Source organism: Planococcus sp. TJ-301, from assembly GCF_058268475.1.
Map to the genome: position 1 here is coordinate 1 of NZ_JBZDOH010000001.1, position 115343 is coordinate 115343.

Below are 115343 nucleotides of genomic sequence, written 5' to 3' on the forward strand. Positions count from 1 at the left end.
TTTTTTTGCACAGATGCCGACCCTAGCCGGGGTGGCGGAACTGGCAGACGCACAGGACTTAAAATCCTGCGGTAGGTGACTACCGTACCGGTTCGATTCCGGTCCTCGGCACCATTATTTAGCAAAAATTCATACGCGCCCGTAGCTCAATTGGATAGAGTACTTGACTACGAATCAAGCGGTTAGAGGTTCGAGTCCTCTCGGGCGCGCCATATTTTTTACACTCAGCATTTAACTCGGGAAGTAGCTCAGCTTGGTAGAGCACTTGGTTTGGGACCAAGGGGTCGCAGGTTCGAATCCTGTCTTCCCGACCATTTCATGGGGCCTTAGCTCAGCTGGGAGAGCGCCTGCCTTGCACGCAGGAGGTCAGCGGTTCGATCCCGCTAGGCTCCACCAACTTTATAAATAAAGATCCTGGCGGCGTAGCTCAGCTGGCTAGAGCGTACGGTTCATACCCGTAAGGTCGGGGGTTCGATCCCCTCTGCCGCCACTTTTTTAAGGACCTTTAGCTCAGTTGGTTAGAGCAGACGGCTCATAACCGTCCGGTCGCAGGTTCGAGTCCTGCAAGGTCCACCATATACATTATTATCACGGAGGAATACCCAAGTTTGGCTGAAGGGATCGGTCTTGAAAACCGACAGGGGAGTCAAATCCCGCGGGGGTTCGAATCCCTCTTCCTCCTCCATTTTTTAAAAATGTGTGGACTATCTTTTATCAAACTTCTATATAATAGAAGAAACTCAATTATTATTGTCGCGGGGTGGAGCAACAAGCCGTACAAAGACGGCGCAGTAACACCGAAGCAGCCGAAGGCGATGCAGGTGTCCATGAAGCAACAAGCGTAAGAGAAACAAAGTACTACTATATTATTGTCGCGGGGTGGAGCAGTTCGGTAGCTCGTTGGGCTCATAACCCAAAGGTCGCAGGTTCAAATCCTGCCCCCGCAACCAAATGGTCCCGTGGTGTAGCGGTTAACATGCCTGCCTGTCACGCAGGAGATCGCCGGTTCGATCCCGGTCGGGACCGCCATTTTTATCTTAATACATGTGGGTCAGTAGCTCAGTCGGTAGAGCATTAGATTGAAGCTCTAAGTGTCGGCGGTTCGATTCCGTCCTGACCCACCATGTTTGCGGGTGTAGTTTAGTGGTAAAACCTCAGCCTTCCAAGCTGATGATGAGAGTTCGATTCTCTTCACCCGCTCCATTTTTTATTAGTACATATGGGCCTATAGCTCAGCTGGTTAGAGCGCACGCCTGATAAGCGTGAGGTCGATGGTTCGAGTCCATTTAGGCCCACCATTCCGAAGTAGCTCAGTGGTAGAGCACCGCACTGTTAATGCGATGGTCGTAGGTTCGAGTCCTACCTTCGGAGCCATACTGGGGAAGTACTCAAGTGGCTGAAGAGGCGCCCCTGCTAAGGGTGTAGGTCGGGAAACCGGCGCGAGGGTTCAAATCCCTCCTTCTCCGCCAGTAATTGGCCCCTTGGTCAAGCGGTTAAGACACCGCCCTTTCACGGCGGTAACACGGGTTCGAATCCCGTAGGGGTCATCGCAAAAAGAGTTCTGCATTTGATGCAGAGCTCTTTTTTTGTGCTTAAATTTAAAATGGCAATTGGTACTAGTAGCTTCTTGCTTGGCAGTTGCGGCATTAGAAAGAAAAGAAGCAACAAGCGCGGCTGCCCAAAATTCTTGGGCAGCCGCGCTTGTTTTTTATTGTTATGGGACGGATACAGTTTGTTTGCCATGGGCAGCCAGGCTATGAATCACCATTCCTGCCATTACGATGGCAATCCCTGCCCAGGCAATGGAAGATGGCAAGGCGATCGACAAAACCCAGATTTCGCCAGCTAAAGCAAAAAGGACTTCCAATGATTGCGTGGCTTCTACTGCCGCTAACTTCTTCACATCTTGGCGCACCAAATCAGTTGCTTGGAAAAATAGGACAGTCGCGATAACGCCAGAGCTGATAGCGACTATCAAGGTTTGGAATGTCTGAGAGGCATTGGGCAAGCCCTCCGCAATAAACCCATAACCCGAAAGCAGCAGCCAGAATGGGAGGCTCGCTATGGTCATGCCCAGCACCCGTTGGTAAGCGTCCAAGCGTCCTTCGCATAACGCCATCATTTTCCGATTGCCGAGAGGGTAAGCAAATGACGCCACCAAGACAGGGAGAAAGCCCATTAAGAATGTCTGAAATGAAATTCCCTGCGCATGTTCCACTTGCATCAAGAGAACGCCGAGCAGGATGATTGAAGAAAGTGCAAGCCCCTTATAGGGAATCTGTTCTTTTATACGCAATGGTCCGCGTTCTGTTTGGACTGTCGTATAAAACAAAGGCACAAGCAGTGAACCGGAAATTATGGTGATTTGCCAAGAACCTGCTATGAGCCAGCCAGGAGAATAAGCTGCTGCATAGCAGAGTGGGGCATAAAACAAGCCGAAACCGACAAAGCTCCATAACAGCCAGTCCATCGGATTTTTTCTCATTTCTGTGATAAGGCCATTTAAGTTTTTACGGAAAGCGACAATTGCCAGCAAGAAAGGGACCATGAAGAGATACCTTAAAGACGCACTCCAGATCCAATGGCCGCCGCTTGCTTCCATGCTTGCGTTTAAAACGAATGTAAATGCGAAAAAGAATGCGGCACAAATTCCGATGGCGATCGGATTCATATAAAATCCTCTCCGAAAAGTATTTAAGGCAACACTAAATTTGAAATAACATTAAATATACCGCGTCCCAAAAAGACGGTCAATGAAAAAAGGCTTCTGCTGGAAACAGAAACCTTTTTTTCTATGCCAATAAATAATGAAGAAGCAAACTGCAGCCAAGCAGAAATGCGAATAGCGTGTTGATGATGCCTGTCGCTTTCATAGCGGGCATGACTTCAAGCGGCTCTTGGAATCGCTTGAAGATTTTTACGACCCCAATTGCTTTTGGAGCACTTAAGAAAACGAGCAAGGACCAATAGGTCAAATCTGCAAAAAGGACCAATGCCAGAATCCACAAGTAGGACAAGCTGAAAAACGCTGCAAGGATTGTTACGGCTTTTTCTCTGCCTACCAGGATAGCAAGGGTTTTACGTCCGCTGGCAGCATCTCCCACGATGTCCCGGATGTTATTGGCCAACATGATAGCCGCAACAAGCAATGTGCTTGGAATTGCCAGCATGGCAGCTTCTGCTGTGACGGTACCCGTTTGGATATAGAAAGCGATGATTACAATCAGGAAGCCCATCACGACGCCCGAAAACAATTCGCCGAAAGGTGTGTAAGCAATCGGGTAAGGGCCGCCCGTGTAAAGGTAGCCGATAGCCATTGCTGCACCGCCGACTGCTAGGAGCCACCAGCTGGTCTGCGCACAAATCCAGATGCCAATAACAGCGGCAATCGCGTAAAGGATCAGCGCCAATGTCAAAACGGTTTTAGGCGTGACGCCGTTGCGTACAATCGCACCACCAATGCCGACTGAATTTTCGTTGTCGAGTCCGCGGGCAAAATCGTAGTATTCATTGAACATATTGGTTGCTGCCTGGATTAAGAGGCTTGCAATCAGCATGGCCCAGAATAACGGCCAGTCGATTGTAGTATGGTTCAGGGCGATCATGGTTCCTAAGAAAACGGGGGCGAAAGCGGCGGTCAATGTATGGGGGCGGGTCAGCTGCCACCATACACGCCAGCCGCTGTCCGCTTGAATGGAATGTGTCATTTCGTACATCTCCTTTACTTCTTTCCAATATATATTGTACCTTCAATTTCAAGGGAAATACAGCAAATGGTGTGCTGATTTCAACAGAAAGGGGTATGATAGAGGGTAGAGATTAAAAAGTGAAACTGGCTGGGCAGGATATGCGCGGCTTTAGAAAAACGGAGGGAATATGATGAATCCACAACAGTATTCATCGGCCGGCAATTTGAAAGACACACGCTATATGGCATATCAATTTTTTACAGAAACGATTGAAGTTTCCCGAATGTCCGCATTGGCCTTTTTTGAAGCGGGCGAAGGGCTGTTCAAAGGCAATCGGTTGTTTTGGCAGAACCGTGAAAAGACTTTCACATTGGTCGGCCTTGGGCATGCGCATGTCTTATCGACGCCGAACAGCCATGGGCGGTTCGAAGAAGTGAAACGCGAATGGCAGAGCTTGTGCCGGCAAATCGTCAATGAGGAGCATGAGGTACAGCCGATCTTGTTTGGCGGATTTTCCTTTGATCCTTTAAATAATACACAAAGCGTCTGGACAAATTTTCCCCAGGCTTATTTTGCGGTCCCGACTTTTCAGCTGACAATCCAGGACGACCGTGCTTATGTCAGCATCCACCTGATTACCAAAGAAGAGCATTCGTTCAATGAATTCGATGCGCTTCGCAAAGAGCGAGATCGGCTGATCCACTCAGCACAAGTTTCCGAGCTGAAAAGATATGGCAAACCGATGACCGTCAAACTGACTGAAATCAAAAAAGATCGTTATTTGGAGTCAATCGGCAAAGTGACGGAAGTCATCAAGGCAAAGCAAGCGGAAAAAGTGGTGATTGCCCGTGCTTTGAAGCTGCAATACGATAAACCACTGTCCCCGGCTGCGGCCTTGTACCAGATATCGGAAGAACAGCCGGAAAGCTTTTTATTCGGCATGGAAGCGCAAAATCAGTTTTTCTTTGGAGCAAGCCCTGAACGGTTAGTGAAAGTCAAAGACCGCCAAGCGCTATCGACATGTTTGGCAGGGTCAATTCCCCGCGGCAAAACGGCTGAGCAAGACGCCAAATTGGGTGAGGAATTGCTTCAAGATAAAAAAAATCGCTCTGAACATCAATATGTTGTTAAAATGATCAGTAAAGTATTCAGTAAGCACAGTACGAACATCATTGTGCCAAAAATGCCGAAATTGATGAAAATCCGTGATATTCAACATCTGTATACACCGGTAGAAGGTAAATTGGCGCAAGGCTCTACGCTGCTTGATTTGGTGAAGGATCTGCATCCGACGCCAGCGCTTGGCGGGGAACCGAAGCAGGAAGCGATGAGCTTGATCCGCCAGTATGAAACGATGAATCGCGGCTTTTATGCAGCGCCCATCGGCTGGATTGACGCAAAAGGGAACGGCGAATTCGCAGTCGCCATCCGCTCAGCATTATTAAGTGGAAAAGAAGCTTATTTGTACGCGGGCGGCGGAATTGTCGAAGATTCCAGCCCGGAATCGGAATACGCAGAAACATGGGTTAAATTCAGACCGATGCTCCGTGCGCTTGGAGGCCAATTAAGTGACGAATCGTAAATTGTTGACTGAATATGTATCTGCATTTACCCATTCCCTCGTTTCTTCGGGAGTATCGGACGCAGTCATCAGCCCGGGTTCCAGATCAACCCCGCTCGCTTATGCCTGCATGAAACAAGAAGGGCTCGCCGTTCATCGCCAGATAGATGAGCGGTCTGCTGCCTATTATGCATTGGGATTGGCAAAAGCATCCGGCAAGCCGGTAATGCTGCTTTGCACGTCCGGGACAGCGGCTGCCAATTTCTTTCCTGCAATCGTGGAAGCTTATTACGCGCGTGTGCCGTTGTTGGTCGTAACGGCAGACCGTCCGCATGAACTGCGGGAAGTCGGCGCGCCGCAGGCTATCAACCAGATCAACCTTTTCGGTGCACATGTGAAATGGTCAGCGGATTTGCCAATGCCGGAAGAAGACAACCGGCTCGATTTCCTGTCACGCCACCTTCACCGCTCTGTCACATCGGCGAAAACGGAACCGAAAGGGCCGGTGCATCTGAATGTGCCATTCCGTGAACCGCTGCGCATTGATTTTGAACAACGCTATGAAAGCAAAGGCGAGGTTGTGCATTTCGCCGGCGTATCGGCATTGAGCGCGCAAGCTGAAAGCTTCCTATTGGATACGCTTGAATTAGAGCGAGGCTTGCTTGTTGTTGGGGAAATGCCTGAGCCATTGCCGCGTGCATTCTGGGACTTTGCGGAGAAGTTGCAATGGCCGATTCTGGCTGACCCGCTTTCTAACTTGCGGGCAAATACAGCAGCACGGCACCAAAGCCTGCTCATCGACAGCTACGACGCGCTGCTGAAGAATGAAGCTTTCAAGATGGCCGTTAAGCCGGAGGCGGTCATTAGAATAGGGCCACAGCCGGTATCGAAGCCGCTGACAGCATTTCTAGCTTCTGTAAAACCGGAAATCTACGCTGTGATGGACGAAAGCCCAATGATGCGGGATGCCCAATCGGTTGTCACGCACCATCTCCAAGTTTCTGCAAAAACCTTATGGCAGCTGCCGGTCGGCCAACAAACGGAAATTGCTTATCTTGCAGAATGGCAGAAAGCCTCGACTCTTTTTTGGAAGCTCGCGGATGAGCATTGTGCAGCTGAACTGGATGAAGGCGTTTTGGCAAAGGCTTTCTTTGAAGAGCTGGACAATTGTAACCTCGTTATCGGCAGCAGTATGCCGATCCGGGACGTAGACACTTATTTCCGCACGACGGACAAGGATATTTTGATGTACGCGAACCGCGGAGCGAATGGCATTGATGGTGTCGTATCGACAGCATTCGGTGTACAAGCTGCCAATAAACGCCATACCTATCTATACATCGGAGATTTGTCGTTCCTGCATGATATGAACGGCTTGATCGCTTCCCGCTTGCAGGAAACGGATCTGACAATCATTGTCATGAACAATGACGGTGGCGGAATCTTTTCCTATTTGCCGCAGTCGGAAGAAGAACGCTATTTTGAAGCGTTATTCGGTACCCCGACAGGATTGAAGTTTGAAGACGCGGCGCGCATGTATGATACGGAATATGCAGCGGCGGAAACAAAGCAGCAGCTAATTGATGCGCTGCGGACAGAAAAACACAAAGCGGTAAAAATAATTGAGGTATTTACGGACCGTGCAAACAACACAAAGACCCACAGGAAATTATGGAATCGGCTGGATGAGGAGCTGGGGAAATAATGAAAGAGCACATCGAAGGCGCCGAATATCATTTGGAAATACTGAATAGCGGCCAAAGCCGCACGGTAGTTTTTCTGCACGGATTTACAGGCAGCACCGCAAGCTGGGAAGAAATCGCGGCAGCATTGCCTGAGTACCGGATTGTGCTGATTGATTTGCTGGGTCATGGCAAGACGGCGAGCCCTGCTCAATCGTCCCGCTATGCCATGGAACTGCAAATCCGGGATTTGAAAAAGCTGCTCGACAAATTGGATATCACAGATTACGCGCTGGCGGGCTATTCAATGGGCGGCCGCACAGCGCTCGCTTTTGCGGCTGCTTATCCGGAACACGTGCGTGTTTTGATTCTTGAAAGCGCATCGCCGGGCTTGAAAACCACAGCTGAACAGCTGGAACGCCAGCGGCGCGATGAAAAACTGGCGGAGCGGATTCTGTCAGATGGCATATTCGAGTTTGTTGAGTTTTGGGAAAAAATCCCGTTATTCAACAGCCAGAAAAACTTGTCGGACAAGGTGCGGGAACGCATACGCCATGAGCGGATTGCGCAGAAGCCGATCGGTCTGGCGAATAGCTTGATCGGCATGGGAACGGGTTCGCAGGCTTCTTATTGGGAAGGGCTTAAAGGGCTGAACATGCCGGTTTTATTAGTGGCGGGGACATTGGATACGAAGTTCATGGAAATCGCTAATCGAATGGCGGATCGGCTGCCAAGGGCTGTATTTTGCTCAATTGAAGCCGGCCATGCAATTCATGTGGAAAAACCGGCCGAGTTTGCTACAATAGTAAGGGAGTATTTGAGATCTAACTACTAAGGAGGAAAATCATGACACGCGAATGGGTTACAGCACGTACATATGAAGACATTAAGTTTGAAACGCTTAATGGCATTGCCAAAATTACCATCAACCGTCCGGAGGTGCGCAATGCGTTCCGCCCGAAAACGGTACACGAGTTGATCGATGCGTTTTCACGCGCACGCGACGATTCTAAAGTAGGCGTCATCGTCCTGACAGGCGAAGGCGAAAAAGCATTCTGCTCAGGCGGAGACCAAAGTGTCCGCGGACACGGTGGCTACGTCGGGGAAGACGAGATCCCGCGTTTGAATGTCTTGGATCTTCAGCGCTTGATCCGCGTTATCCCGAAACCGGTAGTGGCGATGGTCGCTGGCTACGCAATCGGCGGCGGACATGTCCTGCATGTTGTCTGCGATTTGACGATTGCTGCTGACAATGCACGTTTTGGCCAAACTGGCCCGCGCGTCGGTTCGTTCGATGCCGGATACGGTTCAGGCTATCTGGCACGCATCATCGGCCACAAGAAAGCTCGTGAAATCTGGTACCTGTGCCGCCAATACGATGCACAGGAAGCGCTTGATATGGGCTTAGTCAACACAGTCGTGCCTTTGGACCAGTTGGAAGACGAGACTGTCAAATGGTGTGAAGAAATGCTCGAGATGAGCCCGACGGCATTGCGTTTCGTGAAAGCGGCAATGAATGCTGACACAGACGGTCTTGCAGGGCTTCAGCAAATGGCTGGAGACGCAACATTATTGTATTACACAACGGATGAAGCAAAAGAAGGCCGCGATGCGTTCAAAGAAAAACGCAAACCGGACTTTGGGCAATTCCCGCGTTTCCCGTGATTTTCGAATAATTGAAAGCTGTCCTCCCGGGGACAGCTTTTTTTAAAGAAAGGATTTTTCACATGATGTATCCGAATTGGCTGTCCCAGCGTGCCTCCTTAAACGGTAGCCGTATGGCGTTATCATTTGAAGACCGGCAATGGACATTTGCGGAATTGAATGGCATTGCGCTGGATTATGCCGGAAAGCTGACCGCGGCCGGTGTCACGAAAGACAGCCGGGTGGCATTTCTATCGAAATCGCATCCACAATTCGTCATGTTGATGTTTGCCTGCATGCACGTCGGCTGCGAAATGGTTATGCTCAACGAACGCTTGTCGAAAGTTGAATTGGCTTTTCAGATGGACGATTCTGAAGCGGATTTTGCGCTTGTCGATGATGCGCTGCACGGTAAAATAGACAGTCCGCTCCAAATTCTTTTCAGTGAATTGGAGAAAAAGGAAGGTCTTGTCTTCACACCGGAAACCGAATGGAATTCGGAACGCACGATTTCGATCATGTACACTTCCGGGACAACAGGCAGCCCGAAAGGCGTCAGGCAAACGGCGGAAAACCATTTTTCAAGTTCTGTATCTTCTGCGCTGAACATCGGCGTCGCGCCTGATGATGTCTGGCTGTGCACTGTGCCGCTGTTCCATATCAGCGGATTTTCAATCTTGATGCGCTCGCTCATTTATGGAATGGGTGTCAGGCTCCATCCGAAATTCGATGCTGAGCAATGCGCCTATGAACTACAAGGCGGCCTTGTCACGCATATGTCAGTGGTCGGTGTGACGCTGGAGCGCATCTTGGCGACATTGAAAAAGTTGGACCTGGAAGTGTCTCCGCATTTTAAAGTGATGCTTGCCGGCGGCGGGCCGATTCCTCCGAATTACATCCACCGTGCCGGAAGCTACGGCATGTCGGTGCTTCAAACCTACGGCATGACGGAAACTTCATCCCAGACGACGACTTTGCAGCCGGATGATGCAGACCGCAAAGTCGGTTCTTCCGGCAAGCCGCTGTTTCTTTACCAGGTTCGTATTGGCGAAGCGCTGAAGCCTGGAGACATTGGCGAAATCCACATCCGCGGTCCGCAAGTGTCGCCAGGCTATATCGGCAAATTCGCAGAGCGCGAAGTCCAGCGGGATGGATGGCTACATACCGGCGACATGGGTTATCTGGATGATGAAGGATTTTTGTACGTCGTCGACCGGCGCTCAGATCTCATTGTGTCAGGCGGCGAAAACATCTATCCGGCTGAAATCGAGAAAGTGCTGCTTGAGCACCCAGCTGTACGTGAAGCGGGCGTTTGCGGCACAAAGAACGATGTATGGGGAGAAGTGCCGGTGGCGTTTGTTGTATTGAAAGATGACGTGGAAAAGCAGGAACTGGTGGAGTTCTGCCAGACGCGGCTTGCATCGTATAAAGTGCCAAAGTGGATCCGAAAAGTCGATTCGCTGCCGCGCAATGCCTCGAACAAGCTATTGAGAAGAGAGCTGAAAACATGGGATTGACGATCGAATCGATTGAGCTGAAGCGGGTCAACGAACCCTTGAAGCATGCTTTTAAAACCTCGCTGCAAACGGTTACGGAGCGGGAAAGCCTGATCGTAAAAGTGGTTTCTGATGGAGGGCTGGAAGGGTTCGGTGAATGTGTCGCGTTTTCAACTCCTTGGTATACGGAAGAGACAGTCACCAGTTGTAGTTTTGTCATCGAACACGTACTGATTCCGTTTTTATTGAATAAAACCTTGGAAAGTCCCTCACAAGTGGCTGAGTTGTTTACCGCTGTCAAAGGCAACCGCATGGCGAAAGCGGCAGTAGAGACAGCTGTGTGGGATGTGTTCGCGAAAAAACGGGGGATGCCGCTATGGCAAATGCTCGGCGGTTCGGATGCACCGGTGCCGGCAGGAGTCGTTGTTGCGGCGGATGAAGACAAAATCGGCGATGAGGTGGCTGCGGCTTTTTCTGCGGGCTATAGCCGGGTCAAAATCAAAATCACGCCAGACAGCAACGTCGAACTTTTAAAAGAAATCATTGGCCGGTACCCGGAGATGCTGTTTTTTGCTGATGCAAACGGTGCATTCGCAGAAGCTTCTTGGGAGCGGCTGCTGGAATTCGATGGCGCGGGCTTCAAGTTGATCGAGCAGCCTTTCGGCGAACAAGAATGGCAACTCCACGCCCGCGCGAAACGCGTTATGGAAACGGCGATCTGCCTCGACGAAAGCATCGGCTGTTTAGCTGATGCCGAACGGGCAATCGCCGAAGGGGCTGCGGATATTCTGGTCTTGAAAATGGGCAGGCTCGGCGGCTGGAGCGAAACGCTGAAAGTAGTTGAGCTGTGCCGTGAACATTCAATCGGCATGTGGGTCGGCGGAATGATCGAATTCGGAGTTTCGAAAGCCCATAATCTGGCGCTCGCTTCCTTGCCAGGGATCACGCTTCCTGGCGACTTTTCCGCGTCCCGCCATTTCTGGGATCGGGATATTATCGAACCTGAAATCAGGATAAAAAATGGAAAAGTTCAGTTGAGCAAAGATGCCGGTATCGGTTACCGCGTTGATTGGCAGAGAGAAGGGTGAATGGCATGTTAAGGGGAGTAATCATGTTATTGGCGATGACCTATTTGCTGGTAAAGGATCATTTTCCGCAATTGATGGGATTTGACATGGGCAAATGGATTGCCATTGCTGTCATTTCCATTCTTTTTCTGGCAGGTGGCTTTGCTTCAAAAAAACACAGCAATGTAAAGGGGCAAGCATTATGGATGCTGGGCTCCACGTTTTACCTTTTAGTTCTGCTAATAGTGCTGCCGCTGCTTGGCGGAACATCCTCTATGGGGATATCCCTTGGCAATCCAATAATTTGGCTGCTGCTGGCAATTACAGCGGTGCAGATCTACTTAAAAATGGCTAAGCGGGAAAAGGAGACCAATACATGAAATTTTACATAGCATCAAGTTTTTCGAACCAGGAAATGGTGAAATACCTTAGCCGCATGCTGATCGAACAGGGGCATGAACAGACCTATGATTGGACCTTGAACAGCAGAGCCGAAAATGCAGAAGCTCTTGCTGCAATCGGGCAGCTTGAAAAAGCCGCAGTCCTTGAAGCTGATATGTTCTTTATCTTGCTGCCTGCAGGCAAAGGGAGCCATATCGAGCTTGGGCTGGCACTGGCTACAGAGAAAAAGGTGTATTTGTTTTCCGAAGAAGATACCGTTTATGATTTTTCGGCAACGACCACGTTCTACCATTTGCCGGAAGTGGAGCGGGTGATCGGCACACTGAATGACCTGGTAGGAATTGTCGCTCAAACGATTAACAACGCGCAGTTGGCCAAACATTCCATAATGTTAAAATAAAACAAAGAGAATCCGCAAAAGGGGGCTTGGCGATGAACAATATCCAAGGGGCTGAAATCAAGTATTTTGCTATCGGCATGCCGGAAAAGCTTTTTTATGGAGAAGGCAAAGAAATGTTGACAGCAATTTGCAAAAAACCGGTACAGCATGCTTTTTTGGCTAAAGAGGGCTTTCATGGCGATGGAGTAGCAGACATGAAGCATCACGGCGGGGTGGACCGCGCTGTCTGCATTTATCCATTCGAACATTATGTACGCTGGGAACAGGAGTTTGGTATTGGGCTGCCGCCAGCCGCGTTCGGGGAAAACCTGACGCTAACCGATATGCTGGAAGAAAACATCTATATCGGCGATGTTTTGCGCATCGGCGAAGCTGTCGTCCAAGTGACGCAAGGCCGCGTGCCCTGTAACACGATCGATCGGCGCCTCGAAATGGCACCTTTCCTGAAAGAGATGGTGATAACCGGCTTTACCGGCTATCTTTGCCGTGTGCTGGAGGAAGGGATGGTCGCGTCGGATGACCGGGTAGAGTTAATCGAAAGGGATCCAAAAGGGGTTTCTGTGTTGTATGCCAATAACGTGAATTTCCATCAGCCGAAAAATGCTGAGGCAATCCAGCAAGTTCTGGAAGCTCGAGCGCTTGCCGCAGAATGGCAAGACTGGCTGACAAAACGGTTAGTGAAACTAACGACATAGAAAAGCACTGCGAATCGGATTCGCAGTGCTTTTTGTTTATTTCAATATGGTTTCAAGCGTTTGGAGATTCTTTTCCATCAACGTGAAATACGTTTCTTCGTTGTCGATGTTTTCTTGGGTAAGCACGCCGAGATTGTGCATTTCAACTGCTTCGGCTCCGACTTCCTTCTGAATGACTTCCGTCAAGTTGGAGGAAACGTTTTGTTCAAAAACGATATGTTGGATTTTTTCCTCCTTGGCGAGATCGACAATTTGGGTCAGTTCCTTCTGGGAAGGTTCGTCCTGGCTGTTCAAGCCGGCGACTGCAATTTGTTCAAAGCCATATGGCTCGGAAATATAGCCGAATGCCGAATGCGAAACGAAGAATGTCTTGTTGTTGACGCGTTCAGACAATGCAACGAACGATTCATCCAGCTCTTCAAGTTCAGCAACTAATGCATCGTAATTGCTTTGGTAGTCTTCAGCATGGTCGGGATCTTGTTCAACCAATGACTCTTTGATCGATGCTGCCAGTTTTTGGCTCAGTACAGGGGACATCCAGACATGCGGGTCTGTTGAGCCGTGGTCGTGGCCGTCGTGGCCAGCTTCTTCAGCAGGCTCTTCTTCATGTGCATCCTTATCGTGGGATTCTTCCTCATGCTCATCCTCATGCGGTCCAGCTGCTGCATCCATCTCCTCGTCCGAGATCGAGTCGGATGTTGCTGTGAATTGGACCTTTTCATTTTTCAATGTATCTTTCGCTTTGCCGATAAAGCCTTCCAAGCCTAAGCCGACGTAGAACATCAAGTCAGCCTCTGCCAACTTGATCATGTCCTGTTGCGTTGGCTCAAAGCTGTGTTCATTCGCTCCGGCAGGGTAGACCGATTGAACCTCGACATGCTCAGCGCCGATCCGTTCCGTAAAATATGTGAGCGGATAAACAGTCGTGTAAACCTGGACTTTCGACTCGTCCGCCTGTCCGTCTTGTGCTTGTTCTTCGCCGGCCGGAGTGCCGCAAGCCGCTAATAATAAAGCCGATGATAAGATTGCAAATAACTTTTTCATAATTTATCCTCCAAAATGTAATGATTACGTTTTAACTACTTAACGAATAATACAGCAAATCTTTTTAAAACACAAGAAAAACCACCAATCATTTTTTTGGTGGCCATTCTTCGGGGACAAAATCGATGCCGCCTTTATTGAAAGGGTGGCAGCTTAAAATTCGGCGTACTGCGAGATAACCGCCTTTCAATGCACCATGCTTCTCAACGGCTTCAATTCCGTAATGGGAGCAGGTCGGGTAGAAGCGGCAGCTTGGCGGTGACAAGGGAGAAATGAACCGCTGGTAAAAGCGGAAAAACTTTAAGAGGAATGTCTTCAATTAGATTCATCTTCTTTCACGGTAATTGTCTGTATGTTTATTGTAAGCAGGGGAGAGGTATAAATAAAGTATAAGAGCTTATCAAAACTTGAGGAGAGTGGGCAATATGTCAAAAGAGTTAAACCAAGAAATGAACGTACAGGTGGCAACATGGTCGGTGCTGTATACGAAATTACATAATTTTCATTGGTACGTGAAAGGCCCTTCATTTTTCACGCTGCATGTGAAGTTCGAAGAATTATACAACGAGGCTACTTTGCATATGGATGAAATCGCAGAACGCCTATTGGCGCTTGGGGGCAAACCGGTTGCGACGATGAAAGAGCAATTGGAGCTGTCGGTCGTAAAAGAAGCGACATCAAAGGAAACGGCTGAACAAATGGTCGATACAGTCGTGAAAGATTATAATAAAGTCATGAAATCCCTGAAAAAAGGCATGGAATTGGCTGCTGAAGACGGCGACGACATGACCGAAGATATGTTCAACGCTATCCATCAGAATCTTGAAAAGCATTCTTGGATGTTATCTGCTTTTCTTGGCGAAAAGAAGTAAAATAGAAGGACTGGAGCGTGCACTGAACGACAGTGCACGCTTTTTCTTATGAGCCAAGGAGTGAGTGGATGAAATATATAGATCTGAACGGCATCGAATGCGAGCTTTCATTTGAAAAAGAATCGTTTCCTGCGCCATGCAGGCACGTATTGGTTATTTGCAAATTCAGCGGCGAGTGGGTGCTGACGAAGCATAAAGAACGGGGGCTTGAGTTTCCGGGAGGCAAGGCGGAGCCTGGCGAAAGTTTACAGCAGGCGGCAATAAGGGAAGTATACGAGGAAACGGGTGCTGTTCTCGCAGAATTGGAATGGTTCGCGGAATATCGCGTCAATACGGATCGTCCGTTCTGTAAAACCGTCTTTATCGGGAAAGCGCAGCGGTTAGAGGAGATTCGCTTGATGGAAACCGACGGCATCGTGCTCATAGGGGAGTTAGAACCGGATAACAAATATAGTTTTCTAATGAAAGACGACGGAATGAAGGCAATCATGGAGAAGGTGGAGCATCTTGGAAAATGGAACGATTAAATCGAAGAAAATGTATCCTTCGCCGAATCCGCATGTGCGGCTGACAGAAATCAGTTATTGGTCAGAAGGATTGCTCGTGAAAGGCTTGCTGGCCGAACCGGAAAAAAGAGGCGCTTATAGCGGCATCCTTTACCTGCGCGGCGGCATCCAGTCAATCGGCATGGTCAGGCCGGCGCGGATCGCACAATTCGCCGCACAAGGATTTGTGGTGTTTGCACCTTATTACCGTGGAAACCGGGGCGGGCAAGGGCGCGATGAATTTGCCGGAGCGGATCGATGGGACGCGGTTTATGCAGTCGACGTGCTGAAACAATTCTGCTCAGAGGCAGTCCATATCCTGGCTTTCTCCCGTGGAGGAATCATGGCTATATGGACCGCAGTCCTGCGGCACGACATTACGTCTGTCGTCACTTGGGCAGGCGTCACAGATACCGTACTGACGTATAAAGAACGGCCAGATATGCGGCGTATGATGAAGCGGCTTTACGGCGGCACGCCAAATACAGCATTGGAGGCGTATGAGGAGAGAAATCCTTTGATGCGCTTGAATGAAGCGCAAGCTCCGTTTCTAATTATCCACGGGCTGAAAGATGAAAACGTGTTTCCAGCACAAGCGTTTTTGCTGGAAGAAGCGTTGATCCTAAACGGTCAAAAGCACGAAACCTGGTATTTTCCGGACTATACGCACTTCTTCCCGCCAGCCGTGAACCGTAAAACGGCACGGTCTTTGACTGAGTGGATGAAGAGCCAAGAAGTGGATGAATAAGACCTCAAGGAAAAAAGCCGCAAAAAAAGAAGCTATCCGCTATGGATAGCTTCTTTTTCCTAGTTAGTTTTTAATCGGTCCGCCTTGTTCACTGATATCAGTGGAGACAGTACCGAATTTCTTGAAGTTCGCTTCGAATTCTTGTGCAAGCTCTCTTGCTTTCTGATCGTAAGCGGCTTTGTCAGCCCAAGCATTGCGCGGGTTTAATACTTCAGTAGGAACACCTGGCACTTCTTTCGGAATTTGCAAGCCGAATACAGCTTCTTGTTCCGTTTCGATGTTGTGGAGTTCGCCTTTGATTGCTGCACGCACCATTGTGCGTGTGTACGACAATTTCATGCGGCTCCCGACGCCGTAGACGCCGCCAGTCCAGCCCGTATTCACTAAGAACACTTCAGACCCATGCTCATCGATTTTGTCGCCAAGCATTTCAGCGTAGACAGTCGCGTGCAATGGAAGGAAAGGTGACCCGAAGCACGTAGAGAATGTCGCTTCCGGAGAAGTGACGCCGCGCTCAGTGCCCGCAAGTTTCGATGTGTATCCGCTTAGGAAATGGTACATCGCCTGCTCTTTTGTCAATTTGCTGATTGGAGGCAGTACGCCGAAAGCGTCTGCAGTCAAAAAGACGATTGTTTTTGGATGGCCTGCCACTGAAGGGAAGACAATATTTTTGATTGCATGGATCGGATATGCTGCACGTGTGTTTTCTGTTAAAGAACCGTCAGCGTAATCCGGAATGCGTGTTTCTTCATCCACTACTACGTTTTCAAGTACAGAACCGAACGTGATTGCGTCATAGATTTGCGGTTCATGTTCGCGCGTTAAATTAATCGTTTTCGCATAGCATCCGCCTTCAATGTTGAAGACGCCGTTATCAGACCAGCCATGCTCGTCGTCGCCGATCAATTTGCGGTTTTCGTCTGCAGACAATGTTGTTTTGCCTGTTCCAGACAAACCGAAGAACAACGTTACATCGCCTTCTTCGCCGACGTTCGCTGAACAATGCATAGGAAGGATGCCTTGTTCAGGAAGCAGGTAGTTCATGATCGAGAAGATCGCTTTTTTCATTTCGCCGGCATATTCTGTTCCGCCGATCAAGATGATTTTTTGCTCCATCGATACAATGATGAAAGTTTCAGAATCCGTACCATCCACAGCAGGATCTGCGTGGAACGTTGGTGCATAGACAATTGTGAATTGCGCTTCGTGGCTTGTCAATTCCTCTTTTGTCGGACGGATGAACAGTTGATGAGCGAATAGGTTATGCCAAGCGTATTCGTTGATGGTCTGAATGCCCAGACGCGATTCAGGATCAGCACCGGCGTATCCTTTGAATACGAACAGCTCATCTTTTTGCTTCATGTGGTCCAGCACTTTAGCGTACAGGTTTTCGAAAACTTCGGATGAAATCGGGCGATTTACAGAACCCCAGTCAATTTTATCTTTAGAAATAGCTTCATCTACGATATATTTATCTTTAGGGGAGCGGCCAGTGTATTTGCCAGTTTCAGCTTTTACTGCGCCATCTTTCGTCAAAACAGCTTCTCCACGGGATGTGGCTGCTTCGATTAATTGTGGAACTGATAATTGCACGTGTATATTTTGGCCATTTAAAAGATCCTTTAAATTGCTTGAGAAGTTTACTGGATTCATTTATATGTACCTTCCTTTTCGGTTATTCCCATAGCCATGGGGAGCTTGTATATTTCGTAGATTAGTATAACACATTATAGCCATTAGTCTATACTAATAACCCGGTGACATGAAAAAGTAACAATAATTTGGCATTAATCCATTCATCGTGTGGATCAATAAAGTTTTGCACTTCTATTTGGCTAAAAACGTTGACATCACTATATACATTCCGTATGATGAAAAATTGTACGGATACTCTTATTCCGAGCTGGTGGAGGGGACAGGCCCTATGAAACCCGGCAACCTGCTGCATTTGCAGAGAAGGTGCCAAACCTGAAGCAAGGAACTCAACCTTGGACGATAAGAGTGAAAGGTGCTTATGATGATTTTTCCTTTCCTCATTTATTTATGAGCGAAGGGATTTTTTTATGAATCGCCCTTAATCCTCGTGTGCAAAGGCCACAACGGCTTGAAGTTCAATCCAGTTCGGCTGGAACGGACTTGACATGGGAAAACGAGTACCGTATCAATTTCGAGAGCAATCTCGCAGGATATAAGGAGGAGCTTTTTTTGACAAACCGTAAATTATTCACATCAGAATCAGTAACAGAAGGACATCCGGATAAAATCTGTGACCAAATCTCAGATGCCATCCTTGATGCAATCTTAGCAGCAGACCCGAACGCACGGGTAGCATGCGAAACGACAGTAACAACAGGTTTGGTGCTTGTTGCGGGAGAAATTACGACATCGACGTATGTCGACATCCCAAAAGTAGTGCGCCAAACAGTTAAAGATATCGGCTATACACGCGCGAAATACGGTTTCGACTCTGAAACAAGCGCTGTTTTGACAGCGATTGATGAGCAGTCAGCGGATATTGCTGCGGGAGTCAACGTGGCTCTTGAAGCACGCGAAGGGCAAATGACTGATAAAGAATTGGATGAAATCGGAGCAGGAGACCAAGGTCTGATGTTCGGATACGCATCTAACGAAACAGAAGAATTGATGCCATTGCCAATCAGCTTGGCACATAAACTGGCTCGCCGCCTTGCAGAAGTGCGCAAAGAAGAGATCCTTCCATATTTGCGTCCGGATGGCAAAACGCAAGTGACGATCGAATACGATGAAAACAATAAACCGTTCCGCGTTGACACAATCGTCATCTCGACTCAGCATCACCCAGAAGTGACGCTTGAGCAGATTCAGCGCAACATCAAAGAATATGTCATCAACGCAGTCGTTCCGGCTAATTTGATCGATGAGGATACAAAATACTTCATCAACCCGACAGGCCGTTTTGTTATCGGTGGACCACAAGGAGATGCGGGCTTGACTGGCCGCAAAATCATCGTAGATACTTACGGCGGTTATGCGCGCCACGGCGGCGGTGCTTTCTCAGGCAAAGATGCGACTAAAGTGGACCGTTCAGGTGCATACGCTGCACGCTATGTTGCGAAAAACATCGTTGCTGCAGGCCTTGCAGACAAATGTGAAGTCCAAGTGGCTTACGCAATCGGGGTAGCACACCCGGTTTCAATCGCTATCGATACATTCGGAACAGGCAAAGTAAGCGAAGACACTTTGATTGACTTAGTACGCGAAAACTTCGATTTGCGTCCAGCTGGCATCATCAAAATGCTTGACCTGCGCCGCCCAATCTACAAGCAGACTGCAGCATACGGACATTTTGGCCGTACGGACGTGGATCTGCCATGGGAACGTACGGATAAAGCAGCAATCCTAAAAGAACAATCAGGCGTTGCTGCAGAATAAATTAATATAATAGTAGAAAAGACGATCGGCAAATCTGCCGGTCGTCTTTTTTTGAATAAGAACAGCATCAATAAGCCATTGAATAGTTGGAGAAAAATGATAGAATAAATGTAAATAATTAAATATTCTAAAAATAATGGATATTAATTCGTTTGCATTGCAGGAAAATGCGCAGCTTAAAAAAAGCCGGCTTTTGGCCGGCTAGAAAATCTTTTTATTTTTCTTGCAGCGATTTGTAATAAGCACCTTTTTCAGCATATTCGCGGACGATTCGCTCCATGTCTGCTTTGTCTTCGTCTTTTAGTTCACGGACAACTTTTGCGGGGCGGCCGAGGGCGAGCATGCCTGGCGGAATGACTTTTCCAGGCGGAACGAGGCTGCCCGCTCCGATAAATGCCCCTTCGCCGATTTCGGCGCCGTCAAGAATGACGGAACCCATGCCGACAAGTGCTCCTTTGCGGATTTTGCAGCTGTGCAAGGTGACTTGGTGGCCAATGGTTACGTTGTCTTCAAGAATCAGCGGATTGTTCGGGCTTTGGTGCAAGACACAGAGATCCTGGATATTGGTTTTATTGCCAATGATGGTCGGTGCGACATCGCCGCGGATAACGGTATTGAACCAGACTGAAGATTCAGCGCCGATGGTAACGTCACCGGTAACCGTCGCGAAGTCCGCGATAAAAACCGAAGGATGAATGTCTGGCTGTTTGCCGTGGAAAGGATAAATCATGGGAAAACCTCCAAATTAGTTAATAACTATCTTTAATCCTATCAAATTCGATGCAAAGGTCAAAATATTGGCGTTCATATGAAGATAAGGGGATGATGGATTTGTGGAAATGGGAAGCGGAAGGACAGGCGAAAGCGGTAATGGTCCTTGTACATAGTGCATACGAACATCACATGAAATATGCGTGGCTGATCGAACAATGGCGGTCTGCAGGCTTCCATGTCATCATGGGGGACTTGCCAGGGCATGGCCGCGGAATTCCGGGCAGCAAGCCGCATAACGAAGCTTTTAACGATTACGAAAAATCAGTGGAGCAGGCGATTACGGTTGCTTTGGAAAATGAGCTGCCGGTTTTTGTATTAGGCCATGGCCTCGGAGCGACGATCGCGATGAATGTTTTGGGCGAAAAAGCTTTTCCGGTAGCTGGAGTGATATTGAGTTCGCCGTGGCTCCATTTACTGAAAACCCCTTCTGTCTTGGCGCCCGCTTTATCAAAGTTGGGAAGCCTTCGCATTGACCACGGTTTGAAAATTGAAGACTTAACGAGCAATCCGGAATCGATCGAATCAGAAAGCGGAGACCCTTCCTACCGCACGGCTGTGACGATGGGCTGGTACCGCGAATTGCATTCTTATATGAAAAAATCCATTTCTGCGAAAAGGCGATTTCCGGATATTCCGGTTATGGTCCAAACGGCAGGAAATGACAGGATTGCAGATAAAAGTTATGCCAAGCGCTGGCTGCAGGACCGCGAGCTCGGTCAGTTCAGCTACAAGGAATGGACCGGTTGCAGCCACGATTTGTTTTTGGAGCAGCAGCGGGAAGAAATATTTTCCGCAAACCATTCCTTTGTCAAAGATGCATTGCGCTTGGTCGGCTATGTTGTGAATTAACCCTAAGCAAGGAGGAATAATGTGTCATTGAAATTCAGTATTTTAGATCAGTCGCCTATAGCAGAAGGCAGTACGCCGCAGGAAGCGTTGAAAAATACGGCTGAACTCGCATGTCGTGCCGAAGAATGGGGCTATACACGCTTTTGGGTTTCAGAGCATCACGATGCGGCGACGCTGGCAGGTTCGAGTCCGGAAGTGCTGATTGCCCATCTTGGAGCTGTGACGAAAACGATCCGGCTGGGTTCTGGCGGCGTCATGCTGCCGCATTATTCGGCATTTAAAGTCGCAGAGAATTTTAAGCTTTTGGAGGCTTTGTATCCGGGACGGATCGATGCCGGAATGGGCAGGGCGCCGGGCGGAATGCCGCGTGCAAGCTACGCATTGAACGACGGAAAAGCGCGGGACGCGAGCCGTTTCCCGGAACAAATCGATGAATTGCGGATGTACCTGGACGATGCGATTCCGGAAGACCATCCATATTATGGCATGAAAGCGACGCCTGTAACGGCCACTGCACCGCCGGTTTGGATATTGGGTTCAGGCCAAGAATCCGCGTTATTGGCAGCGAAAAAAGGGTTGCCTTATATGTTCGCCCAATTTATCAACGGTGAAGGCGGACAAAGTTTCGCATTGTCTTATCGCGAGCGATTTGTGCCATTTAATGGAAACAACCCTTATCAAGCTGTTGCTATTTTCGTAGTCTGCCAGGAAACTGAAGAACAAGCCGAGCGAATAGCCGCTTCGATGGATATGGCATTGGCATTCGGTGCACAAAGCAAGCCGCTTTCGGGAACGCCTGCACCGGAAAAAGCGTTGGCGTATACCTTTTCGAAATTCGAGAAATTGCTCGTCGAAGAAAACCGCAAACGGATGATCGTCGGCGATCCGGTCCAGGTAGTGGATGCTTTGGAAAACTTGGCTGCGGGCTATGGAGCGGCCGAAGTAATGATTGCAACGATCACATTTGATTTCCAGGATAAATTGTCGTCGTACCGCTTAATTGCGGAAGAAATGAAAAAGCGCTCTAACTTGTAACTGCAGGTTGTTAGTTTGAAAGGAGGAGGCAGAAGGTGAAAATCGCAATTGTTACTGGTGCCAGCCGGTTGGACGGCATCGGGGCAGCCATTTGCCGGGAATTGGCAGAAAGCGGTTGCCAGATCTTTTTTACATATTGGACTGAATACGATAAAAACATGCCATGGGGAGTAGAAGCAGAGGAACCCCAAAAGCTGCAAGCGGAACTCGCAGCATTAGGCATTAAGGTGGCGAGCCTGGAAGTGGACTTGGCTCACCCTCATTTTGTGAAGCTTTTATTGGACCGAGTTTCAGTCCAACTCGGCGAACCGGACATATTGGTCAATAATGCTGCGTATTCGACGGCTACTGATTATTCCAGTTTGACAGCGGACGAATTGGACCGCCATTACCAGGTGAATGTCCGGGCAACGGCTTTGCTGAGTGCGGGATTTGCGAAACGTTTTAAGAAAAAAGCTGGCGGCAGAATCATCAATATGACTTCAGGTCAGTTTCAGGGCCCCATGGCTGGAGAGTTGGCTTACGCGGTGACAAAAGGTGCGGTCGATGCATTAACTTTCACGCTTTCCGCGGAAGTTGCGCCGCTTGGCATTACGGTCAATGCCGTGAACCCAGGTCCGACCGATACCGGGTGGGCAACAGCGGAAACCAAAAGCTTTTTGGAAACGAAATTCCCAACGGGCAGGCTCGGACAGCCACGGGATGCTGCAAAGCTCGTGAAATTTCTCGCCAGCGATGAGGCGGAATGGATTACGGGGCAAATCATTCATTCAGAAGGCGGCTTTATGAGGGGGTAAATTGAAAACGGATAGCTACAATGGTTAAAGCCAAATGAAAAGACAGCCTATGCGGCTGCCTTTTTTCATTTCATATTAATTTTCTTCGCTGTAAATGTTAACTATTTTTTTTGAAGATTTGCGGTTTTTCGCAAACTCGATTAAGTCGATCGCTGTGCTGCTCAAATGATTGGCTTGAGCAACATTATTCTTGTCGCGGTATACTTTCGATGAAATATTCGTGGTAATCGCATGGACTGTCGCGTTCAGGTCAACGACCGAATTCTTGGTGCCTTTTGCTGCATCAACAACAAAGCCAATTTTTTCGGATTTCATTTTCATGTCTTCTTTCAGTTCGTTGGTTCGGTGCTGCAGACTCGTTGTTTCCAGAGTGAGCTTATCCATCCGCTCTTTTAAGTTGTTAGCGGAACCTTTAATTTCTTTCATCGGCTTCTTCATTCCTTTAATCAAAAGGAAAACCCCGATTCCTGCTACAATCAATCCAATTATGACAAGTGCTAATGCTATGTACAACCACATTGCTGTGTCCATGTTGTTTCCTCCTTCATTTTATTGGCCTGTTGGATATCTTATACCCGTTTTACATAGCCCTTTAACATGCCAGAAGGGCAATCATGATTTCTTAGGCTGCTTTTTTTCAATGGCGATCAAAAAAGGCGGGGAATGCTGCTGGTTGATAAATTCATACCGCATAACATCGTAAGAAATTTGCGGCAAAGCACGGACGAAATCCATCACGGCGTCGCGTTCTTCGCTTCCGCCTTCGTGGCCGGAATAAATGACGATAAGCACCAAGCCGTTTTCTTTCAACAATTCCAAGCTTTGCTGAATGGCTTGAAGCGTGCTTGTGGATTTCGTGATGATGCTGTGGTCGCCTTTCGGCAAATAGCCCAGATTGAAGACTGCTGCAGAAATCGGCTCGTGGACATGCATTGATATCTCTGCATGGCTTGCGTGGAACAGCTCGACATTTGGGAAATCCTCAACACGCTTCCGCGTCGCGTCGATTGCTTCCTTTTGAATATCGAATGCGAACACTTTTCCAGCAGGACCGGTAAGCTGCGCAAGGAAAAGGGTATCGTGGCCGTTGCCGGCTGTCGCGTCGATTGCCGAATCGCCGGCTAAGACAACTTGTTGCAATAAGTTTTTGGTGAAGGGCAGGACGCGCTGCAATGTCATGATTTCACACGCTCCTTGAAATGTTTTCCTTGCCAGCTTCCGCGTTCAGCAAGTTCGGCATCGATGCCGTTTAATACGTCCCATTTATTGGCGCTCCACATCGGCCCGATCATCAAGTCGATCGGCCCGTCGCCGGTAATGCGCTGAATGACCATCTCAGGCGGCAGTATTTCCAATTGGTCAGCTACCAGCTTGATGTATTCCTCTTTGCCGAGAAATTCAAGCATACCTTTTTCGTATTGCTTGACCATCGGCGTGCCTTTCAGCAAATGAAGCAAATGGATTTTAATGCCTTGGACATCCAGTTTAGCCACTTCGCGGGCAGTTTCCATCATCATGTCCCGATCTTCAAGCGGCAAGCCATTGATGATGTGTGTGCAGACGCGGATGCCGTGTTTCCGCAATTTCTCCACACCTTCCACATAAAGCGTAAAGTCATGCGCGCGGTTGACCAATAACGCAGTCTTTTCATGGACCGTCTGCAAGCCGAGCTCGACCCATAAATAAGTGCGTTCATTCAGCTCCGCCAAATAATCGACGACGTCGTCGGGCAGGCAGTCGGGACGCGTCGCAATGCTCAGGCCGATGACATTTTCCTGCGCCAACGCGGCTTCGAACTTTTGCTTGATCACGTCAAGAGGGGCGTGGGTATTTGTATAGGCTTGAAAATAAGCCATGTATTTCGCATCTTTCCATTTGCGGTGCATCGTTGTTTTTACTTTCTCGAATTGCACATCAATTGGATCGACACGGTCGCCGGCAAAATCGCCGGAGCCGGCCACGCTGCAGAATGTGCAACCGCCAAAAGCGACTGTGCCGTCGCGGTTCGGGCAGTCAAAGCCCGCGTCCAAAGCGATTTTCATGACCTTAAAACCAAAATGGTCCCGCAAGTGGCGGTTCCACGTATAATAGCGTTTGCCATCGGAAGAAAAAGGCAAAAGATGATCCATCGTCTAACAACTCCTCTGCGGTTATTGTATCACGGCCTGAAAAGCCTCGACAATGGCATGCCGCAATGGCGGTAGTCGTAATTCTTAGATATTGCGTTTTAAAGAGGAGTTTGTTTAAATTAAAAAGGAAAGCGCTTTAATTTAAATAATTCAGTACATAGATGAATGGAGGCCACTTGAAATGAAACCGATATATGGATCTGCCAAAGAAGCAGTTGCCCAAATTCAAGACGGCGCGACAATTATGGTCGGCGGTTTTGGATTGGTAGGAATCCCCGAGCAATTGATTTTGGCGTTAGTAGATAAAGGGGTTAAAGACCTTACAGTAATCTCAAACAACTGTGGTATCGACGAATGGGGTTTAGGACTGTTATTGAAAAATAAACAAATTAAGAAAATGATCGGCTCTTATGTCGGCGAAAACAAAGAATTCGAACGCCAGGTGTTATCGGGTGAGATCGAAGTGGAATTGACTCCGCAAGGCACATTAGCTGAAAAAATGCGTGCAGGCGGAGCCGGAATCCCGGCATTCTTCACGCCAGCTGGCGTCGGCACGATGATTGCTGAAGGCAAAGAAATCCGCGAATTCGACGGCAAGGAATATGTCCTTGAGCACGCATTGAAAGCGGATTTCTCTTTGGTGCGCGCACATAAAGCCGACAAGATGGGGAACCTCGTCTACAACAAAACGGCACAGAATTTCAACCCGCTTGCTGCGGCTGCAGGGAAAATCACAATTGCGGAAGTGGAAGAAATTGTGGAGACGGGCGACATCGATCCGAACCACGTTCAGACGCCGAGCATTTACGTCCAAGGTTTGCTGAAAGCGAAACAGGAAAAACGAATCGAACGCCTGACAACTCGATAAGGATAGGAAAGGACGGGAAGACTGTGGATAAGAACTTAGTGAGAGAACGCATTGCCCGCCGCGCGGAGCAGGAAATCAAAGACGGAGACTATGTCAACCTGGGGATCGGCATGCCGACATTGGTCGCCAATTTCATTTCTGACAATAAAAGCGTAGTGCTGCAATCGGAAAACGGATTGCTTGGAATCGGGCCATACCCGACTGAAGACCAAGTAGATCCTGATTTGATCAATGCAGGGAAAGAAACTGTCACGGCAATTCCGGGCGCGGCTTATTTCACCAGCGCGGAATCGTTCGCGATGATCCGCGGCGGCCATATCGATGTCGCTATTTTAGGCGGCATGGAAGTGGCTGAGAACGGCGATTTGGCCAACTGGATGATTCCAGGGAAAATGATCAAAGGCATGGGCGGCGCGATGGACTTGGTGCACGGTGCGAAGAAAGTTATCGTTATCATGGATCATGTGGCGAAAGACGGTTCTTCCAAAATCAAGAAGCAATGCGAACTGCCGTTGACAGGCAAAGGCGTCGTCAACAAAATCATCACAGAACGCGCAGTGATGGAAGTAACGGAAAACGGCTTGGTGCTGATTGAAGTGTTCGAAGGCTTTACAGTCCAAGACATCATCGACTCTACCGATGCGACATTGAATACGGATAACGTGAAAGTATCGTAAGCTATTGCCAAAAAACAGTGGGTCCGCTAAAATTAACTTTAATAGCTTTTGACAGTGAAGAGGATCAGTAAATTGTTTTTTGTCGACAGAGAGCCGGCGGCAGGTGCAAGCCGGTGTCAAAAACGATTGAACTCACCTCAGAGTCTGTGCAGCCGAAACCAAGTAGGCCGCACCGTTTTCCGCGTTAAGGAGTCAAGTTGAGTGGGAAACCGCTAATTTGGGTGGCACCGCGGGGAAACTCCCGTCCCTTATTTCAAGGGACGGGAGTTTTTATTTTTGCTTCGGATGCCAAAGCTTGCAAGTGGAGCAGCGTTTGCTGATCCTGTTTTAAATCGAGGAGGAACTGGACATGACATTCAAGCACAAGGAAATCGAGAAAAAATGGCAGAAACATTGGGAACAAAACAAAACGTTCAAATTGGAAACGGATTTTTCTAAACCGAAATTTTACGCGTTGGATATGTTCCCTTACCCATCTGGTGCCGGTTTGCACGTGGGGCATCCCGAAGGCTATACGGCGACGGATATTTTAAGCCGCCAAAAACGCATGCAAGGCTTCGACGTTTTGCATCCAATGGGCTGGGACGCATTCGGTCTGCCTGCAGAGCAATATGCGTTGGATACGGGCAACGACCCGGCCGAATTTACGGCGAAAAACATCGCGACGTTCAAGCGCCAGATTCAGGAACTTGGCTTCTCGTATGACTGGGACCGCGAAGTGAATACGACAGACCCAAAATACTATAAATGGACGCAGTGGATTTTCATCCAGTTGTACAATAAAGGCTTGGCGTATGTCGACGAAGTGGCAGTGAATTGGTGCCCGGCACTCGGCACTGTGCTTGCGAACGAAGAAGTGATCGACGGCCTATCCGAGCGCGGCGGCCATCCGGTCGAGCGCCGGCCGATGCGCCAATGGGTGCTTCGCATTACAGAATACGCAGACCGTTTGCTAGAAGATTTGAACGACTTGGACTGGCCGGAAAGCTTGAAAGACATGCAGCGCAACTGGATCGGCAAATCCGAAGGCGCAGAGCTTGAATTCAAAGTGGAAGGCACGGAGCATTCATTCCGCGCGTTTACGACACGGCCGGATACGATTTTCGGAGCCACATACGCTGTATTGGCACCGGAACATAAATTGGTGGCGTCCATTACGGAAGCAAGCCAAAAAGAAGCAGTCGAAAAATACATCGACGACGTGAAAACGAAAAGCGACTTGGAGCGCACGGATTTGGCAAAATCGAAATCCGGCGTGTTCACTGGAGCTTACGCAGTCAACCCGGTCAGCGGCGAAAAAATGCCGATCTGGATCGCTGATTATGTCTTGGCCACTTACGGCACAGGTGCCATTATGGCGGTTCCAGCACACGACGAGCGCGATTACGAATTCGCCAAGCAATTTGACTTGCCGATCGTGGAAGTTGTTTCGGGCGGCGATATTTCGACGGAGGCATTTGCAGGCGACGGCGAGCTGGTTAATTCAGACTTTTTGAACGGCATGAACAAAAAAGACGCGATTGAAGCATCGATTGCTTGGCTTGTCGAGCACGGCGCAGGCGAGAAGAAGATCACCTACCGCTTACGCGATTGGCTGTTCAGCCGCCAGCGCTACTGGGGAGAACCGATTCCAATCATCCACTGGGAAGACGGCACGATGACGCCAGTCGATGAAAAAGACTTGCCATTGATGCTGCCGGTGACGACAGACATCAAACCGAGCGGCACGGGCGAATCGCCGCTTGCGAATATTACGGAATGGGTCAATGTCGTGCATCCGGAAACGGGCATGAAAGGCCGCCGCGAAACGAATACGATGCCGCAATGGGCAGGAAGCTGCTGGTATTATTTACGCTACATCGATCCGAACAACGAAGAAGCATTGGCGGATCCGGAATTATTGAAACACTGGCTGCCGGTTGATGTTTATATTGGCGGAGCGGAGCACGCGGTATTGCATTTATTGTACGCACGGTTCTGGCATAAAGTGCTTTACGACATCGGTGTGGTTTCAACAAAAGAGCCGTTCCAGAAATTGTTCAACCAGGGGATGATCCTCGGCGAAGGCAATGAGAAAATGTCGAAATCCAAAGGCAATGTCGTCAACCCTGACCAGATCATTGAAAGCCACGGCGCGGATACGCTGCGCTTGTACGAAATGTTCATGGGGCCGCTTGAAGCATCAATCGCCTGGTCGACGAACGGTTTGGACGGCGCGCGCCGCTTCCTGGACCGCGTATGGCGCTTGTTGATCGAAGAAGGCACATTGAGCCCGAGAGTTACGGACTCGAACGACGGCAAAATGGAGAAAGTCTATCACCAGACCGTCAAAAAAGTGACCGAGGATTTCGATGGCCTGCGCTTTAATACCGCCATTTCGCAAATGATGGTCTTTATCAATGAAGGCTATAAAGCCGATTCGATTCCGAAAGAATATGTCGAAGGCTTTGTGAAATTATTGTCCCCAATCGCTCCGCATGTAGCTGAAGAGCTATGGGAGAAATTGGGCCATGCTGAAACAATTACTTATGCTGCTTGGCCTGAATTCGACGAGTCGAAAATGATCGAAGACGAAGTCGAAGTTGTGGTTCAAGTGAACGGCAAAGTGCGTACGAAAATCGTTGTCGCAAAAGACAGCACTAAAGAAGAGTTGGAAGCCGCAGCATTAGCTGACGAAGCGATCCAGAAAGCTGCGGAAGGCAAACAAGTCCGCAAAGTGATCGCGATTCCAGGGAAATTGGTCAACGTCGTCATTTCATAGAAATAAGGAAAAGCCTGTCCGGCGGCGGACAGGCTTTTTTGTGCAGTTGTAAGTAAACGGCTGTTTGCCGCAAGTAAAGCAGGGGATAGCGCAAGTAAAAAGAGGATGCTGCAAGTGTTTTCGATTTACTGCAAGTAAACCGGCGGATTCTGCAAACAAACTCCGGATTCAGCAAACAAACCGCGGATACTGCAAATAAAACCCCATATTCCGCAAACAAATGCTTTATTCCGCAAACAAATCAAAAATCGGCATCTTTTAACCCACAGTTTCGGTCCTATTAGAAAAGCCGTCCGCAAAAGCGGACAGCCGAGTATAAAATTAAAGTGTTTTGGCAAACGCCGCAGCGCTTTGCCCGGCGACGTTGCCGGTCACCAAAGCGGATGTAATGTTATAGCCTCCGGTGTAGCCGTGGATATCAAGGATTTCCCCGCAGAAATAAAGGCCAGGCTTTTTGCGCGAAGCCATCGTTTTCGGCTCGATTTCCTTGATGGAAACGCCTCCTCCGGTGACAAACGCTTTTTCGATCGGTTGCGTACCATTTACTAACATCGAGAACGCAGTCAATTGCTGGGCCAATACGCGTACTTTGTCGCTCGCGAGTTCGGCACCGACCGCTTGCGGATCGATTCCGGCGCGCTCGAGCAGAAACAGCAGCCAACGTTCCTGGGTGGTGCTTTTCCAAACATTTTTGACGGCTTTTTTCGGCTCGTCTTTCATCATCTTCGACAGCAATTGGAACGCCGATTCGGCATTTTCACCCGGCAGCGTATTGATGCGCATTTCCACTGGCTCGCCGCTGTTCTTCTTCATTTCCTTGACGACGTACTGGCTGCAGCGCAGCACAGCAGGGCCGCTGAGGCCGAAATGGGTGAACAGCATATCCATTTGGTGGGTGACGAGAAGTTTTCCTTTTTTATTGAGCACGGAAACTGCGGCGTCGCGCAGCGCGAGACCCTGGAGTTCGCGGCTTGTGATAAAGGGTTCTTTCGAAAGAAGCGGCACTTCTGTCGGGTACAAGTCGGTGACCGTGTGGCCCGCTTTTTCGGCCCACGGATAGCCGTCGCCGGTTGAACCAGTTTGCGGCACGGCTTTTCCGCCAACTGCGACTACAATGGCTTTCGCGGTGTATTCTTCACCGGAATGCAGCCGCACGCCGGTAATTTTTTCGTCAGTCATCAATAATTTTTTGACGGGGGAATCGAGCATCACTTTAACATGGAGGCGGTCCATTTCTTTGAACATAGCCTCCGCGACGTCCTGCGCCCGGTCTGAAACAGGGAACATGCGGCCGTGGTCTTCTTCTTTTAGCGCTACGCCGAGCCCCTCGAAAAAAGAGATGATGTCTTCGTTATTGAACACGGAAAACGGGCTGTAAAGAAAACGGCCGTTACCGGGAATATGCTTCACAATTTCTTCCAATGGCAGGCGGTTGGTGACATTGCAGCGGCCGCCGCCGGAGATGATCAGTTTCTTGCCGAGCTTTTTGCCTTTTTCAATCAATAAAACCTGTTGGCCGTTAGAAGCCGCGGCGATCGAAGCCATCAATCCTGATGGTCCGCCGCCGATGATGATTACGTCATACATAATTTAAGAACTCGCTTTCGTTTTTATTAGTGTCCAGACTCCAGCGCCTAGCTCCTCGGTCATCAGCCAGTCCAGCTGTGCGGCAAAGAACGCCACTTCGCTGTTCTGTCAAAACCTTATTGCTCCTGTCCCTGTCTCTGCAACGCTGCGCTAGCTTCGAGACAAAAGTGCTTTGCAGCACTTCGTTCTTTGTCGCAAAGATATGGTCCAAATGAAATTCGGACCATATCTTGCCTGCCGGAGCTGAACAGGTGCTTCCGCTTTTCTCAAGTATACACGATGCGTCAAAACTCGTTGAGTAATTTAGTTTATAGGTGTAAACTAGCGTGTAGATTGTTTTTTTATCATCTCAAGTCAGGAAGTGCAAAATGTCAACATTAATCAAAGGAACCGCCATTTTAACCTTAGGTTTATTCTTATCAAAAGTCCTTGGCATCATTTACGTTATCCCGTTTTACAGCATGGTCGGGGAAGAGAATATCGGCCTCTATCAATATGCTTACATACCTTATAATTTGATGCTGTCGCTGGCGATTTCCGGAGCGCCGATCGCGTTTTCCAAATTCGTCGCAAAATACAATTCGCTCGGTGATTATGAAACCGGCCGCAGGCTATTGAAATCCGGCTTGCTGACGATGATGATCACCGGTTTTGTGTCATTCCTTGCGCTTTACCTTTTTGCTGGCCCGCTGGCAGAACTCACGATAGATGAAAATGAAAAAATCCATTCGGTCCAAGACATTAAAGAAGTGATCCAGTGGGTGAGTTTTGCGTTGATCGTCGTACCGTTCATGAGCTTGTTCCGCGGATTCTTCCAAGGCTATAACTTCATGATGCCGACAGCTGTGTCCCAGCTGATTGAACAAATCGTGCGCATCGTCTTCCTATTGGCGGGTGCTTACCTCGTATTGAATGTGTTTGGCGGTACAGAGGAAAACGCTGTGCAGTTTGCAGTATTGTCGGCGTTCATCGGTGCGCTTGGCGGAGTTCTTGTGTTGTTTTATTACTGGAAAAAGCGCAAGCCGGAATACGATGAACTTCGCAAAAGTTCGGTAGAATCGTATGACGTCAGTTTGCGTGACATGTACAAAGAAATTGCAATTTATGCAGTGCCTGTCGTATTTCTCGGAATTGCCAATCCGCTGTTTCAGTTTATCGACATGCTGACATTCAATAATGCAATGGCGTCTACTGACAATGCTGCCAATTCAAGCATTTACTTGAGCATGCTGAACTTTACAGCCCATAAACTGGTGATGATTCCGGTAATGCTGGCGACAGGATTCTCAATGGCCCTGATTCCGTTGATCACAAAATACTTCACGACAAATCAACACCAATCCGTCAACAGGACTTTGGATCAGGCATTCCAGATTTTATTGTTCCTGACATTGCCGGCAGTGGTCGGCATGACACTGTTATCGGCTGAACTTTATCACATCTTCTATGAAATAAGCGATGCGGGTGCTGAAATTCTTGCCCATTACTTACCGGTTGCCCTTTTGTTCGCATTGTTCCCGGTAACGGCATCGATCTTACAAGGAATCAACCAACAAAAATGGATTATCTTGAATTTATTGACCGGCTTGCTGCTGAAATTGGCTTTGAACATTCCGCTGATCAAGCTTTTTGAAACAGACGGTGCGATTGCTGCGACGATTATCGGCTATGTTGTCGCAATCGGCATGAACCTCATTGTCATCAAAGTGACGCTGAAATACAAATCTGATATGGTGCTGCGCCGCCTGTTCCTCATCACACTGATGAGCGCAGCGATGGCAGTGGCTGTATACGGCACGCTTGCTGTACTTGATCTTTTCCTTGGCATGGACACGAAATTGCATTCGGTTGCCCGCATCTTGATTGTCGGTGCAGTCGGCGGAGCGGTTTACGGCTTCCTTGGTTTGAAGACAGGGATTGCGCAGAAACTGCTAGGCGAACGCTTGACGAAATATACGAAGAAATTCGGTTTTTAGGAGGCCCACATGCGAATAGATAAATTTTTATCGAATATGGGCTTTGGCTCACGCAAAGAAGTGAAGATATTATTGAAGTCGAAAGCGGTGGAAGTGAACGGCGAAACCGTCAGAGATCCGAAGGTCCACGTCGATGAAACAAAAGACGAAGTTTCTGTCGGGGGCGAAAAGGTGGAATACGCAGAATTCATCTACCTGGTGATGAATAAACCCCCGGGCGTCATTTCGGCGACCGAGGACAAATACGATGAGACGGTCATCGACTTGCTGGAGCCTGACGAACAGCAATATGAACCGTTTCCGGTCGGCCGGCTCGACAAGGATACCGAGGGATTGCTGCTGCTGACAAATGACGGTAAGTTGGCGCATGAATTGTTGTCGCCGAAAAAACACGTTGACAAACGTTATTTTGCGAAAATTGATGGGCTGGTGACGGATGAGGACGGCGAAGCATTCAAGCGCGGCGTCATGCTGGATGACGGATATGTAACGAAACCTGCACAGCTCGAAATCCTCCTTAGTGCTGCACAATCGGAAATCGAATTGACGATCACTGAAGGGAAGTTTCACCAGGTCAAGCGCATGTTTCAAAGCGTCGGCAAGGAAGTTGTCTACTTGAAGCGGCTGTCAATGGGATCACTAGAACTTGATCCTTCGCTGAAGCTTGGCGAATACCGGCACCTAAGGGAAGAAGAGCTCGACTCTTTGAAAACAAGAAAATGACCGCATAAGCTGCGGTCATTTTCTTTGTTTTCAAGATTTTTCTAGGATGTCATTTTGACTTTTTTTTGCGTCGTAGTCCATTTGCCTCGAATTGGGCTTTCCACCAAGTCGTTAAAGGCTAACACATTCAAATCTCTTTGAATGGTGCGAGGAGTGATGCCGAATTCATCGACAAGATCTTGCGTAGTTACAGTTCCGTTATCACGGATGTACTTATACATATCTTTGATGCGAATTAGCATGCGATCAGTTGTTGGTTTCAAAGAGAGATCACTCCTTCATCTTTTTTCCAATTGGCAAAGACAAGCGGACGAAGCGCCGGGCGAACCCCGGCTAATTTGAAATTAATGCCAACGACATCCCCTTTTCTTAAAAATTGTGCCAGATGTATTTGTCTGACAATTTAATTATAGCCAATAAACAACTAGATATCTACGATTTTCTCTTTTTCTTAACACAACTTATACAATCGTTACAAAGCATTTTCTGACAAATTAGCCCGAAGTTCTTTTATTTATTCGTAAAAGGTGTACAATAGCTTTAATTAAACGGACAAACAGAAAGCGTCAACCGAGTTTGATACAGGAGTGTGGTTTATGGATTGGCAACTAGAGGCGGAAAAGCGCAAAGACAGCATCATCAAGGATTTGCAGGAATTGATCGCGATACCGAGTGTGTTAAGCGAAGAGGCTGCTCCAGATGCGCCGTTCGGCAAAGACGTCAAAAAAGCGCTCCAATGGTTTTTGGATAAAGGCGCCGCGCTGGGATACACAGTGAAGAATGTCGCGGACGTGGCTGGCCATATTGAAACTGGCAGCGGGGAAGAGCTTCTTGGAATTCTCGGCCACGTCGATGTCGTGCCTGCAGGGGCCGGCTGGACAAAAGATCCATTCGGCGGCATTGTGGATAACGGCAAGCTTTACGGGCGCGGAGCGATTGACGACAAAGGGCCGACAATTGCCGCCTGGGCAGCATTGAATTTGGTGAAAGACGCCGGCTTCGAATTTACAAAGCGAGTGCGACTCATCATCGGGACAGACGAAGAAAGCGGCTTCCGCTGCGTCGATCGTTATTTCGAAACGGAGGAAATGCCGGCGATCGGCTTTGCACCGGATGCTGATTTTCCAATTATCAATGCGGAAAAAGGGATCGCCTCACTCGTGCTGGCCATGGCTTCTTGGCAGTCGCGGGATGCGCTGAAAAGTTTCGTGTCCGGCAACCGGACCAATATGGTGCCGGATTTGGCGGAAGCAGTCGTTGCAGGTACACTTACAGAGTGGCAGCCGGATTTTGAAAAGTTTCTGGCACAGCATGGTGTGGCAGGTGTTGCGGAAGCCCTTGGTGCTCAAGTGAAATTAACGGTGAACGGCAAATCCGCCCATGCCATGGAGCCGGAAGATGGCGTCAATGCCGGAATCTTGCTGGCGCTGTTTTTGAAAGAGCGGCTTGCAGGAGACGGCGGCCGGTTTACAGCTTTTCTGACGGACCATTTTTACAACGATTCACGCGGGCGCAAGCTTGGCCTCGATTTCAAAGACGACGTGTCTGGCGACACGACGCTGAACGCGGGCGTCATACGTTATGAATACGGCAAGAAAGCAATAATTGAAGTGAGCATGCGCTATTCGATTTCCTACCCCTTCGCTGAAAAAATCAAAGTCGATATACCGGAAGGCTTTGCGCTCAGCGTGGCTTCGAACTCGCCTCCACACCACGTGGACGCCGCAGACCCCTTTATCAAAACGCTGCAGTCGGCATATGAAAAGCAGACCGGCGACAAGGCAGAATTGCTGGCCATTGGCGGCGGAACTTACGCGCGTGTCCTTGATAAAGGGGTGGCATTCGGGATGCTGTTTCCCGGAGAGAAAGACGTCGCCCACCAGGCGGATGAATTTGTGGATATCGAAAATTTACTGAAAGCCGTTGCAATTTACGCGGAAGCGATTTATCAATTGGCTTGCAAACAACAATGAAAGAGGGATGCTGTATGAACTGGATTTTGCATAATGAAGATTTTATTCGAGAAGAAGAATTGAACATTTCAAAAGAAGACCGTGGCTATCAATTCGGAGACGGCATTTATGAAGTCGTCCGCGTATACGAAGGCAATTTGTATACAGCGGAAGAGCATATTGACCGTTTTTACGAAAGCGCGGAAAAAATCAAAATCATCATCCCTTACACAAAAGACGTTTTCCACAAAATGCTCCATGATTTGGTTGAAATGAACGAAATCAATAACGGCCAGGTTTATGTCCAAATCACCCGCGGGCATGCCATTCGCCAGCATCATTTCCCGGAGTCGACTTCGCCGGTAGTTGTAGCGTATACAAAAACGGTCGAGCGCCCGCTTGAATTGATGCGCAACGGTGCGAAAGGTGCGTTTATCGAGGATGTCCGCTGGCTGCGCTGCGACATCAAGAGCTTGAACTTGCTGGGGAATGTCATGGCGAAACAGGAAGCGCATGAAAAAGGCGGTTTTGAAGCCATTCTTCATCGTGGGGAAGTCGTCACGGAAGGTTCTTCTTCGAATATGTACGGCGTGAAAGACGGAATCATTTATACGCATCCAGCAACAAACTTAATCTTGAATGGCATTACAAGAAGAGTGATCTTACAGCTCAGCCAAGACCTTGGCATCAAAGTGCAAGAAATGGCGTTCACAAAAACGCAGGCATTGGCTATGGATGAGTTCTTCATGTCTTCGACAACAGCTGAAATCATGCCAATCGTCGAAATCGACGGTGAGCCGATCGGACAAGGAATTCCTGGAGAGTTGACGAAAAAGCTTCAGCAATCATTCGAAGCAAACTTGAAACTAGCAGTTAAAATGTAATGTGGTCGGCGAAAGCCGATCACTATTTTTTTGTGGACGCGCAAGTGGTAAACTTGTAAAAGGTGATGATTATGCAAACACATTATTTTATCGGGATCAATGTTCCGGAAGCGGCTGCAAAAAAGTTGGCAGAGGCGCGCGGGCAATGGGTGCTGCAGAGCCATAAAAAGTATACGCGGCCGCAGGATATGCATGTTACGCTGTTGTTTATCGGCAGTGCGGAAGTAACTCAGCTGCAAGCAGCGGCTCAAGCGCTAGAGGAGATCTCGCAAGCGCCTTTTGATTTGGCGATAACCGGCGTCAAGACGTTCGGTAACCCGCAGACGCCGCGCATCATCTACGCCGCTATTGAGGACAGTGCACCGCTGATGGCGCTGCAGGAAAAGGTCAGAGAAATCACGCAAAAATTCGATTTGTCATCGGATCAAAAGCCATTCGTACCGCATATCACGTTGGCTGCCAAATGGGCGGGCGGAAAAGAGATGGAAGAGGCGTCGGTGTTCGAACTGCCGCCCATTTCATTTCGCGTCGAGGAATTTTCATTGTTCCGCATCGAACCGCAAAACATGCGCAAATATGTGCCGCAAGCAACTTACCGATTGCAGGAAGGCGTCTGACGCCAAAAGAGAGGTCCCATGAAAACAATCATTATCGTCAATCCGACAGCCGGCAACGGCAATGCAGCAAAAAAATGGAATAAATTCAAACAAACCGCAGCGTTTCCGCATGAATTGCTCTTTACGCAATATGCGGGACATGCGCAAGAAGCGATTGCGCGGCTCCGTGAAAGGGATGAACCGATGCTGCTCATCGGCTTCGGCGGCGATGGCACGATGCGTGAAATCATAGCCGGCGCAGCGGGTACACCGAACTTGATCGTGGGTTCTGTCGCTGCCGGGTCCGGCAACGATTTCAGCCGGGGGTTTTATTCATTCAGAAACGCCGAGTCGGTTGCAGAGTTTTTGAAGGAGCCTTCAAGCCGCGTGCAAGACCTTGGGGAATTCAGGGATTCGGAATCGTTCCGGTTCGCGAGCAGTTCAGGCATCGGCTTTGACGCTGAAATATCCACAATGGTCAATCGTTCGCTGGCCAAAAAGGTGCTCAATAAAGTAGGAGCGGGAAAACTGGTTTACTTGCTTTATGTCATCCGCACATTGTTCCGCTTTGAGAAATTCGATTTGTCAGTGGAGATAGATGGCAAAGAACAGCGTTTTACAGACGTTTGGCTGGCGACTGTCAGCAACCAGCCTTATTTCGGAGGCGGCATGAAAATTTCACCCAACTCCGAAACCGGAGACGGGGTGCTGGAATTGACCATTGTCAGCGGGATATCACGCTTGAAACTGCTGCTGGTGTTTGGTACGGTTTTTACTGGAACCCATACGAGGTTCAAAGAAGTGATTCAGCTCAGCGCAAGCCGATTCCGTTTGAAAACAGATCGGCAAGTATATCGCCACATCGACGGCGATTATGCCGGCAAAAGCCCTGAAAATGAGCCAATCCACTACGGCGTCAGCAAGTACCGATGGAATGCGATAAATAATGGAAAGAAAGAGGATGTATTATGAGAACACGTTTTAAACCTTGGGCTTCAGATCTGATGGAAGCCCATCCAGAAATCCTGATTCCGAATCCGGATCAGCAAAAAGGCAAATGGCAGGAAGTATTCGGCAATAACAATCCGCTTCATATCGAAGCAGGGACTGGGAAAGGCCGTTTCATCATCGGCATGGCCAAGCAGAATCCCTCGATCAATTACATCGGCATCGAGTTGTTCGACAGCGTCATCGTCAGTGCACTTGAGACGATATTGGAAGAAGAAGGCGGCATTCCGAATTTAAGATTGCTGCGCGTCAACGCGAAAGACATGACCGAGTTTTTTGAAAAAGGCGAAGTGGACCGGCTGTATTTGAACTTCTCGGATCCGTGGCCGAAAAAACGCCACGCCAAACGCCGTTTGACCCATGATACTTTTTTGGCGCTGTATGAAGCGGTGCTGCCGCAAAACGGCGAAATCCATTTCAAAACAGACAACCGCGGCCTATTCGAATATTCGCTGACCAGCGTTTCGGAATACGGCATGCTGCTGAAATATGTGTCATTGGATTTGCACGCCGGAGAACCGGAATGGAACATCATGACAGAATACGAAGAAAAATTCTCGAAAAAAGGGCAGCCGATTTACAGGCTCGAAGCACAATACCAAACGAGTTAAGCATAAGGGGGATTCAAAGTGGATAAATTTCAATTTCACGACATGGCATTGACATGGCTGGATGGGGGAACGACTTGGCTGGACGGAGGCACAATGTTTGGAGTAGTGCCGAAAGTTATCTGGTCAAAGCGGTATCCGGCCAACGAACAAAACCAGATTGAATTGCCGACGCATCCGATCTTGGTGCAATACAGCGGCCAAAACATCATCATCGACAGCGGACTAGGGGACGGTAAATTGAACGATCGCCAAAAACGCAACCTTGGGGTGTCCTCGGAATCACGCATCGAAGAAAATTTGGCGGAACTTGGTTTGTCTCCAGCGGACATCGATTTGGTCTTAATGACACATCTGCACGGCGACCACGCAGCCGGTTTGACGAAACCGCAAAGCGAAGGCTACGTTTCCGTTTTCCCGAATGCAAAAATTTATGTTTCTGCGGTCGAGTGGGAAGAAATGCAGCACCCGAATATTCGCTCGCGCAACACGTACTGGAAAGAAAATTGGGAGCCGATTGCGGGCCAAGTGGAGACGTTCGGTGAACAGGCCACTCCAGTGGATGGCATTACGATGATCCACACAGGCGGCCATTCGAATGGCCATAGCGTCATTAAATTGGAAAGCGGTGGCGAAACAATCTTGCACATGGGCGATATCATGCCTACGCATTCCCACCAAAATCCGCTTTGGGTGCTCGCTTTTGACGATTACCCGATGGATTCCATCTACGCGAAAGAAAAGCTGATGAAAGAAGCCTTAGCAAATGGCTATTATTTCACGTTCTACCACGATGCGTATTACCGTATTCTCAAATGGAGCGAAGACGGCAAGGAAATTATCGAGTCCGTGCAATACAAGGAAAAGCAATTCTAAGAATTGCTCGGATAAATACATGACAAAAAGAAAGAATGCCGCAGGGACTTGCGCGGCATTCTTTCTTTTTTTATTAAACTTTATTCACTTCGACGATGGCACCCGAATAGGCATCTGCCATGAATTCGAATTGCTCTAATTCGTCGTTGCGGTGGCGGGTGATGCCGCCTTTATAAACTTCTGTTTCAATTGCGTGCTGTTTATATGGTTCTGTTTTCATGTAAATCCACGAACCGTCGATCGGACCTTCTTCTTTAAAAGCTTCTTTGACACTTTTCAGGACATCATCTGCGGGATAAAGCTTTTCCTTGCGGTCATACACTTCTTTGACAATATAAGTCGCTGCCACACCTGTTGCAAATCCGATTAATAAATCACGATTTTTCACTAAAATCCCTCCTAAGCTTTCTGGACAAATTGTACCATAAATGAAGTACAGGGAAAAATATAAGCTTTGTATGTGTAATTTAAGATTTTTTGTTAGGAATACGCCGCAAAACAGCCTAGTATCTAAAATATAGCAGACCCAGTAAGCTTTTATTTCTCAAAAAGCCTATCCAGCTTAGGCGCGTCAACGGGCTAGGCGGAGTAATGAGGCGGGTGTTCTCCCCGGCTTATTACGGAAGCCAGGCCCAAAGCGTCCGAAGCGATGTTTATATAAAAACGTGATATCTATCTTTCGTATGTCGAAATATAAAACTGGAAATATTCAGTTAAAAGCTCTACACTATAGGGAAGCAATGCATTTTAGGGGGAGTTATACATATGAACAGTGAGACGAGAGAATTATTCAAGACATTGACCGAGTTGCCAGGAGCACCCGGCAATGAGCATGCAGTTCGCAAGTTCATGCGCCAAGAGCTTGAAAAGTATTCAGATAGATTGATTCAGGATAATTTGGGCAGCGTCTTCGGCGTAAAAGAAGGCGACTCAAATGGTCCACGCATTATGGTAGCCGGACATATGGATGAGGTCGGCTTTATGGTATCCCAAATTACAGAAAACGGCATGCTCCGCTTTCAGCCGCTCGGCGGTTGGTGGAATCAGGTCATGCTTGCCATGCGCATTGAAATTATCGTTGGCGATAAAGTGATTCCTGGTGTTGTTGGATCGATTCCACCGCATCTTTTGAGCGACGAGCTGCGCAGCAAACCGATGGACATCAAGAATATGCTGATTGATATCGGTGCCGATGACAAAGCGGACGCAATAGCAATGGGCATTCGCCCAGGCCAGCAGGTCGTGCCGTTCAGCCCATTCACGGAAATGGCGAACAGTAAGAAAATCATGGCGAAAGCTTGGGATAACCGATACGGCTGCGGTCTCGCGATTGAGTTGTTGAAAGAATTAAAAGACGAGAAATTGCCGAACCTATTGTTCTCCGGCGCGACCGTAATGGAAGAAGTGGGTCTTCGCGGAGCGCAGACGGCCGCAAATTTAATTCAGCCAGATTTGTTTTTTGCGCTTGACGCAAGTCCAGCAAATGATGCAACCGGTGATAAAAATGAGTTCGGACAATTGGGCAAAGGGACGCTCCTGCGTATTTTCGATAAGAGCATGGTGACGCACCGCGGCATGCGCGAGTTCATCCTGGACACAGCGGAGTCGAATAATATCCCTTACCAGTACTTCATCTCCCAAGGGGGAACGGACGCTGGCAAAGTCCATACAGCAAATGAAGGCATCCCGAGTTCCGTAATTGGCATCTGCTCACGCTATATCCATACGTCAGCGTCAATCATCCACACTGATGATTACGCGGCAGCGAAAGAATTGCTGACGAAACTCGTCAGAACTGCTGATAAAACGACTTTGGAGACAATTAAACAAAACAGCTAAAAGAGGGCCTTCGGGCTCTTTTTTTTGAAAGGGATGAGGAAATGAAAAAAATACAAGCAGGCATTGCCTCGAAAAATCCAGCCAAAATCAACGCGGTTGCTAGCACAATGGAAGGCCTTGGCTATGAGTTCGATCTGGCTTCAGCGGAAGCAGATTCCGGCGTATCCGACCAGCCAAGGTCACTCGCGGAAACTCGTCTCGGTGCCATAAACCGCGCCAAAACCTTATCAGCAGAAGCCGTTGACATTGCCATCGGCTTAGAGGGCGGAATCTATGAACTTGAAGGCGAGATGTATTTATGCAATTGGGGTGCGCTCGCAACTAATGATGGCAAAATTTATACAGCCGCTGGCGCCCAACTTCCACTGCCAAAAGAAATTGCGGAAAAACTGCGAACGGGCGGCGAGCTCGGGCCGGTTATGGATGCATATGTTAATGAAAGCGGCGTAAGGCATCATAAAGGTGCGGTTGGCGTGTTGACTGCGGGTGTTGTCAACCGGGATGAAATGTTTAGCCATATCGTCATGCTGTTGCTCGGGCAATACGCCCGCGGCATCGATTAAGTTGCATGTGCCAGGAAACATCTTTAAAATAAGAACAAGCAAAGTTAGGGAGGAATAGGCGTGCCTCGTAAAGGATTATTGGTTTTATTTACAGCAGCAGCTATTGGGTTAGCGGGCTGTTCAGCAACACCGGAAGAAAAGATTGCCGGCGCCTTTGAAAATGCACATAAGGCATTTTCTGCAGAACCGAGAGAGGCAAACGAATCTTCTGACGGTACAGCGTTTTATCTGCCTGGAGGCTATACGTTGGAAGAGCCATCCGATGAGCGCAGTATCAACATCACCAAAGGCAGCGAATCGTTTATGCTGACCGCCAACCCGAACGAGGCGGGCGACAGCACAGTATTCTATGACCTTTTAAAATCCGATCCGCAGCAGGAATGGGCGGCTGATGAAACTTTCGAGGAAAATGGAAGATTCGGTTTTGCCGCTGTACGAAAAATCGCGGACGACCGATTTGAAGTGGTGGCCAGCGCAGGCGGCGCTAAATTGGCGGCCGTATCGGAAGCGGGCAAAATCGAGGAAAATATGGACTGGATGATGCAGACTGTACGTTCCATCGACAACGAAAAGGGGGATTGACTGAATGAGAACGTTAACTTCTATTGAGCAATTCAATGAACTGGCGGAAAGCGAGCCGGTCGTCTTTATGTTTACAGCCGACTGGTGCCCCGATTGCCGTGTTATTGATCCGATACTGCCTGAAATCGAAGAAGCACACACGGAATTCACTTTCGTATCAGTGGACCGGGATGAATTTATTGATTTGTGCATTGAAAAGAACATCTATGGGATCCCAAGTTTCCTTGCTTATACGAATGGCACCGAAGCTGGCCGTTTTGTCAGCAAAGACCGCAAAACCAAACAGGAAATCGAAAATTTCCTGGCCACTCTCGCTAGATGAGAAAAATAAAAAAGGGACGGTTCGCCATACTGTGGCTGAGCCGTTTATTTTTGAGGAGGAAGCGACATGAAGAAATCATCCGAATTGGTAGAGATATTGAAACAGCGCATGACGAATCCCGAATTGATCTGGCATTTTGACCGTGAAAAAGACATGTTGGACATCCGGCACAAAACCTTAGGAAATGGCATGACGCTTTCCTTGCCGCAGGCGTTAAACCGCTATGAAGCAAAAGGGGAGGCGGCATTGGATGAAATCGTCTACACCATTCTGGAAACTTTCGGTGCGATGGAAAAAGAGTCGAAAGGCGAACTGAAATCATCGGAGCATATCTATCCGGTCATCCGCTCTACGTCATTTCCGCTGGAATCGAAAGAAGGCCATCGCTTTATCACATCGGACCATACAGCTGAAACACGGGTTTTTTACGCGTTGGATGCTGGCACTACCTATCGCTTAATTGACGAAAATATGTTAAATTCATTAAGTCTGAGTGAAGAGCAGGTCAAAGAAATTGCGCGGTTCCAAGTGAAGAAACTGAAAACCGCTGTAAAAGAAGACCGCGTCGCAGGCAATGTATTTTACTTTTTGAACGAAAATGATGGGTACGATGCTTCCCGTCTGCTGAATGAAAACTTCCTAAAAGACATGAAAACGAAAATTACAGGCGATATGACAGTATCTGTGCCCCATCAGGATGTGCTGATCATCGGGGATATCCGCAACGAGACCGGATACGATGTATTGGCTCAGATGGCGATGCACTTTTTCACAAACGGCAAAGTGCCGATTACGTCATTGTCGTTCATTTATGAAAATGACGAACTTGAGCCGATTTTCATCATGGCCAAGAATAAACCGACCGAGGAGCAGGATAAGAAATGAATGCATTTTACAATAAACACGGAATAGGCGACGTCCTATTGGTCCAATTGCAAACGGAAACGCCAGAGAAAATCCACGCTGAACAATTCGGAGACGTTACGCTGATCAAGGACGGTGAAGGAAAAATTGCCGGTTTCAACCTTTTTAATGCATCGACATATGTTGAAATGCCTGAAGGCGAAAAAGTGGAACTCTCAGAAGCATTAGTTACAGCGCTTCAGAATGCTTTGGCTAAAAATGGCGTAGATTATATTCTTGAAGTCGATCTGTCTCCAAAATTTGTCGTAGGCTTTGTAGAAGTGAAAGAAAAGCATCCGAACGCAGACAAGCTGAATATTTGCCGTGTCAATGTCGGCAGCGAAGAATTGCAGATTGTGTGCGGCGCTGCGAACGTTGAGCAGGGACAGAAAGTGGTTGTGGCAAAAGTAGGCGCAATCATGCCTTCAGGTATGCTGATCAAAGATGCAGAACTCCGCGGAGTGCCGTCGAGCGGAATGATCTGCTCGGCAAAAGAACTGGCTTTGCCGGATGCTCCTGAAGAAAAAGGGATAATGGTCTTGCCAGAAGATGCAGAAATCGGATCTCCATTCGAAGTAAAGGCGTGACGCGTTATGAGCTGGGTTAAAAATGTATGGAATCGTTTATTCACTGAAGCCGAGGAAGAGGAAGCTGCGGAAAATGCCCCTAAACAAGAAGAGCCCGTAACTGAGCGGCCGAAAAAAGCGCCGTTCCGCTTTCCAGTTATTTCAGATAACGAAAAAGGCCGTTTCAAAGAAACAGAACCTGCAACAGAGCAACCGGCTCCCAAACGCCGCCCGTCAAGCCCTGCTTTGAACAAAGCTCGCGGCTACGGTCCGCCGGCACCACAAGTAGGCGAATCATACCAAAGCCCTCCGGTGCGCGAGCCACGGGAAAGGCGGGAACCACGGGAAACTCGTGCTTACGTCAAGCCGGCTCCTAGAGCCCCGCGCCCTGTAGAAACGAAAAGTTTGCCAAGGCTGAGCCAAAACAGCCAGCCGAAGCCGAAAGGGCAGGAAATTCCGGCAGCGAAGCGGCCAGTAACCCGTGCATACGAGCCGCAAAATAAAAGCACACGGCCGTTTGAACCGAGCCGGGTGCCGTCTCCAATCCATGGATATAACGAGTCGCGTCCCGAGCCGGTCATGAATTTGCTCGAGAAAAAAGAACAGCAGCGCAATGAACAGCCGAATTTGAGCTCTTTAGCTTCAGCTAAAGAAGCGCTGAAACTGCAAGGGTTCCATAACCAATTGCCTTTTACCGAGAAAGAGAAACTGGTTGAAGAAAAACTGCCGGCGCCGGAAGAAGCAGTGGCGTCAGCACCGCAACAGGCGGAATTGGCAGTACAACAACCGCTTGAAGAACAACAGCCAGCGCCGGTTCATCAAAAGGTATCTGTCCTGTTGTTTGATGACGAACCGGAGCATATGGAAGAGCCGGCAGAGATTAAAGAACCTGAACCGATCGAGGAGCCTGCAGAGATAGAAGAACCAGTGCATATCGAAGAGCAGGCAGAAATCAAAGAGCTGGAACAAATCGAAGAACTACTAGAGATTGCTGAGCCTGAAGTTTTAGAGCAAGAGGTACATAATGGCGCAATGGTAGAGGCGGCTAATGCCGAGGAAATCCGCGCACCTGAGAAAAAGCGTGAAAAGATAGTGCCATTTAATGTGCTGATGCTGAAATCCGATAAAGAACGATTGAAAAAACCTTTGCAGCAGGCTAAGCCTGGTGTTAAGGGCCCGCCTGCTGCACTCCTGCAAGCGGAACAGCAGACAAAAAAAACCGGCCAAAAGACGGTCGTACAGACCCAAAAGATGTCTGAAGTCGCGCCGATGCAGCAAGCTCCAAAAGAAATTCCAGAGAAAAAGCCAGAACAGCCACTCGCTTATGAGCATCCAAGAAGCGATTATTTACGCGCGCCAGAAAACGATTTGATAGATGAAGCGTGGATGGAAGAGCAAGGAGAACGCCTTATCGAAGCATTGTCCCACTTCCAGATCCAGGCATCGATTCTCAGCATCGTGCAAGGACCGGCCGTGACCCAGTTTGAAGTGACCGTTGCCCAAGGCGTGAAAGTCAGCAAAATCCGCAATCTGGCAGACGACCTGAAGCTTGCCCTGGCGGCAAAGGACATCCGGATCCAAGCGCCGATACCAGGAAAAAGCTCAATTGGCATCGAGATTCCGAACCGCAAGTCCCGCCCGGTGCGAATTTCAGAAGTGATCGAGAGCAGGGTGTTCCAGGAATCGGACTCGCCGCTTGAAGCCGCTCTCGGCCTCGATTTAACTGGGAAGCCGGTTACGCTGGATTTGCGTAAAATGCCGCACGGCTTGATTGCCGGAGCGACCGGTTCCGGTAAGAGTGTGTGCATCAATTCGATATTGGTCAGCCTTCTTTATAAATCATCGCCGCGCGATCTGAAAATGCTGCTCATCGACCCGAAAATGGTTGAACTTGCGCCGTATAACCATATTCCGCATCTTGTCAGCCCGGTCATTACAGATGTCAAAGCGGCCACAGCTTCCCTGAAATGGGCAGTCGAGGAAATGGAACGCCGTTATCAATTATTCGCCCATTCAGGTGTCAGGGATTTAAGCCGCTATAATAAATTGGTGAAAGAAAAAGGGGACTATGCACAGCATCTACCTTATATCCTTATCGTCATTGACGAGCTGGCTGATTTGATGATGATGTCGCCGTCCGATGTAGAAGACGCCATTTGCCGCATTGCGCAAAAAGCCCGGGCATGCGGAATCCATTTGGTCATTGCGACGCAACGCCCATCGGTAGACGTTATCACAGGCTTGATCAAATCGAATATCCCGACGCGTATTGCATTTTCAGTATCCTCCCAAGTGGATAGCCGCACAATTCTTGATTCGCAAGGGGCGGAGCGTTTGCTCGGAAGAGGGGATATGCTTTACCTTGGAAACGGCATGTCCGCGCCTGTTCGGATACAAGGGACATTTGTTACGGATAATGAAATCGAAGACGTGATTGCGCATGTCCGTTCGCAAGGCGAACCGGAATATTTCTTCAACGAAGAAGAACTCATCAAACGGAGCGGAGCGATGGACGTGCAAGATGATTTGTTTGAGGAAGCTTGCCGGTTCATCATGGCACAAGGAAGCGCCTCGACATCGTTGCTCCAGCGCAAATTCCATATAGGCTATAACCGCGCTGCGAGATTGATGGATCTGATTGAACAGCACGGCTTTATTTCAGAACAGAATGGCAGCAAAGCGAGAGCGGTTTTGATTACGGAAGACGATATAGAGAACGTCTTTCAGTAAGATATGCATAAAATTTTAATGATGACAGGAAATATCGGGTATATCGGTAAGGTTTGAATAATGATATAATCGAGTGATTATGTTTTGTTGACTAGCTATGAATTTCGCTCAGCGATTTCTATAGACTCTTTTCAACTTCCACAGGAGGTTCATTTATGACAGTTTTACATTTTACCGGCATCAAAGGATCCGGCATGAGTCCACTCGCGCAAATAATGCACGATATGGGCAATACAGTACAAGGTTCTGATATCGAACAGTATTTCTTTACAGAAGACCGTCTTCGCGAAAGAGGCATCACAATTCTGCCTTTTGAAGCTGACAATATATCGGCAGACATGACAATTATCGCTGGTAACGCGTTCAACGACAGCCACCCGGAACTTGTCAAAGCGCGCGAACTTGGAGCGACGATAATCCGTTACCACGAGTTTCTTGGAGACTTGATGAAACAATATGTATCGGTTGCCATTACAGGTGCTCATGGCAAGACTTCGACGACCGGCTTGATGGCACATGTGCTTGACGGCTTTAAGCCAGTTTCTTATCTAATCGGCGACGGCACGGGATTCGGCAAGGAGAATTCACATTTCTTCGTTGCGGAAGCGTGTGAATACCGACGCCATTTCCTTGCTTATCATCCGGATTACGCAATCATGACCAATATCGATTTCGATCATCCTGATTATTTCGCGGGGATCGATGATGTCTTTAATGCGTTTGAAGAGATGGCGCAGCAAGTCAAGAAATGCATCATTGCCTGCGGCGATGATGAATTTCTTCAGCGTATTCAGGCACCGGTTCCGGTGGTCTACTACGGTTTCGGCGAAGAAAACGATTTCCAGGCCCGCAATGTCGTTAAAACGACCGAAGGTACATCGTTCGATGTCATGATCCGCAATGAATTCTTCCATACGTTCATGATTCCAATGTTCGGCGACCACGCCATCATGAACGCGTTGGCAGTTATTTCACTTGGCCATTATGAAAACATTCCTGCTGACATTATGCAGCAGCAATTTTCAGATTTTGAAGGCGTCAAACGCCGTTTCACGCAAACAGAACTCCAAGGGCGCATTTTGATTGATGATTATGCACATCACCCGACAGAAATCCGCGCGACGCTGCAATCCGCACGCCAGAAATTTCCTGAGCGTGAAATTGTGGCGATTTTCCAGCCGCATACATTTACGCGTACGCAGACGTTCCTTCAAGAATTCGCGGACAGCTTGAGCGGCGCTGACCAGGTTTATCTTTGCGATATATTTGGCTCGGCACGAGAAGAAGTCGGCGTCCTGACTATCCACGATCTTGAAGAGAAGATTGAAGACAGCCGCATCTTGAAATCTGATGATGTTACTCAATTGCTTCAGCATGAAAATGCGGTTTATTTGTTCATGGGCGCAGGAGATGTTACGAAATTCCAGAGTGCTTTCGAAAACCTCATTAAAACCGAAGAGACGGTTTAAGAGCAACTTAACTTGAAGGCCGCAGGCGCAACCGGAAAACCGGAGGCGCCTGCGGCCTTTTTTGTGAGATGCAATCATAAATCAACTTTTGAATAGACAAACAATAGATTTTAAGCAGGATTAAAGGGTGTATAGGTGGAATAAATCTAAAGTGCCAGTGTTTACACCGATTGATGGTGGGGTACAAAAGAGATATACCAGTATTCAAAAAGGAGGAAACAGCATGGATTGGGAAATATTGCTTTACATAGCGGCTATCGTTGCTGCTGTCGGATTTTTAGTTTTATGTGTAGCATTGGCTATGACATTAAACTCATTGAAAAACACACTCAATGAAGTTTCAGGAACTGTTTCAGGACTTGAAAACCAATTACAGGGTGTGACCTTGGAAACGACGAACCTTTTGCATAAAACTAATGAGTTGGCAGAAGATATCCAAGTGAAATCAGAAAAACTTAACACAGTGGTGGATGCAGTCAGAGGTGTCGGAAATTCCGTTACTGATTTGAACTCATCTGTCCGCCGCATTACTTCGACAGTTTCTACTCACGTTGAACAAAACGAAGACAAAATCGCTCAGGTTGTCCAATGGGGCAACGTTGCAATGGGCATCCGCGACAAATGGAAAGAGCGCAAAATCTATGAAGCACGCGCTTCACAGTCTTACGCTCCAGTTCCAGGGCAAAAACAATTGCCGCACAACGACCAGTCCCAATAAACTTAATACCAAATGGAGGAATTTAATATGACAAACAATAAAAACAACAACAATAATAACTATCAGAAACCGAATTACAATGAATCTGAATACACGAACCAGAACTATTACGCACAAAACGAATATAACGGCCAGCAAAGCGCTTTCGTGCCACAATCTTATGGCATGGGCAACCGATATGACGATCTTTATGATTATGAAGATGAGTCAGGATCATCAGGCTTCCTATTAGGAGCAATCGTCGGCGGACTCATCGGAGCAGCAGCAGCATTGATGCTAGCGCCGAAATCCGGCAAAGAGTTGCGCACAGACTTGAATACGCAGGCTAGCACGTTGAAAGAAAAAACATCAGGCTACACAGATACTGCTAAAGAAAAATCAAGCGGATTGACGCAACAAGTCAAAGATCAGTCGACTAAAGTGGTCGATAAAGTCAAAGGCATGAAATCTGGCCAATCTCCAATGGACGATGGCACAGCGTCATCTGAAGGCGAAGAAACGATTGAAATGCTCGACACTGTACAAAACTCGATCGGTCAGACTGAAACAGCTGGCCACGATGCTTTCACTTCAACGGCAAACGCTTTGAAAGAAGCAGTCGAGGAAGTTAAAGAAGAAAAGAAATCTACAGACACTAGCAACACAAACAACAAAACAACTAATGCTTCGACAAGTTCGAACAACTCGAACAACTCGAACAACTCGAACAAAAACACGTCGAATTCTAGCACTTCTGGCAGCGCCGGCAGCAGCTCGAATAAAAACAGCTCGAACAATAATTCAGGCAGCAGCTCGAATAAAAACAACTCAAGCAATAATTCAGGCAGCAACTCGAATAAAAACAACAATAAAAACTAATCATCTACATGATCTAGGAGCGGATTAAATGGAAAATTTAGTACGTGTACATGATTTAGACGATTTAAAGAATGTCACTGCCCACACCGAGCATTATTGGCTGCTGAAACACAGCAGTACATGCCCTGTATCGGCTTCTGCGTGGAATGAATACAATGAGTATTGCTCGTTGCACCCGAACCAGCTCTTTTTGTACCTAGTGGTTCAGGAAGACCGTGAGCTTTCCAAAAACATTGAATCATTGACAGAAGTTAAACACGCTTCTCCGCAAGCCTTTCACTTTGCTAACCAAAAAGTTGATTGGAATGCGTCCCATGGCAGAATCACCAGCAAGGCGATGCAAGAATTTATCGTTTGAAAAAGAGTACGGAACCCTAGGGTTCCGGCTTTTTTTTATTACAAATACTTTAGCGCGTTGAATCGCTAAAATATAAAACGTGACTTTACCGAATACTTTGCTTATAATAGTCTAAACATGTTAAGATAAGTCACCAACATGATGATACGCGAAGGGAGCAGTAAAGAATGAGCCATTTAGATTTAGAACAACTAAGAGAAAAAGTGGATGCCGTAAACCTCGAGATCCTTACATTGATCAACGAACGCGCTAAAGTGATCCAGGAAATTGGAAAGATCAAAGAAAAGCAAGGTGTAAATCGTTACGACCCGTTGCGTGAACGCCATATGCTGAACTTATTGAAAGAAAACAATAACGGTCCATTAGACCAGAAAACGGTTGACCATATATTCAAGGAAATTTTCAAATCAGCACTTGATATGCAGGAGGAAGACCACCGCAAAGCGCTTCTAGTTTCACGGAAGAAAAAAGCCGAGGATACGATCATCACGATCAACGGTGAAAGCATCGGCGACGGCACCCCATCGTTCATCTTCGGGCCTTGTGCAGTAGAATCCCAGGATCAGGTTTCAAAAGTCGCTGAAGCGATTGGCGCTAAAGGGCTGAAATTGATCCGTGGTGGCGCGTACAAGCCGCGTACATCCCCATATGATTTCCAAGGCCTTGGCCTTGAGGGATTGAAAATGCTGAAAGCTGCTGCAGACCAATACAAGCTTGCTGTAGTTTCAGAAATCGTTACACCACATCACTTGGAAGAAGCATTGCCATTTGTGGATGTTGTCCAAGTAGGCGCACGGAACATGCAGAATTTCGAATTATTGAAAGCGGTCGGGCAGATCAACAAGCCGGTATTGCTGAAACGCGGAATGTCAGCGACTGTTGATGAATTCATCAACGCAGCTGAATACATCATCGCTTCAGGCAATAGCCAAATCATCCTATGTGAACGCGGAATCCGCACTTACGAAAAAGCGACGCGCAACACACTTGATATCTCAGCAGTGCCAATCCTTAAACAGGAAACCCATCTTCCGGTATTCGTAGATGTAACGCATTCCACAGGACGCCGCGACTTATTGCTTCCTGCAGCAAAAGCTGCAATTGCAATCGGTGCTGATGGAGTCATGGCTGAAGTTCATCCAGACCCAGCTGTTGCATTATCCGATGCAGCTCAGCAGATGGATTTGAACCAGTTCGATGATTACTACGATGCTTTGATGAAGTTCATGAAGCAATATGAATTCAAAATGTAAATCCGAAGAGCCGGGTAATTACCTGGCTTTTCTTTTTTATATAAATTGAATAAAAAATTAGCTTGTACATACCGCTTTGATCGCTTAAGCGGAATATCGGCACATGAAAATGATAAGTTCTACTTATATAGTTGAAAAAAGGAAACTTTTTATCGTATGATAAAAGATATAAGGGAAGGAGGGCGCACCGTGACCGTTACAATATATGATGTAGCAAGGGAAGCAAATGTATCCATGGCTACTGTTTCACGTGTAGTCAATGGCAATCAGAATGTGAAACCTGCTACAAGGAAGAAAGTATTAAAAGTGATTGAAGAGCTGGGGTATCGCCCGAACGCAGTTGCAAGAGGGCTGGCCAGCAAAAAAACCACCACGGTCGGTGTCATCATTCCGGATATCTCTAACAGCATGTATGCCGAACTTGCCCGCGGAATTGAAGACATAGCAACAATGTACCGGTACAACATCATCTTGTCGAACTCGGATCAAAACCAGAACAAAGAACTTCAATTGCTTGAAACGATGCTTGGCAAACAAGTTGATGGCATTGTTTTCATGAGCGATGTGATTTCAAGTGAACTTCTTTTTGAAATGGAGCGTTCCCCAACGCCCATCGTATTGGCGGGCTCGATTGATGAGTCGGCGAGCATTGCCTCTGTAAATATCGATTATTATGGAGCAGCATATGAAGGTGTGAAAAAATTGATCGATAATGGCCATAAACGGATCGCGTTCATATCTGGGCCGCTCACCTCTAAAGTGAACAAAGATTATAAATTGAAAGCTTACCAAACCGCATTAAATGATGCGGGCATGGATTATGACGAGAAACTGATCGTCGAATGCGATAATTCTTACGATGAGGCAATCGAAGCCGTGGAAACTTTGAAAGAAAGCGATCCGACTGCCTATTTTGTCAGTAATGATGAAATGTCCATCGGCGTTATCCACGGTGTAGAAGCGAATGGCAAGAAGATTCCAGACGATGTAGAAATCATCAGCTATGAAAATTCTAAATTGGCGCGAATGGCAAGACCGATGCTAACGTCAATCGCACTTCCACTGTATGATATTGGAGCGGTTTCAATGAGGCTTCTGACGAAGTACATGAACAAAGAAGAAATTGAAGAAAAACAGGTTATTTTGCCTTACCGAATTGAAGAGCGCCAATCAACCAAAAACGCATAAAAGCCCCGTCTGGGGCTTTTATGCGTTTCTAATCATATATAGGGCTTTATTGAGCATTTCATGGTTTTTTTCCGTGATTTCCTCTTTGCGCGGAATTGCTTCATACATTTGCTCGGGGTCCTTCCACGTGCCAATCAATGGAACGGGGGATTCCGTCTGCCATTTTGTTAGCCATGAAGAAGGCAGCGGGCCTTTTGGAGCTGGGAAATTGTTCATTTCCATCCATAACAACGACCATGCACGCGGAACGACGCGCCAAATATCGTAACCGCCGCCGCCTACAGCAATCCAGCGCCCCTCACAGTACTCATGAGCGAGCTCGTGAGCCACTTTCGGGATTTCTCGGTAAATGTCCATAGTGCTATACAAATGCGTCAGAGGGTCTAAATAATGGGCGTCAGCGCCATTCTGGCTTAAGATGACGTCCGGCTTGAAAAATTCAACAATCTCTTTCATTGCCGTTCGGTAAACTTCCAGAAACGATTCGTCTTCCGTGAACGCATCGATAGGGAAGTTGAATGACGTTCCGTACCCTTGCCCGCTGCCGCGTTCGTTAATGTTTCCAGTCCCTGGGAATAGATAGCGCCCAGTTTCATGGATTGAAACGGTGCAGACGTCAGGATCGTCATAAAAGCTCCATTGGACACCATCTCCATGGTGCGCGTCCGTATCGATATAAAGCACACGGGCACCGTATTTCTTCTTCATGTAATTGATTGCGACAGAGCTGTCATTGTAGATGCAAAAGCCCGAAGCTTTGCCGCGGAAGCCGTGGTGCAGACCGCCTCCAAGATTCAGTGCGTGCTGTGCTTTGCCTTCCATAACCCAATCGACTGCCGTCAAAGTACCGCCTACTAGCCGTGCGCTTGCTTCGTGCATATTGGCAAATATCGGCGTATCTTCTGTACCGATGCCATAGCTTTCGCCGGCTTCAGAAGAAACTTTTCCGATGCTGGCTTGCTTGACGATGTCGATATAACGCTGGTCGTGGGCAAGCAGCAATTCTTCATCTGTAGCTATGCGAGGAGCGACGATCAACTCTTCTGGAAGCGCCTTCATTTTTTGCAGAAGGTCAACAGTCAACTCCAGCCTTTTCTGATTAAATGGATGGGTATCAGAGAATTTATACCCCAGTTGATCCTCCGAATAAATAAATACTGCGTGCTTCATTTGTCCAACTGTGGTGTGTTTGGCCATAAAACATCGAAACCTTCTTTTTGTAAGTCGTCAATGATTGCGAGCGGATTCATGGTTTGTATACGGAACACCAAAACTTTATTGGCGTTATTCTGTTTGTCGGGGTAGACAAGAACACTCAATACATTGACTTTATGATTGTAGAACACTTTTGACACTTCATAAAGCACACCGGAACGGTTTGGTACACGTATTTCAATGTGTGAGCCGGGCTGATGTGCGCCTGTCAATTCGATGTACTTGTAAAGAAGATCGGTTTCAGTCAAAAATCCCACAAGCTTGTCATGGCTGACAACTGGCAGACAGCCGATCTTCTGGTCATAAAAAGTTAACGCGGTTTCTTCGACAAAATCCAGCGGATGCCCGGTGATTGGGTTTTTCGTCATGATTTCAGAAACTTTCATCTCATAGGCATTGATTTTTGGCGAAACGGAAAATCTAGATGGCAGAGCATCTTTTAAATCGCGCTCGGTGACAACGCCTACTACTTTGCCGTCCTCGACGACAGGAGCGTGGCGGATTCGGTTGTCCTCGAAAAGATCCAATACATCCTGGACGGTTTGGCTGGAAGTCAGGGTATGTACATCAGTCTTCATTATTTCCTCAAGTAACATAGAAACACCCCCCTTAGATTCGGATTAGTACATGTAACGGTTCTTAAAACGGAGCTGATCGAATTTCTGGACGGATTCCTGGTCGACGCGGCTGCCAATTTTAGCCATAAGGCAATTGGCGGGATGGGAACTGATTTCAGGTTCATCGGTCGCATAATATTCCAAACCGCCAGCCTGCATCATTTTTTCCATGATTTTACGATATTCCCAGACGTTCAAGCCGGTGCCTTTCAAATCCCAATGCCAATAGTACTCGGTCGTGATGACGATGAAATCTTCAAAGGCATCATCCATCATAGACACTTTGAGAAGCGATTTTCCAACGCCGGTACCGCGGAATTTCGGTATAACTTCAATAGCGCCGAGTTCAATCAAGTTTTCCATTTTACCTTCCGACCAGCGTTCCAGTGGGTCGGGATACAAGAAAGTGACATAGCCAACAATCATATTTTGGTCTCTGGCAATGAGAATACGGCCTTCAGGAAGATCGGCAATTTCCGTAATCGCTTTATGCTGTTGGGCAGGGAGACGAAAAGCCACCAAGTCTTCATGGAATTCAAGCGCTTTCAAGTCTTTTGATGAAATTGGTCCTTCAACAATGATCGGTCCGTGTTTAGTTTTCAGCTCTAATGCATTATAAGTCTTTTTATGTTCCATCATTTCACCACCTATAGGGTACAATTAGGTCTATTATACATGAAACCGCTTAAATTTTGTAAAGTTTCATCGACCGCCCGTTCAATATTCTAAAAAATTAAAATTATTAGCAATCGATTGAATGGTTGTTGTAGAATGGAAGAGAATCAATTCGAAAGGATGATGGGTATGAAAGTCGAAACAATTGCAGCTGTCCAAGGAGACTACAACTTACATAATTATGAAGAGGTTTCATCGGATTTTAATTGGGCTGATGTTGAGAAAGAATTCAGCTGGTCTAAAACAGGGAAGATCAATATGGCTTACGAAACGATCGACCGCCACGCTGAATCGGACCGGAAAAACAAAGTAGCTCTTTACTACCAAGATCAGAAGCGCAACGAATCCTATACGTTTTACGAAATGAAGCGCATGACGAATCGTGCGGCAAATCTTTTGAAAGCGCATTCGGATTTGGAAAAAGGAGACCGTTTCTTCATCTTCATGCCGCGTTCGCCTGAATTGTATTTTGCGATGTTCGGGGCATTGAAGATGGGATTGATTGCAGGTCCGTTGTTCGAAGCTTTCATGGAAGGCGCAATTTACGACAGGCTGGATGACAGTGAAGCAAAATCGATCATCACGACTCCAGAATTATTGCCGCGCATTCCGTTAGACCGTCTGCCGAATTTGAAAACCGTATTCCTTGTCGGCGAGAATATAGAAGAGGATGACAAAATTGTAGACTTTAAGAAGCATCTTCACACTTGTTCCGACCATTTTGAAATCGAATGGCTGGATAAAGAAGACGGCCTGGTTTTGCATTATACGTCAGGGTCTACAGGTAAACCAAAAGGGGTTCTGCACGCGCAATATGCAATGGTGCAGCAATACCAGACGGCTAAATGGGTTTTGGATCTGAATGAGCAGGATATTTATTGGTGCACAGCCGATCCAGGTTGGGTCACAGGAACGGCATATGGTGTGTTCGCTCCTTGGCTGACAGGCACAACTACTGTGATAATCGGTGGGCGCTTCTCACCTGATGCATGGTACAAAGCGATCGAAGATTTCGGCGTAACCGTTTGGTATAGCGCCCCGACTGCCTTCCGCATGTTGATGGGGGCAGGGGATGCATTGGTGAAAGAATATGATCTTTCAACATTGCGCCATGTTCTGTCAGTCGGAGAGCCTTTAAATCCGGAAGTTGTGCGCTGGGGTGTCCAAGTCTTCAACAAACGCATCCACGATACATGGTGGATGACGGAAACCGGTGCACAGACAATCTGCAATTATCCTTCAATGGACATTAGACCGGGATCTATGGGCAAGCCTGTTCCTGGCATCAAGGTGGCCATCGTTGATGACCGTGGCAACGAACTGCCGCCGAATCAGATGGGGAACTTGGCAATCGAAAAAGGTTGGCCATCGATGATGAGGCAAATCTGGAATAATCCAGCGAAATATGAGTCTTACTTCATGAACGATAAATGGTACGTATCAGGTGACTCCGCTTATATGGATGAAGATGGTTATTTCTGGTTCCAAGGACGCGTCGATGATGTCATCATGACATCAGGAGAGCGTGTGGGGCCATTTGAAGTGGAAAGCAAGCTATTGGAACATCCAGCAGTGGCCGAAGCAGGCGTTATTGGAAAACCGGATCCTGTCAGAGGGGAAATTATTAAGGCGTTCGTAGCATTGAATGAAGGCTACGAGCCATCCGAAGAATTGACCCAGGATATCCAGCAATTTGTGAAAAAAGGGTTGGCAGCACATGCTGCGCCTAAAGAAATTGAATTCAAGGATAAGCTTCCAAAAACGCGCAGCGGCAAGATCATGCGTCGTGTACTGAAAGCTTGGGAACTTGATTTGCCGACAGGCGATTTATCCACAATGGAAGACTAATCGAGCATAGAAAAAAGTCGCAGCTGAATTTCAGCTGCGACTTTTTCTTATTCTTCGCTCCCACTATCCGTTTCTGTTGACTCAGTAGAGGTGGCCTCTTCAGGTTCCGGCTCGGTTGGTTCTTCCGGTTCTTCCGGTTCTTCCGGCTCTTCAGGTTCTGGCTCAGGCTCAGCCGGCTCGGTTGGTTCTTCCGGTTCTTCCGGTTCTTCCGGTTCTGCAGGTTCTTCCGGTTTTTCTTCAGGTGGTTCCTCTGGTTTCTCTTCTTCTTTCACTTCTTCTTTAGGTTCTTCTTTTTTAGGCTTTTCTTCTTTAGGTTCTTCTTTAGGTTTTTCTTTCGGCGGAGGTTCCGGCTTCGCTTCTTCAATCGTTACTGCGTTAGAAGGAGAAGACTGTTTACCGGTAATGTCTACCGCTATGACTGTGTAGCTTCCAGGACCTGGCAGACTATAAGTGTTGCCTTTGGATTCAGAAATAGAAGCTATTGTAGATCCGCCGCTGCGATAGATGCGGTATCCGACTATATCGTTCGATGGTGAATTGCTCCATGAAATCGTGGAGCCGCTAAGTTTGGCTCCGACTCCAGCAGGTGCTACACCATCGTGGTTAAGTGTAGCGCCGGATACGACATTCGAGAATCTGGAGTTGCCAGGGAATAATTTTCCGGCATCTCCTCCGAATGGAGCTAACATACGGTCTACAAATGCCTGGTTGACGCCCGTTCCTCCGCTGGATACAAATTCACCAGGAGTGCTTGGAAGAGCTGCATACCGGCTGCCATTGACAGTGGTATAAGAACCTGACGTCAAGCTGTCGTCCGGTTTTGTCGGAACCATGATATTCGAGATGAATAGATCCGATTTTACAAGTCCGGCAGCTGTACAAGATTTACCAGGGGCAAGTCCTGAAATTCCGCAGAACGAGCGCGAAACGACGCCTTTAGGTTCCTTGAATTTTTCCTTGGTGCCGACGAGTTTCGGCTCTACTTTATAAGCTGTATTCATGAGGCTCGCCCATAGCTGGTTTACACGTACGGACGGCATCAAGTTTTGGTTTTTAAAATTGTCCAGCGAATATTTTTCTTTATCATATCCGAGCCAGACGCTCATCGTTACGTTCGGATTGTAGCCGACAAGCCACACATCGCGTGTTTCCTGAGTCGTTCCGGTTTTGCCGGCAAAATCGCTGCCGAAATCGAGCAGGCCGTTTGCCCGGTTTGCAGTGCCGCGGTCGGTTTTAAATACGTCGCGAAGCATATCGGTCAACACGTAAGCAGCTTGAGGTGTATAAATTTCTTTTTCTTCGACTTTCTGTTCAAAGAGGATATTGCCATCTGCGTCTTCGATGCGGGAAATCATATGAGTTCCAACACGTTTTCCGCCGTTGGCAACTGTCGCATAACCGCTCGTCACTTCTTCGACAGAACCTTCAATCCCGCCGCCTAAAGCAGCGGATGCGTTGTAGTTTTCATTTTCCACTACAGTAGAAAAGCCGTTATTCATCAAGTACTGAATCGGCAAATCTTCTTTGATCTGGGCGAACAAGCGGAGCGCTGGCAAGTTTTGGGACTCGGCAAGCGCATTGCGCGCAGGCATGATGCCTTGTTCGCTGGTCGCGGTAAAGTTGGCAGGTTCATAGCTATTTCCGTTGTCGTTCATTGTGAACTTCACATCGACAACCGGGCTGCCTGCGCCGATTGCACCTAATTCAAGAGCGGGTCCATAAACCAATAAAGGCTTAACTGTCGACCCGATGGAACGGAAGGCTTGGGTTGCGTGATTCAGCGCCTCGACTTTATGGTCGCGGCCGCCGACAAAGCTCAGGATGCGTCCTGTGCTGTTTTCAACGGTCATACTGCCAACCTGGACCGGCAATTGCTTGGTAATTTCTTTGCCGTCTTCATCTGTCGCTTGAATGCTTAACGTCGTGCCGTAGCCGTTATAGGCATTTTTCGCTTTTTCCTGTGCATCGTACAAATCTTTGTTAATCGTCGAATGGATGCGGTAGCCGTTAGAACGCACGGCGCGATCCGCTAATATAGCATATTCTTCGTATAGTTTATCGTTTTCTGTCAGTTCTACAGGATCAATGCCATCTTGTTCCGCGAGCACATCCATGATGATGCGGTTTGCGCGACTTTGCAATTCAGCAGTGATATAAGGGTATTTTTCAAAAGAGCTCGATTCGCCTGTGCGGAAATCTTTCGTGATGTCATAGGCGACAGCTTCATTGTATTCCGCGTCAGTAATGTAATTCGTTTCTTTCATACGGAACAAGACCGTCTTCATACGGTTGATGCCGTGCTGCAGAAGCTCTTCACTTTTCAGCTTGCCGCCATCCGAAGAATAGGGCGTATAGCGGTATGGAGCTTTCGGAATGCCCGCGATGAATGCTGCCTGAGGCAGGTTCAATTCACTTGCAGGAACATTGAATAAAGCGTTTGCTGCCGTTTCGATACCAGCAATATTCGCGCCGGATGAACTTCTTCCATAAGGAATGATGTTCAGGTAAGCTTCAAGAATTTCATCTTTTTCCATGAATTTCTCCAAGCGCATGGCAAGCAAAATTTCTTTCGCTTTTCGCTCATAAGAAACTTCGTTGGTGAGTATCTGGTTTTTAATCAGTTGTTGGGTCAGCGTAGAGCCGCCCGTCTGGCTATCAGAGTTTGATACGTCTTGGAACAAGCCGCGGAAAATGGCTTTCGGGACAATGCCTTCATGTTCCGAGAAATATTCATCTTCTGTTGCTAGGACAGCGTCGATTGCGTAATCTGACACTTTATCAAGCGTTGTTTCTTTGCGTTCAAGATCTGTCTGGATGTTGCCAATATAAACTTCGTTGTCAAAATACATTTCAGATGTTTCATTGTAGCTGTAAATCTGTTGTTTCATTTCGTCCGGTGTGCGGAGCTTTTCCTCGTCCACTAACGATGCGAAATAGCCGGCACCGACCGAAGCGGCAAAAACGCCGCCCGTGATGAGAATGATGAACAGCAGAATCGCTAAATTCCAAAAGACGCCGGTGGTGATATTAAGCCCTCTATACCATTTGGTGGCGGTCCATTTATTGTAAGTTTCTTCAGATTGACTGAGAACTTTCCTGAATTTTTCTTGCACAATATTCCCCCCCTAAAATCTCGTTCCATTATAGCATATTCTCTTATTTTGGACTAAAAAGATTGACAATGTCAGAGAATAAAGTAAACTTATTTTTATATAATTTATATGAAAACGAAGAAGGGTCCGAAGTAGGGCGTGCGAACTTTGTCAAGAGAGCCGGTGGATGGTGCGAACCGGTCAAAGCGCAGCGGCTGAATTACAGGCTTGGAGTTTGCGGCTGTGCCCCGTTCGGCACATATTGAGTCGGGAGAATCGGATTCTCCAAGCTGGGTGGTACCGCGCAAATGCGCCCCTGCATGAAATATCATGCAGGGGCGTTTTTATTTTGCACAACTCTTCTTCGGCTTCATCAAGGTTGTTTTCAATGAATGGCAAGATACTGAAGTGGAAGATTAAGAGGAGGAATTAGAATGGTTAACGGATTATTGGATGATTTGAAATGGAGAGGCCTGATTTACCAGCAGACCGATGAAGAGGGGCTTGCAGAATTATTGGAAGCACAAAAAATTTCATTGTACTGCGGAGTGGATCCGACTGCCGATAGCATGCACATCGGGCATATTGTGCCGTTGCTGACGCTCCGGCGCTTCCAGTTGCACGGACATCAGCCAATCCTTTTGGTAGGCGGGGCGACAGGTATGATCGGCGATCCGTCGGGAAGAAACGAAGAGCGCCAGCTGCAAACGATGGAGCAGATTGACCAGAACGTGCAGGGCATCAAAGTCCAGATGGAACAGATTTTTGATTTTGCGTCGGACAATGGCGCAGTGATGGTCAACAACAATGATTGGATTGGCAAAATGAGCACGATTGAATTCTTGCGGGATTACGGGAAATTGATTTCCGTCAATTACATGTTGGCGAAAGATTCGGTTGCATCGCGGCTGGAAACTGGGATTTCGTTTACTGAGTTTTCCTATACATTGATCCAGGCGATTGACTTTAATCATTTATACGACAATTTTAATTGCCGCGTCCAAGTCGGCGGTTCAGACCAATGGGGCAATATTACTTCCGGCCTTGAAGTGATCCGCAAAACGCATGATGCGGAAAATACAAAAGCGTTCGGCATTACGATTCCGTTGGTGACAAAAGCGGACGGCACGAAATTCGGGAAATCCGCTGGCGGCTCTGTGTGGCTTGACTCGAAAAAGACTTCACCTTATGAATTCTACCAATTCTGGATCAACACAGCTGACTCGGATGTCATCAAATACTTGAAAATTTTCACGTTTATCAATCGTGATGAAATTCAGGAACTGGAAAAATCCGTAGAAGCGGAAGCCCATCTGCGCAAAGCCCAAATCGTGCTGGCGGAAGAAATGACTAAGCTGATCCACGGTGAACAAGCGCTTGGAGATGCAAAGCGCATCACAAAAGCATTGTTCAGCGGCGATTTAAAAGCTTTGTCAGCTCACGAAATGCGCGCTGCGTTTAAAGACGTTCCTTCAGTAGAACTTTCGAAAGAGCCGAAATCAATCGTCGATTTGATTGTCGAAGCTGGAATTTCCCCGTCAAAACGCCAAGCTCGGGAAGATGTATCCAACGGTGCGATTTCCGTCAACGGCGAGAAAGTGACAGACCTTGAATACGTCATTGATGAAAAAGACCGTCTCGAGGACGCGTTTGCGATTTTACGCAGAGGCAAGAAGAAATACCATATGGTGCAATTCAATTAAATGAACGGATTATAGAACAAGGGCGGGCCTAATCCCCTGTCCTTTTTCTTGTTTTCTGGGAACGCTGTGTTTAAAAAATAAAGCGGCGGGTAACCAAACATTAGACACAACTTTCAGGCATAAATTAATAAATCCAAATTCATAGGAGGCGTTAACACGATGTCAAGAATGGTAGGTTCATACGATTCAGAAAACGAAGCGATTCGAGCAATTGAGGATTTAAAAACACAAGGGTATCGCTCAGAAGATATTTCGGTGCTTAGCAAAGATAAAGGAGAAACCAAGCATGTTACTGAAGAAACAGGGACACATGCAGGGGAAGGCGCTGCTACTGGCGCATTAACTGGTGGAGCACTTGGAGGGCTTGGCGGCGTACTCGCCGGCATAGGCGCATTAGCGATTCCAGGCATTGGCCCAATTGTAGCAGCAGGTCCGATAGTCGCCGGTCTGACAGGAGCAGCAGCTGGTGCAGGTGTTGGAGGTTTGGCAGGCGCATTGATTGGTGCCGGCATACCGGAAGACGAAGCTAAAGAATATGAAGGCCATTTCAAGGATGGCGGTATCTTAGTCATGGTCAATGACTCAAAATCGACGATTCCAGACAGCAACGACCGAGATCGTTTTGCAGATAGCGATCGGAATTCGACGCTTTCAAGAGACAGAACAGTCATTGGAAGCGACGGTGATGTCCGACATGAACGCGGGCAAGCGTCGGACACCCATGCTGGGCACAGAAGCACTGGACGAAATGACCATGATTTATTTGATGATGAAGCACGGACCGCTGGATTGGGAAGCAACCGGGACTTGCTGGACGACAATAAACGGAGCAGCGGCTTAGGAAGTGATGAAGGTTTATTGCATGATACCGAGCGGCGCTCAGGCTCAGACAATAGTCATGACCGTGATCCCCTGATTGGCGGCGAACGCGATACCACCATCAGAGGAGATCGCGATTCCCTTCTTGATGACAGTGATAATCCATCTAAACGAGGACGTGCAGGATTGTAAATAAAAAGAAAGCCAACCCTTACAGGTTGGCTTTTTTCATAGTTGTTTTTTCTTGATAAACTGCGGTAGTTCCATATCTTCGAAAAGAAGTGGATGAATGAGCTTGCCTAAACGGATTGCGCCTTCGATTAAACGAGGGGAAGGCCGGCAATATAATTCCTCCTCCATAATATGGATTTCTTCGTAAGCCTTCATATTTTGCCAGCCTGGACGCTTGCGGACCAACTCAGGTTTAACTTTGGAAGTCATGATGCCGACCCAAGCAAGGAGAATATAATCAGGGTCCCGTTTTTCAACATCTGCCCAATCAGTCTGGATATTGGCTGACTCAATGTCGGAAAAGGTATTTCTGGCACCTGTAATTTCACTGATTTCGCTAAGCCAGTTGATATTTCCAGGAGTGAAAACAGGTTTTGGCCACCATTCCCAGTAAAGGGATGGCCGAGTTTTAGCTGCGGCTGACCGCTTTTTGATTTCTTCAATGACTTCTTGATAAGCATTATATACAGGCAAAGCATCAATGCCGCATGCTTGACCGACCGCTAGCAAATCGCTGCCAATTTCGTCGAGCGATTGCGGGTTCAGGATCAAGTGGGGGATTTTCCGCCTTATGAGTTCTTCGACATTCCTTTCCATGCCTGGCACACTGAGCGAAGCCAGAACCAAATCGGGCTTTAACGCTTGCAGTTCGTCCATCCGAATGGCAAGGTCAGGGCCAAGCCTTGGCAAAGAATCGATAGGTTTTGGCCAATCCGAGTAATCATCGACGCCAACCAGCAAATGTTCCGCGTCTAAAAAAGCGAGAAGTTCTGTGTTGCTCGGACATATTGATATGATCCGCATTGAAATGCACCTCCGGTTTGGTCCATTTTATCATATTCAGGATTTTGCGTGAAATGCTCAAGCTGCAAAGGGCATAAATTTCAGACATTCAAATGCAACTGGAAAAAGTTTAGTCCATTAATGCATGTTTAACAATAATGTATTATTATAGAGAAAAGTGTTTTGGATTGAACAGAAGGAGAGACAGCATGATTAAGAATCAGGCAATGCATGATTACATAGGTGAACGGACATGGGATTTAACTGAAAAATGGTATGAAACTCTTGATAAAAGCAAAGGCGGAGTATATGGCACGAACGATCCTGAAAAAATAACGATTCTTAAAAACCAGAATCATGAATTTCATAAACGATTTTGTTCGATGTTTTTAAAAGAAGAAAACGAATTCCATGAAAACTTCCATGAATGGATCAAGGAGATTGCGGAAGACGAGGCACATTTGAAGACGCCTCTTGTTGCAGTAATTGAAGAATTTTTTCGAACCCAATTGCAGTATTTAGAAATAATCGGGGAGTATACGGTGAAGAATCAGGATAAAGTCAATCTAGAGCAATTGAACGAATGGAATTTCGCAATCGTCAATACCATATCCAAAGTGATTGGTGAGTTCTGTTCGCAGAATACAAAAGCAGCACAATCCCGTCTTCAGCAACAACAGCAAATGATTGTGGAAATGAGCGCGCCGGTCATCTTGTTGACGAAAAATGCAGGCTTGCTGCCGTTGATCGGGGAAGTAACTTCCCACAGGGCGGCAATCATTTTTGAAAAAACCTTGGCGCAGAGCTCGAAGCACAATCTAGAAAGGCTGTTCATCGATTTATCGGGTGTGCCGGTTATTGATACGATGGTTGCTCAGCAGATTTTCCAGCTAATCAGTGGTTTGGAAATTATCGGCGTTAAAGCGGCATTGTCAGGCATCAGCCCAGTTATCGCACAGACAGCTGTCCATTTGGGCATCAAGTTCATAGACATCGAAGTTTATAACACGCTGGCTCAAGCACTAAAACAGAACCAAATTCATTTCTATAAATAAATGCTTTGCATCCAAACTTCAGCTATTCTTGCTGAGGTTTTTTTTGCATAGAAAAACCCCTTGAAACGCTTTGCCGTTTCAAGGGGTTTAAAAGCAGATATTAACGTGAGTAGTATTCAACGATCAATTGCTCGCTGATTTCAGCTGACAATTCGCTGCGTTCTGGGTAACGTACAAACGTGCCTGTTTTGCTGTCGGCATCGACTGTTACGTATTCAGGAACGAAGTTGCTTACTTCGATTGCTTCATTAACTACATCAAGGTTGTTTGATTTTTCACGGAAAGCGATCGTTTGTCCTGGTTTAACGCTGAATGACGGAATGTCAACGCGTTTGCCATCAACAAGGATGTGGCCGTGGTTTACAATTTGACGAGCTTGGCGGCGAGTGCGCGCAAGACCTAAACGGTAGACAACGTTATCAAGGCGAGCTTCAAGCAAGATCATGAAGTTTTCACCGTGTTTACCAGGCATTTTGCCTGCTTTGTTGAATAGAGTTTTGAATTGGCGTTCGTTTACACCAAACATGAAACGAAGTTTTTGTTTTTCTTGAAGTTGCAAACCGTACTCAGAAACTTTTCTGCGTTGGTTAGCACCGTGTTGACCTGGTGCGTAAGGGCGTTTTTCTAATTCTTTACCTGTTCCGCTAAGAGATACTCCTAGACGGCGTGACAGTTTCCATGCTGGACCTGTATAACGAGACATATATGTCTCCTCCTCTGTTTTTGGTTTTTGAAGTAAAATAAAAACCAGATGCATTCATGCTGTAAGCCATTTTATATTCTTGTACCTTCGCTCGGCAGCCAAGAGTTACGCGATACACCTTCTATAAAGTAAGGAATAAAATGGACAGACACGCACATACAACTGCTGCGATTATTTTACACAAATTCTAGTATAACCGGACCGCGCTCTATAAGTCAATGGCAAAGGAAAGCTTTCTTCATGACAGCTGTACTAATGACGTGTATCAGACTGTCCAGGCCGCTTCCGTCAAAGGAAAAGCGCGCTTTCCTTTTTTTGCAATTCACGGTAAAATGAAAATAAGACAAAATGTAAGCGCTTTCTATTTAAACTAAGGGGTGTTTTAACATGAGAAAATCATCTATGAACATGGAAACTGCTATTATCCACAGTGGTTATGATAGCCAGCTCCACCACGATAGCTTGGCAACGCCGCTTTATCAGACATCGACGTTTTCTTTTGCGACAGCGGAAGAGGGCGAAGAGCGCTTTGCCGGAACGTGCGGAGGCAATATTTATTCACGCTTAGGCAATCCGACAGTGCGGGTTCTTGAAGAACGCATGGCCGCCATTGAGTTCGGAGGAGGAGCGTTGGCCTTCGGATCAGGGATGGCCGCTGTCAGTGCGATCCTGATTCACCTGACGAAGGCTGGGGATCATGTCCTTTGTTCACGAGGCATCTATGGCTGCACGTTCGGACTTCTGGAAATGCTGGAAGAAAAATACGCCATTGGCCATAATTTGGTCAGCATGACGACAGAAGAGGAAATCGAAAAAGCATTGCGCCCGGAAACCGTTTGCATCTATGTAGAGACGCCGATCAACCCAACGATGGAGATTGTTAATCTTGATGCGGTTATCGCTGTAGCCAATAAACATGGTTTGCGAGTAGTGGTGGACAATACGTTCAGTTCGCCGTATCTTCAAAATCCGTTGAAAATGGGGGCGGATTTTGTTCTGCACAGTGCGACTAAATACTTGAACGGCCATGGGGATGTGGTCGGCGGTGTTTTGGTCGGCAAGAATGCAGAAGAAATGCAAACGATCCGTTTTACAGTTCAAAAGGATATCGGTGCCATCATGTCGCCTTTCGATGCATGGCTCTTGCTGCGCGGCATGAAAACTTTGCATGTGCGCATGGACCGCCATATCTCGAATGCCAAAAAAGTGCTGGAGTTCCTGAAGCAGGAACCCCTGGTAACAAAAATCCTTTACCCGCATGACGAGAATCACCCACAATTTGATATTGCGAAACGCCAGATGCGCGATGGAGGCGGCTTGATATCATTTGAGATCGAAGGTGGCAAAAAAGAAGCGCAGACGTTCATGAATGCGTTGTCAATGATAAAAATCGCAGTGAGCCTCGGAGATCCGGAAACGCTGATCCAGCACCCGGCTTCCATGACGCATCAAATTGTACCGGAAGTAAACCGTCAAGCGATGGGTATCTCCGAATCCTTAATGAGGCTGTCCATCGGATTAGAACACACCGACGATTTGATAACAGATCTGGCTGCAGCTTTCGAAGCGGTCAAACCGAATTTGCAGGAAGCTTAGAAAACAAGAGAGCCTCCGAATCATTTCCATGATTCGGGGGCTCTCTTAAATGTAAGGATTAAAGATGCTTAATCAGTGTTTTAGCAAATTGCTCAAGTCCTGCTTGGTCATCTAACGTAAAGCGGCTGAGTTCTGGGCTGTCGATATCAAGGACGCCGATCACTTCACCGTTTTTAATTAATGGTACAACGATTTCTGAACGGGAAGCCGCATCGCAAGCAATGTGTCCTGGGAAGGCGTGGACGTCTTCGACGAGCATTGTTTTCTTTTCAGAAACAGCAGTGCCGCATACGCCTCGGCCAACCTTGATGCGCACACATGCTGGCAAGCCTTGGAATGGGCCAAGCACAAGTTCGCCTTCTTCCATTAAATAAAATCCGACCCAGTTGATGTTGTCTAAAAATTGGTTTAGTAAAGCGGATGCATTGCTTAAGTTGGCGATAGCATTCGATTCGCCTTCGAGCAAGGCATCCAATTGTTTGCCGAGCATCGCGTATTGGCTCGCGCGCGTGCCGCTATAATCTGTTTGAGTAAACATAAAAGACCCTCGTTTCGTTTGTGGATTTATCTATTATAGATTCTGTCATAGCCTTGATGCAAGCCTTTGACGCTGTGGGCGTCGGAACCGAACACCAGTGGTATGCCGAGTGATTCGGCATAAAGGATCCATTTTTTCGGAGGGTAGGGCTCCAGGCAGTCCGGTTTGAAATAACCGGCGCTGTTGACATCAAGCTCTGCGCCGGCTTCAGCGATTTTGTCGATGATCCCTTTGATGCGCAATTCGTCGTCGATGTTCGCGCCATGGGCCAGCTGAAATTTATGCGCCAGCGTTGGATGTCCGATGCGCTTCGGTTTGAATTCGCCGAGGTCAGCAGCAATCGATGCTTCAACGGTATCATAGTAGATGCCGTACGCCGCTTCGACAGAACCCGCTGCAGCCGCAAACTCCATAAAAACATCCGGTGAATAATCCATGCAGAAATAGCGGAGCCCCGATTTGACGAAATGAACAGACAAAATCGAATCATCCAGCCGCGGTCCGATTTCATTTAAAAAAGTGCGCGTTTCCTCTTCAAAGCCTTGGACAAAATCGACTTCCAGCCCAACCCGGATCCGGATATCATTTTTATATGCATCTTTTACGGCTTCAACGGCGTCAAAGTAACGGGCGAATGTCTCAACGCTCATTCCGCTGTCTTTCAACGGTGTCGTATCTGTAAAAGATGGGGGGAGGGGAGCGTGTTCGGTGAATGAGATGTCCAGGAAACCTGAAGTTATCGCTTTTTCAATATAAGATTCCAATGCGTCAGCAGTGCCATGTGGACAAAAGGGGGTATGAATATGGCCGTCTCTTTTCATAGGAAAAACCAACTTTCTTTAGAGAATAAAAATATTTTATCATTTCTTCTAATTTCACAAACAAAACAATAGAATACATGTTAAAATAGTAGAATCATGAAATGCATTTATATAGAAGTGGAAATGGATTTTGGAACAGGGGGCTATTTGGCTTATGATGAAGTATATCATCATTGCGGTCATCATTCTAATAGCGGTAATTATCGTCGGATTCATGTTTCGAAAGAAGCACAACGCGGAAATTGAACGCTTGGAACAGTTAAAACTGCAAATACAAAACAAACCGATACTCGAAGAACTGACGAAAGTGAAACAATTGAACATGAATGGCCAGACGGAAGAGATGTTCGAACGCTGGCGCGCTGTCTGGACGGAAATCATGGACTTACATATTCCGAAAATCGACGCATCGTTGTTCGACGCAGAAGATGCGATTGACCGTTTCAATTTCGGAAAAGCATCATCGATTGAACACGACATCGAAGTCCGAATTGAAAAAGTGGACCAGCAGATGAACGAAATCCTTTTGGAATTGAGCGACTTGATCGGCAGTGAAGAAAAGAACCGCAGCGAAATGGACTTGATGAAAGACCAATACCGCCAAGCGCGTAAAACCTTATTGGCGCACCAGCATTCGTATGGTGCAGCGGCCGGACCTCTAGAGAAGAAACTTGAATCGTTCACGCCGCTGTTCAGTGAGTACGATAACTTGACAGAAGAAGGAAATTACCTTGAAGCCCGGGAAACGGTTATGGGCTTGGCAGATGAAGGGGAATACGTATTCTCGCTTATCGACAACATCCCGCCATTGTTGGCAGATGTACAGTCGAAAATACCGGCTTCGATCCAAGAATTGCGGAGCGGGCAGCGTGAAATGGAATCACAATCGTATTATTTGAACCACCTCGAATTGACTGGGCAATTGGATGCGATGGAGCAGGAATTGGGCGTTATGAAACGAGAGATTGCCGAGTTGAAAATCGCTGAAACGACTGTGAAAGCAGAAGCGATGAAAGTCCGCATCGATTCATTTTATGAGCTTCTTGAAAAAGAAGTAGAGGCGAAGCATTTCGTTGACCAATACAAAGTAGCAACCGGCAGACAATTGGATACGGTGTCAAGTGAGACACGCGATACGTATGATGAATGCGCAGTCGTGCAGCAGAGCTACAAGATTTCCGAAAGCGACGCCGCGATTCCGCGTGCATGCCTTGATAAATTGGAAGAGCTCCAACGCCGTTTCGATTTGCTTCAATCACGCACTGAAGAAGAGCAGGCAGCCTATTCCAGCCTGGAAGAAGAATTGATGAATATCCGCAAAGAGCTTACTGAAGTCCATATTGCCCAAAGCGGATTGGCCGGATCTATGAAAAACTTGCGAATTGATGAAAACGAAGCACGCAAAAAATTGGAACATCTCAAGCGCCAACTGCAAGAGACGGACCGCATGCTGCATAAAGCGAACACTCCGGGGATTCCGGAAGAGATGGATGTTCGCCTAGAAGAAGCGGAAGAGCATTTATTCGTCGCTATGCAAGGTTTGCAGGAAGTGCCGCTTAATATGAAACTGGTCGACAGTTACTTGACGAAAGCCGAGAAATGCATCGACGAAGTCGAAGAAAAAGCAAATGAAATGGTTGAAAATGTGCTGTTGGTTGAGCGCATTATCCAGTACGGCAACCGTTACAGAAAAACGAATCCGCAGATGAACGCCAAGTTGATGGAAGCTGAAGAGTCTTTCCGCCAGCTCCGGTATTCAAAAGCGTTGGAAGAAGCGGCTACAGCAGTTGAAAATTTTGAGCCAGGGTCGATGAAACGAATCGAAGTACTGGTGAAAGAAGATGCTTGGCGCGTATAAAATGAGAAAACCACCAGCCGACGCGCTGGTGGTTTTCTTTTCGGAGGAGTTTAAAATGATTTACCTGGACAATAGCGCAACGACAAAACCGAAAACAGAAATCCTCGAGACATTTGTAAAAGTAAATGAAAACTATTACGCCAATCCAGCTTCCATCCATCTGATGGGAAACCAAGCGGAAGATTTATTGGAAGGCGCAAGGGCGCAAATCGCGGATCTGTTGGGGATGGAAAAAATCATCTTCACGTCTGGCGGCACTGAAGCCAACAATTTGGCGTTGCAGGGCGTTGCAGAAGCGGCCAAAGCACGCGGAATGCATTTGATTACCGCGGCCTCGGAACATTCATCCGTTTTGAAAACGATGGATGCACTGGAAAAGCGCGGTTTTGAAATTACCCGCTTGCCGGTCGGCCGGTTGGGCGAAATCGATTTGTCTGAGTTGAAGAAGGCTTTGCGAAATGATACGGTTTTGGTTAGCTTGATGCATGTCAATAACGAAATCGGAGCCGTACATCCTATTGCGGAAGTGAAAAAACTATTAGCGGGTACCCGGACCTTATTGCATTGCGACGCGGTTCAGAGTGTTGGGAAAGTGCCGATAGACCGGCAAAACATGCCAGACTTGCTGACGATTTCAGGGCATAAGATCCATGGCCTGAAGGGCAGCGGGGTTTTAGCCTATAATAAAGGAGTGGAAATGGTGCCTGTCCAGTACGGCGGAGGCCACGAATTCGGCCTGCGGAGCGGCACAGTTTCTGTCGCAGATGCCGTGGCTCTTGCAAAAGCCCTGCGGCTTGCAGAGCCGCGGCCGGAGTTCGCCATATGGAATCAACAAGTGCGCGATTTTCTCTCCGTCTTTAATGGCGTGAAAGTCGTCAGCCCTAAAGCTGCGGCGCCGCATATCCTTGCGATCGCTTGCAAGGGCATCAAAGGCGAAGTTTTAGTCTCCGGTTTACAGCAGCAATCTGTTATTGTTTCAACATCGAGCGCATGCTCTTCAAAAAGCACGGCTGCGAGCCACGTCATCGATGCGATCGGCTTGCCGAGAGAATTCAAAGATGGCGTTATCCGCATCAGCTTTGGTGCATTCACTACAGCTGAAGATATAGCATCATTCCAAAAAGCGTTTGCACATGTTTACGCGATCATTAAAGGAGCCTGACCATCATGAAAACAAATCAAATCCTCGTGCGCTACGGCGAGTTATCCACCAAAGGAAAAAATAGAAGTTCATTTATCGGCCGTCTGCGCGACAACGTCAGGCAGACATTTTCGGATCTTCCAGGCGTACGTGTCAAAGCTGAGCGCGACCGGATGTTCATTTATTCGGACAGCGAAGCGGAAATTGCGCAAGTCCAGTCCCGCCTGCAGAAAGTTTTTGGAATCCAGTCGTTCAGTCCGGTAACCGAGTGCGAGTTGAATCTTGAATCAATGAAGAATGCGGCTATGACCGTGATGGAGAAAACGGACCGTGCTGGGAAAAGTTTTAAAGTGTCGGTGAAGCGCCCATACAAAGCATTTCCACATGAAAAACCCGAAATTGTTCAGACAATCGGTTCCCAGGTACTGCGGAATTTCCCGGACCTGACTGTGCAGATGAAAAATCCCGACATCGAGTTGAAGATTGAAGTGCGCGCTGAAGGCGCGTTCATGATGGCTGAAACATTTGCAGGAGCGGGAGGTTTGCCTGTCGGAGCATCCGGCAAGGCCTTGCTGCTGCTGTCAGGCGGCATCGACAGCCCAGTAGCAGGCTACCATATGCTGAAGCGCGGCGTGCGTCTGGAACTGATTCATTTTTTTAGCCCGCCATTCACGAATGAGCGCGCCAAACAGAAGGTGTTTGACCTGGCGGAGAAGTTGAGCCAGTTCGGCTCTTCTGTCAGATTGCACGTCATTCCGTTCACGGCGCTCCAGCAGGAAGTCCATAAGCAAGTGCCGGACAACATCACGATGACTTCGACGCGCCGGATGATGATGCGCATTGCTGATTTAGTGCGGGAAGACACCGGATGCCAAGCGATCATCACGGGCGACAGCCTTGGCCAAGTCGCTAGCCAGACGCTCGAGTCGCTTGCAGCCATCAATGCGGTGACCCATACGCCTGTGCTGCGCCCGCTCATTGCGGTGGACAAACTTGATATTATTGAGACAGCCCAGAAAATCGATACCTATGACATTTCCATCCGCCCGTTTGAAGATTGCTGCACGATTTTCACCCCGGCAAATCCGAAAACAAAGCCTAAGCTCGAGAAAGTCGAGTATTATGAGAAATTCGTGTCGTTTGACGCCCTTATCCAAGAAGCGGTGGAAAACCGGGAAATCATTAAATTTCCGCGTCCTAAAAAAGCCGTTTACGATGATTTATTGTAAATTTGAATTGGTAAGATTTAGATAGAAATTCGCAAATCGAAAAGCAGATTGCCTAACTGGGCAGTTTGCTTTTTTAAGGAGTATTTTGAATACTGGGAATTTTACGGTATACTTTAAAAGAAGAACTTACTATAAGCCAAGGGGGAATAATAATATGGATCGAAATGAACTCGTAGCACCTGAATCTTATAATCTGACAGAAGAAATTGAAAATTTCGCAACAGGCGATGGCAAGATGGCCATTATTTGGGAGAACGACAAAGGGGAAACACAGGAACTTACATATGATGAACTGATTGCGCGCGCCAATAAAGCGGCAAACAGTTTTGAAAAAGCAGGGCTGAAAAAAGGGGATATCGTACTGATCATGGTACCGCGCTTGATCGAAGCATACGTTGCCTATATAGGGGCATTGAAAGCTGGTTTGGCTGTTATACCTAGTTCGGAGATGCTGCGCGCTAAAGACATTTCCTATCGATTAAACCACAGCGACGCCAAAGCGGTGATTGCATATGAACCATTCATGGACCAATTTGCGGACGTGGCGGAAATGGATCAAGTCAAGAAATTCATTATTGGCAAGTCGGACAATACATGGATTTCGTTAACGGAGGAAATGGAAATCGCTTCCAGCGTTTATAAAGCAGCGGACACGCGCAAAGACGATATGGCGTTCTTATCTTATACTTCCGGAACGACGGGCAATCCAAAAGGCGCAGTCCACAGCCATGGCTGGGCATATGCCCACCTGCGGACATCAGCTGAGCATTGGCTAGGCGCAAGAGAAGGCGATCTCGTTTGGGCGACGGCAAGCCCAGGTTGGCAAAAATGGATTTGGAGCCCCTTCCTTGCAACGCTTGGAAGCGGAGCGACAGGATTTGTCTACAACGGCAAATTCGATCCGGAAGCCTACCTGCAGATTATAGAGCGCCGCAAAATCAATGTCCTTTGCTGTACGCCAACCGAATACCGTTTGATGGCAAAGCAGAAAAACTTAGCATCTTTCGATTTATCTTCGCTTCACAGCGCTGTTTCAGCTGGCGAACCGCTGAATGCGGAAGTCATTAACGTCTTCAAGAATAATTTTAACTTGGAAGTGCGGGATGGCTATGGACAGACAGAAAACACGTTGCTTGTCGGCGTGATGAAAGGGATGGAAACGCGCATCGGCTCGATGGGCAAACCGACGCCTGGCAACCGCGTTGAAATCATCAACGAATTCGGCGAACCCGCACCGGCCGGAGAAGTAGGCGATATCGCTGTACACGTCGACACGCCAGCATTGTTCAAAGGCTATTTTAAAGACGATGAGCGCACGAAAATGCAATTCCGCGGCGATTATTACGTCACGGGCGACAAGGCTTCCAAAGATGATGACGGCTATTTCTGGTTCGAAGGGCGAGGCGATGACATCATCATCTCTTCTGGCTACACAATCGGGCCGTTTGAAGTAGAAGACGCGCTGGTCAAGCATCCGGCAGTACAGGAATGTGCAGTAGTCGGCGCGCCAGACGAAATCCGCGGCACCATCGTAAAAGCATTCGTCGTGCTAGTCCCAGACAGCGAACCATCCGATGAGCTGATCAAGGAACTGCAAAACCACGTGAAAGAGCTGACTGCACCGTATAAATATCCGCGTGCCATCGAGTTCTTGTCCGAACTCCCAAAAACAGCATCCGGCAAAATCCGCCGTGTCGAATTACGTCAGAAAGAAATGAATAAATAAGAAGTGGAAGGACTGTCGAGAAATTTCGATAGTCCTTTTCATTTCGCTTCAGCGCACTTTCATGTCCCGAAGCTAGCGCAGCGATGCAGAGACAGAGACAGAGACAGAGACAGAGACAGAGACAGGGACAGAGGCAGGAGCATTTGTTTTAGCGGGTCTGTTTTATGGAATATCGGCAAATGAACAGCATGTCAACGAGCTTTCTTAATATATTAAACAGCCGATCCATTAGGCTGATTTTTCTTTTGTTTACTTTGCCTATGGGCAGGCATATAATTAGGCTGATATTTCGAGAAACAAAATAATAGAAAGACTGGTGAATTTTCAATGATGGCAGATGAGAAAAAAGGAATTCTTTATACAATGCTGACGTACACGATTTGGGGATTTCTGCCGATTTACTGGAAGCTGCTGGATCATGTTTCGAGTGATGAAATTCTGGCGTCGCGCATAGTCTGGTCGCTGATCCTGACAGTGGCGTTCATCTTCTTGCTGCAAGGCCGAAAAATGCTGCTCAGCGATTTGAAAGATTTATGGAAATCTAAGAAGAAGTTTTTTACGTTGATGCTCGCTTCTTATCTGATTACGTTAAACTGGTTCCTGTATATTTTCGCAGTGACCAATGACCGGATTGTGGAAACAAGCTTGGGCTATTACATCAATCCGCTCGTGTCGATGCTGCTCGGTGTGATTTTCCTGAAAGAGAAATTGTCACCGGCGATAAAGTTCGCTTTTGTGCTGGCGGCGGCCGGGGTGGCCATTTTAACGGTTTCCTACGGCACTTTGCCGTGGCTGGCGTTCGGGATGGCATTCAGTTTTGCGTTTTATGGGCTGATCAAAAAAACGATAAAGCTGAACGCTTTGCGCGGGCTTGCGCTTGAAACGCTATTCGTCATGCCGGCTGCGTTGGCTTATTACGTTTACCTGTTCGCTGCAGGAGAAGCATCGTTTCTCCATAGCGGCTCGACAACGGACCTCCTCTTAGTGATCAGCGGTGCTGCAACTGCGCTGCCGCTATTCCTATTTGCGACAGGAGCTCCGCTGATTCCGCTTTACATGGTCGGCTTCCTGCAGTATATTGCCCCGACGCTGATGTTGATTCTTGGGGTGCTGGTATACGGCGAAGAATTCAACCGCATCAATGTGATTTCATTTTCATTCGTCTGGGTGGCGCTGGCGATTTTCACGGCTTCAAAAGTGATCGAAGCGAGAAGTGTCCGAAAAGGCCGGCTGAATTCACAGCATTGAGCCCAAGCCGACACTTTAAATGAAACATTTGAATGGGTTCGACCGTATAATAGAAGAGACATCCAAAGGAGGGAATGAGCATTTATGAACACTAAAAGATGGATAGCGATTGTCGCGGCAGTTGCTTTACTGGGAATTTCGATTGTCATCAATTTGGCATTTGCCCTTTTCCAAAACAGTTTCGGCAGCGGGGTCGATGAGTTGATAGGCGCAAGCGATACTGGATTTTCGGAGAACGTGATCGAAGCAGGTGATATTAACAAACGAATCGCAGTCATGAACGTAGACGGCGTCATCCAGGACACAGGGGAAGCAGCGTCGCTGTTCGGGGCTGCCGGCTATAATCACCAAGCGTTCATGGAACAATTGGAACAAGTGGGTGAAGACGATTCGGTCAAAGCAGTCGTCTTGAAAGTGAATTCTCCTGGCGGCGGAGTAGTTGAGTCCGCTGAAATCTACGACAAGATTAAAGAAATCCAAGAAAGCACAGAAAAGCCGATTTACGTATCGATGGGCGCAACAGCTGCATCTGGCGGGTATTACATTTCAGCGCCTGCAGACAAGATTTTTGTCAGCCCGGAAACCTTAACGGGTTCATTGGGTGTTATTATGCAAAGCGTCAATTATGGTGAGTTAGCAGAACGCTACGGCGTTGATTTCGTTACCATCAAATCCGGGCCATACAAAGATATCATGAGCCCGACACGCGATATGACAGCGGAAGAAGAAGCAATCCTGCAGGAAATGCTGAATGATTCTTATGAAAGCTTTGTCAACGTCATTGCTGAAGGACGCGAAATGACGGAAGCGCAAGTAAAAGCAGTCGCTGATGGCCGCATCATGAACGGACGGCAGGCAGTAGAAGCCAATTTGGCGGATGATTTCGGATATGATGAAGATGTCATTGCTGCACTCCAGGAAGATTTTGATCTGGCAGGGGCGGAAGTATTTGAATACGGCGCAGAGCAAGGATTGGGCTCACTCTTTTCAATGAAAGTGAATTCGCTGTTCGGAGCTGATATGGAATCGCAAATGATTGCAAAATTGCTGACAGATCACAGTGCTCCGCGCATGATGTATCTTTACGGTGAAAAATAAGGAGGGACGATGAATATGGCGGACCAAGTTAACGGGACAATTGCTGCAGCCGGAACGGCGCCGCGTCCCGAACGGGAATACGAAGAAGTTCTGTATTATGAACACATGCCGGCTGGTTTCTGGGTCCGATTCTGGGCGTACCTGATCGACTTGATCGTAGTGGCTTCCGCTTCCTCGATTCTGGTAAAACCCATTTTTCTGTTGATAGGTGCGGAAACCGCATCTTCTGTGTGGTATGCACCGTATGCCATTGTGACCGCGATTATTTTCTACGGCTATTTTGTGCTGATGACGAAGTTTTTCAGTCAGACAGTCGGCAAGATGATCATGGGATTGCGGGTCATTTCGTTGGCGGATGATAAACTGACATGGGGTACCTTGTTATTTCGGGAATGGATCGGCCGTTTTATCTCAGCGACCATCCTGCCGCTTTACTGGCTTGTCGGTTTTACAAGGCTTAAGCAAGGCGTGCATGACTTTATCGCAGATACCACGGTTATCCACGAAAGCTCGTACCGTAAGCGAAAATTGTTTCAAAAGGCTTCCGCTGAACGGTCTGAGTTGCAAGACGCCTAAGCGTTCTAGTAAGATAGAGGTACACTGAAAGGGAGGCGTTTTGATGGTACAAGTTACGTTTAAGAACAATCCGGTCACATTGCCGGGAAATGAAGTCAAAGTCGGAGATCAAGCTCCAAACTTTACGGTTCTTGGAAATGATCTGAGCCCGGTCACATTGCAGGATTCTGCTGGTAAAGTACGGTTGATCAGTGTTGTGCCTTCGCTTGACACAGGAGTTTGCTCAGACCAGACCAAACGGTTTAGCGAAGAAGCTGCTTCACTTGGCGAAAACGTAGAAGTATTAACGATTTCGGCAGATTTGCCGTTCGCCCAAAAACGGTGGACTGAAATCAATGGCGTGGATTCGATTACAACTTTATCGGATCATCGGGACTTGGATTTCGGACAAGCATACGGCACCACTATGAAGGAGCTGCGCTTGCTTGCGCGTTCAATTTTCGTTATCGATGCGAATGATAAAGTGGCTTATGTGGAATATGTCCCAGAAGGCACAGACCATCCGGATTATGACAAAGCGCTTGAAGCAGTCAAAAACCTTACAAACTAAAACAGAAACCCACTCTTAATCGAGTGGGTTTCCTTATTGAGGACGGAGAAACAAATGAATTCATCTATGGAACAAGTATTTAATTTTATCGACCAGCACGCGACAGCGTATCAAAAAGAACAGGATCTCCCTTATCTCGAGAGCTTGCTGGAAACGACGGAAAGCTGGCTTGATGGCCATATTCAGCCAGCGGCGGAGGCGGGCAAGGAAGATATCCGTAAAGCGATTCAATTGGCTGTGTTGAAGGGCATGAAAGAGCATGTGCAGCCGCATCACCAAATGACGCCGGACGCGCTTGGCTTACTGGTCGGCTATCTTGTTGAATTGTTTGTAAAGCAGGAGAAGTTCACGCTGATGGACCCTGCGCTCGGCACAGGAAACCTTATGCTGACAATCATGAATTACCTTGATGGCCGCATTACAGGAACGGGCGTCGAAATTGACGACTTGCTGATCCGCTTGGCCGCCTCGGCCGCTGATCTTGTCGAGCAGCCTGTTACTTTCTACCGCCAAGACGCACTTCAGCCGCTATTGATCGACCCCGTCGATGCAGTAGTATCCGATTTGCCGGTAGGCTATTACCCGGATGAAGAAATAGCTGCTCTTTTTGAATTAAAAGCAGAAGAAGGCATGTCTTATGCGCATCATTTGTTTATCGAACAAGCGATGAAACATACCGTCGATGGCGGCTATTTGTTTTTTGTTGTGCCAAAAGCGCTGTTTGAATCGCCGCAAGCCGGAGAGCTCCATGCATTCCTGAAAAAGACCGCTTATATCCAGTCAGTGATGGAATTACCGGACACCCTGTTTAAAAACTCGGCGCACGCAAAAGGCATCTTAGTTCTTCAAAAGAAAAAAGAAGGTATCAAAGCACCGAAAGAAGTGCTGCTCGCCCGCGTGCCGAATATGTCGAATCCGACAACGATGTCGAAATTCTTCTCCCAAGTGAGCACATGGTTTAAAGAAAACAAACAATAAAATGGCCGAATTGTGTTATAATGGAAGTCATAAAACACCCACAAGTAATAAGTAGAAGAAAAGAGGGATGATCATGACTGAAACAAACGAAACACCAAAAAAAGTGAGTTTGCAAGAAGCGGTAAAACGCCAGCTGGAAGCGAAGAAAAACCAAGCAGCAAACAGTAAAGGCGGCAACAGTGCTTCAAAAGAAGCGAAAAAACTGAAAAGCCAACAAACGAAAAAAGTCAGCAACACACGCCGCAAAATGGGCGTGTAATGAGCAAGCCCGGCCCTGTGCCGGGCTTTTTTATTTGCATTTCTAGCAGCTAACCGGAAGTTTGAAGAACGGCTGGCATCTATTGGAAAGAAATTGTAAACTGGAGACGAAGAACTTTTACATAACAGGAGGAATTGGATATGACGGTAATCGGTCTAGTAAGGCACGGCATCACGGAATGGAATTTAGCGGGCATCGCTCAAGGCAGCTCGGATGTTTCATTGAACGACACTGGAAAGAGCCAGGCGGCTGCGCTAGCAAACCGGCTGGCATCAGATGGGCCATGGGATATGATCGTGTCAAGCGATTTGGCGCGCGCAAAAGAGACTGCGGAAATCATTTCGGAAAAACTGATGCTGCCGATCAGTTTTTTCGATACGCGGCTCCGTGAAATGTCCGGCGGTGAAATCGAAGGGACGACTGAAACGCAGCGCTTGGAGAAATGGGGCGCAGATTGGCGGAAGCTGGATTTGGGGATGGAGACATCTGACAGTGTCGCCCAACGCAGCATGGAAGCGGTAGACAGCATCTTAACAAAGTTTGAAGGCAAACGCGTGCTGGTGGTCAGCCATGGTGCTTTGATCGGCATCACGCTCCGCAGAATGCTGCCCGAGCGATTCGGAAAAACAGATTTGCAAAACACCTCAATCACTATGCTTGAACATAACGGCAGCGAATGGGACTGCAGCTTGTACAATTGCGTAAAACATTTGGAAACTGCAGGAATCAGAGACTAGCCTCTAAAATCTTATTATCCAGGCGCAAGCCTGAATTCGATTTGTTAAGGAGCTGATTGCATGGCGGATAACCAGTTATTCGACCGGGAAAGCCTGCGTGCGGATTGTTCCAGCTGTGCAGGATTATGCTGCACAGCGCTGGCTTTTTCGGCTTCAACCGATTTCGCTTACGACAAAGCAGCAGGGGAGCCATGCAAGAACCTGCAGCAAGATTTCCGGTGCAGCATCCACGATAAGCTTCTGCGATCCGGCTTTAAAGGCTGTGCTGCATTTGATTGCTATGGCGCAGGGCAGCAAGTGACCCAACAGACATTCGAAGGAAAAGACTGGATAAACCAGCCGGAAATTGCACAAAAGATGTTCCGTACTTTGCCAGTGATGATTGAGCTGCATGAAATGCTTTGGTATTTAATAGATGCCATGGAAATGGCTTGTCCGGAATTATTGCGCCGGGATCTGGAACGGCAATTCGCTGAAATAAGGCAGCTGTCTGAATTGGCAGCGGATGATCTTATAGCACTCGATACCGCTGCGCTCCGCAATACGGTCCGGCCCCTATTGGCGCAAGCCGGAAAGCATATGCAAAAAGCTTCGAGAAAAAGCAAAGCCCACAAGGATTTTCGCGGCAAAGAGTTGATGGGCGCAGAGTTTAAAGGAGCAAATTTGGTGAATGCCGATTTCACGGGCGCTTACTTAATAGCGGCAAATTGCCGGATGGCCGATTTCAGCAAAGCCAATTTTCTTGGCGCAGATTTGCGTGATGCCGATATAAGCGGCGCTGATTTAACCGACAGCCTTTTTTTAGCTCAAAACCAGGCCAATGCTGCAATTGGAGACAGCCGGACAAAGCTGCCGGCACATATTAACAGACCGTCCCATTGGGCAAAGGGCCAAAGAAATTTCTAAAAGAAAGCGGGAACGATATGCTGCCACAGGAAATTGCAGTTCAAAAAATCACAGACAGCCTGCGCAAAGACCGGAGGGTTAAGGCGATATTCCTTAAAGGATCGATGGGCAGAAATGAGTATGATGAGCATTCGGATATCGACTTATACTGTCTCGTGGATAAAGAAGACGAAAAGGAATTCTTGAGCAATCGTTTAATGCATCTGCAAGCTTACCGCCCTGTCACTTTTCAGGATGATATCTTCATCGTTGCGCCGCAGCTGATCGCAGTATTCGATAATTTTCTCCATATCGACTTGTTCACTGTAACAACGGAAACATTTTCTGGGAAAGACTATTTCAAAGTTCTCCATGACCCAGAAGACAGGCTCACCGCGTTCATCGACACACAAGGACTGGAACTCAGCAGGAGTGAGTTTCGCGATCACGTCAATGACGTTGCCTGGTTTTTATTCCAGTATAAAAAAGCATCTTCCCGAGGCAATGGCATTTGGTCTGTCAAAATGCTGGCGAATGCTGCGGAACATTTGGCTCGGGTGCTGCTCTTTAAATACGCACCCCAAAGAGCACAATTAGGGCTGAAATCGTTGCAGCATTCTTTGCCAACAGACCTCTTTGGGCAAGTAGAAGAGATTTTTGAGGCTATGACACCTGTACGCCATGCGGAATCGGTTGCAGCCATGAGCCGGCTGGTCAAGAAAGAATTGCCGTGGATAAAAGAGCATTTGGCAGACGGGGCGCATATTGAAAGACTGCTGCAGAGCATGCTGGACCTTTACGCGAGGGAAGAAAACGGAGTGCAAAATCTCATTAGCAATAAAAAGGGTGAGTAAAGGGCTTAATAAAAAAGCTGATTTCACAACTGTTCAAAAGAGCAGCGGAATCAGCTTTTTTTATTTTTCTAGTAAAGTTTTGAAGTAAAGGTTACATAATATGATTATTATTGGGTTTTGGCCGCACCCACAATTTTGAAAAGTCGACATAGCCGAAATGCGAAATTTTGACGTTCATCAATTCCGCTGAAAAAGGGATTTGTCGTTTTCCGTAATACAGGGGGACCATTATGGAGTACTCAACTAAATTTGTTTCGAATTCAAGATTCAAGGAATGCCAGTCACTAAAAGGGACCGTGCAGTACTGCGAAAGAAGCTGTTCCAGCTTTCGCTGGGTCGGAATGATCGGGCGGAGAGGAGAAAGGCCGTTGACCAAAAAATAAAAAAAGGAAAAATCCTGGTTCATTTCAAAAACTTCTCCGTGTATATACAGGTCGGCCTCCTGCTCAAGGCCATTATCGTGCATATAATCTTCAAACGGCATTAAAACCAATTCTACAGGAATGCCTTCTTGTTCCAAAACGGCTTTCAGCCAATTGGCTGTGTCTTCGAGATAACCGGTAGTTTTGAGGATGATTGGCCTTTCAAAATGTGGCAGCGGCACATACTGTGGAACAAAGTTTTGGCCATATCCGATCAAAAGCCCTTCGTCATTCGGCAAAATCCGCGGATCAACTTCATTGATTGCTGGCCGATGTTTCGCAATGGCGTAATGGATAAAGTCCCGCACTTCTTTGCGGCGGATCGGCGAATCACGAAAACTGTTCATAAAGACTACGCCGACGCCTGAATCGCTTTCAACCAAAAAGGTCTTCTCGGTTTCACTGGTTTCCGATGACCGGTATGTAATATCGATATCTTTTGGGACTTGAACAAATTCAATTTCATCCAGCAGTGGACGTTCTCCATAATAATCTTCGAAAGCCCTTAACACAGTCTTCAGCTCATGGCTGTCGTCTACATAGAAGCTTCCGCTGCCGTATAAATTGCCTTTGGATTCTTTAAAAATGCTGGAGTTCATCATGCCGAGCATGTGCAGGCAATAACTGCAGCCCCCAGGAAAGTGCAAATCGACAATGAGCGGGGCAGGGACGGAAATGCTGCTTACCGGCTTCCACAGTTCACTTAAGTTCGGATAAGTGCGCATGCGGTTCAGACATTCTGCAACATCTTCGGCTGTAAGGATCGAACCGTCATGGAATTTCACGCCTTTTTTTAAATACAGCCGCAGGTGCGTCCACGAAAGGTCCCAACTATGCGCAAGTTCAGGCGAAACCTTTCCAGCGCTCTCGACCGAAACGAGCCGGTTGAAGACTGTCGCGACGAAATTGGCGCTGTTGACATCCGCCATCTCTAATGGGTGCATAGTCGCCAGCTTATATCTGCGGGGGATGATCAGCTTCGCAATTTCCCCGCTAGTTTGTGAATAGCCAAATTTGCTGCGGAAGCGCTCAAGCAGTTCAATCTTAGCTGCTTCAGACCAATCGAACAATAAATATTTGCTGCTGATTTCCACCGGTTCCTGCTCGATGATTGCCACTGCCCGCTCCATAAAAAGCTCTTCCACATCCTTCAGCCAGAACAGAGCAGAAACGTTGCCGCGGCCTCGTCCAGCGGTATAGCTCAACCATCCTTCATCCGACCACTTACGCAAATAACGCGCAGTCTGTTTTGCGCTCAATGCCAGAATATCAGCTATATCTTCTTTTTTTGTTTCTCCGGATGGCACCGAAGTCCATAACTTTAACAGTAATTTTTCCACGGGGACCCCTCACTTACAAAAAGTGGACATATAATTAAATATTGTCCATTTTTAAATTAATGTGTCTAGTTTAATATAACTAAGCAAGGAGGGGATGACAAGATGCGCTGGAGCAAATACCCGCAAAATATTAAAGTACGTTTATTGACATCGTTTTTTAACAGGGCTGTTTTTTCAGCAGTCATGCCTTTTATGGCTTTATTTTTTGCTGAAGAGATGGGCAAGGTCTGGGCAGGCACCTTCCTCATGCTGACAGTCGTAGTCGGCTTTTTCATCAATTTAATCGGGGGCTATATTTCAGATCGCTTTAACCGGAAAAAGGTGGTGGTCGTGACAGCCGCTTTGAGTGCGTTGATGTTCTTGTTCATGGCATTAAGCCTGCTTCCTGGAGATCGGCTGATCTGGCTGTTTGCCTCTGCCTATACGATATTTGTCGTTACGAGCAGCCTTGGCCGCCCGGCGATGCATGCAATCATCATCGATTCCACGACGCCGGAAAATCGGAAAGCGGTCTTTACGATCGAGTACTGGTTGACGAATTTATCCATGGCGATCGGAGCCGCACTTGGCGGGCTGTTGTATGTTAACCATCAGATTGAGTTATTTGCATTACTGACAATAACTTCAACCTGCTTGCCGATTGCCTACGGGATCTGGCTGACAGATGACAAAGTTCAGCTGCTCGCAAAAATGCACAATAATGTGTTCGTTGATGTCCTGCAGAATTACAAAGTGGCTTTCCAGGATGCGCCGTTCACGAAAGTGGTGGCGGGTTCGATGTTCATCTTTGCAGCTGAATTCACGCTGAACAGCTATATTGGTGTCCGCCTTGCCGAATCCTTTAAGACCATCAGTGTTAACGGCTTTGATATTGGCGGCGTGCGGATGCTCAGCATCCTGAACATCCAGAATATGCTGCTGGTTGTCTGCTTGACCTTTGTGGTTAATAAAATCGCTGACCGCTTTAATAGCCGACATGTCTTATTGTTCGGCTTGCTCTTGTATAGCATTGGCTATATCGTGATGACTTCAGCTGACACGTGGTATGTGCTCATCGGCTTCACGTTAGTTGCGACGCTTGGAGAACTCATTTATTCTCCGGTACTTAACGCGAGAAAAGCGAATATGATGCCGGATGACAAAAGAGGATCTTATTCCGCATTTTCTGGTGTATCATTCAGCGGAGCGGATATGATTGCTCGTTCCACAATCATCATTGGTGCGTTTTTGATGCCGGCAATGATGTCGGTATACATCGGCGCCATCTTAATTGCCGGAACGCTTTTGGTATACAGCGGCTTGTTCATACGAAAATCCGCTGGTGGAAAAATGGAATTGTCGAAGATCTAGCCTATGGTGGCCGTCCAGTCCTTCATCGGAACGGATGGCTTTTTCCTTTGCGCTGGAAAAGGCTGGGGCAAAAATGGACCATAGCTCCAAAGCATATGCTAAAATATATTAACTATAATCAAAATTCTGACCTTAGGGGGGCTGAAAATGGCGGAACTGGAAAACAGCCGGCTTTATTTAAGGGAATTGCGCAGCGGGGATCTGGAAGCGGTCCATAGTTATGCGTCAATGGAGAATGTGACGCAGTTCCAGCCTTGGGGACCAAATACGCTGGAAGAGACAAGGTCATATATCAGTGATGTACTGAAAGATGCACAAGAGCTGCCGCAAAGCCGTTTTGTGTGGGTAGTCGTGTTGAAGGAAACAGAAAAAGTGATCGGGGCAGGAGAACTTTGGTACGACAGTTTCGAGAACTCGTGCGGAGAAATCGGCTATATCCTGCATCCCGATTATTGGGGCATCGGGATTGGCAGCGAAGTGGCGCAGCTGCTGTTGGAGTTCGGTTTCAAGCACAGAGCGTTGCACCGCATCCAAGCAACATGTGCGCCGGACAATACGGGTTCACAGAAATTATTAGAGAAAATCGGCATGCAGCCTGAAGGGCGGATCCGCGATGCCTTGAAGATGAAAGGCGGCTGGCGCGATTCACTCCTATACGGCATGCTGGAAAGTGAATGGAGGGACCTGCAGAAATGAAGTTCGTTATAATATTTGGGCCGCAAGCCTCCGGAAAGATGACCGTTGGCCAGGAGCTTGGAAAAAAGACAGGTTTTCCATTGCTCCATAACCACATGACGCTTGAATTGCTGCATCCGTTTTTTGGCTTCAGTGAAGAAACGTTTCGGCTTTCCGCTTTGTTTCGGGAAGAAATATTCAAATCATTGGCTGCTGGAGATTCAACAGGCTTAATTTTTACAATGGTGTGGGAATTTGATAGGAAAGAAGACTGGGACTTTATCAATAAAACAAAAGCGATTTTCGAGGCGTCCGGCCACACTGTGTACTTTGTGGAGCTCGAAGCAGACGCGGCAATAAGGATTTTCCGCAATAAGACGGAAGCGCGCCTTGCCTCTAAACCCACCAAAAGGGATATTGCAGCGTCAGAAAAGAATCTGCTTGATTCGATGGCGAACCACCGTATGAATTCCTGGGACGGAGAAATAAGCCATCAACCATACATACGCATCAACAATACGGATAAATCAGCCGAACAAGCGGCAAGGATAATCTGCAAGGAATTCAGCTTTTAGTTGAGGAGAGGCGATCGTCAAAGCACGAAGCTGAAAAATATAAAAAAGAGCGGAGGCAAAACAGCCCTTGCGCATGCCAGCTTTCGTAAAAACGGTAAAGAGGATAAAAGAAAGCCTTAAAAACAACTGAACGCAGATTTTTCGCAGCCGTTCCATTAAACAACGAATTGCCAAAGTGATTGTTCCAATATTATAAGATGGTCCATCTGCAGGAGAGAGATTCCGAATATCCGAAATTAAACTGGCTGTGCAAGCAACCCAGTGAAGGAGCTGTTCCATTGAAAAGCAAAATAACGTTCGCCTTATTGGTGATACTGACAACCAGCTTGATGGGTTCATCTTTTGCAGTCGCTAAAATTGGGCTGCAATACATATCGCCGCTGCTTTTAGTTGGCATACGCTTTATTCTTGCTGGCGTGCTGATGATTGGAATTGTCCGCTTTTTTAAAAGGCCGCATCCAAAAAAAGGTTTAGACTGGATAAAAATCACGGTTATCGGCGCTTGCCAGACAGCTGGCGTAATGGGCTGTATTTTTTTAAGCCTAAGAACCATCACGGCCGGCGAATCGGCCATCTTGACCTTTACCAATCCATTATTGGTAGTGATTCTCGGGACGATTGCGCTAAAAATCAATTACCGGATCATTCAATGGGCTGGGGTGCTGTTGGGATTATTCGGCGTATTTATCACGATGGGGGGGCAATTGCAGCTGGAAGTGGGTACTCTATTCGGTATTTCAAGCGCATTCTTTTGGGCCACAGCGACCTTGCTTATCAAAAAATGGGGGCAGAACTTCGACGTATGGGTGCTAACAGCTTACCAAATGCTGTTTGGCGGAATCTTGCTCTTGTTATTAAGCCTGTTGCTTGAAGACCTTCAGCTGGCTGTCAATCCGGTATCGGTATTCGTGATGATCTGGCTTGCGATTCCGGCATCAATCGTCCAATTTGCTGTATGGTTTTATTTGCTGCAAAACGGCAATCCGGGAAAAGTCAGTGCTTTCTTATTTCTGGCCCCGTTTTTCGGCATCCTTTCAGGATGGCTGATTTTGGATGAAAAAATAGGGTTAACTTTGCTTGCGGGAGGCGCGCTTATATTCGCAGGAATATTCCTGGTGAATTGGCCGGAAAAAACAGAAGAATCCACTAAACCTGCAAAAACCGTTTTGAAATAAAAAATATGTTAAATTATGTTTATCTTATTCGGGATTCGTGAATATACGTATAGGCGGAGTTTCCGCCAAGCCTGCAGGGGATGTTCTGCTGCTTAGATTGATAGAGAGAACGAGGGACGACAGATGCTTTATAAATACAAGAAATCATCTAATAAAGTTGCCATGGGACTCTTGTCTTTGGTGACAAAAAACAAAAGCGTAAGCCATTTATCGGAAACGATTGAAGTATACGAAAAAAATCCACATATGCAATTATATTTTTGGAAAGAGGGGGAAAATATCACCGGCCTTGCGGGTGTTGAAATCGGCGATAATGATTTTTCCATTCTTCATTTGTCCGTGAACCCTTCTTATCCGGTAGAGGAAACCGGCCTGCAGATCGTGGAAGAGCTGCGTCTTTTGATGCGCAGCAAGGAAATGATCTTGTCCCGCGGTGCTGCCCTCTACCTCGGGAAAATCCGGAACATGGCGGATGATATTTTGCCCTATCGCGAAGCGAAGGAAATTTCATAAAGAAATGATTCGAAACCTGCCATTGTTGGCAGGTTTTTGTATTTTGTTCAATAACTCGGTCAAATACCGAAAAAAATATTTAGCCAGCGTGAAAAAAGATATAATGGGGTTAGATGGAGTGAAGCCTCGGCCTGCATTGGCCGGATAATTGGCTTCATCTCTAATAGATTCGCGCTGCGAAGAAAGAAGATGGAAGGGATGGACTTATTATCTATGGGCAAGGCATTATTAATCGGCCTTGCCGGAGCCGGCATTTTCGTGTTGGTCGGCGCGCCGATGCCTTGGCTGCTTGGGCCATTGTTTACGGTGCTCGCCGTTCAATTGTTTTCACCCATAAAATTAAAATGGCATGCGTCACTCCGAAACGGTGGGCTCGTTATCGCGGGTTATGTTATTGGCTTCGCTTTTACATTGGATGCCATTCAAGGCATGAAACAATATTTTATGGCCATGCTGGTTATCAATATTGCTTTTTTCTTCTTGTTCCTGTTGATCAGTTCATTGATGGCGAAACGGACAAAAGCGGATAAAGCGACCGCCATGACGTGCTGCGTCCCCGGCGGCCTGTCGCAAATCATTTCTTTTGCCGAAGAGCAAAAAGGCATCGACTTGGCTGCCGTGACGTTTTACCACGTGCTGCGGGTGCTGCTGATTGTGGCAATCGTGCCGTTCATCGTCGCAAGCGGCAGCAATGGCCCGCCGCAGCAAGCGGTCCATGGAGAGATTTCCCTGTATTTAATTGCACTGCTGGGACTTGGCTATCTTGCGGGCATTGCCAGCCAGAAGATAAAAGTTCCGACGGCGTATTTGCTGGGTCCTGTTTTTCTCATCATGGGCTTTAATCTTGCGGGCATTGAAGTGCCGGTTATGCCCGGTTCTTTCCTTCACGCAGCCCAAGTGATGATTGGTATTTATATTGGACTGCTGCTGAAAAAAGAAAATATTAAACTGACGAACAAACTCATTTTCTATGCATTCTTCTCAAGCATGCTGTTTATCGCAGCGGCTTACGGCACTAGTTTCATCCTGTCCGATTTGTACGGACTCAGTTTTTCAACAAGCTTTTTAAGCGTTGTGCCAGGCGGTTTGGACCAGATGGGCATCATCGCAGCGTCCGTCCATGCTGACGTCACCGTCGTCACGTCATTTCAATTGTTCCGCATTCTTTTCCTGTCAATTTTCATCGTGCCGTTCGTGAAAATAATTGGCAGCCGTGCAATGAAAGCGGACAATGCTAAAGCCAATCACGGTTTCCAAGAATAAAACACGCTTGACTTCTTAAAAAGGCATGGTAATATTTATTTTTATATAATATATATAGCAGTTGTCGAATGGTCCAGTAATGGCATTGAGTGCAGAAAGCAGAGACTGAACGGAAGGTGCAAGTTCAGGCGTTAATGTACATGAATTACACCATTTATCCTTAGTCAGCTTAGTCAATGAAGTGGTCAGTTTTCTTAGGAGAACTTTCAATTTGGGTGGTAGCGCGGAGAAAACCTTCGTCCCTTATTTTTAGGGATGGATGGTTTTCTTCTTTTTTTATTTTCGCAATATAAGGCTTGGAACTAACAATCCAGCCAATCGAAGGAGGAGCAAGAATGTTTGAAATCAAAAAGGTGATGAATCCATCAACAAAAGAAGCGGTTATTTTGGTCTTGCTCATCGTAGCAAGCATAAGCGTCTCAATTATCAAATGGGAAGCGGTGCCGCATTTGCCGATCGTCTTTTCAATCCTGCTATTGATGGGCTACGGCTTGATTAAAAAAATACCGTACCAGAAAATCGAAAGTGGTTTAGTGGCAGGAGCGGGAGCAGGAATGGGTGCAGTCTTCCTCTTTTTCTTCATCGGCATGCTGATCGGCAGCTGGATGCTGAGCGGTACGATTCCGACAATGATTTATATCGGCTTCAGCATCATCACACCGGCCTTTTTCTTTGCCATCGTTTTCACGGTGGTGTCAATCATTGGGTTATCAATCGGTAGTTCATTGACGACGGTTGCCACTGTCGGCGTCGCGTTTATCGGCATGGCGTCTGCAATGGATCTTTCCTTGGCGATTACAGCGGGAGCAATCGTTTCCGGTGCATTTTTCGGTGACAAGATGTCGCCGTTGTCGGATACCACCAATCTCGCTTCATCGATCGTCGGAGTCAATCTTTTCGAGCATATCCGCAATATGGGATGGACGACGGTCCCGGCATTCATCATTTCCTTCATCATTTTTGCTGTGTTATCGCCTAGCAGCATGGAAATTGACGGCGCTAATATCGATGCATTTCAGGACGGTCTGCTCGCGACCGGCGGCGTTCACTGGTATTCTCTGTTGCCGCTGGTCGTTCTTGTGGCTATGACGCTCGCCAAAGTGCCGGCGCTGCTGGCGTTGGCAGCGACCTCAATTAGTGCGATTGCGCTATCTTACCTGCACCTGGTGTCTAGCCCTGCAGAGATTCTTAATGTCCTGTACGGTGGTTATGTATCGGCGACAGGCGTCGCGGAAATCGATTCCCTATTGACGCGAGGCGGTATGGAAAGCATGCTTTTCACAGTCAGCCTGGTGCTGCTGGCGCTGAGTATGGGCGGTCTGCTCTTTACACTTGGAATTATTCAAACACTGCTTTCAAAAATTGAAAGCTCATTGAAAAAAGCTTCGTCGGTCATTACGGCTTCAGCATTGACGGCAGTGGGAATCAACGTTTTGATTGGTGAACAATACCTGTCTATTTTATTGACTGGCCAAGCTTTTCAACAGCAATACGAAAAAGTCGGGCTCAGCAATAAAAACTTGAGCCGGGTGATGGAAGATGCGGGTACCGTCGTCAACCCACTGGTCCCATGGAGCGTCTGCGGCATCTTTATCGCTTCAGTGCTTGGTGTTTCGACGATGGAATATCTACCGTTTGCGTTTTTCTGCCTATTGTCACCGGCATTGACCATCGCATTTGGCTATGCTGGAAAAACATTGACGGCCATCAACAAATAAACGATTTTGTCCATTCCCGAAAACGGAGAAACAGAGCCGAAAATCTCTTTTTTTATGGAAAATTCTTGTCGCCTCCCTAATCTTTTGCGGTATAATTGGACACATAGCCAAAGAAAAGGATGGGAAATGATGAGTTCATTGAATAATTTTTCCAATCATATAAATGACAACTTGTTTTCTTTATCAACTCGGATTGTGGAAGAAGTCGTTGACAGGCTGGCGATTAAACTTCAACCAGGTGAAAAAGAACAGGCGATTGATATGTATGTGCAGTTTTTGAGTTACTTGACCGAGCTGCTTGACCAAGACAGCGAGCATAACATCCCGCCGGCATTGATCGAATGGAGCAGAAAAAATGCAGAAATGGTTGTCGCCATAAGTGGGCAGTTGTCTATCATAGTTGTCCGTTACCCGCCGACACGTGATGTTTTTACGGATGTCTTTACGGATTTAAGTGAAGAGTTCGGATTATCTATTAGACAAAACGCGTTCATCATCAAGCGAATCAATAATCTCCTGGATGCCAGTCTAAGTGAAACCTTCTCGGCATATGAGAAATTGTCGGAATCAAAACAGGAAGGCGTGCAGAAAGAGTTGGTGAAGCTGTCCGCTCCGGTCGTTCCCATAACAGACGAAATTGTGGTCTTGCCATTGATCGGTTATCTGGACGATATGCGCGTAAAACATATCATGGAGAATGTCATACCTGAAATTGCGGAAAAAGATGTCCACCACGTCATCACCGACTTTTCTGGTGTCGCCACAATCAATGAGCATGTCGCTCATGCGCTGCATCAAATCGGCGGCACACTCCGCCTTATGGGCATTCATGTTGTGGCTGCGGGCCTGCGTCCGGATCTCGCGCAGACCATTGTCAATAGCAACATTGATATGTCCGGCATCGATTCATATGCGACAGTGAAGCAAGCATTGCAAAGCATCCCTTAAACGCAAAAAGCACGCAATCAAAATCGATTGCGTGCTTTTTCTATTCCTTAGACGCCGCGTTTGTTTCCCCATAAAAGTGTGTGGAGCTGCGGCAGAACTTTCGCGTCATTCATGATTTGGGAGCGCACGGCAAGTTCGATGAGCCATTCATAGCGGCCTAATAAATCGGAGACGAGTTTCGCGTCGTTGATAGTTGTGGTGTCGCTATTGCCGACCTGCAGAAAAAACGGCACCGCCGGGTAACGTACATGGAGATCTTCCGCATACTTGAAATCTTCTTCGTCGAAAATGACGACTTTCAATGTTGCATTGGCATCCGCTAGATTATCAACGAAAAAATCCAGTTTGCTGAAATCCGTATTCATCCCTGAGCTCGGAGGTTTTGGCGATACCGTGATGTCGTCGATTTCTCGCATCCAATCCTGCCAAAACGAGCCTTGAGTTTCAACGCCGACTTTCCAGTTATTCGAGTGGCATAAATCGACCAGCTCGCCGATGCCCTTATGCAGCGCAGGATTGCCGCCGGAAATGGTGACGTGCGAAAATGCGGCGCCGCCGATTTCTATTAATTCGTCGATAATTTCTTCCGGCTTTTTAGAAACACTCGTGCCTGTTCCGTCCCAGGTGAATTTGGAATCACACCAGGAACACGAATAATCACAGCCGGCTGTGCGTACGAACATCGTTTTCTGGCCCATGACCATGCCTTCGCCTTGAATCGTCGGGCCGAACACTTCCATGACAGGAATCTTCATCGGAAATCCTCCTTGAGCGGACGGTAGATGACATAGCTCGTGGGAGTTTCCCGTACGATGACCTGCAGGCAAAAAGGTTTGTTTTCCGTTGCCATAAGCAAGTCCTGAATCGTCTGCCAGATTTGTTCAGCCAATAATTCAGTCGTCGGAAACTTATCTTTAAATTCCGGATGGTTGTTCAAGACCGAATGGTCATATTTTTTATGGATTGCTTGTTTGATTTGTTTAAAATCGATCAAGAAGCCACTGGCATCAACCGTATCGCCGCCGATGGTGACATTGACGAAATACGTATGGCCGTGCATTTCCTGGCATTGCCCGGCGTCTTTGCTCGGGATGAAGTGCGCAGCAGAGAAATTCAGGTCTTTGTTCAATTCAAAGCGGAATTCATGCGGCACTGTCGGATAGAATTGCTGCATCATACGAATTCACCTGCAGATTTCCGTTCTTTGTAAGCAGCAAGGCCGGCATTGCGCAATTGGCAGGCAGGGCATTCACCACAGCCCGTGCTTGGGATGCCGTTATAGCATGTCAAGGTTTTTTCCTGCACGAAGTCCAATGCGCCGAGCTCGTCGGATAATTGCCAGACGTCCGCTTTATCGAGCCACATCAACGGTGTTTGGATGATGAATTGTTTATCCATCGCCAAGTTCAGCGTGACGTTCAATGATTTGATGAAGGTGTCACGGCAATCAGGATAGCCGCTGAAATCCGTTTGGCTGACGCCTGTGATCAAATGGCTTGCTCCGATTGCATCCGCGTAAACTGCCGCAAATGACAGGAACAGCAGGTTTCTGCCCGGCACGAACGTGGAAGGCAATTCGCCTTCTTGTGCCGACACTTCGATATCATCCCGTGTCAACGCATTCGCTGAAAGCTGATTGATCAATGTCATATCGAGCACTTTAAATGAAACGTTCAATTCTTCCGCAATTTTTCGGGCGCATTCGATTTCGGCTGAATGGCGCTGCCCGTAGTCGAACGTCACAGTTGCGACTTCGCTGAAGTTTTTAATCGCCCAGAACAAACAAGTGGTGCTGTCTTGGCCGCCGCTGAAAACGACGACCGCTTTTTCTTTTTTCAATGAAAACATCTCCTTAGTTTTTTAGAGAGGGAGTTTGCGAACCTCTTTTTTCAACATCGTTAATAATAACATAGATGGAGGCAAGGTTTCATTCAGATAAAGGGAAATGCACAGGATTGTCGAATCCACTTATTAATAAATGGAAAATGAGGGATGAAAATGAACCGCAGGATATGGATAGGTTTGGGCTTAGCCTTGATAGCAGCGGTTGTCATTTGGCTAGCCGTTGCATTACAGGATAAGAAAAGCGGTGCCACGGAAATGAGCGCAAGCGCAGTGTATGATATAAAGCTGGAGCTCGACAACGAAGACGTTTTTCACGTCGCTGCAAAAATCAGAGTGACGAACGACTCGGACGAGGCATTTGAAGACATCGGGTTTTATTTTGTGCCGAACGCCTTGAATCCGGATGAAACTTTCGATTTTTATCAGGATTCAGCGAAATCTGAGATCGATGCAATTTCGGTTTCAGATGGTGATATGCCATACAGCCTTGAAAATAACGAACTTCTGGTTGAACTCCATAGTCCGCTCCAACCCGGAGAAAGTGAAACAATCGATATCAGCTACTCCTTAAAGCTGCCGGAAGGCGGTTTGCGGTTATCGCAGGATGAACGGAATTTCTATTTGGCCCAGTGGTACCCGATGCTCGCTCAATATGACGGGGGATGGGATATCCAGGATTTCGACCTGACGGGTGAGTCGTACCATACCGGTTTTGGCTCGTTCACGGTATCCTATAGCTTGCCGCAGGAATTTCTTGTCGCTACCTCGGCGGATGATGGAGTTGTCCAAGCATCTTCTTCCGGCATGGTGCAGGGCGATAGGATTAAAGACTTCTATATGGCGCTGTTGAATCCAACTCAATGGCTTCATGAAACAGTGCAATCCGAGGGAACGGATATACGGCTTTTCATGCCGCTGGATCAGGAATTGCTGGATAGATCGGCAGAAGTGGCGCAGTCAGCATTCGCTTTTTTCGAGGAATCGATCGGAGACAATCCTTTTCCGGAACTCGACATCATCGGCAACGACGGCTACATGGAATACCCGAACATCGTTGAAGTGGGGGCGGACCAGGATTCAGTCGACAGTGTGCTGGTGCATGAAATCGCACATCAATGGTTTTATTACATCGTCGGCAACGATCCCTTCGAAGATGCATGGCTTGACGAAAGCATTACTGAATTTGCCTCATCACTGTTTTTGACAGAATATTACGGCAACGAATCGTACGGCTTTAGTTCTGCTGAAATGGCGCTGCTGTCCGAAGATCCAGAGAAATACACGAACCTGCCGCTCGACGAGTACAGCGATCTCCGCTATGTCTCCACTGTCTACGGAGAAGCACCGCTCAGATTGCGGGACTTTTTCGCTGAATGGGGTGGCCAAGAAGAGGCATTAGCATTTTTGTCTGCCTACTACACCGAATTTCAATTCAAGTTCTTGAACACCGAAGACTTTAAAGTTTTCTTTGAAGATTATTTTGAAGGGGACCAAAGTGAGTTTCTGGACAGTTGGCTAAAATAAATGCCTTTCAGATGTAATCTATTCGATGCTGATGCGTCTAATGAATAAAAGAGGGAGGCAAGGGCATGTTGCGTTTATTGTTATTGTCCCTACTTACACTGATGGTGTCAGGTGGCTGTGGGCCATCCGGCAGCTGGCCGGAAGAAGACCTCATAGTTGATACACACGGAGAACTTGAAAATATCGAAAGGCTCGACCGGTTCCTGGAAAATTTCGAACAGAAAAAAGAAGACGCAGTCCGCATTGAACACTTCACAATTGAAGGCGATCCGATATATGAAACGCTGCGGTATTCCAGCAACGGCATTTTACTTCAGTATGACGCCACCGAAGACGCTTATGGGTCAGGCGAAGAATGGGAACGCAACTGCGAAACGCTGGAAAAAAAGGAAAGTGAAGAATCGACAAGCTATATTTTGGGCGGCTGCAGCGGAAATCCCGCATACACAATAATCGAAATTCAAAAATAATTAGAAGAAAAACGCCTGAAATCCGGCCGCAAATCGGGGAAAGAGATTCGAGTGGCAAGAAAAGAGCACACAGAAAGGCATAAATGCAAAGCCTTTCTGTGTGCTCTTTTTCAATTAATAAAAAATTTAGTGTATTTAGATTTATATTACTGTTAATATATAGAAAACATTTAGCTTATATGTCTATGTGAATGTTAATTTAATAACACATTCAGCTTAACGGGAGGCCCTATGAAAAGCTTATTGAAATTCTTCATTTATGTTATTGCCTTGGTCTCTTTGTCAATTGGCAGCTATCACTTGATATTAAGTTCAGGCTTGGCTGGCGGGCTGGGGGCTGCGGTTTTGCTGTTATTGTTATGCGCTGTACTTTTCATTATCAGCTTTTACGCCATGATCAAAGGCGGGTTCGCCTTTTTACGGATTGCAAATTCAGGGGAAGCGGCCGGCTTAATGTTATTTTCGGTGCTGCTTTTTTCTGTTGTCACTTTCGTAGCTGTGATCAACTCGTATGTTGAATATACTTTGGGTGAGAGGGGGCTGTCTCACACCGAAAAGACACGGTTATTCACCAGTACAGTCCTCCAGATTCCGACCCAGCAAGAGCTGCAGAAAGAATTGGAAAATGGTGTTGCTTATTACCATACGGCAGAAAATGCCGAAGAGATAGAAAAATTCGATGGAGTACTTGCCGAAAAAAGGGAAGAATTCAATGCCTTTTTTGGCACGCAAGATAAAGGCGGGCTCGCCATCGAGTTTCACCAAGAGTACAGTTCGCTTGAGGAAAGCGGTGGGATGGAAGAGATATCCGGTTTCTACAACGGCGCAAACCGGACAATCCACTTGGTTCCGGACGATCCATTCTGGGAAGTAATCTTGATTCACGAATACGCCCATTACCAAAGTCATCTCTTCGCTGAAAAGAACGGTTTAAATTTAACTAGGACGCCGCAATGGTTCGAAGAAGGCATGGCAGATTATCTTGCAGAAGACGTTGCTATCTGGGTTGACCTTGAAACGGTGGAAATATTGGATTTTCACAGCTTGGATGACCCTGAGAATTTCGATGCCGCTTTTTCCGATGATTTTGATCCATATGTACAAAGTTCATTAGCGGTAGCATCAATTGCAGAAGAGCATGGCGAACAGCGGATAACCGAATTATTAGCGACCAAAAGTGTTGCGGAATTTTACAGCACCTTGGAAGAAATTACCCAGCAGGACCTTGCGGAGTTCCAGGATACGTTCCTTGATGAAATGATCAGCGACCAACAAGCGTCTGAAGCCAAATACAATAGACTGTTGACGGCAATTGAGATGGAGCGTTTCGCAGAAGCGGAAGAATATGCGGCTGACATTCTGAAAACAGGCAGCGAATACGACGCCGATGAAGCGATGTGGCTCATGACGGATATGTACCTTCAGCAAGGCCAGTTTGAAAAGGCAGCAGACTATACCGAACAGAAACTCAAAGAAAATACCAGCCTATTCCCGATTGATGATTTGTTGTTCTTGTCGGAGATTTATCTGTTAACGGATTCAAAAAAAGCGCTCGAATATCACCTGGCGGCAGAAAAAGAGGCCGAAGCGAGCGGTGAAACCGACTATTACGATTTCGGACTTTCGGTGCCTGCTTTTGAAAAGGTGAATTCAGCGGACCGTTTGGAAGGTTTTAAAATACTCATCGAAGAATACATTGTTTACAATGAAATTATCCGAAAACAGCTGCTGAAACAATTGGAAACGGAATACCCAGGAGTATTTTAAAACTGCATAAGAAAGCGGCCAGTCTGATGACTGGCCGCTTTGAATGTTTATTTAAAGTTTTAAGAACCGTGTGTTTAACGTCGATCGATGTTTTCGCCCACAACCGGCTCAGACGATTTTTGCAATGGAGTTTTGTCTCCGACAATCTGTTCAGAATTGCTAGAGGACATTTCGTCGCTTGCTGCGAATTCGCCTGCCTCGATTTCTTCTCCTTGGTCATCCGTACGCACTACGAGCACGTCGCATTTCGCAGAACGGACAATGTGTTCCGAAACACTGCCAATCAGGAAGCGTTCAACTGCATTAAGTCCGGTCGCTCCGCAGATGATCAAATCTGCAGAAACCCGTTCAGCCAACTCACGTGAAATCATCGTTTTTGGAGAACCGTAATCAACAACGATGTTAACTTTTTCAACACCGCCGGCTTCCGCTTCACGTTTGTAGCCGTTAAGCAGATCTTCAGCGAATTTCTGAGCCCGGTCAGCGATTGAACGGTCATACGCTTCAATTGCCGCAAACGAACGGGTATCAATAATATTTACCAAATTAAGAGTAGCATGATTCCGTTTTGCAATTCCTACTGATTTCTTGAAAGCCCATTCCGCTTCTTTTGAACCATCAACCGCTACAAGAATCTGTGAATACTTTAAAGTCATTATGCATTCCTCCTTAATTGATAAGTATAAACTTCTCTTAATTTAGGAGGAATTCCTTCTTTTAATGTAAAAGATTTAGGAAATTATTTATTGCTGTCACTGAATGTTTGCGTTTGCCTATATAAGCTTTGTTATATAGATTGAACTATATTAGTCGAAATAAAGAAGTGGGGTATTTGAATTTGCTCTGGTCGCTTTGGGCAATGCAATGACGATTGTTTCTGTCCCTGTCCCTGCAACGCTGCGCTAGCTTCAGGACATGAAAAACCGTTGCAACGCTGCGCTAGCTTTGAAACATTGGAGTGCGTTGCAGTGCTGCGCACTTCGTCGCAAAGGCATTGCCTCAATGCTTGGGTCCATACCTTCGCAGCTTTTTTGCGAAATTTTGACAACTGAATTCAATAATTCAATTTATATATCTTGAAAAAAGAAGAGCGGAATCTGGGAATATCTGATAAAATGGACTTGCTTTGAACATTTAACCGGTTTCTCAATAATATATTGTAGAACAGACATTGGAGGGTTTTGAAATGCGTATTGGAGTACCAACAGAAGTGAAGAACAATGAAAACCGTGTCGCGATGACACCTGCGGGCGTTGTCAATTTGACATTATTCGGCCATGAAGTTTTCATCCAGTCAGGAGCTGGACTCGGCTCAGGTTTTACGGACGAAGACTATGTTGTTGCAGGCGCACAAATCGCAGCAACAGCCCAAGAAGCGTGGTCGCACGACATGGTTATGAAGGTCAAAGAACCAGTTGCTTCGGAATACGGCTTCTTCCGCGAAGGGCAGATTCTGTTCACCTATCTTCATTTAGCTCCGGAGCCTGAATTGACGAAAGCGTTGCTTGAGTCGAAAGTGATCGGCATCGCCTATGAAACGGTTCAGCTTCCGAACAACACATTGCCGTTATTGACGCCAATGAGCGAAGTGGCTGGAAAAATGTCCACGCAAATCGGCGCGCAATTTCTGGAGAAAATCTACGGCGGCGGCGGAATCTTGCTTGGTGGTATTCCTGGAGTATCACGCGGCAAAGTAGCTGTTATCGGCGGGGGTGTTGCCGGTACAAACGCTGCAAAAGTGGCAGTGGGAATGGGTGCAAGCGTTACGATCCTCGACTTGAATCCGGATCGCCTGCGCCAATTGGACGATTTGTTCGGTTCTGATGTACAAACTTTGATTTCAAATCCGCTTCATATCGCGGAATCAGTGAAAGAAGCTGACCTTGTTGTCGGCGCAGTATTGATCCCAGGTGCGAAAGCTCCTAAACTTGTCACTGAAGACATGATCAAGTCGATGAAACCTGGCTCTGTGGTCGTTGATATCGCAATCGACCAAGGCGGGATTTTCGAGACGAGCGACCGCATCACGACGCATGACAACCCGACTTACATCAAACACGATGTTGTCCACTATGCAGTCGCAAATATGCCTGGAGCGGTTCCACGCACATCGACGATGGGACTGACGAACGTTACGGTGCCATTTGCAGTGCAAATTGCCAATAAAGGCTTCGAAAAAGCAGTGCTTGATAACGAAGCGCTGAAAAAAGGCGTCAATACTTTCCAAGGCTATGTAACTTATAAAGCGGTTGCGGATGACCAAGGATTGGAATACAAATCGGTTGACGAATTATTGTCCCGATAAATAACAAAGGCTGTTCCCGAAGTCACGATTGATGACTTTTGGGGACAGCCTTTTTTCATACGCTGATCAAGGTTGAATAATTTGCAGCTCTTTTGGATATTTCGTCAACACTTCTACGCCGGTTTCAGTAACAGCGACATCGTCTTCGATGCGCACGCCGACTTTGCCTGGAACGTAAACGCCAGGTTCCAACGTAAACACCATGCCACTTTCGATAATCAAGTTATTGGAACCGTGAAGGGATGGGAATTCGTGGACCGAAATGCCGAGCCCGTGGCCGAGGCGGTGCGTGAAAAATTCGCCATACCCTGCATCTTCGATGACGTTTCGCGCAGCTTCATCAAGCTGAGCAGCGGTAACGCCCGGTTTGACGGCTTCTAATGAGGCGAGTTCAGCTTTCAGCACCAAGTTATACACTTTAATCTGCTCAGCGTTCGGCTCGCCGAAAGCAAGCGTCCGTGTAATATCTGAGCAATAGCCTTTGTGCACGACGCCAAGGTCGAAAAGAACAAGGTCGCCTTTTTGGATTTTGCGGTCGCCAGTCTTGCCATGCGGCGACGCCGCTTTTGGCCCGCTCAGTACAGTGGTATCGAATGACATATGCGTGACACCGCGTTTTTTCAGCGCCAATTCGATTTCCGTCATGACTTCGATTTCCGTAATGCCTTCTTTTAAGGTTTTAGCGCCGACTTCAATTGCGTAATCAGCGAGTTCTGCCGCTTCACGGAGGATTTGCAGTTCACGTTCATCTTTGATGACGCGCATCGCATTGATTCGATTATCCAATGCTAAAATTTTCAGCTCGCCAATAGCTTCTGTAAGCGCGTCATAGCGTTCGACCGTCATATGCGATTTTTCAATTGCGAACCTGCCAAGGCTGCCCGTCCGCTCTGCAACAGCGGCCGCGAGGATCGACATGGAATTGTCTGTATCGGCATGACCGATAATTTCACCTTCCCATCCAGCATTTTTAGCGTCCGGCATTTCCATTTGCGGGCAAATCAGGAAAGGTTCTGCGTCCTTGAATACCATTATGCCAAGCAAGCGCTCATGCGGGTTGCTTTTAAAGCCGCTGAAATAAAAGACGTTATCCGGGTTAGTGATGAATGCAGCATCGATGTCAAATTCGTTCAAGTAGCTTTCCAATTGGTTGACTTTGTCCATATGTAGTCCTCCTCTAAATTATTATAGGTGTAGCATAACAAATACTAGGGTATATTACTGCTTGAAACTATTGTCAACAAACTCAGGAGGGATTCTATGCAGCTTTCATACCACGGGCATTCAGTAGTGAAGATTCAAACGAACGGCAAGACGATTTTAATCGATCCATTCATCAATGGCAACAGCTTGACTGACTTGGATGTCAGTACGGAACAACCAGATGCAATTTTGCTGACGCATGCCCATAACGACCACGTAGGGGACACAGTGGAACTCGCGAAGAAGAAAAATGCCAAGGTGGTTGCACCAGTTGAATTGGCAAACTATCTCGGTTCGCAAGGAGTCGATGCAGTCGGCATGAATCTCGGCGGCTCGCATGAATTCGACTTCGGCACTGTTAAGTACACAAAAGCATTTCACAGTTCTGCCTATACAACAGAAAGCGGTGATGTGATTTACGGCGGTATGCCAGCCGGCATCTTGTTCAAAGCAGAAGGCAAGACAATCTACCACGCGGGCGATACCGACTTGTTCGGCGACATGGAATTAATTGGTAAACGAAACGATATTGATGTGGCGTTCGTGCCGATCGGCGACTTTTTCACAATGGGACCGGAAGATGCAGCTTACGCAGTCGACCTGATCAAACCGAAAGTAGCTGTCCCAATCCATTACGATACATTCCCACCGATCAAGCAAGATCCTGAAGAATTCAAGAAAATGGTGAAAAGCGCCGAAGTGGCAGTATTGGCAATCGGAACCATCCTTGATATTTAATAGCCGGTCCGGAGAACCCAGTTCTCTGGACTTTTTTTATGGCATCCAGTGCGCAGCCTTTCTTTCCGATGCTTCAGCTGTATCATTGTTTTATTAGGGAATATGGTACACTGAAAAGAACAGCATGCAGAAGGAAAAGGTGAGAAGATGGCTACCAAACACGAACAAATCCTGCAATATATCGAAAAACTTCCGGTCGGCGAAAAAATTTCGGTGCGCCGAATTGCCAAAGAGCTGCAAGTCAGCGAAGGCACAGCTTATCGCGCGATTAAAGAGGCGGAAGTCCAGCGCCTCGTTTCAACGATTGAGCGCGTCGGCACAATCCGCATCGAGCGGAAAAACAAGGAAAATATCGAAAGGCTCACATATGCAGAAATCGTCAATATCGTCGACGGCCAAGTGCTCGGCGGCCGGGCTGGCCTACATAAATCATTGACCAAATTTGTCATCGGTGCGATGCAGCTCGATGATATGATGCGCTATACCGAAGCGGGCAATCTATTGATTGTCGGCAACCGCTACAAGGCCCATGAATATGCTTTGCAAGCTGGAGCCGCAGTCCTCGTGACAGGTGGTTTCGAAGCTTCCGACACAGTCAAGAAACTGGCAGATGAATACGAATTGCCGATCATTTCGACCAGTTATGACACGTTTACAGTGGCAACGATGATCAACCGGGCGATTTACGATCAATTGATCAAAAAAGAAATTCTGTTGACCGAAGACATATTGATCCCCCTTGAAGAAACACATCTGTTGAATGAAAAAGACTCGATCAGCCGCTACCATGAAAAGAACGAAGAAACATCCCATGGCGGATTTCCCGTGGTAGATGACAATGGCAAGCTTGTCGGCATCATTACTTCACGCGACGTTATGGGGCACGCGCCATCTGAAATGGTCGAGAAAGTCATGACAAAAGATCCCATCACCGTTTCTATGCAGACCAGTGTCGCCGCTGCCGGGCACCGCATGATCTGGGAAGGAATCGATTTGCTTCCAGTGGCGAATGACCAGGGCAAGCTGAAAGGCGTTATCAGCAGGCAAGATGTGCTGAAAGCGATCCAGACCGCACAGCGCCAGCCGCAGCAAGGCGAAACAATTGACGACATCATCAAGAGCCAGCTGAATCAGCAGTCAGCCGACAAACTGGCGCTCGATTTTAAAGTGACGCCGCAAATGACAAACGCATACGGCTCGATTTCATACGGAGCATATTCCATGATTTTGATCGAAGCGGCAACGGCCGCTTTGAAAACGAAAAACCGGAAAGACAGCGCGTTGGAAAACATGACCGTCTATTACTTGAATCCGGTCCAGCTCGATTCTACCGTATCCATAAAACCTGTAATTTTGGATATTAGCCGTAAATCAGCAAAAGTGGATGTTGAAGTAACGTTCGACAACGAAATTGTCGGAAAAGCCTTATTGACGTTCCAATTGCTTGATCGATAAAAGTGGATATGAAAAAACCTCTCCAAAAAGGAGAGGTTTTAGCTCTTGCAACTATTATTCGGCTTACTGGTTCAAGCGCGCTTCTTCAGCAACAAATTGGTGATAATGTTTAGCTGCTTTGTAATTCGTGACGATCATTGCCAAGCCGAGTACGATGAAAATGCCGGCAATGATGTATGTGACGGCTGTCTGGAAGATGAAAAGCTGGTTGATGCCGAAAAACAGCATAAATGCACCCAACGAAAACGATGCGGTTGCGCCGTACCACTTTTTGCGGATCGGCAGCACCGCGCGGAATTGTTTTGTTTTATAATAAAAATAAAAAACAAATGATACAATGATCAATAATACAAATACTAACATAAGGGACCTCCTGTCATGCATAATTCATATCTATTGTACTTAGAAAAGCATGAAATTGCGAATGGATTTCCTTATAAATGGAGGAACTTGGATATGAACAGTCAAATCATCGACACAATTGAACAGTATAGCAAGATCATTATCCATCGCCATGTCCGCCCGGACCCTGATGCTTACGGGTCGCAGCTTGGCCTGAAATATCTCCTCCAGCATAATTATCCGGAAAAACAAGTTCTGGCGGCAGGCGAACACGATTTTACGCTCGACTTTCTCGGATTTCCGGATACGGTTGAAGACCAGGACTTTAGAGGCGCACTTGTAATCGTAACGGATACTGCCAATACCGAACGCGTCGATGACCAACGTTACAAGACCGGGGAAAAAGTAGTGAAAATCGATCACCACCCGAATGACGACGCTTATGGGGACCTGCTTTTGGTCGATACCAAAGCCAGTTCTGCTTCTGAACTCGTTTTCGAATTGTTCGCTTTCGGGCGCCAGCACAAGGGTTGGGATCTGCCGGCTTCAGCCGCGCGCCAGCTATATGCCGGCATAATCGCCGATACAGGCCGATTCCTGTTTCCGAGCACGACAGAAAAGACGTTCGACGTAGCCGGTGAATTGATCAAAGCGGATTTCGATCGCAACGAACTCCACAACGGCTTGTATGAAATGGACCGTAGCCTTCTGCATCTGCAGGGCTATATTTATCAGAACTTTGTTATGGAAAGCAGTGGAGCCGCCCATGTCAAAATCACAATGGATATTTTAAAGGAGTTCGGCGTTACAGCGACGGAAACTTCGCTTCTAGTCGGTTCCTTAGGCAACGTCAAAGACTTGAAAGCATGGGTCATTTTTATCGAAGAAGAAAATGAAATCCGTGTCCGCCTGCGCTCTAAAGGCCCGGTCATCAACGGCTTGGCAAAAGAGTTCGGGGGCGGGGGCCATCCAATGGCTTCTGGTGCTACAGCTTATTCATGGGAAGAAGCGGACCGAGTTGTTGCGCGCCTGAATGAAATTTGCTCATCATAAAAAGGAGGGATTGTGTTGTCAATGGTCTACCCGCATATAAGCACTTCGGCTGATCTGCTGAAAAGCACGGTGCGCCTTGACGAACTATTCCCTTTCCTGAAACAGCAAGGGGCCGTCGCGGCTGCCATCGTTAATACGAAATTATACGGCATACTGCCCTTTTGGGAAGCGTGCAAAAAGGCAGGCATCCATGCGGTGGCCGGCCTTTCGGCGTTTATTGAATTCGATGGGCAGGAATATCCAGTGGTGCTGTATGCCCGGTCCAATGCAGGCTACCAAAATTTATTGAAAATAACGAGCGCGTTGTCGACCCGCGATAAAAATTCAATTCCAGAGCAATGGCTCAAAGCTTACAAAGACGGGCTGGTCTGTGTAATTCCGAATTCCATCCAATGGACGCTGACAGACCGGAGTAAAGCGTTTCGTTATTTGCAGTCAGTATTTGGTGCGGAGTGCTTCGCGAGTGTTAGCCGCCCAGGAGGGGAACGGACGGAATACGAAGAAGGATTTGTGGCGCAATGCACCGAAATCGGGCTTGCAATCTTCTCCACACAAGAATGCCGCTACTTGCGCGAAGAGGATGCATTTGCTTTTGAAGTAGCTTCAGCAATCGGTCAAGGTTTGAAAATGAATGACCCGGAACGCAAAAAGCCTGGGCACGCAAAAGCATATGTGCCATCAACCCAAGAATTTGCTGGCTGGTTCTCAGACCGTCCGGAATGGATCACTGAAGCAGCTGCGTTGTTGGCGGACTGCAAAGTGACGATTGCTCTGAACAGGCAATTGCTGCCGCTGTTCCCGCTTCCGGAAGGGACGGACCGTTTGCGTTACATAGAAGAACTTTGCAAGACTGGCCTTGAGGAGCGGCTGCCTGGAACAACTGCGGACTATTCACAGCGGCTGTCGTATGAATTAGGGGTCATAAGCCAAATGGGCTTCATCGATTACTTTTTGATTGTCGCCGACTTTATGAAGTTTGCCCGTGATCAAGAAATTCTGACAGGGCCGGGCAGGGGATCTTCTGCCAGTTCACTTGTTGCTTTTTCTTTGCGCATTACAGACGTTGATCCACTAGAACATGGGTTGTTATTTGAACGTTTCTTAAATCCGGAACGCGTGACGCTGCCGGATATTGATATCGATTTCGCTGACCATCGGCGCCATGAAGTTGTGGAATATGTCGCACGAAAATATGGCAAAGATAAAACCGCTCAGATCATTACGTTCGGAACCTTATCTGCAAAAGCGGTCGCACGCGATACCGCTAGGGTTTTCGGTTTCGAGGCGGAAGAGCTGGAGGCAATTTCCAAGATGATTCCGAACCGTCTAGGGACGACTCTAAGGTCAGCATTAAAAGAATCCCCCAAATTCAGCGATTGGGTCACTTCCAAAGAAGAACGGAAAACATGGTTCAAAACAGCATTGAAATTAGAGGGGCTGCCTCGGCATGCCTCGACACATGCTGCAGGCGTGATATTAAGCCCGGCTCCGCTTGTCGACCTTGTACCGATTGAAAAAGGAAGTGAAGACATCTATATCACCCAATGGCCAATGGGGGAGCTGGAACAAATCGGGCTGCTGAAAATGGATTTTCTAGGCCTGCGGAACTTGACGATTCTCGAACAAATACGCCGGCTGCTGCATCGCCAAAGTGGAAAATGGATCGATTACCGCAAAATTCCGCTCCAAGACGATGCCACCTATGCCCTGCTTGCAAAAGGCGACACGACGGGCATATTCCAGCTTGAAAGCGATGGGATGAGACGCTCGCTGCAGCAAGTCAAACCGACGGCTTTCGGCGATATCGTAGCGGTCAACGCATTGTTCCGGCCAGGTCCGATGGAATTTATTCCGTTATATGCTCGCCGCAAGCACAAACAGGAAACCGTGGCTTACGCCCATCCAATACTGGAGCCGATTCTCGCAGAAACTTACGGAGTTATTGTCTACCAGGAGCAAATTATGCAGATTGCTGCCCAGATGGCAGGATTTTCGCTAGGAGAAGCCGACCTGCTTCGGAGGGCAGTCAGCAAAAAGAAACGTGAAATTCTCGATGAGCAGCGTCTGAACTTTACAAAAGGCGCAGCTGCAAAAGGCTTTCCTGCCGATGCAGCGACTGAAGTCTACGATTTGATCGTCCGTTTTGCAGATTATGGATTCCCGAAAAGCCACGCAGTCGCCTATAGCATGATTTCTTATCAAATGGCATTTATGAAAACGCATTACGCCCTTCCGTTTTATGCGGCAATGCTGGCGAACAGCGCAGGCAATAACGAAAAGATTCAGCAGTTGCTGCTGGAGATAAAAGGGCGCAATATCCCGGTTCTTCCACCATCAATCCAAGAAAGCAGCTACTCGTTTTCAGTGGATGATGGAGGGATCCGGATCGGGCTGAATTCGGTGAAAAGCGTGCCAGGCAGTGCCATCAAAACATTGCTGAATGCGCGCAAAGAAGGTCCATTCACCAGCATGTTCAATATTGCAGAACGCATTTCTGCCGTGCATTTTACTAGAAAAGCGTTTGAACCGCTGATAAAAGCGGGCACTTTGGATGGTTTTGGACTGGATAGAGGAGTTCTTCTGGCGTCGCTCGACAGTGCTGTGAAACACGCTGAACTAGTTAAGCCGAACGAGGAACCTGGGCTTTTTGACGATATGGGGTCAAGCTTCATGAAGCCGAAATACGCTAAAGCTTCGCCGATGCCGGAAAACTTGAAACTCGATTTTGAAAAAGAAGTTCTAGGCTTTTATTTGTCGACGCATCCGATTGCGCGGGAAAAAGAACAGCGGCAAAAATCTTTTGCTGATTTAGGGGAATTAAAAAACTGCAAAGACCGCGAACCCGTTCTTGTGCTCGGAATGGTGGAGGATGTCAAGCGGATTCGTACAAAAAAAGGGGACGCAATGGGGTTCGTCACATTGCAGGATGATACCGGGCCTGCATCTGTTACATTATTTCCGGCTGAATACGCCAAGTTCAACGCATTGCTCGAAATGAACGCCATTTTGGAAGTGCACGGCACCATTGAAAATCGCAACCAAAAAACAACCATTATATGCAAAACGATCCACAGCTGACTGCCTTTCTTCCAAGAAAGGCAGTTTTTTCTTTACGTATGGCAAAAAGTTTTGTATTCTAAACAATATGAGTGGCCAGACCACTTTCAAATTAATGGGAAATAGGGGCGACCATGAATCAATCAAAGCGATATTTAGACATTGTCAAAGAAATCCGAGACATGATTCGGCATGAGAAAATCAGGCCGGGCGACCGCATTCCATCTGAAAGGGAATTGGCTGAAAAACTTCAAGTCGGCAGATCGACGCTCAGGGAAGCGCTGCGAAGCCTTGAATTATTAGGGCTCATCGAAACACGCAGGGGAGAAGGAACGTTCCTGTCCGACCATCGCAATCACAAACTAGTGGAGGTTTTATCCACTTTCATATTGCAGGACAACCAATCCCGGGAAGATGTCTGGGAGACAAGGTTGTTGCACGAAATTTCGGCAATCCAGTCTATCTGCCAAAACAAAGCGTTGGCGGAGCTGCGTATTTGGGACAGCTTTAAGAAAAGGCTCGAAGGCGAAAGTTTCCAACGGACCGATTTTGTACGTGAATTGATGGTCTTGTCCGGCAACCGCTTGTCGTTGAAAATATGGTTTTTGCTGCATCAATACAGCGGCAGCCCATATTCCCACGAAGTGGCCGAAGACGAAAAGGAATTTATGCTTCCGATATTGGATGCACTTGAAGAACAGCAAGAAGAGAAGGCGATCCACGCTTTTAAAACCTGGAGCGAATGGATAGAAAAAAGGAGAATGCTAAATGGCGATAATTCGTGAAATGTTTAAACGCAATAAAGAAGATAGAGAAGCAACGATCCCTTCAAAGAAATCCAAGGATGTGCCGGAAGGGCTGATGACGAAATGCCCGGAATGCAAAGAAATCACCTTGACGAAAGATTTGACAAAATTATTGAAAGTTTGCCCGAAATGCGACCATCATTTTAAAATGACTGCCTACGAACGGATTGACAGCTTGTTGGATGAGGGATCTTTCCACTCGATGGATGACCATTTGAAATCCGAGAATCCGCTCGGCTTTCCCGGCTACGCAGAAAAAATTAAGTCCGATAGTGAAAAGACCGGCTTGAACGAAGCTGTGTTGACTGGAATCGGCAAAATTGGCAGCCATGAAATTTCTATTGCTGTCATGGATTCGCATTTCCGCATGGGTTCGATGGGCTCTGTTGTTGGAGAAAAAATCACCCGTGCCATCGAAGCGGCAACTAGCCGCGGGATTCCGTTTTTGATTTTTACAGCGAGCGGCGGTGCACGCATGCAAGAAGGTGTCTTGTCGCTTATGCAAATGGCAAAGACAAGCGTTGCTTTAAAGCGCCATAGCAATGCCGGGCTCTTATTCGTTTCCATTTTGACACATCCGACAACTGGCGGCGTCTCGGCCAGTTTTGCATCGGTTGGCGATATCAATATCGCGGAACCGAAAGCGCTCATTGGCTTTGCGGGCCGCCGGGTCATTGAACAAACCGTGCGCGAAAAACTTCCGGAAGATTTCCAGACAGCCGAGTTCCTGTTGGACCATGGTCAATTAGATGCCGTCGTCCACCGCGGTAAAATGAAAGAAACCTTAACGGCAATCGTTAAACTTCACGCGAAAGGGGCTGAACACAATGCCCAAGCATAAATTGTCAAAAAAAGGTGCGCCAAAATCGATGGGCTTCGAAGAACCATTGATTCAATTGCATAAAAAAATCAATGAGTTGAAAGAGTATTCCGCTACGGCGGATGTGGATTTGAGTTCGGAAATCAAAAGCCTCGAAGATCGTTTATCAAAGCTGGAGAATGACATTTACGAAAACATGAAGCCTTGGGATCGTGTCCAAGTGGCGCGGCATCCAGAGCGTCCAACAACTTTGGATTATATCCCGCTAATTTTTGAAGAGTTTATTGAATTCCACGGCGACCGGTTATACGGCGATGACGAGGCCATTGTCGGCGGCATCGCTTCTTTTGAAGGGCAGCCTGTTACGGTGATCGGCCATCAGCGCGGAAAAAGTACAAAAGAAAATATCCGCCGCAATTTCGGCATGCCCCATCCGGAAGGTTATCGCAAAGCCCTCCGCCTGATGAAGCAAGCTGAGAAGTTTAAACGCCCGATCATTTGCCTGATCGATACGAAAGGTGCCTATCCGGGCAAAGCAGCTGAAGAACGCGGCCAAAGTGAAGCAATTGCACGCAACCTTGTCGAAATGGCTGGCCTTGAAGTACCTGTCTTGTCGATCGTCATCGGCGAAGGCGGCAGCGGCGGCGCGCTTGCGCTGGGTGTCGGAAACCATATTTTGATGCTAGAGAATTCAACCTTCTCGGTCATTTCGCCGGAAGGTGCTGCATCGATACTTTGGAAAGATTCTGCGCTTGCGCAGACAGCGGCTGAGGCGATGAAAATCACCGCACCCGATTTGCTTGAAATGGGCATTATCGAGCGCATGATTCCAGAAGTGCGCGGAGGCGCGCACCATAATTCTCAGAAACAAGCTGCATTCATGACTGAAGCGATTAAAGAATCGCTTGCTGAGCTGAATAAACTGAACGCCGAAGAATTAATCAACCAGCGTTATGCAAAATTCAAATCAATAGGCGTTTTTAGTGAATAAAGGACCGCTTCGGCGGTTTTTTTCGTTTCAGCAGTCAAGAGGGATTGCCAACTTTTCAGATAGCAGAGTTTTAATGGTAAAATAACGAAAAATTAACAGAACAATAGGGTTTTCAAGACTGACAGTCAGGTGCTAGCGTGGTAAGGTGAAATGAGTAAATGGATTGGCAGGAGGGATTTGCATGAAAAAGATCGGCGTTTTAACTAGCGGGGGAGATTCCCCAGGCATGAATGCTGCAGTAAGGGCTGTCGTGCGCAAAGGTATTTATGAAGGAATTGAAGTTTACGGAGTCTACAGCGGCTATCAAGGATTGATCGATGGCAGAATCTCCAAACTTGAAGCCGGAGACGTCGGCGATATCATACAACGCGGCGGGACAGCTTTGTATTCTGCAAGATGTCCGGAATTTATCACGGACGCGGGGCAGGAAAAAGCGATTGCCCATATGAAAGAACACGGCCTTGAGGGGCTGGTGGTCATCGGCGGCGACGGTTCTTACCGGGGCGCTATGGCACTTACGAAAAAAGGGATTCCGGCAGTAGGAGTCCCAGGAACGATCGATAACGACATTCCGGGCACGGATTACACAATCGGTTTTGATACAGCATTGAATACGGTAATTGAAGCGATTGATAAAATCCGCGATACTGCCACGAGCCATGAACGGACATTTATAATAGAAGTAATGGGCCGCGATGCAGGGGACCTCGCTTTATGGGCAGGGCTTGCCGGTGGAGCAGAAACCATCCTGATACCGGAACAAGATTTTGACTTGGATGATATGATTGACAGGTTGGAAAAAGGGAAGAAGCGCGGCAAGAAGCACAGTATCATCATCGTAGCTGAAGGTGTCATGAGCGCACAAGATCTGGCAAGCCTGCTTGCGGAGAAATCGGATACTGAGACGCGCATCTCTGTACTTGGGCATATCCAGCGGGGCGGTTCACCAACCGCGCGTGACCGGGTGCTTGGCAGTTTGTTCGGCGCACGGGCAGTGGAAGCATTGCTAAAAGGTGAAGGTGGACAAGCGATTGGCATGGTCAACAACCAAGTTGTCGACTATGATATGGAAGAAGCATTCAAGCAGAAACGCAAAGCGGATATGAGCCTGTATAAATTATCTAAAGAACTATCAATTTAAAAGCATATTGGAGTGAGCACATTGAGAAAAACGAAAATCGTCTGTACAATTGGGCCGGCAAGTGAAACACCGGAGCTTCTAGAAGAACTAATCAATGCGGGAATGAATGTGGCCCGCTTGAATTTTTCCCATGGCAATCACGAAGAACACGCACTACGCATCAAACGAATCCGTGAAGCGGCAGCAAAAACAGGGAAAATCGTCGGCATTCTGCTCGATACGAAAGGCCCGGAAATCCGTACCCACCAAATGGAAAATGACTCAATCGATTTGGAGACCGGACAAAACATCGCCATCTCTATGACTGAAGTGTTGGGAACCAAGGAAATGTTCTCAATCAGCTACGGCCAATTGATCGATGATGTGCATGTCGGATCGGTCATCTTGCTTGATGACGGATTAATCGAATTGCATGTTACTGGCATTGATAAGGAAAAAGGACTGCTTCATACAGTTGTCGAAAATGCAGGGACATTAAAAACGAAAAAAGGCGTAAACGTACCTGGCGTTTCTGTTCAATTGCCAGGCATGACTGAAAAAGATGCCCAGGATATCCTTTTCGGAATTGAACAAAACGTGGATTTTGTAGCGGCTTCGTTTGTCCGCAGAGCATCTGATGTTATGGAAATCCGTGGCCATTTGGAAAATAACAACGGTTCGCATATCCAAATCATACCGAAAATCGAGAATCAGGAAGGCGTCGACAACATCGATGAAATCCTTGTTGTATCTGACGGCCTGATGGTTGCGCGAGGGGATCTCGGCGTAGAGATTCCAGCAGAAGAAGTGCCGCTTGTCCAAAAATCTTTAATTGAAAAATGCAATAGTGCAGGCAAGCCGGTTATCACGGCTACGCAAATGCTCGATTCCATGCAGCGCAACCCGCGTCCGACAAGAGCAGAAGCAAGCGATGTTGCTAACGCCATCTTTGACGGAACTGATGCAATCATGTTGTCAGGCGAAACAGCTGCCGGAATTTATCCGGTTGAATCAGTTGAAACGATGCACCGTATTGCGGTGACAACGGAAGCAGCGTTGAATTATAAACAGCTAGTCGATAACCGCCGCAAGGAAAAAGAGCCCAATATGACGGAAGCAATCGGCCAGGCAGTAGCCTATACCGCACTGAACTTAAAAGTGAAAGCGATTATTGCTCCAACAGAAAGCGGCCATACGGCGAAGATGATTTCAAAATACCGTCCAGGTGTGCCGATCATTGCTGTGACTTCATCTGACCGTCCGTCACGCAAACTTACACTTGTCTGGGGCGTTCAGCCAATTGTCGGCAAAGAAGTAAAATCGACCGATGAAGTTCTTGAAAATGCAGTGGATGAAAGCTTGCGCCATCATTTTGTAAAACATGGCGACTTGGTTGTCATTACTGCAGGCGTTCCGGTTGGGCAAGCAGGCACGACCAATTTGATGAAAGTTCATCTCATTGGCGATAGCATAGCGCAAGGCCAAGGCATTGGCAGAATGAGCGCTTTCGGCAGAACACTTGTCGTAAAAAACTCAGAAGAAGCACTGGCTTATGACGCTACCGGCAAAATTATAGTAACAATCGGTTCAGATCGCGATATGATGCCAGCCATAGAGAAATGTGCAGGGCTGATTACTGAAGAAGGCGGATTGACAAGCCATGCAGCTGTAGTCGGTTTGAGCCTGGGAATTCCGGTCATTGTCGGAGTTGAAGGTGCCACATCATTAATCAAGAACGATTACGACGTTACGATAGATGCAGAAACAGGCATTATCTATGACGGCCATGCTAGTGTTTTATAAGTTCAGCAAGGAGGGTAAATCGTTATGAAATGGTTTTTCTTGGCTTTAATCATCGTCCCGACACTGGAACTTACGCTGCTTTTATGGGCGAGCGACGCCATGGGAATCTTCCCAACGCTTGGATTGATCATAGCGACAGGGATGTTGGGTGCTTTTTTGGCTAAGAAACAAGGATTGAAAGCACTTAGAGACATCCAGGACAGCATGGGGCGCTTGCAGCCGCCAGGCGAACACCTAATTAACGCGGCATTTGTGCTGGTCGGCGGCGTTTTGCTTTTGACTCCTGGATTCATCTCCGATGCAATCGGGCTATCACTGCTGTTCAAACCAACCCAAAAAATCTACAAGCCGATTGCCGGCAAAATAATTCAGAAAAAGATGAGTGGCACTCGGGTTATCGTGAGATAATTCCGAGTGAACCTATCGTTATTTTGAGAAAAGTTTCACGAAAACAAGCGTTTTCATTCACAAATTCTACAATGTTGATTATAATGGCTAGGTAAGGAAATTTATTCATGCTCGAAAAAAGTGGATAACCCATCATTCGGGGTTTTTTTTTGGAATGGTGAAATACAGTAAAAGGAGCGATTTTAATGACATCGTCAAAAGGTTTAGAAGGTGTAGTAGCTACACAATCAGCCATCAGTTCAATTATTGATGACACTCTTACATACGTTGGCTACGATATCGATGATTTGGCAAACAATGCCAGCTTTGAAGAAGTGATTTATCTATTATGGCACCAGCGCTTGCCGAAAGCGGATGAGTTAACTGAACTAAAACAGCAATTGGCTGATAATATGTCAGTGCCGCAGGCAGTATTGGATCATTTTAAAACATACGAAATCAAAAAAGTTCATCCGATGGCGGCATTGCGTACAGCCGTATCGATGCTTGGCTTGTTCGATGAAGAAGCTGAAGTGATGAACCCTGAAGCGAACTACCGCAAAGCGATCCGCATCCAGGCCAAGATTGCTACTTTGGTGACTGCCTTCGCACGCGTTCGCAGCGGCCAAGAGCCGGTTGCACCGAAAAATGATTTGAGTTTCGCGGCGAACTTCCTTTACATGCTTTCTGGAAACGTTCCAGCGGACATCGAAGAAGAAGCATTCAACAAAGCGTTAGTGCTTCACGCTGACCACGAATTGAACGCATCTACATTTACTGCTCGCGTTGCAGTCGCTACTCTTTCAGACGTCTATTCGGGCGTAACTGCAGCTATCGGCGCTTTGAAAGGCCCATTGCATGGCGGAGCAAACGAACAGGTGATGAAAATGTTGACTGAAATCGGTTCAGTGGATAACGTAGAAACCTTCATCAATGAGAAATTGGCGAACAAGGAAAAAATCATGGGCTTTGGCCACCGCGTTTACCGCAAAGGCGACCCACGTGCAAAACACTTGCGTGAAATGTCTCAGAAATTGACGAAAATCCGCGGAGAAGAAAAATGGTACGAAATGTCGATTAAGATTGACGAAATCGTCAGCGGCCAGAAAAATCTTCCGCCGAATGTCGACTTCTATTCGGCATCCGTCTACCATTCTTTAAACATCGAGCATGACTTGTTCACGCCGATTTTCGCAGTATCACGTACTTCAGGCTGGCTTGCCCACATTTTGGAGCAATATTCAAACAACCGCCTAATCCGTCCGCGTGCTGAATACATCGGGCCTGGAATGCAAAAATATGTTCCAGTAAACGAAAGATAAACAGCAATACGTGTTCAACGGGCATATCGATCAGCGATGTGCCGGTAAAACCACTTAAATTTAGGGCGGGCAACTTTTGCCGCCCTATTACTTGACTACAGGAGGCTATTTTAAATGACAGGCGAAAAAATCACAGTAGAAAACGGCGTTTTAAACGTCCCTAATAATGCAGTAATTCCTTTTATCATCGGTGATGGCACTGGGCCGGACATCTGGAATGCGGCTTCACGCGTTCTTGAGCAAGCTGTAACAAAAGCTTATAACGGTGAAAAATCAATCGTCTGGAAAGAAGTTCTTGCCGGACAAAAAGCATTCGACCAAACTGGCGAATGGCTTCCAGAAGAGACGCTTGACGTTATCCGCGAATACTTGATCGCTATCAAAGGACCTCTTACTACGCCAATCGGCGGCGGTATCCGTTCATTGAACGTTGCTTTGCGCCAAGAATTGGATCTTTACACATGCTTGCGCCCTGTACGTTATTTCGAGGGTGTTCCTTCACCGGTTAAACGCCCTGAAGACACGGATATGGTCATTTTCCGCGAAAACACGGAAGATATCTATGCGGGCATCGAATACGCTCAAGGTTCTGATGAAGTTAAGAAATTGCTTGCTTTCCTTACTGACGAAATGGGCGTTAAAAACATCCGTTTCCCAGAAACTTCAGGACTCGGCATCAAACCGATTTCAGAAGAAGGAACAAAACGCTTAGTTCGCGCTGCGATCAACTATGCAATCACTGAAGGCCGCGAATCATTGACGCTTGTCCATAAAGGGAACATCATGAAGTTCACTGAAGGAGCTTTCAAGACATGG

The 115343-nt window shown here is 47.3% G+C and carries 109 protein-coding genes, 15 tRNA genes, 1 pseudogene, 2 riboswitches and 1 other annotated feature (1 of these 128 running past the window's edge); of the genes and pseudogenes, 98 read left to right on the forward strand and 27 right to left on the reverse strand.

Annotated elements, in window-relative coordinates; translation table 11 throughout:
• Positions 1-25: 25 nt before the first annotated feature.
• The 15 genes from AC4EHJ_RS00005 (at position 26) to AC4EHJ_RS00075 (ending at position 1547) form a co-directional block, all read left to right on the forward strand.
• Positions 26-114: transfer RNA gene (locus AC4EHJ_RS00005), tRNA-Leu, on the forward strand.
• A gap of 21 nt (positions 115-135) precedes the next feature.
• Positions 136-212, forward strand: a tRNA-Arg gene (locus tag AC4EHJ_RS00010).
• Positions 213-237: 25 nt separating this feature from the next.
• Positions 238-314: transfer RNA gene (locus AC4EHJ_RS00015), tRNA-Pro, on the forward strand.
• 6 nt (positions 315-320) lie between these two features.
• Positions 321-396, forward strand: a tRNA-Ala gene (locus AC4EHJ_RS00020).
• A 20-nt stretch (positions 397-416) separates the two neighbouring features.
• Positions 417-490: transfer RNA gene (locus AC4EHJ_RS00025), tRNA-Met, on the forward strand.
• 9 nt (positions 491-499) lie between these two features.
• Positions 500-576 (forward strand) — tRNA-Ile (locus tag AC4EHJ_RS00030).
• 16 nt (positions 577-592) lie between these two features.
• A tRNA-Ser gene (locus AC4EHJ_RS00035) sits at positions 593-685 on the forward strand.
• Positions 686-873: 188 nt separating this feature from the next.
• Positions 874-950: transfer RNA gene (locus tag AC4EHJ_RS00040), tRNA-Met, on the forward strand.
• Positions 951-953: 3 nt separating this feature from the next.
• A tRNA-Asp gene (locus tag AC4EHJ_RS00045) sits at positions 954-1029 on the forward strand.
• 19 nt (positions 1030-1048) lie between these two features.
• Positions 1049-1124: transfer RNA gene (locus AC4EHJ_RS00050), tRNA-Phe, on the forward strand.
• A gap of 5 nt (positions 1125-1129) precedes the next feature.
• Positions 1130-1203, forward strand: a tRNA-Gly gene (locus tag AC4EHJ_RS00055).
• A gap of 18 nt (positions 1204-1221) precedes the next feature.
• Positions 1222-1298: transfer RNA gene (locus AC4EHJ_RS00060), tRNA-Ile, on the forward strand.
• Position 1299: 1 nt separating this feature from the next.
• A tRNA-Asn gene (locus AC4EHJ_RS00065) sits at positions 1300-1374 on the forward strand.
• A 4-nt stretch (positions 1375-1378) separates the two neighbouring features.
• A tRNA-Ser gene (locus AC4EHJ_RS00070) sits at positions 1379-1469 on the forward strand.
• 6 nt (positions 1470-1475) lie between these two features.
• Positions 1476-1547: transfer RNA gene (locus tag AC4EHJ_RS00075), tRNA-Glu, on the forward strand.
• Positions 1548-1714: 167 nt separating this feature from the next.
• Here AC4EHJ_RS00075 and AC4EHJ_RS00080 read toward each other — a convergent pair.
• A complete protein-coding gene (locus tag AC4EHJ_RS00080) occupies positions 1715-2671 on the reverse strand; it encodes a DMT family transporter (RefSeq protein ID WP_490973574.1) in 957 nt (318 codons plus the stop codon).
• A gap of 121 nt (positions 2672-2792) precedes the next feature.
• Positions 2793-3707 carry a 1,4-dihydroxy-2-naphthoate polyprenyltransferase gene (locus AC4EHJ_RS00085; protein ID WP_490973575.1) on the reverse strand — a complete coding sequence of 305 codons (915 nt, stop codon included), beginning with the start codon at positions 3705-3707 and terminating at the stop codon, positions 2793-2795.
• Between the two features lie 172 nt (positions 3708-3879).
• Here AC4EHJ_RS00085 and AC4EHJ_RS00090 point away from each other — a divergent pair, with 172 nt between their 5' ends.
• From AC4EHJ_RS00090 to AC4EHJ_RS00130, 9 genes are all read left to right on the forward strand, one after another.
• Positions 3880-5271: an isochorismate synthase gene (locus AC4EHJ_RS00090; protein ID WP_490973576.1), complete on the forward strand. Its 1392-nt coding sequence runs from the start codon at positions 3880-3882 to the stop codon at positions 5269-5271.
• Complete coding sequence (menD, locus tag AC4EHJ_RS00095) at positions 5258-6955, forward strand: 2-succinyl-5-enolpyruvyl-6-hydroxy-3-cyclohexene-1-carboxylic-acid synthase (RefSeq protein WP_490973577.1); 1698 nt, start codon at positions 5258-5260, stop codon at positions 6953-6955. Before AC4EHJ_RS00090 ends, menD begins: the two co-directional genes overlap by 14 nt.
• Positions 6955-7767, forward strand: coding sequence for a 2-succinyl-6-hydroxy-2,4-cyclohexadiene-1-carboxylate synthase (gene menH / locus AC4EHJ_RS00100; RefSeq protein WP_490973578.1), 813 nt, complete (start codon positions 6955-6957; stop codon positions 7765-7767). The genes menD and menH overlap by 1 nt, the downstream gene beginning before the upstream one ends.
• 11 nt (positions 7768-7778) lie before the next feature.
• Complete coding sequence (menB, locus tag AC4EHJ_RS00105) at positions 7779-8597, forward strand: 1,4-dihydroxy-2-naphthoyl-CoA synthase (protein ID WP_490973579.1); 819 nt, start codon at positions 7779-7781, stop codon at positions 8595-8597.
• Between the two features lie 62 nt (positions 8598-8659).
• Positions 8660-10093 carry an o-succinylbenzoate--CoA ligase gene (locus AC4EHJ_RS00110; protein ID WP_490973580.1) on the forward strand — a complete coding sequence of 478 codons (1434 nt, stop codon included), beginning with the start codon at positions 8660-8662 and terminating at the stop codon, positions 10091-10093.
• Positions 10084-11160: an o-succinylbenzoate synthase gene (gene menC, locus AC4EHJ_RS00115; protein WP_490973581.1), complete on the forward strand. Its 1077-nt coding sequence runs from the start codon at positions 10084-10086 to the stop codon at positions 11158-11160. The genes AC4EHJ_RS00110 and menC overlap by 10 nt, the downstream gene beginning before the upstream one ends.
• Positions 11161-11165: 5 nt before the next feature.
• Positions 11166-11519: a hypothetical protein gene (locus tag AC4EHJ_RS00120; RefSeq protein WP_490973582.1), complete on the forward strand. Its 354-nt coding sequence runs from the start codon at positions 11166-11168 to the stop codon at positions 11517-11519.
• The gene (locus AC4EHJ_RS00125; RefSeq protein WP_490973583.1) at positions 11516-11941 is read left to right on the forward strand and encodes a nucleoside 2-deoxyribosyltransferase; all 426 of its coding nucleotides are present in this window, start codon (positions 11516-11518) and stop codon (positions 11939-11941) included. The genes AC4EHJ_RS00120 and AC4EHJ_RS00125 overlap by 4 nt, the downstream gene beginning before the upstream one ends.
• Positions 11942-11973: 32 nt before the next feature.
• Complete coding sequence (locus tag AC4EHJ_RS00130; protein ID WP_490973584.1) at positions 11974-12636, forward strand: MOSC domain-containing protein; 663 nt, start codon at positions 11974-11976, stop codon at positions 12634-12636.
• Positions 12637-12672: 36 nt separating this feature from the next.
• On the opposite strand, the gene AC4EHJ_RS00135 is transcribed toward AC4EHJ_RS00130, so the two are convergent.
• Together AC4EHJ_RS00135 and yidD are read right to left on the reverse strand one after the other, a co-directional pair.
• Entirely contained in the window at positions 12673-13680 is a 1008-nt protein-coding gene (locus AC4EHJ_RS00135) for a metal ABC transporter substrate-binding protein (RefSeq protein ID WP_490973585.1), read from the reverse strand.
• 88 nt (positions 13681-13768) lie between these two features.
• Entirely contained in the window at positions 13769-13999 is a 231-nt protein-coding gene (gene yidD, locus AC4EHJ_RS00140) for a membrane protein insertion efficiency factor YidD (protein ID WP_490973586.1), read from the reverse strand.
• Between the two features lie 106 nt (positions 14000-14105).
• On the opposite strand from yidD, the gene AC4EHJ_RS00145 reads away from it, so the two are divergent.
• From AC4EHJ_RS00145 to AC4EHJ_RS00155, 3 genes are all read left to right on the forward strand, one after another.
• Complete coding sequence (locus AC4EHJ_RS00145) at positions 14106-14552, forward strand: Dps family protein (RefSeq protein ID WP_290213856.1); 447 nt, start codon at positions 14106-14108, stop codon at positions 14550-14552.
• Positions 14553-14620: 68 nt separating this feature from the next.
• Positions 14621-15079, forward strand: coding sequence for an RNA deprotection pyrophosphohydrolase (gene ytkD, locus AC4EHJ_RS00150; protein WP_490973587.1), 459 nt, complete (start codon positions 14621-14623; stop codon positions 15077-15079).
• The gene (locus AC4EHJ_RS00155; RefSeq protein WP_490973588.1) at positions 15060-15845 is read left to right on the forward strand and encodes an alpha/beta hydrolase family protein; all 786 of its coding nucleotides are present in this window, start codon (positions 15060-15062) and stop codon (positions 15843-15845) included. The genes ytkD and AC4EHJ_RS00155 overlap by 20 nt, the downstream gene beginning before the upstream one ends.
• Before the next feature lie 63 nt (positions 15846-15908).
• On the opposite strand, the gene pckA is transcribed toward AC4EHJ_RS00155, so the two are convergent.
• Positions 15909-17498, reverse strand: coding sequence for a phosphoenolpyruvate carboxykinase (ATP) (gene pckA, locus AC4EHJ_RS00160; protein WP_490973589.1), 1590 nt, complete (start codon positions 17496-17498; stop codon positions 15909-15911).
• Positions 17499-17735: 237 nt separating this feature from the next.
• Positions 17736-17847: riboswitch (SAM riboswitch) on the forward strand.
• A 203-nt stretch (positions 17848-18050) separates the two neighbouring features.
• Between pckA and metK the strand changes: the two genes are divergently transcribed.
• On the forward strand, positions 18051-19256 hold the full coding sequence (gene metK, locus AC4EHJ_RS00165) for a methionine adenosyltransferase (protein ID WP_490973590.1): 1206 nt from the start codon (positions 18051-18053) through the stop codon (positions 19254-19256).
• A gap of 214 nt (positions 19257-19470) precedes the next feature.
• Here metK and AC4EHJ_RS00170 read toward each other — a convergent pair whose 3' ends face one another.
• Positions 19471-19986: a gamma carbonic anhydrase gene (locus tag AC4EHJ_RS00170; RefSeq protein WP_490973591.1), complete on the reverse strand. Its 516-nt coding sequence runs from the start codon at positions 19984-19986 to the stop codon at positions 19471-19473.
• 92 nt (positions 19987-20078) lie between these two features.
• Between AC4EHJ_RS00170 and AC4EHJ_RS00175 the strand changes: the two genes are divergently transcribed.
• Genes AC4EHJ_RS00175 through AC4EHJ_RS00185 form a run of 3 tightly spaced genes read left to right on the forward strand, consistent with a single transcriptional unit; the run spans position 20079 to position 22711 of the window.
• Positions 20079-20879, forward strand: a complete 801-nt coding sequence (locus tag AC4EHJ_RS00175; RefSeq protein ID WP_490973592.1) for an alpha/beta hydrolase — start codon at positions 20079-20081, stop codon at positions 20877-20879.
• A gap of 21 nt (positions 20880-20900) precedes the next feature.
• The gene (locus AC4EHJ_RS00180; protein WP_490973593.1) at positions 20901-21914 is read left to right on the forward strand and encodes an LLM class flavin-dependent oxidoreductase; all 1014 of its coding nucleotides are present in this window, start codon (positions 20901-20903) and stop codon (positions 21912-21914) included.
• A gap of 35 nt (positions 21915-21949) precedes the next feature.
• The gene (locus tag AC4EHJ_RS00185; RefSeq protein WP_490973594.1) at positions 21950-22711 is read left to right on the forward strand and encodes an SDR family oxidoreductase; all 762 of its coding nucleotides are present in this window, start codon (positions 21950-21952) and stop codon (positions 22709-22711) included.
• A gap of 75 nt (positions 22712-22786) precedes the next feature.
• Here the strand turns inward: AC4EHJ_RS00185 and AC4EHJ_RS00190 are convergent, their stop codons facing one another.
• The 3 genes from AC4EHJ_RS00190 to mnmL form a co-directional block, all read right to left on the reverse strand.
• Positions 22787-23242 (reverse strand): DUF948 domain-containing protein, encoded by a 456-nt coding sequence (locus tag AC4EHJ_RS00190; RefSeq protein WP_490973595.1) that lies wholly within the window; start codon positions 23240-23242, stop codon positions 22787-22789.
• 81 nt (positions 23243-23323) lie between these two features.
• The gene (mnmM, locus tag AC4EHJ_RS00195) at positions 23324-23890 is read right to left on the reverse strand and encodes a tRNA 5-(aminomethyl)-2-thiouridylate-methyltransferase MnmM (protein WP_490973596.1); all 567 of its coding nucleotides are present in this window, start codon (positions 23888-23890) and stop codon (positions 23324-23326) included.
• Positions 23887-24840 (reverse strand): tRNA modification radical SAM protein MnmL/YtqA, encoded by a 954-nt coding sequence (gene mnmL / locus AC4EHJ_RS00200; protein ID WP_490973597.1) that lies wholly within the window; start codon positions 24838-24840, stop codon positions 23887-23889. Before mnmL ends, mnmM begins: the two co-directional genes overlap by 4 nt.
• Before the next feature lie 181 nt (positions 24841-25021).
• Here mnmL and AC4EHJ_RS00205 point away from each other — a divergent pair, with 181 nt between their 5' ends.
• The 3 genes from AC4EHJ_RS00205 (at position 25022) to leuS (ending at position 29146) form a co-directional block, all read left to right on the forward strand.
• On the forward strand, positions 25022-25708 hold the full coding sequence (locus AC4EHJ_RS00205; protein WP_490973598.1) for a CoA transferase subunit A: 687 nt from the start codon (positions 25022-25024) through the stop codon (positions 25706-25708).
• A 23-nt stretch (positions 25709-25731) separates the two neighbouring features.
• Positions 25732-26385: a 3-oxoacid CoA-transferase subunit B gene (locus tag AC4EHJ_RS00210; protein WP_490973599.1), complete on the forward strand. Its 654-nt coding sequence runs from the start codon at positions 25732-25734 to the stop codon at positions 26383-26385.
• Between the two features lie 45 nt (positions 26386-26430).
• Positions 26431-26637, forward strand: a binding site (T-box leader).
• Positions 26638-26734: 97 nt separating this feature from the next.
• Positions 26735-29146 (forward strand): leucine--tRNA ligase, encoded by a 2412-nt coding sequence (gene leuS / locus AC4EHJ_RS00215; protein ID WP_490973600.1) that lies wholly within the window; start codon positions 26735-26737, stop codon positions 29144-29146.
• Positions 29147-29467: 321 nt separating this feature from the next.
• On the opposite strand, the gene AC4EHJ_RS00220 is transcribed toward leuS, so the two are convergent.
• Positions 29468-30733, reverse strand: coding sequence for a BaiN/RdsA family NAD(P)/FAD-dependent oxidoreductase (locus AC4EHJ_RS00220; RefSeq protein WP_490973601.1), 1266 nt, complete (start codon positions 30731-30733; stop codon positions 29468-29470).
• A gap of 368 nt (positions 30734-31101) precedes the next feature.
• Here AC4EHJ_RS00220 and AC4EHJ_RS00225 point away from each other — a divergent pair, with 368 nt between their 5' ends.
• Both AC4EHJ_RS00225 and AC4EHJ_RS00230 read left to right on the forward strand, forming a co-directional pair.
• Positions 31102-32709 carry a putative polysaccharide biosynthesis protein gene (locus tag AC4EHJ_RS00225; protein ID WP_490973602.1) on the forward strand — a complete coding sequence of 536 codons (1608 nt, stop codon included), beginning with the start codon at positions 31102-31104 and terminating at the stop codon, positions 32707-32709.
• A gap of 9 nt (positions 32710-32718) precedes the next feature.
• Complete coding sequence (locus AC4EHJ_RS00230) at positions 32719-33432, forward strand: pseudouridine synthase (RefSeq protein ID WP_490973603.1); 714 nt, start codon at positions 32719-32721, stop codon at positions 33430-33432.
• Positions 33433-33473: 41 nt separating this feature from the next.
• On the opposite strand, the gene AC4EHJ_RS00235 is transcribed toward AC4EHJ_RS00230, so the two are convergent.
• Positions 33474-33695 carry a DeoR family transcriptional regulator gene (locus AC4EHJ_RS00235; RefSeq protein ID WP_135500369.1) on the reverse strand — a complete coding sequence of 74 codons (222 nt, stop codon included), beginning with the start codon at positions 33693-33695 and terminating at the stop codon, positions 33474-33476.
• A gap of 333 nt (positions 33696-34028) precedes the next feature.
• Between AC4EHJ_RS00235 and pepV the strand changes: the two genes are divergently transcribed.
• From pepV to AC4EHJ_RS00265, 6 genes are all read left to right on the forward strand, one after another.
• Positions 34029-35405, forward strand: a complete 1377-nt coding sequence (gene pepV, locus AC4EHJ_RS00240; protein ID WP_490973604.1) for a dipeptidase PepV — start codon at positions 34029-34031, stop codon at positions 35403-35405.
• Between the two features lie 14 nt (positions 35406-35419).
• Complete coding sequence (dat, locus tag AC4EHJ_RS00245) at positions 35420-36268, forward strand: D-amino-acid transaminase (RefSeq protein WP_490973605.1); 849 nt, start codon at positions 35420-35422, stop codon at positions 36266-36268.
• Between the two features lie 71 nt (positions 36269-36339).
• Positions 36340-36885: an RNA 2',3'-cyclic phosphodiesterase gene (gene thpR / locus AC4EHJ_RS00250; RefSeq protein WP_490973606.1), complete on the forward strand. Its 546-nt coding sequence runs from the start codon at positions 36340-36342 to the stop codon at positions 36883-36885.
• Between the two features lie 18 nt (positions 36886-36903).
• On the forward strand, positions 36904-37836 hold the full coding sequence (locus AC4EHJ_RS00255) for a diacylglycerol/lipid kinase family protein (protein ID WP_490973607.1): 933 nt from the start codon (positions 36904-36906) through the stop codon (positions 37834-37836).
• Positions 37833-38483 (forward strand): tRNA (guanosine(46)-N7)-methyltransferase TrmB, encoded by a 651-nt coding sequence (trmB, locus tag AC4EHJ_RS00260; protein ID WP_490973608.1) that lies wholly within the window; start codon positions 37833-37835, stop codon positions 38481-38483. The genes AC4EHJ_RS00255 and trmB overlap by 4 nt, the downstream gene beginning before the upstream one ends.
• Positions 38484-38501: 18 nt before the next feature.
• Positions 38502-39356, forward strand: a complete 855-nt coding sequence (locus AC4EHJ_RS00265; RefSeq protein WP_490973609.1) for a YtnP family quorum-quenching lactonase — start codon at positions 38502-38504, stop codon at positions 39354-39356.
• Positions 39357-39429: 73 nt separating this feature from the next.
• Here the strand turns inward: AC4EHJ_RS00265 and AC4EHJ_RS00270 are convergent, their stop codons facing one another.
• Entirely contained in the window at positions 39430-39744 is a 315-nt protein-coding gene (locus tag AC4EHJ_RS00270) for a hypothetical protein (RefSeq protein ID WP_490973610.1), read from the reverse strand.
• Between the two features lie 377 nt (positions 39745-40121).
• Between AC4EHJ_RS00270 and AC4EHJ_RS00275 the strand changes: the two genes are divergently transcribed.
• The 13 genes from AC4EHJ_RS00275 (at position 40122) to ccpA (ending at position 52705) form a co-directional block, all read left to right on the forward strand.
• A complete protein-coding gene (locus AC4EHJ_RS00275) occupies positions 40122-41195 on the forward strand; it encodes a M42 family metallopeptidase (RefSeq protein WP_490973611.1) in 1074 nt (357 codons plus the stop codon).
• A gap of 41 nt (positions 41196-41236) precedes the next feature.
• On the forward strand, positions 41237-41758 hold the full coding sequence (locus AC4EHJ_RS00280; RefSeq protein WP_490973612.1) for a DUF84 family protein: 522 nt from the start codon (positions 41237-41239) through the stop codon (positions 41756-41758).
• Between the two features lie 60 nt (positions 41759-41818).
• Positions 41819-42340: a hypothetical protein gene (locus AC4EHJ_RS00285; RefSeq protein WP_490973613.1), complete on the forward strand. Its 522-nt coding sequence runs from the start codon at positions 41819-41821 to the stop codon at positions 42338-42340.
• A gap of 4 nt (positions 42341-42344) precedes the next feature.
• Positions 42345-42662: a thioredoxin family protein gene (locus AC4EHJ_RS00290; protein ID WP_490973614.1), complete on the forward strand. Its 318-nt coding sequence runs from the start codon at positions 42345-42347 to the stop codon at positions 42660-42662.
• A 66-nt stretch (positions 42663-42728) separates the two neighbouring features.
• Positions 42729-43547, forward strand: a complete 819-nt coding sequence (locus AC4EHJ_RS00295; RefSeq protein ID WP_490973615.1) for a DUF1444 family protein — start codon at positions 42729-42731, stop codon at positions 43545-43547.
• Positions 43544-44152: a YtpR family tRNA-binding protein gene (ytpR, locus tag AC4EHJ_RS00300; RefSeq protein WP_490973616.1), complete on the forward strand. Its 609-nt coding sequence runs from the start codon at positions 43544-43546 to the stop codon at positions 44150-44152. The genes AC4EHJ_RS00295 and ytpR overlap by 4 nt, the downstream gene beginning before the upstream one ends.
• Before the next feature lie 6 nt (positions 44153-44158).
• Positions 44159-46861, forward strand: coding sequence for a DNA translocase FtsK (locus AC4EHJ_RS00305; protein ID WP_490973617.1), 2703 nt, complete (start codon positions 44159-44161; stop codon positions 46859-46861).
• Between the two features lie 155 nt (positions 46862-47016).
• Positions 47017-48330, forward strand: a complete 1314-nt coding sequence (gene murC / locus AC4EHJ_RS00310) for a UDP-N-acetylmuramate--L-alanine ligase (RefSeq protein WP_490973618.1) — start codon at positions 47017-47019, stop codon at positions 48328-48330.
• Between the two features lie 223 nt (positions 48331-48553).
• Positions 48554-49048 carry a DUF948 domain-containing protein gene (locus AC4EHJ_RS00315; RefSeq protein ID WP_490973619.1) on the forward strand — a complete coding sequence of 165 codons (495 nt, stop codon included), beginning with the start codon at positions 48554-48556 and terminating at the stop codon, positions 49046-49048.
• Positions 49049-49075: 27 nt separating this feature from the next.
• Positions 49076-49906, forward strand: a complete 831-nt coding sequence (locus AC4EHJ_RS00320) for a YtxH domain-containing protein (protein WP_490973620.1) — start codon at positions 49076-49078, stop codon at positions 49904-49906.
• 28 nt (positions 49907-49934) lie between these two features.
• Positions 49935-50264, forward strand: a complete 330-nt coding sequence (ytxJ, locus tag AC4EHJ_RS00325) for a bacillithiol system redox-active protein YtxJ (RefSeq protein WP_490973621.1) — start codon at positions 49935-49937, stop codon at positions 50262-50264.
• A 167-nt stretch (positions 50265-50431) separates the two neighbouring features.
• Positions 50432-51517, forward strand: coding sequence for a bifunctional 3-deoxy-7-phosphoheptulonate synthase/chorismate mutase (locus AC4EHJ_RS00330; protein ID WP_490973622.1), 1086 nt, complete (start codon positions 50432-50434; stop codon positions 51515-51517).
• Positions 51518-51706: 189 nt separating this feature from the next.
• Complete coding sequence (gene ccpA / locus AC4EHJ_RS00335; RefSeq protein ID WP_490973623.1) at positions 51707-52705, forward strand: catabolite control protein A; 999 nt, start codon at positions 51707-51709, stop codon at positions 52703-52705.
• An 18-nt stretch (positions 52706-52723) separates the two neighbouring features.
• Here the strand turns inward: ccpA and AC4EHJ_RS00340 are convergent, their stop codons facing one another.
• From AC4EHJ_RS00340 to AC4EHJ_RS00350, 3 genes are read right to left on the reverse strand one after another with little or no spacing between them, the layout of a single operon-like run.
• Positions 52724-53875, reverse strand: coding sequence for an acetoin utilization protein AcuC (locus AC4EHJ_RS00340; protein ID WP_490975587.1), 1152 nt, complete (start codon positions 53873-53875; stop codon positions 52724-52726).
• Positions 53872-54516, reverse strand: coding sequence for an acetoin utilization AcuB family protein (locus tag AC4EHJ_RS00345; RefSeq protein ID WP_490973624.1), 645 nt, complete (start codon positions 54514-54516; stop codon positions 53872-53874). The genes AC4EHJ_RS00340 and AC4EHJ_RS00345 overlap by 4 nt, the downstream gene beginning before the upstream one ends.
• 24 nt (positions 54517-54540) lie before the next feature.
• Complete coding sequence (locus AC4EHJ_RS00350; RefSeq protein ID WP_490973625.1) at positions 54541-55173, reverse strand: GNAT family N-acetyltransferase; 633 nt, start codon at positions 55171-55173, stop codon at positions 54541-54543.
• 168 nt (positions 55174-55341) lie between these two features.
• On the opposite strand from AC4EHJ_RS00350, the gene acsA reads away from it, so the two are divergent.
• Positions 55342-57060, forward strand: coding sequence for an acetate--CoA ligase (gene acsA / locus AC4EHJ_RS00355; protein WP_490973626.1), 1719 nt, complete (start codon positions 55342-55344; stop codon positions 57058-57060).
• 47 nt (positions 57061-57107) lie between these two features.
• Here acsA and AC4EHJ_RS00360 read toward each other — a convergent pair whose 3' ends face one another.
• Entirely contained in the window at positions 57108-60173 is a 3066-nt protein-coding gene (locus AC4EHJ_RS00360) for a transglycosylase domain-containing protein (RefSeq protein WP_490973627.1), read from the reverse strand.
• A gap of 68 nt (positions 60174-60241) precedes the next feature.
• Between AC4EHJ_RS00360 and AC4EHJ_RS00365 the strand changes: the two genes are divergently transcribed.
• The 3 genes from AC4EHJ_RS00365 to AC4EHJ_RS00375 all read left to right on the forward strand — a co-directional run bounded on the left by AC4EHJ_RS00365 (position 60242) and on the right by AC4EHJ_RS00375 (position 62866).
• Complete coding sequence (locus AC4EHJ_RS00365; protein WP_490973628.1) at positions 60242-60418, forward strand: hypothetical protein; 177 nt, start codon at positions 60242-60244, stop codon at positions 60416-60418.
• A gap of 168 nt (positions 60419-60586) precedes the next feature.
• On the forward strand, positions 60587-61855 hold the full coding sequence (gene tyrS / locus AC4EHJ_RS00370) for a tyrosine--tRNA ligase (RefSeq protein ID WP_490973629.1): 1269 nt from the start codon (positions 60587-60589) through the stop codon (positions 61853-61855).
• 159 nt (positions 61856-62014) lie between these two features.
• Complete coding sequence (locus tag AC4EHJ_RS00375) at positions 62015-62866, forward strand: general stress protein (protein ID WP_490973630.1); 852 nt, start codon at positions 62015-62017, stop codon at positions 62864-62866.
• Positions 62867-62902: 36 nt separating this feature from the next.
• On the opposite strand, the gene AC4EHJ_RS00380 is transcribed toward AC4EHJ_RS00375, so the two are convergent.
• A complete protein-coding gene (locus AC4EHJ_RS00380; protein ID WP_490973631.1) occupies positions 62903-63709 on the reverse strand; it encodes a cobalamin-binding protein in 807 nt (268 codons plus the stop codon).
• Positions 63710-63897: 188 nt separating this feature from the next.
• On the opposite strand from AC4EHJ_RS00380, the gene AC4EHJ_RS00385 reads away from it, so the two are divergent.
• Positions 63898-64743 (forward strand): STAS domain-containing protein, encoded by an 846-nt coding sequence (locus AC4EHJ_RS00385; RefSeq protein WP_490973632.1) that lies wholly within the window; start codon positions 63898-63900, stop codon positions 64741-64743.
• Positions 64744-64843: 100 nt separating this feature from the next.
• Here the strand turns inward: AC4EHJ_RS00385 and rpsD are convergent, their stop codons facing one another.
• Positions 64844-65446 carry a 30S ribosomal protein S4 gene (rpsD, locus tag AC4EHJ_RS00390; RefSeq protein WP_490973633.1) on the reverse strand — a complete coding sequence of 201 codons (603 nt, stop codon included), beginning with the start codon at positions 65444-65446 and terminating at the stop codon, positions 64844-64846.
• A 387-nt stretch (positions 65447-65833) separates the two neighbouring features.
• On the opposite strand from rpsD, the gene megL reads away from it, so the two are divergent.
• Complete coding sequence (megL, locus tag AC4EHJ_RS00395; protein ID WP_490973634.1) at positions 65834-67042, forward strand: methionine gamma-lyase; 1209 nt, start codon at positions 65834-65836, stop codon at positions 67040-67042.
• A 58-nt stretch (positions 67043-67100) separates the two neighbouring features.
• On the opposite strand, the gene AC4EHJ_RS00400 is transcribed toward megL, so the two are convergent.
• Both AC4EHJ_RS00400 and hisJ read right to left on the reverse strand, forming a co-directional pair.
• Positions 67101-67580, reverse strand: a complete 480-nt coding sequence (locus tag AC4EHJ_RS00400) for a GAF domain-containing protein (RefSeq protein WP_490973635.1) — start codon at positions 67578-67580, stop codon at positions 67101-67103.
• Positions 67581-67606: 26 nt separating this feature from the next.
• Positions 67607-68401, reverse strand: coding sequence for a histidinol-phosphatase HisJ (gene hisJ, locus AC4EHJ_RS00405; RefSeq protein ID WP_490973636.1), 795 nt, complete (start codon positions 68399-68401; stop codon positions 67607-67609).
• A 154-nt stretch (positions 68402-68555) separates the two neighbouring features.
• Between hisJ and ezrA the strand changes: the two genes are divergently transcribed.
• The 13 genes from ezrA (at position 68556) to AC4EHJ_RS00470 (ending at position 81540) form a co-directional block, all read left to right on the forward strand.
• Complete coding sequence (gene ezrA, locus AC4EHJ_RS00410; protein WP_490973637.1) at positions 68556-70259, forward strand: septation ring formation regulator EzrA; 1704 nt, start codon at positions 68556-68558, stop codon at positions 70257-70259.
• A 55-nt stretch (positions 70260-70314) separates the two neighbouring features.
• The gene (locus AC4EHJ_RS00415; protein ID WP_490973638.1) at positions 70315-71421 is read left to right on the forward strand and encodes a cysteine desulfurase family protein; all 1107 of its coding nucleotides are present in this window, start codon (positions 70315-70317) and stop codon (positions 71419-71421) included.
• A 5-nt stretch (positions 71422-71426) separates the two neighbouring features.
• Positions 71427-72629 (forward strand): tRNA uracil 4-sulfurtransferase ThiI, encoded by a 1203-nt coding sequence (thiI, locus tag AC4EHJ_RS00420; protein ID WP_490973639.1) that lies wholly within the window; start codon positions 71427-71429, stop codon positions 72627-72629.
• 154 nt (positions 72630-72783) lie between these two features.
• On the forward strand, positions 72784-74355 hold the full coding sequence (mbcS, locus tag AC4EHJ_RS00425) for an acyl-CoA synthetase MbcS (protein WP_490973640.1): 1572 nt from the start codon (positions 72784-72786) through the stop codon (positions 74353-74355).
• A 330-nt stretch (positions 74356-74685) separates the two neighbouring features.
• Positions 74686-75603 (forward strand): EamA family transporter RarD, encoded by a 918-nt coding sequence (gene rarD, locus AC4EHJ_RS00430; protein ID WP_490975588.1) that lies wholly within the window; start codon positions 74686-74688, stop codon positions 75601-75603.
• An 84-nt stretch (positions 75604-75687) separates the two neighbouring features.
• On the forward strand, positions 75688-76701 hold the full coding sequence (sppA, locus tag AC4EHJ_RS00435) for a signal peptide peptidase SppA (RefSeq protein WP_490973641.1): 1014 nt from the start codon (positions 75688-75690) through the stop codon (positions 76699-76701).
• Positions 76702-76716: 15 nt separating this feature from the next.
• Positions 76717-77277 (forward strand): RDD family protein, encoded by a 561-nt coding sequence (locus tag AC4EHJ_RS00440; RefSeq protein ID WP_490973642.1) that lies wholly within the window; start codon positions 76717-76719, stop codon positions 77275-77277.
• A gap of 43 nt (positions 77278-77320) precedes the next feature.
• A complete protein-coding gene (tpx, locus tag AC4EHJ_RS00445) occupies positions 77321-77827 on the forward strand; it encodes a thiol peroxidase (RefSeq protein ID WP_490973643.1) in 507 nt (168 codons plus the stop codon).
• A gap of 54 nt (positions 77828-77881) precedes the next feature.
• Positions 77882-78805, forward strand: coding sequence for a class I SAM-dependent methyltransferase (locus AC4EHJ_RS00450; RefSeq protein WP_490973644.1), 924 nt, complete (start codon positions 77882-77884; stop codon positions 78803-78805).
• A gap of 73 nt (positions 78806-78878) precedes the next feature.
• Positions 78879-79064: a hypothetical protein gene (locus tag AC4EHJ_RS00455; RefSeq protein ID WP_490973645.1), complete on the forward strand. Its 186-nt coding sequence runs from the start codon at positions 78879-78881 to the stop codon at positions 79062-79064.
• 140 nt (positions 79065-79204) lie between these two features.
• A complete protein-coding gene (locus tag AC4EHJ_RS00460) occupies positions 79205-79801 on the forward strand; it encodes a histidine phosphatase family protein (RefSeq protein ID WP_490973646.1) in 597 nt (198 codons plus the stop codon).
• A 60-nt stretch (positions 79802-79861) separates the two neighbouring features.
• The gene (locus AC4EHJ_RS00465) at positions 79862-80707 is read left to right on the forward strand and encodes a pentapeptide repeat-containing protein (RefSeq protein WP_490973647.1); all 846 of its coding nucleotides are present in this window, start codon (positions 79862-79864) and stop codon (positions 80705-80707) included.
• Positions 80708-80724: 17 nt separating this feature from the next.
• Entirely contained in the window at positions 80725-81540 is an 816-nt protein-coding gene (locus tag AC4EHJ_RS00470) for a nucleotidyltransferase domain-containing protein (protein ID WP_490973648.1), read from the forward strand.
• Between the two features lie 91 nt (positions 81541-81631).
• On the opposite strand, the gene AC4EHJ_RS00475 is transcribed toward AC4EHJ_RS00470, so the two are convergent.
• Positions 81632-83302 (reverse strand): ABC transporter substrate-binding protein, encoded by a 1671-nt coding sequence (locus tag AC4EHJ_RS00475; protein WP_490973649.1) that lies wholly within the window; start codon positions 83300-83302, stop codon positions 81632-81634.
• Positions 83303-83404: 102 nt separating this feature from the next.
• On the opposite strand from AC4EHJ_RS00475, the gene AC4EHJ_RS00480 reads away from it, so the two are divergent.
• The 8 genes from AC4EHJ_RS00480 (at position 83405) to AC4EHJ_RS00515 (ending at position 91519) form a co-directional block, all read left to right on the forward strand.
• Positions 83405-84652 (forward strand): MDR family MFS transporter, encoded by a 1248-nt coding sequence (locus AC4EHJ_RS00480; protein WP_490973650.1) that lies wholly within the window; start codon positions 83405-83407, stop codon positions 84650-84652.
• Between the two features lie 147 nt (positions 84653-84799).
• Positions 84800-85348 (forward strand): GNAT family N-acetyltransferase, encoded by a 549-nt coding sequence (locus tag AC4EHJ_RS00485; protein ID WP_490973651.1) that lies wholly within the window; start codon positions 84800-84802, stop codon positions 85346-85348.
• The gene (locus AC4EHJ_RS00490; RefSeq protein WP_490973652.1) at positions 85345-85902 is read left to right on the forward strand and encodes a DEAD/DEAH box helicase family protein; all 558 of its coding nucleotides are present in this window, start codon (positions 85345-85347) and stop codon (positions 85900-85902) included. The genes AC4EHJ_RS00485 and AC4EHJ_RS00490 overlap by 4 nt, the downstream gene beginning before the upstream one ends.
• Before the next feature lie 278 nt (positions 85903-86180).
• Positions 86181-87077 (forward strand): DMT family transporter, encoded by an 897-nt coding sequence (locus tag AC4EHJ_RS00495; protein ID WP_490973653.1) that lies wholly within the window; start codon positions 86181-86183, stop codon positions 87075-87077.
• A gap of 123 nt (positions 87078-87200) precedes the next feature.
• Positions 87201-87590: a GNAT family N-acetyltransferase gene (locus AC4EHJ_RS00500; RefSeq protein WP_490973654.1), complete on the forward strand. Its 390-nt coding sequence runs from the start codon at positions 87201-87203 to the stop codon at positions 87588-87590.
• A gap of 198 nt (positions 87591-87788) precedes the next feature.
• Positions 87789-88853, forward strand: a complete 1065-nt coding sequence (locus AC4EHJ_RS00505; RefSeq protein WP_490973655.1) for an AbrB family transcriptional regulator — start codon at positions 87789-87791, stop codon at positions 88851-88853.
• 335 nt (positions 88854-89188) lie between these two features.
• Entirely contained in the window at positions 89189-90571 is a 1383-nt protein-coding gene (gene nhaC / locus AC4EHJ_RS00510; RefSeq protein WP_490973656.1) for a Na+/H+ antiporter NhaC, read from the forward strand.
• A 129-nt stretch (positions 90572-90700) separates the two neighbouring features.
• Entirely contained in the window at positions 90701-91519 is an 819-nt protein-coding gene (locus AC4EHJ_RS00515; protein WP_490973657.1) for an STAS domain-containing protein, read from the forward strand.
• A gap of 47 nt (positions 91520-91566) precedes the next feature.
• Here AC4EHJ_RS00515 and queE read toward each other — a convergent pair whose 3' ends face one another.
• Genes queE through queC form a run of 3 tightly spaced genes read right to left on the reverse strand, consistent with a single transcriptional unit; the run spans position 91567 to position 93358 of the window.
• The gene (gene queE / locus AC4EHJ_RS00520; protein WP_490973658.1) at positions 91567-92274 is read right to left on the reverse strand and encodes a 7-carboxy-7-deazaguanine synthase QueE; all 708 of its coding nucleotides are present in this window, start codon (positions 92272-92274) and stop codon (positions 91567-91569) included.
• Complete coding sequence (queD, locus tag AC4EHJ_RS00525) at positions 92271-92696, reverse strand: 6-carboxytetrahydropterin synthase QueD (RefSeq protein WP_490973659.1); 426 nt, start codon at positions 92694-92696, stop codon at positions 92271-92273. Before queD ends, queE begins: the two co-directional genes overlap by 4 nt.
• On the reverse strand, positions 92693-93358 hold the full coding sequence (queC, locus tag AC4EHJ_RS00530; protein WP_490973660.1) for a 7-cyano-7-deazaguanine synthase QueC: 666 nt from the start codon (positions 93356-93358) through the stop codon (positions 92693-92695). Before queC ends, queD begins: the two co-directional genes overlap by 4 nt.
• 7 nt (positions 93359-93365) lie before the next feature.
• Positions 93366-93409: riboswitch (PreQ1 riboswitch) on the reverse strand.
• 108 nt (positions 93410-93517) lie between these two features.
• On the opposite strand from queC, the gene AC4EHJ_RS00535 reads away from it, so the two are divergent.
• The 3 genes from AC4EHJ_RS00535 (at position 93518) to AC4EHJ_RS00545 (ending at position 97125) form a co-directional block, all read left to right on the forward strand.
• Positions 93518-94888: a M1 family metallopeptidase gene (locus tag AC4EHJ_RS00535; RefSeq protein WP_490973661.1), complete on the forward strand. Its 1371-nt coding sequence runs from the start codon at positions 93518-93520 to the stop codon at positions 94886-94888.
• 65 nt (positions 94889-94953) lie between these two features.
• Entirely contained in the window at positions 94954-95358 is a 405-nt protein-coding gene (locus tag AC4EHJ_RS00540; protein ID WP_490973662.1) for a DUF4362 domain-containing protein, read from the forward strand.
• 231 nt (positions 95359-95589) lie between these two features.
• Positions 95590-97125: a hypothetical protein gene (locus tag AC4EHJ_RS00545; RefSeq protein WP_490973663.1), complete on the forward strand. Its 1536-nt coding sequence runs from the start codon at positions 95590-95592 to the stop codon at positions 97123-97125.
• Between the two features lie 206 nt (positions 97126-97331).
• On the opposite strand, the pseudogene AC4EHJ_RS00550 reads toward AC4EHJ_RS00545, so the two are convergent.
• Positions 97332-97781, reverse strand: a pseudogene (locus AC4EHJ_RS00550) (universal stress protein); the annotation flags it as partial.
• A gap of 530 nt (positions 97782-98311) precedes the next feature.
• Between AC4EHJ_RS00550 and ald the strand changes: the two are divergent.
• Entirely contained in the window at positions 98312-99430 is a 1119-nt protein-coding gene (gene ald, locus AC4EHJ_RS00555; protein ID WP_490973664.1) for an alanine dehydrogenase, read from the forward strand.
• Positions 99431-99496: 66 nt separating this feature from the next.
• Here the strand turns inward: ald and AC4EHJ_RS00560 are convergent, their stop codons facing one another.
• Positions 99497-100594, reverse strand: a complete 1098-nt coding sequence (locus tag AC4EHJ_RS00560) for a M24 family metallopeptidase (RefSeq protein ID WP_490973665.1) — start codon at positions 100592-100594, stop codon at positions 99497-99499.
• A 96-nt stretch (positions 100595-100690) separates the two neighbouring features.
• Here AC4EHJ_RS00560 and AC4EHJ_RS00565 point away from each other — a divergent pair, with 96 nt between their 5' ends.
• Entirely contained in the window at positions 100691-101371 is a 681-nt protein-coding gene (locus AC4EHJ_RS00565; protein ID WP_490973666.1) for a metal-dependent hydrolase, read from the forward strand.
• A gap of 147 nt (positions 101372-101518) precedes the next feature.
• On the forward strand, positions 101519-102826 hold the full coding sequence (locus AC4EHJ_RS00570; RefSeq protein WP_490973667.1) for a DRTGG domain-containing protein: 1308 nt from the start codon (positions 101519-101521) through the stop codon (positions 102824-102826).
• A 63-nt stretch (positions 102827-102889) separates the two neighbouring features.
• Here AC4EHJ_RS00570 and AC4EHJ_RS00575 read toward each other — a convergent pair whose 3' ends face one another.
• Positions 102890-103189 carry a YtpI family protein gene (locus tag AC4EHJ_RS00575; RefSeq protein WP_490973668.1) on the reverse strand — a complete coding sequence of 100 codons (300 nt, stop codon included), beginning with the start codon at positions 103187-103189 and terminating at the stop codon, positions 102890-102892.
• A gap of 93 nt (positions 103190-103282) precedes the next feature.
• Between AC4EHJ_RS00575 and AC4EHJ_RS00580 the strand changes: the two genes are divergently transcribed.
• The 10 genes from AC4EHJ_RS00580 to icd form a co-directional block, all read left to right on the forward strand.
• Positions 103283-104221 (forward strand): DHH family phosphoesterase, encoded by a 939-nt coding sequence (locus AC4EHJ_RS00580; RefSeq protein ID WP_490973669.1) that lies wholly within the window; start codon positions 103283-103285, stop codon positions 104219-104221.
• 21 nt (positions 104222-104242) lie between these two features.
• The gene (gene dnaE, locus AC4EHJ_RS00585; RefSeq protein ID WP_490975589.1) at positions 104243-107299 is read left to right on the forward strand and encodes a DNA polymerase III subunit alpha; all 3057 of its coding nucleotides are present in this window, start codon (positions 104243-104245) and stop codon (positions 107297-107299) included.
• Between the two features lie 113 nt (positions 107300-107412).
• A complete protein-coding gene (locus AC4EHJ_RS00590) occupies positions 107413-108063 on the forward strand; it encodes a FadR/GntR family transcriptional regulator (RefSeq protein WP_490973670.1) in 651 nt (216 codons plus the stop codon).
• The gene (accD, locus tag AC4EHJ_RS00595) at positions 108047-108925 is read left to right on the forward strand and encodes an acetyl-CoA carboxylase, carboxyltransferase subunit beta (protein ID WP_490973671.1); all 879 of its coding nucleotides are present in this window, start codon (positions 108047-108049) and stop codon (positions 108923-108925) included. Before AC4EHJ_RS00590 ends, accD begins: the two co-directional genes overlap by 17 nt.
• Positions 108912-109895, forward strand: coding sequence for an acetyl-CoA carboxylase carboxyl transferase subunit alpha (gene accA / locus AC4EHJ_RS00600; protein ID WP_490973672.1), 984 nt, complete (start codon positions 108912-108914; stop codon positions 109893-109895). Before accD ends, accA begins: the two co-directional genes overlap by 14 nt.
• A gap of 181 nt (positions 109896-110076) precedes the next feature.
• Positions 110077-111036, forward strand: a complete 960-nt coding sequence (pfkA, locus tag AC4EHJ_RS00605) for a 6-phosphofructokinase (RefSeq protein ID WP_490973673.1) — start codon at positions 110077-110079, stop codon at positions 111034-111036.
• A gap of 21 nt (positions 111037-111057) precedes the next feature.
• Positions 111058-112818: a pyruvate kinase gene (gene pyk / locus AC4EHJ_RS00610; RefSeq protein WP_490973674.1), complete on the forward strand. Its 1761-nt coding sequence runs from the start codon at positions 111058-111060 to the stop codon at positions 112816-112818.
• A 24-nt stretch (positions 112819-112842) separates the two neighbouring features.
• Positions 112843-113226: an FxsA family protein gene (locus tag AC4EHJ_RS00615; protein WP_490973675.1), complete on the forward strand. Its 384-nt coding sequence runs from the start codon at positions 112843-112845 to the stop codon at positions 113224-113226.
• 185 nt (positions 113227-113411) lie between these two features.
• The gene (gene citZ, locus AC4EHJ_RS00620) at positions 113412-114527 is read left to right on the forward strand and encodes a citrate synthase (protein WP_490973676.1); all 1116 of its coding nucleotides are present in this window, start codon (positions 113412-113414) and stop codon (positions 114525-114527) included.
• 114 nt (positions 114528-114641) lie between these two features.
• On the forward strand, positions 114642-115343 hold the 5' portion of the coding sequence (gene icd / locus AC4EHJ_RS00625; RefSeq protein WP_490973677.1) for an NADP-dependent isocitrate dehydrogenase. The gene runs 564 nt beyond the window's last position; the window shows 702 of its 1266 coding nt (coding positions 1-702); its start codon is at positions 114642-114644; its stop codon lies beyond the right edge, outside the window.

What these genes read in the sequence shown, in the direction of transcription:
- AC4EHJ_RS00080 (WP_490973574.1), bottom strand. Translation starts at nt 2,671, where the DNA reads ATGAATCCGATCGCCATCGGAATTTGTGCCGCATTCTTTTTCGCATTT.
- AC4EHJ_RS00085 (WP_490973575.1), bottom strand. Translation starts at nt 3,707, where the DNA reads ATGACACATTCCATTCAAGCGGACAGCGGCTGGCGTGTATGGTGGCAG.
- AC4EHJ_RS00090 (WP_490973576.1), top strand. Translation starts at nt 3,880, where the DNA reads ATGAATCCACAACAGTATTCATCGGCCGGCAATTTGAAAGACACACGC.
- menH (WP_490973578.1), top strand. Translation starts at nt 6,955, where the DNA reads ATGAAAGAGCACATCGAAGGCGCCGAATATCATTTGGAAATACTGAAT.
- menB (WP_490973579.1), top strand. Translation starts at nt 7,779, where the DNA reads ATGACACGCGAATGGGTTACAGCACGTACATATGAAGACATTAAGTTT.
- AC4EHJ_RS00110 (WP_490973580.1), top strand. Translation starts at nt 8,660, where the DNA reads ATGATGTATCCGAATTGGCTGTCCCAGCGTGCCTCCTTAAACGGTAGC.
- menC (WP_490973581.1), top strand. Translation starts at nt 10,084, where the DNA reads ATGGGATTGACGATCGAATCGATTGAGCTGAAGCGGGTCAACGAACCC.
- AC4EHJ_RS00120 (WP_490973582.1), top strand. Translation starts at nt 11,166, where the DNA reads ATGTTAAGGGGAGTAATCATGTTATTGGCGATGACCTATTTGCTGGTA.
- AC4EHJ_RS00125 (WP_490973583.1), top strand. Translation starts at nt 11,516, where the DNA reads ATGAAATTTTACATAGCATCAAGTTTTTCGAACCAGGAAATGGTGAAA.
- AC4EHJ_RS00130 (WP_490973584.1), top strand. Translation starts at nt 11,974, where the DNA reads ATGAACAATATCCAAGGGGCTGAAATCAAGTATTTTGCTATCGGCATG.
- AC4EHJ_RS00135 (WP_490973585.1), bottom strand. Translation starts at nt 13,680, where the DNA reads ATGAAAAAGTTATTTGCAATCTTATCATCGGCTTTATTATTAGCGGCT.
- AC4EHJ_RS00145 (WP_290213856.1), top strand. Translation starts at nt 14,106, where the DNA reads ATGTCAAAAGAGTTAAACCAAGAAATGAACGTACAGGTGGCAACATGG.
- ytkD (WP_490973587.1), top strand. Translation starts at nt 14,621, where the DNA reads ATGAAATATATAGATCTGAACGGCATCGAATGCGAGCTTTCATTTGAA.
- pckA (WP_490973589.1), bottom strand. Translation starts at nt 17,498, where the DNA reads ATGAATCCAGTAAACTTCTCAAGCAATTTAAAGGATCTTTTAAATGGC.
- AC4EHJ_RS00170 (WP_490973591.1), bottom strand. Translation starts at nt 19,986, where the DNA reads ATGATTTATCCTTTCCACGGCAAACAGCCAGACATTCATCCTTCGGTT.
- AC4EHJ_RS00175 (WP_490973592.1), top strand. Translation starts at nt 20,079, where the DNA reads ATGATGGATTTGTGGAAATGGGAAGCGGAAGGACAGGCGAAAGCGGTA.
- AC4EHJ_RS00190 (WP_490973595.1), bottom strand. Translation starts at nt 23,242, where the DNA reads ATGGACACAGCAATGTGGTTGTACATAGCATTAGCACTTGTCATAATT.
- mnmM (WP_490973596.1), bottom strand. Translation starts at nt 23,890, where the DNA reads ATGACATTGCAGCGCGTCCTGCCCTTCACCAAAAACTTATTGCAACAA.
- mnmL (WP_490973597.1), bottom strand. Translation starts at nt 24,840, where the DNA reads ATGGATCATCTTTTGCCTTTTTCTTCCGATGGCAAACGCTATTATACG.
- AC4EHJ_RS00205 (WP_490973598.1), top strand. Translation starts at nt 25,022, where the DNA reads ATGAAACCGATATATGGATCTGCCAAAGAAGCAGTTGCCCAAATTCAA.
- leuS (WP_490973600.1), top strand. Translation starts at nt 26,735, where the DNA reads ATGACATTCAAGCACAAGGAAATCGAGAAAAAATGGCAGAAACATTGG.
- AC4EHJ_RS00220 (WP_490973601.1), bottom strand. Translation starts at nt 30,733, where the DNA reads ATGTATGACGTAATCATCATCGGCGGCGGACCATCAGGATTGATGGCT.
- AC4EHJ_RS00225 (WP_490973602.1), top strand. Translation starts at nt 31,102, where the DNA reads ATGTCAACATTAATCAAAGGAACCGCCATTTTAACCTTAGGTTTATTC.
- AC4EHJ_RS00230 (WP_490973603.1), top strand. Translation starts at nt 32,719, where the DNA reads ATGCGAATAGATAAATTTTTATCGAATATGGGCTTTGGCTCACGCAAA.
- pepV (WP_490973604.1), top strand. Translation starts at nt 34,029, where the DNA reads ATGGATTGGCAACTAGAGGCGGAAAAGCGCAAAGACAGCATCATCAAG.
- dat (WP_490973605.1), top strand. Translation starts at nt 35,420, where the DNA reads ATGAACTGGATTTTGCATAATGAAGATTTTATTCGAGAAGAAGAATTG.
- thpR (WP_490973606.1), top strand. Translation starts at nt 36,340, where the DNA reads ATGCAAACACATTATTTTATCGGGATCAATGTTCCGGAAGCGGCTGCA.
- AC4EHJ_RS00255 (WP_490973607.1), top strand. Translation starts at nt 36,904, where the DNA reads ATGAAAACAATCATTATCGTCAATCCGACAGCCGGCAACGGCAATGCA.
- trmB (WP_490973608.1), top strand. Translation starts at nt 37,833, where the DNA reads ATGAGAACACGTTTTAAACCTTGGGCTTCAGATCTGATGGAAGCCCAT.
- AC4EHJ_RS00275 (WP_490973611.1), top strand. Translation starts at nt 40,122, where the DNA reads ATGAACAGTGAGACGAGAGAATTATTCAAGACATTGACCGAGTTGCCA.
- AC4EHJ_RS00280 (WP_490973612.1), top strand. Translation starts at nt 41,237, where the DNA reads ATGAAAAAAATACAAGCAGGCATTGCCTCGAAAAATCCAGCCAAAATC.
- AC4EHJ_RS00290 (WP_490973614.1), top strand. Translation starts at nt 42,345, where the DNA reads ATGAGAACGTTAACTTCTATTGAGCAATTCAATGAACTGGCGGAAAGC.
- AC4EHJ_RS00295 (WP_490973615.1), top strand. Translation starts at nt 42,729, where the DNA reads ATGAAGAAATCATCCGAATTGGTAGAGATATTGAAACAGCGCATGACG.
- ytpR (WP_490973616.1), top strand. Translation starts at nt 43,544, where the DNA reads ATGAATGCATTTTACAATAAACACGGAATAGGCGACGTCCTATTGGTC.
- AC4EHJ_RS00305 (WP_490973617.1), top strand. Translation starts at nt 44,159, where the DNA reads ATGAGCTGGGTTAAAAATGTATGGAATCGTTTATTCACTGAAGCCGAG.
- murC (WP_490973618.1), top strand. Translation starts at nt 47,017, where the DNA reads ATGACAGTTTTACATTTTACCGGCATCAAAGGATCCGGCATGAGTCCA.
- AC4EHJ_RS00315 (WP_490973619.1), top strand. Translation starts at nt 48,554, where the DNA reads ATGGATTGGGAAATATTGCTTTACATAGCGGCTATCGTTGCTGCTGTC.
- AC4EHJ_RS00320 (WP_490973620.1), top strand. Translation starts at nt 49,076, where the DNA reads ATGACAAACAATAAAAACAACAACAATAATAACTATCAGAAACCGAAT.
- ytxJ (WP_490973621.1), top strand. Translation starts at nt 49,935, where the DNA reads ATGGAAAATTTAGTACGTGTACATGATTTAGACGATTTAAAGAATGTC.
- AC4EHJ_RS00330 (WP_490973622.1), top strand. Translation starts at nt 50,432, where the DNA reads ATGAGCCATTTAGATTTAGAACAACTAAGAGAAAAAGTGGATGCCGTA.
- AC4EHJ_RS00340 (WP_490975587.1), bottom strand. Translation starts at nt 53,875, where the DNA reads ATGAAGCACGCAGTATTTATTTATTCGGAGGATCAACTGGGGTATAAA.
- AC4EHJ_RS00345 (WP_490973624.1), bottom strand. Translation starts at nt 54,516, where the DNA reads ATGTTACTTGAGGAAATAATGAAGACTGATGTACATACCCTGACTTCC.
- AC4EHJ_RS00350 (WP_490973625.1), bottom strand. Translation starts at nt 55,173, where the DNA reads ATGGAACATAAAAAGACTTATAATGCATTAGAGCTGAAAACTAAACAC.
- acsA (WP_490973626.1), top strand. Translation starts at nt 55,342, where the DNA reads ATGAAAGTCGAAACAATTGCAGCTGTCCAAGGAGACTACAACTTACAT.
- AC4EHJ_RS00365 (WP_490973628.1), top strand. Translation starts at nt 60,242, where the DNA reads ATGTCAGAGAATAAAGTAAACTTATTTTTATATAATTTATATGAAAAC.
- tyrS (WP_490973629.1), top strand. Translation starts at nt 60,587, where the DNA reads ATGGTTAACGGATTATTGGATGATTTGAAATGGAGAGGCCTGATTTAC.
- AC4EHJ_RS00375 (WP_490973630.1), top strand. Translation starts at nt 62,015, where the DNA reads ATGTCAAGAATGGTAGGTTCATACGATTCAGAAAACGAAGCGATTCGA.
- AC4EHJ_RS00380 (WP_490973631.1), bottom strand. Translation starts at nt 63,709, where the DNA reads ATGCGGATCATATCAATATGTCCGAGCAACACAGAACTTCTCGCTTTT.
- AC4EHJ_RS00385 (WP_490973632.1), top strand. Translation starts at nt 63,898, where the DNA reads ATGATTAAGAATCAGGCAATGCATGATTACATAGGTGAACGGACATGG.
- rpsD (WP_490973633.1), bottom strand. Translation starts at nt 65,446, where the DNA reads ATGTCTCGTTATACAGGTCCAGCATGGAAACTGTCACGCCGTCTAGGA.
- megL (WP_490973634.1), top strand. Translation starts at nt 65,834, where the DNA reads ATGAGAAAATCATCTATGAACATGGAAACTGCTATTATCCACAGTGGT.
- AC4EHJ_RS00400 (WP_490973635.1), bottom strand. Translation starts at nt 67,580, where the DNA reads ATGTTTACTCAAACAGATTATAGCGGCACGCGCGCGAGCCAATACGCG.
- hisJ (WP_490973636.1), bottom strand. Translation starts at nt 68,401, where the DNA reads ATGAAAAGAGACGGCCATATTCATACCCCCTTTTGTCCACATGGCACT.
- ezrA (WP_490973637.1), top strand. Translation starts at nt 68,556, where the DNA reads ATGATGAAGTATATCATCATTGCGGTCATCATTCTAATAGCGGTAATT.
- AC4EHJ_RS00415 (WP_490973638.1), top strand. Translation starts at nt 70,315, where the DNA reads ATGATTTACCTGGACAATAGCGCAACGACAAAACCGAAAACAGAAATC.
- thiI (WP_490973639.1), top strand. Translation starts at nt 71,427, where the DNA reads ATGAAAACAAATCAAATCCTCGTGCGCTACGGCGAGTTATCCACCAAA.
- mbcS (WP_490973640.1), top strand. Translation starts at nt 72,784, where the DNA reads ATGGATCGAAATGAACTCGTAGCACCTGAATCTTATAATCTGACAGAA.
- rarD (WP_490975588.1), top strand. Translation starts at nt 74,686, where the DNA reads ATGGCAGATGAGAAAAAAGGAATTCTTTATACAATGCTGACGTACACG.
- sppA (WP_490973641.1), top strand. Translation starts at nt 75,688, where the DNA reads ATGAACACTAAAAGATGGATAGCGATTGTCGCGGCAGTTGCTTTACTG.
- AC4EHJ_RS00440 (WP_490973642.1), top strand. Translation starts at nt 76,717, where the DNA reads ATGGCGGACCAAGTTAACGGGACAATTGCTGCAGCCGGAACGGCGCCG.
- tpx (WP_490973643.1), top strand. Translation starts at nt 77,321, where the DNA reads ATGGTACAAGTTACGTTTAAGAACAATCCGGTCACATTGCCGGGAAAT.
- AC4EHJ_RS00450 (WP_490973644.1), top strand. Translation starts at nt 77,882, where the DNA reads ATGAATTCATCTATGGAACAAGTATTTAATTTTATCGACCAGCACGCG.
- AC4EHJ_RS00455 (WP_490973645.1), top strand. Translation starts at nt 78,879, where the DNA reads ATGACTGAAACAAACGAAACACCAAAAAAAGTGAGTTTGCAAGAAGCG.
- AC4EHJ_RS00460 (WP_490973646.1), top strand. Translation starts at nt 79,205, where the DNA reads ATGACGGTAATCGGTCTAGTAAGGCACGGCATCACGGAATGGAATTTA.
- AC4EHJ_RS00465 (WP_490973647.1), top strand. Translation starts at nt 79,862, where the DNA reads ATGGCGGATAACCAGTTATTCGACCGGGAAAGCCTGCGTGCGGATTGT.
- AC4EHJ_RS00470 (WP_490973648.1), top strand. Translation starts at nt 80,725, where the DNA reads ATGCTGCCACAGGAAATTGCAGTTCAAAAAATCACAGACAGCCTGCGC.
- AC4EHJ_RS00480 (WP_490973650.1), top strand. Translation starts at nt 83,405, where the DNA reads ATGCGCTGGAGCAAATACCCGCAAAATATTAAAGTACGTTTATTGACA.
- AC4EHJ_RS00485 (WP_490973651.1), top strand. Translation starts at nt 84,800, where the DNA reads ATGGCGGAACTGGAAAACAGCCGGCTTTATTTAAGGGAATTGCGCAGC.
- AC4EHJ_RS00490 (WP_490973652.1), top strand. Translation starts at nt 85,345, where the DNA reads ATGAAGTTCGTTATAATATTTGGGCCGCAAGCCTCCGGAAAGATGACC.
- AC4EHJ_RS00500 (WP_490973654.1), top strand. Translation starts at nt 87,201, where the DNA reads ATGCTTTATAAATACAAGAAATCATCTAATAAAGTTGCCATGGGACTC.
- AC4EHJ_RS00505 (WP_490973655.1), top strand. Translation starts at nt 87,789, where the DNA reads ATGGACTTATTATCTATGGGCAAGGCATTATTAATCGGCCTTGCCGGA.
- nhaC (WP_490973656.1), top strand. Translation starts at nt 89,189, where the DNA reads ATGTTTGAAATCAAAAAGGTGATGAATCCATCAACAAAAGAAGCGGTT.
- AC4EHJ_RS00515 (WP_490973657.1), top strand. Translation starts at nt 90,701, where the DNA reads ATGAGTTCATTGAATAATTTTTCCAATCATATAAATGACAACTTGTTT.
- queE (WP_490973658.1), bottom strand. Translation starts at nt 92,274, where the DNA reads ATGAAGATTCCTGTCATGGAAGTGTTCGGCCCGACGATTCAAGGCGAA.
- queD (WP_490973659.1), bottom strand. Translation starts at nt 92,696, where the DNA reads ATGATGCAGCAATTCTATCCGACAGTGCCGCATGAATTCCGCTTTGAA.
- AC4EHJ_RS00535 (WP_490973661.1), top strand. Translation starts at nt 93,518, where the DNA reads ATGAACCGCAGGATATGGATAGGTTTGGGCTTAGCCTTGATAGCAGCG.
- AC4EHJ_RS00540 (WP_490973662.1), top strand. Translation starts at nt 94,954, where the DNA reads ATGTTGCGTTTATTGTTATTGTCCCTACTTACACTGATGGTGTCAGGT.
- AC4EHJ_RS00545 (WP_490973663.1), top strand. Translation starts at nt 95,590, where the DNA reads ATGAAAAGCTTATTGAAATTCTTCATTTATGTTATTGCCTTGGTCTCT.
- ald (WP_490973664.1), top strand. Translation starts at nt 98,312, where the DNA reads ATGCGTATTGGAGTACCAACAGAAGTGAAGAACAATGAAAACCGTGTC.
- AC4EHJ_RS00560 (WP_490973665.1), bottom strand. Translation starts at nt 100,594, where the DNA reads ATGGACAAAGTCAACCAATTGGAAAGCTACTTGAACGAATTTGACATC.
- AC4EHJ_RS00565 (WP_490973666.1), top strand. Translation starts at nt 100,691, where the DNA reads ATGCAGCTTTCATACCACGGGCATTCAGTAGTGAAGATTCAAACGAAC.
- AC4EHJ_RS00570 (WP_490973667.1), top strand. Translation starts at nt 101,519, where the DNA reads ATGGCTACCAAACACGAACAAATCCTGCAATATATCGAAAAACTTCCG.
- AC4EHJ_RS00575 (WP_490973668.1), bottom strand. Translation starts at nt 103,189, where the DNA reads ATGTTAGTATTTGTATTATTGATCATTGTATCATTTGTTTTTTATTTT.
- AC4EHJ_RS00580 (WP_490973669.1), top strand. Translation starts at nt 103,283, where the DNA reads ATGAACAGTCAAATCATCGACACAATTGAACAGTATAGCAAGATCATT.
- dnaE (WP_490975589.1), top strand. Translation starts at nt 104,243, where the DNA reads ATGGTCTACCCGCATATAAGCACTTCGGCTGATCTGCTGAAAAGCACG.
- AC4EHJ_RS00590 (WP_490973670.1), top strand. Translation starts at nt 107,413, where the DNA reads ATGAATCAATCAAAGCGATATTTAGACATTGTCAAAGAAATCCGAGAC.
- accD (WP_490973671.1), top strand. Translation starts at nt 108,047, where the DNA reads ATGGCGATAATTCGTGAAATGTTTAAACGCAATAAAGAAGATAGAGAA.
- accA (WP_490973672.1), top strand. Translation starts at nt 108,912, where the DNA reads ATGCCCAAGCATAAATTGTCAAAAAAAGGTGCGCCAAAATCGATGGGC.
- pfkA (WP_490973673.1), top strand. Translation starts at nt 110,077, where the DNA reads ATGAAAAAGATCGGCGTTTTAACTAGCGGGGGAGATTCCCCAGGCATG.
- AC4EHJ_RS00615 (WP_490973675.1), top strand. Translation starts at nt 112,843, where the DNA reads ATGAAATGGTTTTTCTTGGCTTTAATCATCGTCCCGACACTGGAACTT.
- citZ (WP_490973676.1), top strand. Translation starts at nt 113,412, where the DNA reads ATGACATCGTCAAAAGGTTTAGAAGGTGTAGTAGCTACACAATCAGCC.